115 protein-coding genes (2 of these 115 only partly in view) are annotated in these 113129 nt (G+C 70.8%); 32 read left to right on the top strand and 83 right to left on the bottom strand.

The window, feature by feature from the left end; genetic code table 11:
- From rpsC to DEI98_RS00690, 28 genes are all read right to left on the bottom strand, one after another.
- On the bottom strand, positions 1-224 hold the 5' portion of the coding sequence (rpsC, locus tag DEI98_RS00555) for a 30S ribosomal protein S3 (protein ID WP_017885527.1). 589 nt of this gene lie to the left of the window's left edge; 224 of the gene's 813 nt are visible here — the first part of the coding sequence; it begins with the start codon at positions 222-224; the stop codon falls past the left edge of the window.
- Complete coding sequence (gene rplV / locus DEI98_RS00560) at positions 224-616, bottom strand: 50S ribosomal protein L22 (RefSeq protein WP_035809257.1); 393 nt, start codon at positions 614-616, stop codon at positions 224-226. The genes rpsC and rplV overlap by 1 nt, the downstream gene beginning before the upstream one ends.
- Before the next feature lie 25 nt (positions 617-641).
- Positions 642-923, bottom strand: a complete 282-nt coding sequence (rpsS, locus tag DEI98_RS00565) for a 30S ribosomal protein S19 (RefSeq protein ID WP_017885529.1) — start codon at positions 921-923, stop codon at positions 642-644.
- A gap of 11 nt (positions 924-934) precedes the next feature.
- Positions 935-1774: a 50S ribosomal protein L2 gene (gene rplB, locus DEI98_RS00570; RefSeq protein ID WP_027466728.1), complete on the bottom strand. Its 840-nt coding sequence runs from the start codon at positions 1772-1774 to the stop codon at positions 935-937.
- Between the two features lie 18 nt (positions 1775-1792).
- Entirely contained in the window at positions 1793-2092 is a 300-nt protein-coding gene (gene rplW, locus DEI98_RS00575; RefSeq protein WP_027466729.1) for a 50S ribosomal protein L23, read from the bottom strand.
- Positions 2089-2748, bottom strand: coding sequence for a 50S ribosomal protein L4 (gene rplD / locus DEI98_RS00580; protein WP_027466730.1), 660 nt, complete (start codon positions 2746-2748; stop codon positions 2089-2091). Before rplD ends, rplW begins: the two co-directional genes overlap by 4 nt.
- 2 nt (positions 2749-2750) lie before the next feature.
- Positions 2751-3407, bottom strand: coding sequence for a 50S ribosomal protein L3 (gene rplC, locus DEI98_RS00585; protein WP_027466731.1), 657 nt, complete (start codon positions 3405-3407; stop codon positions 2751-2753).
- A gap of 12 nt (positions 3408-3419) precedes the next feature.
- Positions 3420-3728 carry a 30S ribosomal protein S10 gene (gene rpsJ, locus DEI98_RS00590; RefSeq protein WP_017885534.1) on the bottom strand — a complete coding sequence of 103 codons (309 nt, stop codon included), beginning with the start codon at positions 3726-3728 and terminating at the stop codon, positions 3420-3422.
- Positions 3729-4249: 521 nt separating this feature from the next.
- Positions 4250-5077 carry a DarT ssDNA thymidine ADP-ribosyltransferase family protein gene (locus DEI98_RS00595; protein WP_084741336.1) on the bottom strand — a complete coding sequence of 276 codons (828 nt, stop codon included), beginning with the start codon at positions 5075-5077 and terminating at the stop codon, positions 4250-4252.
- An 80-nt stretch (positions 5078-5157) separates the two neighbouring features.
- Positions 5158-6135: a DNA topoisomerase IB gene (locus tag DEI98_RS00600; RefSeq protein ID WP_027466733.1), complete on the bottom strand. Its 978-nt coding sequence runs from the start codon at positions 6133-6135 to the stop codon at positions 5158-5160.
- Between the two features lie 173 nt (positions 6136-6308).
- Positions 6309-7496: an elongation factor Tu gene (gene tuf / locus DEI98_RS00605; protein WP_027466734.1), complete on the bottom strand. Its 1188-nt coding sequence runs from the start codon at positions 7494-7496 to the stop codon at positions 6309-6311.
- Between the two features lie 147 nt (positions 7497-7643).
- Positions 7644-9761, bottom strand: coding sequence for an elongation factor G (gene fusA, locus DEI98_RS00610; RefSeq protein ID WP_027466735.1), 2118 nt, complete (start codon positions 9759-9761; stop codon positions 7644-7646).
- An 87-nt stretch (positions 9762-9848) separates the two neighbouring features.
- Entirely contained in the window at positions 9849-10319 is a 471-nt protein-coding gene (gene rpsG, locus DEI98_RS00615) for a 30S ribosomal protein S7 (RefSeq protein WP_017885539.1), read from the bottom strand.
- A 5-nt stretch (positions 10320-10324) separates the two neighbouring features.
- Entirely contained in the window at positions 10325-10693 is a 369-nt protein-coding gene (rpsL, locus tag DEI98_RS00620) for a 30S ribosomal protein S12 (protein WP_017885540.1), read from the bottom strand.
- Positions 10694-10921: 228 nt separating this feature from the next.
- Positions 10922-12127 (bottom strand): hypothetical protein, encoded by a 1206-nt coding sequence (locus DEI98_RS00625; protein WP_111099571.1) that lies wholly within the window; start codon positions 12125-12127, stop codon positions 10922-10924.
- 37 nt (positions 12128-12164) lie between these two features.
- Positions 12165-12680, bottom strand: coding sequence for a DUF6121 family protein (locus DEI98_RS00630; RefSeq protein ID WP_111099572.1), 516 nt, complete (start codon positions 12678-12680; stop codon positions 12165-12167).
- Positions 12681-12707: 27 nt separating this feature from the next.
- Positions 12708-13241, bottom strand: coding sequence for a hypothetical protein (locus tag DEI98_RS00635; protein WP_111099573.1), 534 nt, complete (start codon positions 13239-13241; stop codon positions 12708-12710).
- Positions 13242-13467: 226 nt separating this feature from the next.
- Positions 13468-14190 carry a hypothetical protein gene (locus tag DEI98_RS00640; RefSeq protein WP_111099574.1) on the bottom strand — a complete coding sequence of 241 codons (723 nt, stop codon included), beginning with the start codon at positions 14188-14190 and terminating at the stop codon, positions 13468-13470.
- Between the two features lies 1 nt (position 14191).
- Positions 14192-14968 carry a hypothetical protein gene (locus DEI98_RS00645; protein WP_111099575.1) on the bottom strand — a complete coding sequence of 259 codons (777 nt, stop codon included), beginning with the start codon at positions 14966-14968 and terminating at the stop codon, positions 14192-14194.
- Entirely contained in the window at positions 14965-16017 is a 1053-nt protein-coding gene (pilM, locus tag DEI98_RS00650; RefSeq protein ID WP_110893921.1) for a type IV pilus assembly protein PilM, read from the bottom strand. Before pilM ends, DEI98_RS00645 begins: the two co-directional genes overlap by 4 nt.
- A 59-nt stretch (positions 16018-16076) precedes the next feature.
- Positions 16077-16940: a prepilin peptidase gene (locus tag DEI98_RS00655; RefSeq protein ID WP_375334575.1), complete on the bottom strand. Its 864-nt coding sequence runs from the start codon at positions 16938-16940 to the stop codon at positions 16077-16079.
- A complete protein-coding gene (locus tag DEI98_RS00660) occupies positions 16937-18802 on the bottom strand; it encodes a hypothetical protein (protein ID WP_111099576.1) in 1866 nt (621 codons plus the stop codon). Before DEI98_RS00660 ends, DEI98_RS00655 begins: the two co-directional genes overlap by 4 nt.
- On the bottom strand, positions 18802-19455 hold the full coding sequence (locus DEI98_RS00665; RefSeq protein ID WP_111099577.1) for a PilW family protein: 654 nt from the start codon (positions 19453-19455) through the stop codon (positions 18802-18804). Before DEI98_RS00665 ends, DEI98_RS00660 begins: the two co-directional genes overlap by 1 nt.
- Entirely contained in the window at positions 19455-20798 is a 1344-nt protein-coding gene (locus DEI98_RS00670) for a carboxypeptidase-like regulatory domain-containing protein (protein WP_111099578.1), read from the bottom strand. Before DEI98_RS00670 ends, DEI98_RS00665 begins: the two co-directional genes overlap by 1 nt.
- A 69-nt stretch (positions 20799-20867) precedes the next feature.
- On the bottom strand, positions 20868-21332 hold the full coding sequence (locus DEI98_RS18985) for a type II secretion system protein (protein WP_111099579.1): 465 nt from the start codon (positions 21330-21332) through the stop codon (positions 20868-20870).
- 185 nt (positions 21333-21517) lie between these two features.
- Positions 21518-22750, bottom strand: a complete 1233-nt coding sequence (locus DEI98_RS00680; protein WP_111099580.1) for a type II secretion system F family protein — start codon at positions 22748-22750, stop codon at positions 21518-21520.
- Positions 22750-24372 (bottom strand): type IV pilus twitching motility protein PilT, encoded by a 1623-nt coding sequence (locus DEI98_RS00685; RefSeq protein WP_309147096.1) that lies wholly within the window; start codon positions 24370-24372, stop codon positions 22750-22752. Before DEI98_RS00685 ends, DEI98_RS00680 begins: the two co-directional genes overlap by 1 nt.
- Positions 24369-26036 (bottom strand): GspE/PulE family protein, encoded by a 1668-nt coding sequence (locus DEI98_RS00690; protein WP_111023276.1) that lies wholly within the window; start codon positions 26034-26036, stop codon positions 24369-24371. The genes DEI98_RS00685 and DEI98_RS00690 overlap by 4 nt, the downstream gene beginning before the upstream one ends.
- A 401-nt stretch (positions 26037-26437) precedes the next feature.
- Here DEI98_RS00690 and DEI98_RS00695 point away from each other — a divergent pair, with 401 nt between their 5' ends.
- Complete coding sequence (locus tag DEI98_RS00695; protein ID WP_071245506.1) at positions 26438-26833, top strand: VOC family protein; 396 nt, start codon at positions 26438-26440, stop codon at positions 26831-26833.
- 129 nt (positions 26834-26962) lie between these two features.
- On the opposite strand, the gene rpoC is transcribed toward DEI98_RS00695, so the two are convergent.
- The 6 genes from rpoC to DEI98_RS00725 all read right to left on the bottom strand — a co-directional run bounded on the left by rpoC (position 26963) and on the right by DEI98_RS00725 (position 38103).
- Complete coding sequence (gene rpoC / locus DEI98_RS00700; protein WP_111099581.1) at positions 26963-30844, bottom strand: DNA-directed RNA polymerase subunit beta'; 3882 nt, start codon at positions 30842-30844, stop codon at positions 26963-26965.
- Between the two features lie 44 nt (positions 30845-30888).
- Positions 30889-34377, bottom strand: a complete 3489-nt coding sequence (rpoB, locus tag DEI98_RS00705; protein ID WP_071406174.1) for a DNA-directed RNA polymerase subunit beta — start codon at positions 34375-34377, stop codon at positions 30889-30891.
- A gap of 369 nt (positions 34378-34746) precedes the next feature.
- Positions 34747-35382 carry a hypothetical protein gene (locus DEI98_RS00710; protein WP_111099582.1) on the bottom strand — a complete coding sequence of 212 codons (636 nt, stop codon included), beginning with the start codon at positions 35380-35382 and terminating at the stop codon, positions 34747-34749.
- A gap of 332 nt (positions 35383-35714) precedes the next feature.
- A complete protein-coding gene (locus tag DEI98_RS00715) occupies positions 35715-36398 on the bottom strand; it encodes a response regulator transcription factor (RefSeq protein ID WP_111099583.1) in 684 nt (227 codons plus the stop codon).
- Positions 36395-37585, bottom strand: coding sequence for a sensor histidine kinase (locus DEI98_RS00720; protein ID WP_111099584.1), 1191 nt, complete (start codon positions 37583-37585; stop codon positions 36395-36397). The genes DEI98_RS00715 and DEI98_RS00720 overlap by 4 nt, the downstream gene beginning before the upstream one ends.
- On the bottom strand, positions 37582-38103 hold the full coding sequence (locus DEI98_RS00725) for a hypothetical protein (RefSeq protein WP_111099585.1): 522 nt from the start codon (positions 38101-38103) through the stop codon (positions 37582-37584). Before DEI98_RS00725 ends, DEI98_RS00720 begins: the two co-directional genes overlap by 4 nt.
- A 130-nt stretch (positions 38104-38233) precedes the next feature.
- Between DEI98_RS00725 and DEI98_RS00730 the strand changes: the two genes are divergently transcribed.
- From DEI98_RS00730 to DEI98_RS00755, 6 genes are all read left to right on the top strand, one after another.
- Positions 38234-39076, top strand: coding sequence for a spermidine synthase (locus DEI98_RS00730; protein WP_110863235.1), 843 nt, complete (start codon positions 38234-38236; stop codon positions 39074-39076).
- 106 nt (positions 39077-39182) lie between these two features.
- A complete protein-coding gene (locus tag DEI98_RS00735) occupies positions 39183-39941 on the top strand; it encodes a DUF308 domain-containing protein (protein WP_111099586.1) in 759 nt (252 codons plus the stop codon).
- A 140-nt stretch (positions 39942-40081) separates the two neighbouring features.
- Entirely contained in the window at positions 40082-40912 is an 831-nt protein-coding gene (locus DEI98_RS00740; RefSeq protein WP_111099587.1) for a hypothetical protein, read from the top strand.
- A complete protein-coding gene (locus DEI98_RS00745; protein WP_111023268.1) occupies positions 40909-41400 on the top strand; it encodes a SprT-like domain-containing protein in 492 nt (163 codons plus the stop codon). The genes DEI98_RS00740 and DEI98_RS00745 overlap by 4 nt, the downstream gene beginning before the upstream one ends.
- A gap of 47 nt (positions 41401-41447) precedes the next feature.
- Positions 41448-42143: a CGNR zinc finger domain-containing protein gene (locus tag DEI98_RS00750; RefSeq protein WP_027466753.1), complete on the top strand. Its 696-nt coding sequence runs from the start codon at positions 41448-41450 to the stop codon at positions 42141-42143.
- 192 nt (positions 42144-42335) lie between these two features.
- The gene (locus DEI98_RS00755; RefSeq protein ID WP_111099588.1) at positions 42336-43595 is read left to right on the top strand and encodes an Nramp family divalent metal transporter; all 1260 of its coding nucleotides are present in this window, start codon (positions 42336-42338) and stop codon (positions 43593-43595) included.
- Between the two features lie 30 nt (positions 43596-43625).
- Here the strand turns inward: DEI98_RS00755 and DEI98_RS00760 are convergent, their stop codons facing one another.
- Complete coding sequence (locus DEI98_RS00760) at positions 43626-43928, bottom strand: DUF427 domain-containing protein (RefSeq protein WP_111099589.1); 303 nt, start codon at positions 43926-43928, stop codon at positions 43626-43628.
- A gap of 42 nt (positions 43929-43970) precedes the next feature.
- A complete protein-coding gene (locus tag DEI98_RS00765; RefSeq protein ID WP_258370691.1) occupies positions 43971-44576 on the bottom strand; it encodes a hypothetical protein in 606 nt (201 codons plus the stop codon).
- Positions 44577-44667: 91 nt separating this feature from the next.
- Here DEI98_RS00765 and DEI98_RS00770 point away from each other — a divergent pair, with 91 nt between their 5' ends.
- From DEI98_RS00770 to DEI98_RS00785, 4 genes are all read left to right on the top strand, one after another.
- On the top strand, positions 44668-45306 hold the full coding sequence (locus DEI98_RS00770) for a GNAT family N-acetyltransferase (protein ID WP_111099590.1): 639 nt from the start codon (positions 44668-44670) through the stop codon (positions 45304-45306).
- An 85-nt stretch (positions 45307-45391) separates the two neighbouring features.
- Positions 45392-45874, top strand: a complete 483-nt coding sequence (locus tag DEI98_RS00775; protein ID WP_111099591.1) for a hypothetical protein — start codon at positions 45392-45394, stop codon at positions 45872-45874.
- Positions 45875-46006: 132 nt separating this feature from the next.
- Entirely contained in the window at positions 46007-46579 is a 573-nt protein-coding gene (locus tag DEI98_RS00780; RefSeq protein WP_051597091.1) for a DUF1684 domain-containing protein, read from the top strand.
- Between the two features lie 10 nt (positions 46580-46589).
- Positions 46590-46949 carry a GntR family transcriptional regulator gene (locus DEI98_RS00785; RefSeq protein ID WP_309147097.1) on the top strand — a complete coding sequence of 120 codons (360 nt, stop codon included), beginning with the start codon at positions 46590-46592 and terminating at the stop codon, positions 46947-46949.
- Positions 46950-47109: 160 nt separating this feature from the next.
- Here DEI98_RS00785 and DEI98_RS00790 read toward each other — a convergent pair whose 3' ends face one another.
- On the bottom strand, positions 47110-47937 hold the full coding sequence (locus DEI98_RS00790; RefSeq protein WP_258370715.1) for an endo alpha-1,4 polygalactosaminidase: 828 nt from the start codon (positions 47935-47937) through the stop codon (positions 47110-47112).
- A 294-nt stretch (positions 47938-48231) separates the two neighbouring features.
- On the opposite strand from DEI98_RS00790, the gene DEI98_RS00795 reads away from it, so the two are divergent.
- Positions 48232-49842 (top strand): DEAD/DEAH box helicase, encoded by a 1611-nt coding sequence (locus tag DEI98_RS00795; protein ID WP_111032224.1) that lies wholly within the window; start codon positions 48232-48234, stop codon positions 49840-49842.
- Between the two features lie 250 nt (positions 49843-50092).
- Entirely contained in the window at positions 50093-50296 is a 204-nt protein-coding gene (locus tag DEI98_RS00800) for a CsbD family protein (protein WP_111099594.1), read from the top strand.
- 88 nt (positions 50297-50384) lie between these two features.
- Here the strand turns inward: DEI98_RS00800 and DEI98_RS00805 are convergent, their stop codons facing one another.
- On the bottom strand, positions 50385-50927 hold the full coding sequence (locus DEI98_RS00805) for an NUDIX hydrolase family protein (RefSeq protein WP_071406188.1): 543 nt from the start codon (positions 50925-50927) through the stop codon (positions 50385-50387).
- Between the two features lie 73 nt (positions 50928-51000).
- Between DEI98_RS00805 and DEI98_RS00810 the strand changes: the two genes are divergently transcribed.
- A complete protein-coding gene (locus DEI98_RS00810) occupies positions 51001-51621 on the top strand; it encodes an alpha/beta hydrolase (protein WP_111099595.1) in 621 nt (206 codons plus the stop codon).
- Between the two features lie 139 nt (positions 51622-51760).
- On the opposite strand, the gene DEI98_RS00815 is transcribed toward DEI98_RS00810, so the two are convergent.
- A complete protein-coding gene (locus tag DEI98_RS00815) occupies positions 51761-52435 on the bottom strand; it encodes a PadR family transcriptional regulator (protein ID WP_111038468.1) in 675 nt (224 codons plus the stop codon).
- 160 nt (positions 52436-52595) lie between these two features.
- Here DEI98_RS00815 and DEI98_RS00820 point away from each other — a divergent pair, with 160 nt between their 5' ends.
- Entirely contained in the window at positions 52596-57353 is a 4758-nt protein-coding gene (locus DEI98_RS00820) for a DEAD/DEAH box helicase (RefSeq protein ID WP_111099596.1), read from the top strand.
- 92 nt (positions 57354-57445) lie between these two features.
- A complete protein-coding gene (locus DEI98_RS00825) occupies positions 57446-58225 on the top strand; it encodes an Fpg/Nei family DNA glycosylase (RefSeq protein ID WP_111099597.1) in 780 nt (259 codons plus the stop codon).
- On the opposite strand, the gene DEI98_RS00830 is transcribed toward DEI98_RS00825, so the two are convergent.
- Positions 58216-59130 (bottom strand): LysR family transcriptional regulator ArgP, encoded by a 915-nt coding sequence (locus DEI98_RS00830; protein ID WP_111099598.1) that lies wholly within the window; start codon positions 59128-59130, stop codon positions 58216-58218. The genes DEI98_RS00825 and DEI98_RS00830 overlap by 10 nt on opposite strands.
- Positions 59131-59199: 69 nt before the next feature.
- Between DEI98_RS00830 and DEI98_RS00835 the strand changes: the two genes are divergently transcribed.
- A complete protein-coding gene (locus DEI98_RS00835) occupies positions 59200-59925 on the top strand; it encodes a LysE/ArgO family amino acid transporter (RefSeq protein ID WP_220037045.1) in 726 nt (241 codons plus the stop codon).
- A gap of 120 nt (positions 59926-60045) precedes the next feature.
- Here the strand turns inward: DEI98_RS00835 and DEI98_RS00840 are convergent, their stop codons facing one another.
- The 3 genes from DEI98_RS00840 to DEI98_RS00850 all read right to left on the bottom strand — a co-directional run bounded on the left by DEI98_RS00840 (position 60046) and on the right by DEI98_RS00850 (position 63460).
- Positions 60046-61521, bottom strand: a complete 1476-nt coding sequence (locus DEI98_RS00840; protein WP_110863247.1) for an APC family permease — start codon at positions 61519-61521, stop codon at positions 60046-60048.
- A gap of 226 nt (positions 61522-61747) precedes the next feature.
- Positions 61748-62620: a hypothetical protein gene (locus DEI98_RS00845; RefSeq protein WP_110859458.1), complete on the bottom strand. Its 873-nt coding sequence runs from the start codon at positions 62618-62620 to the stop codon at positions 61748-61750.
- 18 nt (positions 62621-62638) lie between these two features.
- The gene (locus tag DEI98_RS00850) at positions 62639-63460 is read right to left on the bottom strand and encodes an alpha/beta fold hydrolase (protein WP_110863248.1); all 822 of its coding nucleotides are present in this window, start codon (positions 63458-63460) and stop codon (positions 62639-62641) included.
- Positions 63461-63683: 223 nt separating this feature from the next.
- Here DEI98_RS00850 and DEI98_RS00855 point away from each other — a divergent pair, with 223 nt between their 5' ends.
- Together DEI98_RS00855 and DEI98_RS00860 are read left to right on the top strand one after the other, a co-directional pair.
- Entirely contained in the window at positions 63684-64250 is a 567-nt protein-coding gene (locus DEI98_RS00855; RefSeq protein ID WP_111099600.1) for a hypothetical protein, read from the top strand.
- 9 nt (positions 64251-64259) lie between these two features.
- Positions 64260-64853, top strand: coding sequence for a TetR/AcrR family transcriptional regulator (locus tag DEI98_RS00860; RefSeq protein WP_110863250.1), 594 nt, complete (start codon positions 64260-64262; stop codon positions 64851-64853).
- A gap of 4 nt (positions 64854-64857) precedes the next feature.
- Here the strand turns inward: DEI98_RS00860 and DEI98_RS00865 are convergent, their stop codons facing one another.
- Genes DEI98_RS00865 through DEI98_RS00880 form a run of 4 tightly spaced genes read right to left on the bottom strand, consistent with a single transcriptional unit; the run spans position 64858 to position 67505 of the window.
- Positions 64858-65118 carry a type II toxin-antitoxin system RelE/ParE family toxin gene (locus DEI98_RS00865; RefSeq protein WP_071250103.1) on the bottom strand — a complete coding sequence of 87 codons (261 nt, stop codon included), beginning with the start codon at positions 65116-65118 and terminating at the stop codon, positions 64858-64860.
- Entirely contained in the window at positions 65115-65375 is a 261-nt protein-coding gene (locus DEI98_RS00870; RefSeq protein ID WP_071250100.1) for a type II toxin-antitoxin system prevent-host-death family antitoxin, read from the bottom strand. Before DEI98_RS00870 ends, DEI98_RS00865 begins: the two co-directional genes overlap by 4 nt.
- A gap of 28 nt (positions 65376-65403) precedes the next feature.
- On the bottom strand, positions 65404-65916 hold the full coding sequence (locus DEI98_RS00875) for a methylated-DNA--[protein]-cysteine S-methyltransferase (protein ID WP_071245560.1): 513 nt from the start codon (positions 65914-65916) through the stop codon (positions 65404-65406).
- Positions 65913-67505: an AlkA N-terminal domain-containing protein gene (locus DEI98_RS00880; RefSeq protein WP_111099601.1), complete on the bottom strand. Its 1593-nt coding sequence runs from the start codon at positions 67503-67505 to the stop codon at positions 65913-65915. Before DEI98_RS00880 ends, DEI98_RS00875 begins: the two co-directional genes overlap by 4 nt.
- 89 nt (positions 67506-67594) lie before the next feature.
- Between DEI98_RS00880 and DEI98_RS00885 the strand changes: the two genes are divergently transcribed.
- Positions 67595-68194: a molybdenum cofactor biosysynthesis protein gene (locus DEI98_RS00885; RefSeq protein ID WP_258370693.1), complete on the top strand. Its 600-nt coding sequence runs from the start codon at positions 67595-67597 to the stop codon at positions 68192-68194.
- Between the two features lie 39 nt (positions 68195-68233).
- Here the strand turns inward: DEI98_RS00885 and DEI98_RS00890 are convergent, their stop codons facing one another.
- From DEI98_RS00890 to folE, 5 genes are all read right to left on the bottom strand, one after another.
- Positions 68234-68776, bottom strand: a complete 543-nt coding sequence (locus tag DEI98_RS00890) for a type 1 glutamine amidotransferase domain-containing protein (RefSeq protein WP_027466778.1) — start codon at positions 68774-68776, stop codon at positions 68234-68236.
- Positions 68777-69222: 446 nt separating this feature from the next.
- Positions 69223-69876, bottom strand: coding sequence for an HAD-IA family hydrolase (locus DEI98_RS00895; protein WP_111028938.1), 654 nt, complete (start codon positions 69874-69876; stop codon positions 69223-69225).
- Between the two features lie 78 nt (positions 69877-69954).
- Positions 69955-70704, bottom strand: a complete 750-nt coding sequence (locus tag DEI98_RS00900; RefSeq protein WP_258370694.1) for a pyrimidine reductase family protein — start codon at positions 70702-70704, stop codon at positions 69955-69957.
- Positions 70701-71651, bottom strand: coding sequence for a dihydropteroate synthase (gene folP, locus DEI98_RS00905; protein ID WP_258370695.1), 951 nt, complete (start codon positions 71649-71651; stop codon positions 70701-70703). The genes DEI98_RS00900 and folP overlap by 4 nt, the downstream gene beginning before the upstream one ends.
- A complete protein-coding gene (gene folE / locus DEI98_RS00910) occupies positions 71648-72259 on the bottom strand; it encodes a GTP cyclohydrolase I (protein WP_110863256.1) in 612 nt (203 codons plus the stop codon). The genes folP and folE overlap by 4 nt, the downstream gene beginning before the upstream one ends.
- A gap of 157 nt (positions 72260-72416) precedes the next feature.
- Here folE and DEI98_RS00915 point away from each other — a divergent pair, with 157 nt between their 5' ends.
- The gene (locus DEI98_RS00915; protein WP_027466783.1) at positions 72417-73892 is read left to right on the top strand and encodes an NCS2 family permease; all 1476 of its coding nucleotides are present in this window, start codon (positions 72417-72419) and stop codon (positions 73890-73892) included.
- A 155-nt stretch (positions 73893-74047) separates the two neighbouring features.
- On the opposite strand, the gene DEI98_RS00920 is transcribed toward DEI98_RS00915, so the two are convergent.
- Genes DEI98_RS00920 through DEI98_RS00930 form a run of 3 tightly spaced genes read right to left on the bottom strand, consistent with a single transcriptional unit; the run spans position 74048 to position 75353 of the window.
- Entirely contained in the window at positions 74048-74500 is a 453-nt protein-coding gene (locus DEI98_RS00920) for a hypothetical protein (protein WP_110863258.1), read from the bottom strand.
- A 39-nt stretch (positions 74501-74539) separates the two neighbouring features.
- The gene (locus DEI98_RS00925; RefSeq protein WP_111099604.1) at positions 74540-74884 is read right to left on the bottom strand and encodes a hypothetical protein; all 345 of its coding nucleotides are present in this window, start codon (positions 74882-74884) and stop codon (positions 74540-74542) included.
- Positions 74885-74888: 4 nt separating this feature from the next.
- Complete coding sequence (locus DEI98_RS00930; RefSeq protein WP_111099605.1) at positions 74889-75353, bottom strand: prevent-host-death protein; 465 nt, start codon at positions 75351-75353, stop codon at positions 74889-74891.
- Between the two features lie 103 nt (positions 75354-75456).
- On the opposite strand from DEI98_RS00930, the gene DEI98_RS00935 reads away from it, so the two are divergent.
- The 3 genes from DEI98_RS00935 to DEI98_RS00945 are packed head-to-tail and all read left to right on the top strand — an operon-like array spanning position 75457 to position 76645.
- A complete protein-coding gene (locus tag DEI98_RS00935) occupies positions 75457-75720 on the top strand; it encodes a hypothetical protein (protein ID WP_244993283.1) in 264 nt (87 codons plus the stop codon).
- Between the two features lie 26 nt (positions 75721-75746).
- A complete protein-coding gene (locus DEI98_RS00940) occupies positions 75747-76262 on the top strand; it encodes a DUF1697 domain-containing protein (RefSeq protein ID WP_111099790.1) in 516 nt (171 codons plus the stop codon).
- Positions 76259-76645, top strand: a complete 387-nt coding sequence (locus tag DEI98_RS00945) for a VOC family protein (RefSeq protein ID WP_111099606.1) — start codon at positions 76259-76261, stop codon at positions 76643-76645. The genes DEI98_RS00940 and DEI98_RS00945 overlap by 4 nt, the downstream gene beginning before the upstream one ends.
- A 24-nt stretch (positions 76646-76669) precedes the next feature.
- Here the strand turns inward: DEI98_RS00945 and DEI98_RS00950 are convergent, their stop codons facing one another.
- From DEI98_RS00950 to DEI98_RS00960, 3 genes are all read right to left on the bottom strand, one after another.
- On the bottom strand, positions 76670-77437 hold the full coding sequence (locus DEI98_RS00950; RefSeq protein WP_111099607.1) for an SDR family NAD(P)-dependent oxidoreductase: 768 nt from the start codon (positions 77435-77437) through the stop codon (positions 76670-76672).
- 202 nt (positions 77438-77639) lie between these two features.
- On the bottom strand, positions 77640-80150 hold the full coding sequence (locus DEI98_RS00955) for a glycoside hydrolase family 65 protein (RefSeq protein WP_111099608.1): 2511 nt from the start codon (positions 80148-80150) through the stop codon (positions 77640-77642).
- Between the two features lie 73 nt (positions 80151-80223).
- Complete coding sequence (locus DEI98_RS00960) at positions 80224-80991, bottom strand: HAD family phosphatase (protein WP_111099609.1); 768 nt, start codon at positions 80989-80991, stop codon at positions 80224-80226.
- Between the two features lie 201 nt (positions 80992-81192).
- Between DEI98_RS00960 and DEI98_RS00965 the strand changes: the two genes are divergently transcribed.
- Positions 81193-82548, top strand: coding sequence for an APC family permease (locus DEI98_RS00965; protein ID WP_111099610.1), 1356 nt, complete (start codon positions 81193-81195; stop codon positions 82546-82548).
- 71 nt (positions 82549-82619) lie between these two features.
- On the opposite strand, the gene DEI98_RS00970 is transcribed toward DEI98_RS00965, so the two are convergent.
- The 3 genes from DEI98_RS00970 to hxlB form a co-directional block, all read right to left on the bottom strand.
- Positions 82620-83342 carry an alpha/beta hydrolase gene (locus DEI98_RS00970; protein ID WP_111099611.1) on the bottom strand — a complete coding sequence of 241 codons (723 nt, stop codon included), beginning with the start codon at positions 83340-83342 and terminating at the stop codon, positions 82620-82622.
- Between the two features lie 123 nt (positions 83343-83465).
- Entirely contained in the window at positions 83466-84089 is a 624-nt protein-coding gene (gene hxlA / locus DEI98_RS00975) for a 3-hexulose-6-phosphate synthase (RefSeq protein ID WP_071406215.1), read from the bottom strand.
- Between the two features lie 11 nt (positions 84090-84100).
- A complete protein-coding gene (gene hxlB, locus DEI98_RS00980; protein ID WP_111099612.1) occupies positions 84101-84664 on the bottom strand; it encodes a 6-phospho-3-hexuloisomerase in 564 nt (187 codons plus the stop codon).
- Between the two features lie 110 nt (positions 84665-84774).
- Here hxlB and DEI98_RS00985 point away from each other — a divergent pair, with 110 nt between their 5' ends.
- Complete coding sequence (locus DEI98_RS00985; protein ID WP_071406217.1) at positions 84775-85620, top strand: LuxR C-terminal-related transcriptional regulator; 846 nt, start codon at positions 84775-84777, stop codon at positions 85618-85620.
- On the opposite strand, the gene DEI98_RS00990 is transcribed toward DEI98_RS00985, so the two are convergent.
- The 7 genes from DEI98_RS00990 to DEI98_RS01020 form a co-directional block, all read right to left on the bottom strand.
- Entirely contained in the window at positions 85604-86122 is a 519-nt protein-coding gene (locus tag DEI98_RS00990; RefSeq protein WP_027466794.1) for a helix-turn-helix domain-containing protein, read from the bottom strand. The two genes, DEI98_RS00985 and DEI98_RS00990, sit on opposite strands and share 17 nt — an antisense overlap.
- 109 nt (positions 86123-86231) lie before the next feature.
- A complete protein-coding gene (locus DEI98_RS00995) occupies positions 86232-86915 on the bottom strand; it encodes a response regulator (protein WP_111094042.1) in 684 nt (227 codons plus the stop codon).
- Positions 86912-89404: an ATP-binding protein gene (locus tag DEI98_RS01000; protein WP_111099613.1), complete on the bottom strand. Its 2493-nt coding sequence runs from the start codon at positions 89402-89404 to the stop codon at positions 86912-86914. Before DEI98_RS01000 ends, DEI98_RS00995 begins: the two co-directional genes overlap by 4 nt.
- 400 nt (positions 89405-89804) lie before the next feature.
- Positions 89805-90404, bottom strand: coding sequence for a K(+)-transporting ATPase subunit C (kdpC, locus tag DEI98_RS01005; protein ID WP_111099614.1), 600 nt, complete (start codon positions 90402-90404; stop codon positions 89805-89807).
- A 2-nt stretch (positions 90405-90406) separates the two neighbouring features.
- Entirely contained in the window at positions 90407-92506 is a 2100-nt protein-coding gene (gene kdpB, locus DEI98_RS01010; protein WP_111045868.1) for a potassium-transporting ATPase subunit KdpB, read from the bottom strand.
- The gene (gene kdpA / locus DEI98_RS01015; RefSeq protein ID WP_071406221.1) at positions 92503-94185 is read right to left on the bottom strand and encodes a potassium-transporting ATPase subunit KdpA; all 1683 of its coding nucleotides are present in this window, start codon (positions 94183-94185) and stop codon (positions 92503-92505) included. The genes kdpB and kdpA overlap by 4 nt, the downstream gene beginning before the upstream one ends.
- Positions 94185-94274, bottom strand: a complete 90-nt coding sequence (locus DEI98_RS01020; RefSeq protein ID WP_017887940.1) for a potassium-transporting ATPase subunit F — start codon at positions 94272-94274, stop codon at positions 94185-94187. Before DEI98_RS01020 ends, kdpA begins: the two co-directional genes overlap by 1 nt.
- 625 nt (positions 94275-94899) lie before the next feature.
- On the opposite strand from DEI98_RS01020, the gene DEI98_RS18445 reads away from it, so the two are divergent.
- Entirely contained in the window at positions 94900-95058 is a 159-nt protein-coding gene (locus tag DEI98_RS18445; RefSeq protein ID WP_181437888.1) for a hypothetical protein, read from the top strand.
- Here DEI98_RS18445 and DEI98_RS01025 read toward each other — a convergent pair whose 3' ends face one another.
- On the bottom strand, positions 95059-96015 hold the full coding sequence (locus DEI98_RS01025) for a YafY family protein (protein WP_111099791.1): 957 nt from the start codon (positions 96013-96015) through the stop codon (positions 95059-95061).
- 62 nt (positions 96016-96077) lie between these two features.
- Between DEI98_RS01025 and DEI98_RS01030 the strand changes: the two genes are divergently transcribed.
- A complete protein-coding gene (locus tag DEI98_RS01030) occupies positions 96078-96497 on the top strand; it encodes a VOC family protein (RefSeq protein WP_111099615.1) in 420 nt (139 codons plus the stop codon).
- Between the two features lie 65 nt (positions 96498-96562).
- Here the strand turns inward: DEI98_RS01030 and DEI98_RS01035 are convergent, their stop codons facing one another.
- From DEI98_RS01035 to DEI98_RS01045, 3 genes are read right to left on the bottom strand one after another with little or no spacing between them, the layout of a single operon-like run.
- Positions 96563-96772, bottom strand: a complete 210-nt coding sequence (locus DEI98_RS01035) for a hypothetical protein (RefSeq protein ID WP_111099616.1) — start codon at positions 96770-96772, stop codon at positions 96563-96565.
- A 12-nt stretch (positions 96773-96784) separates the two neighbouring features.
- On the bottom strand, positions 96785-97375 hold the full coding sequence (locus DEI98_RS01040; protein ID WP_146243379.1) for a hypothetical protein: 591 nt from the start codon (positions 97373-97375) through the stop codon (positions 96785-96787).
- A 57-nt stretch (positions 97376-97432) separates the two neighbouring features.
- Positions 97433-98245: a putative RNA methyltransferase gene (locus tag DEI98_RS01045; RefSeq protein ID WP_111099618.1), complete on the bottom strand. Its 813-nt coding sequence runs from the start codon at positions 98243-98245 to the stop codon at positions 97433-97435.
- 34 nt (positions 98246-98279) lie between these two features.
- Here DEI98_RS01045 and DEI98_RS01050 point away from each other — a divergent pair, with 34 nt between their 5' ends.
- From DEI98_RS01050 to DEI98_RS01065, 4 genes are read left to right on the top strand one after another with little or no spacing between them, the layout of a single operon-like run.
- On the top strand, positions 98280-99035 hold the full coding sequence (locus tag DEI98_RS01050) for an SDR family NAD(P)-dependent oxidoreductase (protein WP_111099619.1): 756 nt from the start codon (positions 98280-98282) through the stop codon (positions 99033-99035).
- A gap of 49 nt (positions 99036-99084) precedes the next feature.
- The gene (locus tag DEI98_RS01055; RefSeq protein WP_111099620.1) at positions 99085-99705 is read left to right on the top strand and encodes a hypothetical protein; all 621 of its coding nucleotides are present in this window, start codon (positions 99085-99087) and stop codon (positions 99703-99705) included.
- A gap of 51 nt (positions 99706-99756) precedes the next feature.
- A complete protein-coding gene (locus DEI98_RS01060; protein WP_111099621.1) occupies positions 99757-100695 on the top strand; it encodes an aldo/keto reductase family oxidoreductase in 939 nt (312 codons plus the stop codon).
- A gap of 37 nt (positions 100696-100732) precedes the next feature.
- Positions 100733-101260, top strand: coding sequence for a GNAT family N-acetyltransferase (locus tag DEI98_RS01065; protein ID WP_111099622.1), 528 nt, complete (start codon positions 100733-100735; stop codon positions 101258-101260).
- Positions 101261-101370: 110 nt separating this feature from the next.
- On the opposite strand, the gene DEI98_RS01070 is transcribed toward DEI98_RS01065, so the two are convergent.
- From DEI98_RS01070 to DEI98_RS01120, 11 genes are all read right to left on the bottom strand, one after another.
- On the bottom strand, positions 101371-101583 hold the full coding sequence (locus DEI98_RS01070) for a hypothetical protein (protein WP_146243380.1): 213 nt from the start codon (positions 101581-101583) through the stop codon (positions 101371-101373).
- A gap of 64 nt (positions 101584-101647) precedes the next feature.
- Positions 101648-101878, bottom strand: a complete 231-nt coding sequence (locus tag DEI98_RS01075; protein WP_017887929.1) for a hypothetical protein — start codon at positions 101876-101878, stop codon at positions 101648-101650.
- Positions 101879-101912: 34 nt separating this feature from the next.
- Positions 101913-105065: a GH92 family glycosyl hydrolase gene (locus DEI98_RS01080; RefSeq protein ID WP_258370696.1), complete on the bottom strand. Its 3153-nt coding sequence runs from the start codon at positions 105063-105065 to the stop codon at positions 101913-101915.
- 46 nt (positions 105066-105111) lie between these two features.
- Positions 105112-106725: a serine/threonine-protein kinase gene (locus DEI98_RS01085; RefSeq protein WP_111099625.1), complete on the bottom strand. Its 1614-nt coding sequence runs from the start codon at positions 106723-106725 to the stop codon at positions 105112-105114.
- 129 nt (positions 106726-106854) lie between these two features.
- Positions 106855-107673 carry a phosphatase PAP2 family protein gene (locus DEI98_RS01090; protein WP_111099626.1) on the bottom strand — a complete coding sequence of 273 codons (819 nt, stop codon included), beginning with the start codon at positions 107671-107673 and terminating at the stop codon, positions 106855-106857.
- A 43-nt stretch (positions 107674-107716) separates the two neighbouring features.
- Complete coding sequence (locus DEI98_RS01095) at positions 107717-109402, bottom strand: bifunctional 3'-5' exonuclease/DNA polymerase (protein WP_111099627.1); 1686 nt, start codon at positions 109400-109402, stop codon at positions 107717-107719.
- Positions 109403-109457: 55 nt separating this feature from the next.
- Positions 109458-109652 (bottom strand): hypothetical protein, encoded by a 195-nt coding sequence (locus tag DEI98_RS01100; protein ID WP_017887924.1) that lies wholly within the window; start codon positions 109650-109652, stop codon positions 109458-109460.
- Between the two features lie 34 nt (positions 109653-109686).
- Positions 109687-110460 (bottom strand): hypothetical protein, encoded by a 774-nt coding sequence (locus tag DEI98_RS01105; protein WP_111099628.1) that lies wholly within the window; start codon positions 110458-110460, stop codon positions 109687-109689.
- Positions 110457-111317, bottom strand: a complete 861-nt coding sequence (locus DEI98_RS01110; protein WP_181433258.1) for a carbohydrate ABC transporter permease — start codon at positions 111315-111317, stop codon at positions 110457-110459. Before DEI98_RS01110 ends, DEI98_RS01105 begins: the two co-directional genes overlap by 4 nt.
- A complete protein-coding gene (locus DEI98_RS01115) occupies positions 111314-112291 on the bottom strand; it encodes a carbohydrate ABC transporter permease (protein ID WP_111099629.1) in 978 nt (325 codons plus the stop codon). Before DEI98_RS01115 ends, DEI98_RS01110 begins: the two co-directional genes overlap by 4 nt.
- A gap of 9 nt (positions 112292-112300) precedes the next feature.
- Positions 112301-113129 carry the 3' portion of a sugar ABC transporter substrate-binding protein gene (locus DEI98_RS01120; protein ID WP_111099630.1) on the bottom strand. Its footprint extends 497 nt past the window's final position, so only the last 829 of its 1326 coding nucleotides appear in the window; the start codon falls outside the window, past its right edge; the stop codon is at positions 112301-112303.

Consider the following 113129-nt stretch of genomic DNA (forward strand, 5'->3'; position numbering starts at 1 on the left):
GCCGTGTGGATGTCCACGCGGACACGGTCACGGGTGCGCTCGAGCTCGATGCGTGCGACGCCGGCGCGGTCGAGGGTCTTCTTCAGGTACTCGCGCACCTTGATGTCCTCGGCCACGTAGTCGGCGTAACGCTGACCGGCCTTCTTGCTGTCGGTGAACCAGTGCGAGACGTGGTCCGTCGTGATCCCGAGACGGAAGCCGTACGGGTTGACCTTCTGGCCCATTACTTGCTCGCCTTCTTGCTCGTCGCGGCAACCTCGGCCTCGTCGGGCGTCGCGAGGACGACCGTGATGTGGCTGGTGCGCTTGTTGATGCGGAAGGCGCGGCCCTGGGCGCGCGGCTGGAACCGCTTCAGGGTCGTGCCCTCGTCGACGAAGACGCGGCTCACGTAGAGGTCGCGCTCGTCGAGGAAGCTGTTCGTCGAGTCCGCCTTGACCCGTGCGTTCGCGATCGCCGAGGCGACCAGCTTGTACACGGGCTCCGAAGCGCCCTGGGGGGCGAACTTCAGGATGGCGAGGGCCTCGTGGGCCTGCTTGCCGCGGATCAGCTCGATGACGCGACGGGCCTTCTGAGGCGTGACGCGGATGTGTCGCACGCGTGCGATCGACTCCACCATTTCGTTCCTCCTCTGCGTCGCCGCCTCAGCGGCGACGGCCCTTCTTGTCGTCCTTCACGTGACCACGGAAGGTGCGGGTCGGCGCGAACTCGCCGAGCTTGTGACCGACCATCGACTCGGTGACGAACACCGGGATGTGCTTGCGGCCGTCGTGGACGGCGATCGTGTGCCCGAGCATGTTCGGGACGATCATCGACCGACGCGACCACGTACGGATCACGTTCTTGGTGTTGGCCTCGTTCTGCGTGACGACCTTGCGGAGCAGGTGCTCGTCGACGAAGGGGCCCTTCTTCAGACTGCGTGGCATCTTCTGAACTCCTACTTGCGCTTCTTGCCGGCGTTACGGCGACGGACGATGAGCTTGTCGCTCGGCTTGTTCGGCTTGCGCGTACGGCCCTCGGACTGACCCCAGGGGCTGACCGGGTGACGACCACCGGACGTCTTGCCCTCACCACCACCGTGCGGGTGGTCGACCGGGTTCATGGCGACACCACGGACGGTCGGGCGGACGCCCTTCCAGCGCATGCGGCCGGCCTTGCCCCAGTTGATGTTCGACTGCTCGGCGTTGCCGACCTCGCCGATGGTGGCGCGGCAGCGTGCGTCGACGTTGCGGACCTCGCCCGACGGCAGACGGAGCTGCGCGTAGGGGCCGTCCTTGGCGACGAGACGCACCGAGGCGCCGGCGGAGCGAGCCATCTTGGCGCCGCCACCGGGGCGGAGCTCGATGGCGTGCACGACGGTACCCACGGGGATGTTGCGCAGCGGCAGGTTGTTGCCGGGCTTGATGTCGGCGCCGGGGCCCTGCTCGATGACGTCGCCCTGCTTCAGCTTGTTCGGCGCGATGATGTACCGCTTCGTGCCGTCCACGTAGTGCAGGAGCGCGATGCGCGCAGTGCGGTTGGGGTCGTACTCGATGTGCGCGACCTTGGCGTCGACGCCGTCCTTGTCGGAGCGACGGAAGTCGATCACGCGGTACTGGCGCTTGTGGCCACCACCGATGTGACGCGTGGTGATACGGCCGGAGCTGTTGCGACCACCGGTCTTCGGCAGCGGACGAAGCAGTGACTTCTCCGGAGTCGAACGGGTGATCTCAGCGAAGTCGGCGACCGACGAGCCGCGACGACCGGGGGTCGTCGGCTTGTAGTTACGAATAGCCATGATTTATCCCTCTGGTCCTCAGCCGACAGCCGTGAAGATGTCGATCGAACCGGACTTGAGCGTCACGATGGCGCGCTTGGTGTCCTTGCGCTTGCCGAGACCGAACTTGGTGCGACGGGTCTTGCCCGGGCGGTTCAGCGTGTTGATGCTCGCGACCTTGACGTCGAAGATCTTCTCGATGGCGAGCTTGATCTCGGTCTTGTTCGAGCGGGGGTCCACGATGAACGTGTACTTGCCCTGGTCGATGAGCGCGTAGCTCTTCTCCGAGACGACCGGCGAGATGATGACATCGCGCGGGTCCTTGTTGAAGCCGCTCATGCGGTGATCTCCTTCGCGGTCTTCGACGCGATGAAGGCGTCGAGGGCGCTCTTGCTGAAGACGACGGCGTCCGAACGCAGCACGTCGTAGGCGTTGAGCTGGCCGTACGAGAGCGCGTGGACGTTCGACAGGTTGCGGATCGACTTGAGCGTCAGCTCGTCGTCCGTCTCGAGCACGACGAGCACGTTCTTGACGGGCGCGACCTTTTCGAGGAGCGTGCGGGCGGTCTTGGTCGACGGCAGTTCAGCCGCGACGAAGCCCTCCACAGCGGAGATGCGGCCACCGCGGGCGCGGTCCGAGAGCGAGCCGAGCAGAGCAGCGGCGATCATCTTCTTCGGGGTGCGCTGCGAGTAGTCGCGCGGGGTCGGTCCGTGGACGACGCCACCGCCGGTGTGCTCCGGAGCACGGACGGAACCCTGACGGGCGCGGCCGGTGCCCTTCTGCTTGAACGGCTTGCGACCGGCACCGCGGACTTCGCCACGGTTCTTGGTCTTGTGGGTGCCCTGACGCGCGGCTGCGAGCTGCGCGGTGACGACCTGGTGGATCAGCGGGACGTTGGTCTCGACGTCGAAGAGAGCTGCGGGGAGCTCGACGGTGCCGGACTTGGCACCCGATGCGTCGAGGACGTCGATCGTGGTTGCGGTCGTGGTGGCCATGATCACTTACCCTTCACGGCGGTGCGGACGAAGACGGAGCGGCCACGAGCACCGGGGACGGCGCCCTTGACGAGCAGCAGACCCTTCTCGGCGTCGACGGCGTGCACCGTGAGGTTGAGGACGGTCACGCGGTCGCCACCCATACGACCAGCCATGCGCATGCCCTTGAAGACGCGCGACGGGGTCGAGGAAGCACCGATCGAGCCGGGCTTGCGGTGGTTGCGGTGCGCACCGTGCGAGGCGCCGACGCCGTGGAAGCCGTGGCGCTTCATGACACCGGCGAAGCCCTTGCCCTTGGAGGTACCGACGACGTCGACCTTCTGGCCCGCCGTGAACGTGCCGTCCACGGTGAGCTCCTGGCCGAGCGTGTACTCAGCGGAGTCGTTGGTACGGATCTCGGTGAGGGTGCGACGCGGGGTCACGCCAGCGGCCTCGAAGTGGCCAGCGGCCGGCTTGTTGACCTTGCGCGGGTCGATGGCACCGGCGGCGATCTGGATCGCCTCGTAGCCGTCGCGCTCAGCGTTGCGGATCTGGGTGACCACGTTCGGGCCGACCTCGATGACGGTGACGGGGATGAACTTGTTGTTCTCGTCCCACACCTGGGTCATCCCGAGCTTCTTGCCGAGGAGGCCCTTGACGGTCTTGGTTGAGTTCGCCATTGGTCAGCCCCCTTACAGCTTGATCTCGATGTTGACGTCTGCCGGCAGGTCGAGTCGCATGAGCGAGTCCACGGCCTTCGGCGTCGGGTCGACGATGTCGATGACCCGCTTGTGCGTGCGCTTCTCGAAGTGCTCGCGCGAGTCCTTGTACTTGTGAGGGGAACGGATCACTGCGATCACGTTCTTCTCGGTGGGGAGCGGCACCGGGCCGACCACGGTTGCACCGGCACGGGTCACCGTGTCGACGATCTTCCGGGCCGACGTGTCGATGACCTCGTGGTCATACGACTTGAGCCGGATGCGGATCTTCTGTCCCGCCATGTGTCTCTTGTCCTCTCTGCGCCGCGCACCCTCTGGCCGCCTGACGCCGCTCGGTTCCGCATTCCTGCGGACCGTGCTGTTTTCCTGAACCAACCGGCCGCATCCACTGGGGATGACCGCTGTTCACCTGTCAACCTCGCGGGCGACCGTGGCCGTCCAGCGTGGGCAATCGACTGCCTCGTGCTCCGGGCGCAGCAGTGGTACACCGCGTCCGTCACCCTTCGGGGAGTCGTGTTCTGCTGCCTGCGGCCCAACCCAGCCCTGCTGAACAAGGGGGTTGTGCACTGCCAGAGCAGTGATCCTGTGGGCGTACACCCACGGGGAATTCGGAACCGGACAAGTCTCGCATAGCCCCGGCCCACGTGCAACCCGGGCGTGTCGCGAATTACCGGGCGTGTCCCGCGGGCTCGCTTGCCCGGATCCACGCGGATCGGACGGCCTGGAGGCCCGGCTCGGCCCCGCAACGCGACGCACCCTCCGGACGGGGTCCGGAGGGTGCGTCGACACGGGTCAGGAGACCGTCACTCGGCGGTCACCGGGGGCACGAACCACGGCGGGAAGACGGCCACTCGCGGAGCGTGTCCACCGTGGTCGGCGAGCACGGCGCGGACGGTCTGCCGGGCCTTGTCGTTCGGCACGCCGATGACCGCGACCGACGTGAACGGCACACTCGGACCGGCGAGCAGCTCGAGGCCGTGCATCTCCGGGTCCGTGAAGTCGGTGCGACGGATCAGGTTCGTGCCGGCGTCGGGACCGACGGCGAACCGGACGTCGTCGGCGTCGGCGTCCTGGTCGGCGACGATCACCGAGGCACCGAACGCGGAGACCGGCACGACGAGCACGACGTAGTCGATCGCCCGGGTGCGGCGGGCGGCGTCCGACCAGCGCTCGCCCTCGGCGCCCGTACGGAGCTCGTCCCAGCGGGTGGCGTCGGGCGACAGCGTGAACGGCACGTGGCCGGCGATCGAGGAGCCGTCGGGCGCCTCGGCCTCGGCGCGGGCGGCGCGGGTGTCGGCGGAACTTACGTCCACGACCGGCTCGGCCTGGTCGGACGCCAGGATCGCGCCGGCGCCGACGATGCCGTCGAGGTTGTCGATGTGGGTGACGTGGTGGGCGCGGAGCGCTGCGAACTCACGTGCTTCGGGCAGGTCGGCGGACGACGAACGGAGCGACGTCGGCGACCGGAGCGACGTCCCGGGCCCGGAGGCCGGCGGGTCGACGCGCAGGTTGGTGGTGATGCGGGTCCGGCGGGGTGCCGGGGTGGCTGGGATCTCCGACGCCTCGCGCTGCCGGGGTGCGCAGATGTCGCAGAGCTCGGTGGGGAATCCGTGGATGCACTCGTCGGTCACGACTGTTGTGGGTCCTTCCGTGCCGTGTGGGGGTGGTCCGGCACGTCGACCAACGCTACGTCATCCGGACGGCCCCCGGGTCATTGTCGGTAGAGCAGCGCCCGGACCTCGGCCTCGGCGGACGCCAGGCGGTTCGGATCGATGGTCTCCCCGTGGTCGTACGCGTCGAGCAACCGGGGGTCGATGTAGCTCTGTCGGCACACCGTCGGGGTGTTGCCGAGCTCGTCGCTGGCGGCCTTCACCGCGTGTGAGACCGCCTTCTTCCGCTTGGCCTGGGACGACTGCGGTCCGGTCTTCGCCAGGTCGACCGCGGCCGCGACCGTGCCGTGCAGGGTCCGGAAGTCCTTCGCGGTGAACTCGTCGCCCGCACGTTCCTTCACGTAGGCGTTGATGTCCTCGGCGGAGAGCGGCTCCCACTCAGCACCGCGACGCTCGCGGAACGAGAGCAACCGCGCGTTGGGCCCGCGACGCTTCATGCCGGCGATGACCCGCGCGAGGTCGTGGTCGTGGATCGACGACGACCACTCCTGCCCGCTCTTGCCGGGGAAGTCGAGCTCGATGTCGTCGCCCGACACGTGGGCGTGCGCGCACAGCAGCGTGGACAGCCCCCGACTGCCGTGCTCGGTGGCGTACCGCTCGGACCCGACCCGGAGGGACCCCTGATCGAGCATGCGGAACGCTGCGGCCAGCGCACGGCGGCGGTCCGGCTCGGGGCGACGGAGGTCCTGCGTGACACCGCGGCGGGCGACCGGCAACGACTCGGCCAGTGCCAGCGCACGGTCGTACTTGATCCGGTCCATCCGTTCACGCCAGGACGGGTGGTACATGTACTGGCGGCGCCCCGCACCGTCCGTGCCCGTCGCCAGGATGTGGCCGTTCTCGTACGGCGAGATCCAGACGTCGTCCCACGCCGGCGGGATCACGAACTCCTCGAGCCGACGGCGCTCGTCCGGGTCCGTCACGGTGTTGCCGTCGGGGTCGCGGAACGAGAAACCGCGTCCGGAACGGACGCGGTGGTAGCCGCGACCGGAGGTCGCGGATCTGCGGAGGCGTGTCACGACGTCGAGCCAACTCCGTGACGCCTGTGACGGGTCACGGGGCGGCCAGGAGGCCCGTGGCGGGCGCCGCCCCGGGCCTCCTGTCCGGCGTCCTGTACGGCCCGCCAGTGGCCGCGTACGACGAAGCGGGGCCGGGCCCGAAGGCCCGACCCCGCTGTCGCAAGGAACCGGAGTTACTTGATGATCTTCTCGACCGTACCGGCGCCGACCGTACGACCACCCTCACGGATGGCGAAACGGAGGCCCTCTTCCATGGCGATCGGCTGGATCAGCTCGACCGTCATGGCGACGGTGTCACCGGGCATGACCATCTCGGTGCCCTCGGGCAGCGTGATGACGCCGGTGACGTCCGTGGTGCGGAAGTAGAACTGCGGGCGGTAGTTCGCGTAGAACGGGTTGTGACGCCCGCCCTCGTCCTTGGTCAGGATGTACGCGTTCGCCTGGAACTCGGTGTGCGGCGTGACCGAACCGGGCTTCACGACGACCTGGCCGCGCTCCACGTCCTCGCGCTTGAGGCCACGGATGAGCAGACCGGTGTTGTCACCGGCGACCGCCTGGTCGAGCAGCTTGCGGAACATCTCGATGCCCGTGACGGTGGTCTTCTGCGTCGCGCGGATGCCGACGATCTCGACCTCGGCGTTCAGGTTGAGCGTGCCACGCTCGACGCGACCGGTGACGACCGTGCCACGACCAGTGATCGTGAAGACGTCCTCGATCGGCATCAGGAACGGCTGGTCGGTGGCGCGCACCGGGTCCGGCACGTGCTCGTCGACCTGGGCCATGAGGTCCTGGACCGACTTGACCCACTTCTCGTCGCCCTCGAGCGCCTTGAGCGCCGAGACCTGCACGACGGGGGCGTCCTCGTCGAACTGCTGCGAGCCGAGGAGCTCGCGGACCTCGAGCTCGACGAGCTCCAGGATCTCCTCGTCGTCCACCATGTCGGACTTGTTCAGTGCGACGACGATGTAGGGGACGCCGACCTGGCGGGCGAGCAGGACGTGCTCACGCGTCTGGGGCATCGGGCCGTCGGTGGCGGCGACCACGAGGATCGCGCCGTCCATCTGTGCCGCACCCGTGATCATGTTCTTCACGTAGTCGGCGTGACCGGGGGCGTCGACGTGCGCGTAGTGACGCTTCTCGGTCTGGTACTCGACGTGCGAGATGTTGATCGTGATGCCGCGCTGGCGCTCCTCGGGAGCGTTGTCGATCTGCGCGAAGTCGCGGGCCTCGTTGAGGTCCGGGTACTGGTCGTGCAGAACCTTGGTGATCGCCGCCGTGAGCGTGGTCTTGCCGTGGTCGACGTGACCGATGGTTCCGATGTTGACGTGCGGCTTGGTGCGCTCGAACTTGGCCTTGGCCACTGTGGGTCCTCCTCAGGACTCGGAAGCGTCACCCCCGGCCGGCCCTGGATGGGCTCGGGACCGTTGGTGCGCGGTGTGTGTCTGTACTTTACTTGGTGGCGAGGGGCCCGTCGCCGGGCGCCCCCGCCTGTGGAGAAGCGCTGAGCGCTACTCCCCCGCGTTCTTCGCGATGATCTCCTCGGCGACCTTGGCCGGGACCTGGCTGTAGGTCTCGAAGGTCATCGAGTAGACCGCACGACCAGAGGTCTTCGACCGCAGGTCGCCGACGTAGCCGAACATCTCGGACAGCGGCACGCTCGCGCGGACCACCTTGACGCCCGAGGCGTCCTCCATCGAGGCGATCTGGCCACGACGGGAGTTCAGGTCACCGATGACGTCGCCCATGTACTCCTCAGGAGTACGGACCTCGACGGCCATGATCGGCTCGAGGATCGCCGGACCGGCCTTGCGAGCCGCTTCCTTGTAGGCGATCGAGCCGGCGATCTTGAACGCCATCTCGGACGAGTCGACGTCGTGCGCCGCGCCGTCCTTGAGGATGGCCTTCACGCCGACCGTCGGGTAGCCCGCGAGGATGCCGACCTGCATGGCGTCCTGGATACCGGCGTCGACCGACGGGATGTACTCGCGCGGGACACGGCCACCGGAGGTCGCGTTCACGAACTCGTAGACCTTCTCGCTCGTGACCTCCATCGGCTCGAGCGCGATCTGCACCTTCGCGAACTGGCCGGAACCACCGGTCTGCTTCTTGTGGGTGTAGTCGTAGCGCTCGACGATCTTGGTGAGCGTCTCGCGGTAGGCCACCTGGGGCTTGCCGACGCTCGCCTCGACGTGGAACTCGCGCTTCATGCGGTCGACGAGGATGTCGAGGTGGAGCTCGCCCATGCCCTTGATCGTCGTCTGACCGGTCTCGGCGTTGAGCTCGACGCGGAACGTCGGGTCCTCTTCCGCGAGCTTCTGGATGGCCGTGGAGAGCTTCTCCTGGTCGGCCTTCGTGTTCGGTTCGATGGCGACCTCGATGACCGGCTCCGGGAACGTCATCGACTCGAGGACGACCTGGTTGGTCGGGTCGCACAGGGTGTCACCGGTGGTGGTGTCCTTGAGGCCGATGACCGCGTAGATGTGGCCAGCGGTCACGTTGGCGACCGGGTTCTCCTTGTTGGAGTGCATCTGGAAGATCTTGCCGATGCGCTCCTTCTTGCCCTTGGTCGAGTTGATGACCTGGGCACCGGACTCGATCGAGCCGGAGTAGACGCGCACGTAGGTCAGACGACCGAAGAACGGGTGCACCGCGACCTTGAACGCGAGGGCCGAGAACGGCTCCGACGCGTCGGGCTTGCGGATGATCTCCTTCTCCTCGTCCTTGACGTCGTGGCCGATCATCGGCGGCACGTCGAGCGGGGACGGGAGGTAGTCGATGACGGCGTCGAGCATCGGCTGGACACCACGGTTCTTGAACGCGGAACCGCAGAGGACCGGGTAGAGCGTGCTGCTCACCGTGAGGGCACGGATGGCTGCCTTGATCTCGGCGACCGAGAAGTCGGTGTCGCCCTCGAGGTAGCGCTCCATGAGGACGTCGTCCGCCTCGGCCACGCGCTCGATGAGCTTCTCGCGGTACTCGGCGGCGCGGTCCTGCAGGTCGGCCGGGATCTCTTCGATCTCGTACTTCGCGCCCATCGCGACGTCACCCTTGGCGTCGCCGCGCCAGGTGAGTGCACGCATCTGGACGAGGTCGACGACGCCTTCGAACGAGCTCTCGGAGCCGATCGGCAGCTGGAGCACGAGGGGCTCCGCGCCGAGGCGGTTCACGATGGTGTCGACGGTGTAGTAGAAGTCGGCGCCCAGCTTGTCCATCTTGTTGACGAAGCAGATGCGCGGGACGTCGTACTTGTCGGCCTGACGCCAGACGGTCTCGGACTGGGGCTCGACGCCCTCCTTGCCGTCGAAGACGGCGACCGCACCGTCGAGGACGCGGAGCGAACGCTCCACCTCGACCGTGAAGTCCACGTGACCGGGGGTGTCGATGATGTTGATCTGGTTGTTGTCCCAGAAGCAGGTCGTCGCGGCCGACGTGATCGTGATGCCGCGCTCCTGCTCCTGCGCCATCCAGTCCATCGTGGCAGCGCCGTCGTGGACCTCACCGATCTTGTGCGTGATGCCCGTGTAGAACAGGATGCGCTCGGTCGTCGTGGTCTTGCCGGCATCGATGTGCGCCATGATGCCGATGTTGCGGACCTTGTTCAGGTCGGTGAGCACGTCCTGTGCCACAGGGTTCCTCCGGAAGAGTTGTAGGAGAGGTTGGCGGCCGTCCGGGCGCCGGGGTTCTTGACCACCGGCGCCCGGACGGTGCCGGGACTACCAGCGGTAGTGGGCGAAGGCCTTGTTCGACTCGGCCATCTTGTGCGTGTCCTCGCGGCGCTTGACCGCGGCACCGAGACCGTTCGACGCGTCGAGGATCTCGTTCATGAGACGCTCGGTCATCGTCTTCTCGCGACGGGCCTTGGCGTACGAGGTGAGCCAACGGAGCGCGAGGGTGTTCGCGCGGTGCGGCTTGACCTCGACCGGGACCTGGTAGGTCGAGCCACCGACGCGGCGGCTACGGACCTCGAGAGTCGGACGGACGTTGTCGAGCGCCTTCTTCAGCGTCACGACGGCGTCCTGCTGGTTCTTGGCGGAAACGCCCTCGAGTGCACCGTAGACGATGCGCTCGGCGAGGCCCTTCTTGCCGTCGAGCAGGATCTTGTTGACGAGCTGGCTGACGATCGGCGCACCGTAGACCGGGTCGGCGACGACGGGACGCTTGGGGGCGGGACCCTTACGAGGCATCTAACTCAACCCTTCTTCGCGCCGTAGCGGCTACGAGCCTGCTTACGGTTCTTGACTGCCTGGGTGTCCAGGGCGCCACGGATGATCTTGTACCGCACACCCGGGAGGTCCTTCACACGACCGCCGCGGACGAGCACCATCGAGTGCTCCTGGAGGTTGTGACCCTCACCGGGGATGTAGGCCGTGACCTCGGTGCCGTTCGAGAGCTTGACACGAGCGACCTTGCGCAGTGCCGAGTTCGGCTTCTTGGGGGTGGTGGTGTAGACGCGGGTGCACACACCACGCTGCTGGGGGTTCGCCTTCAGGGCGGGCGCCTTGGTCTTGGTGACCTTCGGCGTACGACCCTTGCGAACCAGCTGCTGAATAGTAGGCAACTGTTCTCCTGGTTCTTCGCTCGTGCTCTCTGGCCGGCGCGTTCCGCCGGCTTCCTCGTCCCACGCTGAGCACCGCCGGACGGCGGGTGTTCGAGTGGGGGACGGAGTGGTCCGGCTGGGCGATCCCGCTCGCCGGACTTTTCGGGCGCGCCCGAGGGCGCACACCCGGTAGAGACTACCCGCGTAACGGGACGAAATCAATCCGGGTCACCCCGGGAACCGACACCGTCATGAGCCGGTGTCGGACGACCCGTTGCCCACCGCCGAGCGGAACGTGGCGCCGTCGCTCGAGAAGCCCGTGACGTACCCGCTCGCGTTCACGTTGAGCGGCCCCGCGGAGGCCGTCCCGGTGCCGGCAGCACCCGAGATGTCGGCCGTGTACTTCGCCCGGCCGGGCGCCGTCGTCGTGATCAACCAGCCGTTCGTCGTCCAGCTGCCGACCCGGACCGTCGGCCGCGTCTCGAGCGTCCACTTCTGGTTCGAGTACGTGTACGCGGGGTTCTGCCCGTACGCGTAGAAACTGCACCCGGCGGGGGCGGCGTCGGTGGAGGCGATGCAGCCGTCCACCCAGTCGTCCACAGCCCGCTTGGCGGCCTGCTGCCCGGCGGTGGTCAGGGTCGTGGTCATCTGCACCGGGGTCGAGGTCGACCGACCGAACCCGCTGACGCTCGCCGATCCCCCACGCGCCGTGGTCCACTTGCCACCGTCGAAGGCGACGTCGTACGTGCCGGGCAGTGCACGGAGGCTCACCGTGCCGTCCTTCGCGGTCTCCACGTTCCGGCCGGCGACGGTGACCGCCGCACCGGACGGCCCACGCACGGCGACGGCGACCGACCCGAGCTCGGGGGCCTGCAGCTCCCAGATGGGGAACACACCCCAGTCCGTCCCGGTCTTGTCCAGCGTGAAGGTCGCAGCGACGTCCTGCCCGCCCTGGCGCAGGTACGCGCGGACCGTCGCGGTGTCGCCGTCCGTGCGCGTCGCGGCGACGCGGTAGCCGGTGACCTTGTCCGATGCCTTCGCGTAGGCGGCTTCGCCGAGCAGCACGTCGGTCTTCTCGCGTTCGATGCCCGCGTCGTCGAGGGCGTCGGCCACGCGTCCGGCCGTCAGGTCGTCGAGGAACGCCCGCACCGGGCGGTCCGCCGAGTGCGAGGAGGAACCGACCGAGTAGCCGACGACACCGGCGACGAGCAGCAGGACGACCGCTGTGCCGCCCGAGATGATGCCGATGAGCTGGCCGCGACGGAGCTTCCGGCGGGGACGCTGGGGCGCCGGAGCGGGCACCCCGGGGAATCCGGGGGATCCTGCGCCGGGACCCGGACCGAACCCCTGGGCCGCTGCCTCGGACGTTCCGTCGGTCCCACGGATCGAGGCCACCGGCGGGACGGCACCCCAGCCGCCCTGCTGGTCCGGATCCTGCGCGTGCTGGTCGCTCATCGTTCCCCCGTTGCGTGTGCGTCGTGCCCTGCGAACACTACCGTCCGGCGGGTTCCTCGCCCGCGTTCGTCCGGTTGGGGCCGGAGCGCTCGTCAGGCCCGTCCAGACGTGCCGTCCCGGCCGCGCCCGAGCCGCCATCGGTCCGTGCCTGGTGGCGAGCCATCGTGATCCCGCCGAGCACCGACAGGAGCGCCACCACGACGGACCCGACCACGAACGGCCCGAGGGCGTACCCCGCGGGGAAGACGAGGAGCTCCGTCGCGTCCGAGCGGACGAGCGCGTAGCCCACGGCTCCGACGCCGAGCATGACCAGGTAGACCGTCGCCGCGGCCACCAGCGCGGTGACCCCGGGGTTGCCGTCGCGCACGCCGGCCGCGGTCGCGAGGAAGACCACCACCGCGCCACCGACCACCATCGCGGGCCCGAGGTACGGGGTGGCGTCGGGCTGCGAGATGACCTCGACGTCGGCGAGCAGGGCTTCGAAGCCCGTGACGGCGATCACGAGCGCGATGAAGAGGACGGACGTCATCGTCGCGATCAACCACCGGGACATGCGCCGATCGTATCGCCGACCGGCTGGTCAGCGAGCGGGTTCGGCGTGGTCCGTGTCGTCCGCGTGTTCGCGACGGTCCGCCCGGTCGGACTGCTCCTGCGCTGCGGCGACCAGGGCGAGCGCGATCGTCGCCGTGATGATCGGGACGGTCTCCGTCATGGGGGCGGGCGCGGGCGCGGAATCCGGCATCGTCGCGGACGTCTCGTCCGTCGCGGCCGTCGGGACGTCGGACTGGAGGCCCGTGGCGGCGTCCGCCTCGGCGGTCTCCTCCGGCTCGTGGTCGCGCAGCGCCGGGCCGATGACCGGCAGGACCCCGGTGGTCGCGGCCGGTTCGGCGTGCAGGACCGGCGGCTCGCTGGAGACGGATCCGTCGCGCTTCGCCGCGCGGCGCGCTCGGCCCATCTTCACCAGGACGACGACGGCGACGATCGCCCAGATCCCGTTGACGATGGTCGAGGGGACGGCGTGGTGCGCGGCGACGTTGATGGCCACCGCGAGCCCGCCGACGAGGTTGAACAGCTGGTAGAGCGGGCCGTTCGGGATCTTGCCGGTGGAGAACAAGATGTAACCGGCTAGAACGGTTACTGCGCCGAACCAACCCAGGAATTCCACGATTCCGACCAACACGCGCGACTCCGGGCACGACGAGGAACGGCCGGTTCGAGCCGACCGTTCGAGCGGGATGAGCAGCCGCGATCACGGCGTCTGGTGCATCGTAATCACAACGACGGGTGTCGCGGAAGTGGGGTCGGCGTGGCGCGGCCGACCCCAGTCCGTGGGGGTCGGGTCAGCCCTTCGCCGCTGTGTCCGAGTCGGCGGTCAGGACGTACACGTAGCCACCGAACGTCCACGTCGTCGCAGCCGCCGCGGCCGGGTCGGTCGAGTCCTGCGAGATGGAGGACGACACCGTGGTGACCAGGAAGAGTCGAGCGCCGTCCTGCATGCCCCCGACGAAGGACAGGGCCCGGTCGAACGACCCGTCGACCGACACGGAGACGGGGATGGCCGAGAAGTTCGCGGCCGAGATCGCCGGGTCGGTCACGGGCGCCGTCGCGGCGCCGGTGGATACCGCGGTCGCCTCGTCCGGCGCCTCATCCGTCGCCTCGTCCGTCGCGGAGGCCGACGAGTCGTCGGTGCCCGCGGCAGTCGAGGCTGCGACGGGAGCGGTGTACGCCACAGCGTCCGACGTCGTGATCGCGGACACCTTCACACCCGCCCGGGCCGCGACGCTGTCGACAGCACCGTAGAAGGAGGACATGTTCGCACTCGACGGCACCGAGGTGGTGAGCTCCGCGAGTTCCGCCTTCATCGCCGGCAGGGATTTCGCGCGGTCCTTGAGCCGGGCGAGTTCCGCCGCCGTCGTCCGGTTCGTCGCGTCCACCGACACCTGGTCGGTACGGTCACTCGCGGCCTGTGCGAGATGTGGCTGCACGCCGAGGAAGAACCCGGCGAGTGCCACCACGACCATCGCCACGACGGCGAGGAGCATGTTGAGTCGGTTGCGGGTCATCTCACTCGCCCTTGTCCTGGTACTTGCCGTCGAAGGCGGCCTGGTCGACGTGGATCGTCATGTTCACCGTGTACGTGGCCGTCGTCGGGTCGAGCGTGACCGAGTTCGCGGTCGCGTCGACGAAGCCCTTGAGCCCCTTGACGGCATCGAGCCACGACGGAACGGACGGCAGCGTCGGGCTCTGCGCGTCGATGGTCAGGGTCGCGACCCTCTGCCCCTGGAGCGGGGTGTCGGCCTGCGCGTAGGTCTCCAGCGGCGTGGCCGAGTCGATCGCGACGCCGGTGATCTCGACTCCCGCCGGGAGCGACGCCTTCAGCGAAGCGAGGTACGGCTGCCAGGCGATCTCCGTGGCCCCGCCGACGGACTGCGCGGCTTCACGCAGCGCAGTACCGGCCTCCGTGTCCCGGACCTCGCGGTAGTTCGCCTGCTGCTGCAGGAGCGACAGGGTCTCGTCCTGCGCGTGGGTCAGGTCGTCGTGGGCCTGGCTGGACAGGAGGCTGGCTCCGGCGGTCGCGATCCCGACCACGATCGCCACGAGGACGACGCCCGCCCACATCCGACGGACGACACGGCTGCTGCGTCGGTCGGCGAGGACCTCGGTGGGCAGCAGATCGACACTGGGGCGGCCCCCGACGACGATCTCGCTGGGGGTGGTCCGACGCTGACGTTTGACTCGCTCCGCGGTCTCGGCGGCGACGCGCAGTGCGGGGTCGGTCGCCGCTCCTCGGCGGCGACTCCGTCCAGAGCGCGAGGGCTTCGACTTGGTCGACTGGCTCATGCTGCCTTCCCTCCCGCGGCGAGTCCCCATGCCACGGCGATCGATGCGCCGTGCGCGTGCAGGTCCTCGACGCGGATGGACTTCGCGAGCGCGACGTTCGCGAACGGTGCCCCGAACCGGACGGGCGTCCGGGTGAACTCCGAGAGCGCTGCGGCGAAACCGGGGAGCGCAGCTGCAGCGCCGCAGAGCAGGATCTCGCCCACGGGCTCGGCAGGGTGGGTGTTGACGAAGTAGTTGACGGTGTTGCGGAGACTCGAGAGCAGTTCGCCCATCGTCTCGCGGACTGCCGCGACCGCGAGCGCATCGTCGCCGGTCCGCGCCCGCTCCGGATCCATGCCCAGGTGGCGCTTGACGGCTTCGGCCGCTCCCTCGTCGATCGTCAGCCGGCCGGCGAGGAGCCGCGTGATGTCATCGCCGCCGGTCGGCACGATACGGACGAACTTCGGGACGCCGTCGGTGACGATGACGACGGTCGTCGTGTTGCCGCCGCACTCGACGATGGCCACGGTGCCCGACCGGTTCGCCGGCGCGAGGACACGTGCCAGGGCGAACGGGATGAGGTCGACACCGACCGGCTTGAGCCCGGCGTTCTGGACCGCGCGGACGTTGGCGAGCACGGCGTCCTTCACCGCGGCGACGAGGAGACCGCTCACGGTGGGGCCGTTCTCCCCCGTCTCCTCGCTGGTCGGGTAGAAGTCGAGGATGGCGTCGCCCACGGGCACCGGGAGCATGTCCTGCACCTGGAAGGGCAACGATTCACGGATCTGCGCGATGGGGGCCTTCGGGACCGTCAGGTCGCGCGACAGCACGCGCTGGTTGCCCATGCCGAGCACGACGTCCTTCGAGCGGAAGCGCCCGAGCGACCAGAGCTGTCGGAGCGCACCCGCGACGGTGTTCGGCTCGAGCACCTCACCCTGCTTCGTCGCGCCCGGGGGCACGGGAACCTCGGCGAACCGCAGGATCGTCGGTCTCGGCTTGTCGGCGTCCTGGACCTCGACAGCACGGATCGCGGCGGCGCCGATGTCGACGCCCACGATGCTCTTCGACATGGGTGGTCCTTCCGTGACCGTCTTCGGGTCGGTCTGGTGGGTCAGCGCGCGACGAGGCGTCAGGCGAGTCCGAGGAGGCGCAGGTAGCCGTCCCATGCGGGGGCACCGACGGCGATGCCGAGCCAGGCACCCGCGAGCATCCAGGGGCCGAACGGGATCCCGCTGCGACGGCCCGCCCGGCGCACGACCAGGAGGACGACTGCGAAGGTACCTCCGAGCAGGAACGCCGCGAAAGAACCCACTGCGAGGGGTCCCCATCCGAGGTACGCCAGCACGAGGCCGAGCACGCCGGCGAGCTTCACGTCACCGAGCCCCATTCCGCCGGGCACCGCCAGCGCGAGCACGAGGTAGACGCCGCCGAGGACGACCAGGCCGATGAGGCCCCGGAGCGCGGCGCCCCAGTCCCCGGACGCCGCCGACGCCGCCAGCAGGAGCACGGGCAGCACGACGTAGGCCGGCAGCACGATCCGGTTCGGCAACGTGTGGGTGTCGAGGTCGATGAGCGTCAACGAGATGCTGATCGCCATCAGGTACAGGAGTGCGACGAGCAGGATCGCAGCGTGGATCGTTCCGGGGACGCCGTCCGGCGCCGCCAGCGGCGACCACGGTGCGAGTACCGAGAGCAGCGTCACCGCGACGAACAGGAGGCCCGTGGCGGCTTCGACGAGCGGGTACCGGGCCGAGATGGGCGCGCCGCAGTCGCGGCACCGGGCGCGCAGGACGAGCCATGAGATCACGGGCACGTTGTCGCGACCTCGGATCGCGTGACTGCATCCGGGGCAGGAGCTGGCCGGCGCGACGACGGACATGCCCGCGGGCACCCGGTACACGACGACGTTCAGGAACGACCCGATCGCGAGACCGAGCACACCGACCAGCGCGGCGACGAGGGGCGCCACCGAGGCGAAGGAAGCCACGGTCACTTCCCCGTCGGGGTGCCGTCGGCGCGGAAGGCCGTCGCGGACTCGGTCTCGGTCGTCACACCGTAGGTGGTCGAGACCGGCTGCAGGAACTTGGGAGGGGCCGAGGACTTGAGTCTGCTGTCGTACGAGTACGCCTTCGCGTACCCCGTCAGCAGGCCGTTGCCGTACGAGGTGCGGACCGAGCCGCGGAACTGCTGGGCGATCGATCCGTAGATCGTGAGGATGCCGAGGTTCGACCCGTACTGGCTGTTCTGGACGTTGAACGTGCCGAGGTTGCTGGCGATGGCCGCGTCGATCTCGATGTTCTTGGTCGGCGCCGTGTTCGTCGAGTAGGAGCTGCTGCCCGTGTTGCACACCGTGTTCGACCAGCCGGAGTAGCTCGAGCACGACACGGGGTTGTAGACGGAGACCGCCTTCTGCCCGACGAGCCCGAGCATGTCGTCGGAGGTCCGGCCGTTCTGGTAGACGATGTTCCCGGTGACGTACAGGAAGTTCTCTGCGGCGAGGGTCATCTGTCCGCCGAAGGATCCGGACACGAAGGCATCACCGCTTCGGCACCCGTAGTACCCGGCATCCCCGCGCGTTCCGGTGAACTCGCCGTTGAGCGGGTACCCCAGGCCGTTGCCGTAGTCCGAACTCGTCGAGGTCCCCGACTTGACCGTCTGCTGGCAGTAGACCGGCGAACCCGCGTTCACGGTCCCGTTGACCGTGCCGGACGGTGTGGCGCTGGACGCCCAGTAGTTCGGGTCACCGACCGTCGACGGCACGCTCTGCACGTAGACCAGGTTCGCGGGCAGCGTGGGGACGACGGCACCGGTTCCCCGGAGGGCAGCGACCGAGCCGCACAGGGCGTCGTTCCCCGGACCCGGCGCGATGGCGCTGCCCGTGGCGTTGCCCTTGACCTGTGTGGAGATGGTCCACGGTGAGACCACGCGCATCTTGCCCCCGGCGAGGAACGTGATGGACGTCGGACCGGTGTACAGGCACCCGGGCTTCGCCACCTTCTCGGGGATGTCGGTCCGTGCCTCCTGCTTCATGTTCGCGTTGGTGCTCGGCATGGGGAGCGTCCCGACGTTCTTGATCTTCCCGCCGATGAACTTCGTGGACGAGCGGCAGGCGGAGTCGATGGTCGTCGCCTTGCTCGTGTAGAAGAAGTCGGCGGGCCCCGTGTCCTGCACGCTCGAGTTGAACGTCGCTCCGCAGGCGGTGATGACGTCGTTCGACCGGACCGGCCCGTCGAGGACGTCACCGCTGGCGAACGTGACGGCTTCACAGCTGCTGCTGGAGCTCCAGTCGTCGTCGTTGCGGTGGTTCGAGACGCAGCCGGCGTTCGTCAGACTCGGGTCCTGGGACTCGTAGTTCGTGAAGTACAGGTAGTTGACGAAGCCGTCGCCGCGGAGGTCCACGACGATGGTCCTCGTCGTGGCACCGGCCTTCCCCGTCACGCGCAGGCGGACCTTGCCGGTCGTCGAGTAGTCGGAGTTGTCGACCTCGTACCGGTAGGACTGGTCGGTGCTCCCGACCACGTTCGCCCACGAGCCGTCCTTCGTGGTGCCGAAGGCCTTGTTCGCCGGATCTGCCGTGTACGTGCTCGTCGACGAGAACGCGGTGCGCACGCCGTACTTGACGTAGGCGTTGTCGGCTGCGAGGCGGCCCTGGTAGTCGGAGAGCCCCGCGTACGCGGCCGCGATCGCCTTGTTGTAGTTCGTGTCGGTCGTCGCTTTCGTCGCACCGCTCGTCGCGGTGGCGACGACGAGGGACAGCACGATCATGAGCACTGCACCGATCCCGATGACGGCCGCGAGGGCGACCCCGCGTTCGTCGTCTCGGGCGCGCAGGCCTCGGAGGATCCGGATGAGCATCATGACTCCGTGGCTGCGCCGTAGTCGAGGTTGCGCAGGTTGATGGTGGCCTGGAACGTGCTGTCGTTGACGGTCACGCCGCCAGCCGACCCCACGGTCAGTGCTACGCGGACGGACCGGATCGTGTCGTAGGTGGCATTCGCCGGCGCGGACACGGGTCCGTTGTCCGCGTCGACGTACGAGAAGAGCGTGCCGGCCCGGACCACGTCGGCGAGCCACAGCGTCCGGGTGGCGCCGGTGAACGTGCAGTACCCGCCGGCCGGGCAGTCGCCCCGCTGCAGCTGCATGCGCAGCCGGTTCGACACGACGTCGACCGTCACCTTGGTGAGCCCGGCCCGTGCGCTCGACAGGTCGACACCCGAGTAGAACTGCACGCTCCTGCCCGTGGCGCTCACGAACGCCGGCGCACTGACCGTCTTGCTCACCTGCCACCGCGAGGCCTCACGCAGGTACCGGCTGAGCTGCGTCATCGACGTGGTTCCCTGTCGGGTGCTGTCGTTGACCGAGGACACTGTGCGCTGCGCCTTCGAGATCGACACGAAGAAGCTCCCGACCAGGGTGAGCAGCAGCGACGTCACGAGCATGGCGACGAGGAGCTCCACGAGCGTGATCCCGCGTTGGTCGCCACGCAGACGACGGAGGAGCGCGCGCATCAGCTGGCCGGCCTCGGGTCGACGAGGACGACGCCACCGGTGACGGCACCGTTGCTGACCATCGCGGTGTTGGTGGCGGTGAGCGCGAGCGGCGTCGTCGCCGCGCCCGCGGTGCCGCCCGTGAACAGCTTCCAGGTTCCCCACGGCAGGGCGATCGTCATGCTGTCCGACGTCGGCTTCGGGAAGCTCAGGGTCATCCCCTTCGCGCAGCCGGGATCGCCGTTCACGGCTGTTGTGGTCTTTGCGGTGATGAAGAGCGCCTTGTCCGGCTTGGCGAGCGTGATCGCGCCCATGCTGATCGGGATCGGCCCGGTCGCGTCCTTGAACTCCGTCGCCGTCCCCTTCTTGCCGGCCTTGTTGGCGGTTGTCCAGGCACCTGGTTCCGGGCCCAGGCAGGTCGCTGCGGCGTCGGACGACACGTCTGCGGAGTACAGCCCCGCGACCGCCTGGTACCCCGAGGGGAACGGGAACAGGGCCGCGCTCGTCGGGGCGGGGTTCAACACGGTCGTGCCCGAGGTCCCGTTGGTGATCGACAACGGCAGGTTCGTCGGCAGGATCGCGGACGACGCCGGCGAGGTCACGTACTTGAACGAGTAGGTCGTCACCTTGTCGAAGGTGAAGGCAGCGGCACCGGAGCTCCCGACCGACACCGTCACCGACTGCGACGACGGACTCGACTGTTGGGTCGAGTCGATGTACCCGGTGCGGGCGACCGTCACCTTGTAGGTCCCCGGCGGAACACCGGCCACGTAGGTGCAGCCCTCCGCGTCCGTCGCCGGGAACGTGACCCCGGCGGGGCCACCGCTCACGGTCGGCACGATCCCGGAGACGCCGATACCGTTCGCGTTCGTCACGCCGACGAGGATCGAGCCCGTGGTGTCCGAGTTGATGTTCGTGAGTGGAGCGATGGCGCTCGACATCTCGACTTGCTGGGTCCCGGACGCTGCAGCGCTGGTTCTCCAACGAACCGTGACCGTCACGGCCTTGTACGACAGGCTGCCGTCGCCCGTGCCGCAGGCGGTGGCCGCGCCGGACGACCGGGTCCACGACACCTTCCGGGTCAGGTCGAAGACCTGGTTGCCGACCTGCTTGGTGGCGGTCCCGCTCTTCACGTTGAAGATGCTCGGGGTGTCCCGGAGGTCGTCGATGTCCTCCATCGCGATCGTCGACGCGACCTCTCGAGCACGGGTGTCCTTCGACAGCACCAGTGAGGCGGCGATGCCCGCGGCGATCCCGGCGGCGATCAGGGCGAAGATCGTCATCGCGACCATCACCTCGATGATCGTGAAGCCGTCCTCGCTCTCACGTGCGGAACGCAGTCGCTCGGCGATGCGCGAGATCATGGCGTTCCTTCCTCGTGGAGAGATGGCATAGCCCGTGCGGTCGTTCGACCGCACGGGCACTCCTCAGTACTACTTCTTGGTGAAGACGCCGGCGGAGCAGGAACCCTCGGCTACGCCGGAAGCGTCGGTCGCGCCGAACGTCTTACCAGTCGCGGTGCTCTTGCCCGCGATGCAGAAGGCAGTCTTGTCCGCGTTGACCGTGTAGGTCAGGGTCGTGTCCGTACCAGAAGTACTGCCCGCGGCCTTGTACGGGTCAGCGGCCAGTTCCGCCGTGCTGATGCTTGCGGGAAGCGTTCCCGAGTCCGACTGCGTGACAACGGTCACGACCGCGGTCTTCGCGTTCGTGATGTCGGACTTGACGGCCGAGTTCTTCGCGTTGTTCTGCACGCTGATGTACACCGGGATGGCGATCGCGGCGAGGATGCCGATGATGATGACGACGACGAGGAGCTCGATGAGCGTGAAGCCCTTCTCGCCGTCCTTCAGGAGACCCTTGCGGCGAGCGTCGAGCTTGCCCATGAGAGCGAAGTACATGGTTGTTTCCATTCTGCGGGCAATGTCGGGGAAATGGGTTCGGGGCTTGCTCGGCCGCCGCAGATCAGCGTATTGGGGGCACATCGAGCGGCCAATCCCGAGAACGGGGGGCACGCTGGGCACAAAACACCCCCAATGCGGGGGAGGGTCGATATCGACAATGCCCCCGCATGGGGGTGGAATGGCTAGGAAGCGTTCTGCACGACGTTGGTGATCTGGAAGATCGGCATGTACAGCGCGATGATCATCCCGCCCACCACCACCCCCAGGAACGCGATGAGCAGCGGCTCGATCAGCGAGGTGAGGGCATCGGTGGTCGCCTCGACTTCGGCGTCGTAGAACACCGCGATCTTCTCGAGCATGATCTCGAGGGAACCGGCGTCTTCACCGACCGCGACCATCTGCGTCACCATTGCCGGGAAAACCGATTGTGCCGCGAGCGGCAGCGCGATTGATTCACCTTTCCGCACGGCCTCTGCGACATTGTCGAGCGCGCGCTTCACGACGAAGTTGTTCGACACTTCCCCGACGATCCGCAATGCCTGCAGAATGGGCACACCGGCGCCGATCATGTTCGAGAAGTTGCGAGCGAACCGAGCAATGACGATCTTCTTCTGCAGCGGACCGAAGACCGGCAGTTTCAGGGTGATCGGATCGATGAACGCTCGGACGCGTTCGGTGTTCTTGTTCGCTCGCCACCAAAGCCACGCCAGCACGACGACGATCGCGAGCGGGATCGCGACGTACCGCATGGCGTGTGACAGCGTCACGAGGATCTGCGTCGGCAGCGGGAGCGTGCCGCCGAGCGACGAGAACATGTCCTGGAAGATCGGGACGATGAAGATGAGCATGATGGCGACCGCCACCAGCGACATCACGAGCACGACCACCGGGTAGGTCATCGCCGACTTGATCGTCGAGCGGAGCTTGTGCTCCTTCTCGAAGTTCGTCGCGATGGAGTCCATGGCCTGGTCGAGGAAGCCGCCGGTCTCCCCCGCACGGATCATGTTGATCATGATCGGCGGGAAGTCGACCGGGTACTTCGCGACGGCGTCAGAGAACGAGACGCCGCGCTCGACGTCGTCGCGGACCTTGCCGAGGATGTCCTTGAGCTTCTTGTTCTCGGTCTGGTCGGACAGGATCGTCAGGGTCCGCAGCAGCGAGAGCCCCGAGGTGAGCATCGTAGAAGCCTGCCGCGACATGATCGCGAGGTCCTTGAGGCCGACGCCCTTCTCGAACCCGGGGATCTTGATCTCGGTCTGGAGTCCGGTGCCGGCCTTCGCCTCGGTGATGGCGATCGGTGAGACGCCCATCCCCCGGAGGCGCTGGACGACGGCTCCCTCGGACGCGGCGTCGAGACGACCCTTGACGAGCTTGCCGGCGCCGTCACGCCCGCGGTAGTCGAACGCGAGTGACATCAGTAGCCTCCGGAGAACTTGTCGCCGAAGTCGATGCCGCTGGCGGCGATCGCAGCGGCCGAGGAGTCGGACGGGGACTCGACGCGCTGGACGAGCCGGTCGAAGCCCTCTTCGTCGTGCACCTTCTCCATCGCGGCCTTGCGCGAGATGGTGCCGACGTTGACCAGTTCGGCGAGGTCCTGGTCCATGGTGTGCATGCCGAGGTCACGGCCGGCCTGCATGGCGGAGGTGATCTGGTAGGTCTTACCCTCGCGGATGAGGTTGCCGATGGCCGGGGTGATCGTCATGATCTCGGTGGCGACGACGCGACCGACGCCGTTGGCCTTCGGGACGAGGGTCTGGCAGACGACACCCTGCAGGGTGGCCGCGAGCTGGGTGCGGATCTGCCCCTGCTGGTGCGGTGGGAAGACGTCGATGACGCGGTCGATCGTGCCGGGTGCGCTCTGCGTGTGCAGGGTGGCGAACACCAGGTGACCGGTTTCGGCGGCGGTGAGCGCGACGGAGATGGTCTCGAGGTCGCGGAGCTCACCGATCAGGATGACGTCGGGGTCCTGCCGCAGCACGTGCTTGAGCGCGGAGGCGAAGGAGTGGGTGTCGGCGCCGACCTCGCGCTGGTTGATGATCGACCGCTTGTGGTCGTGCATGAACTCGATCGGGTCCTCGACCGTCACGATGTGGTCGGCACGGCTCTCGTTGACCAGGTCGATGAGCGCGGCGAGGGTGGTCGACTTGCCCGAGCCGGTCGGGCCGGTGACGAGGACCAGTCCACGGGGCAGGCCGGCGAAGTCGCCGACGTGCGCGGGGATGCCGAGCTGCTTGAGCGTCTTGATCCTGGTGGGGATGATGCGGAACGCCGCACCCCAGTTGCCGCGCTGCTGGTAGTAGTTCACGCGGAAGCGGTACTCCGGCGACAGCGAGTACGCGAAGTCGAGCTCCTGGTCGTGGTCGAACTGCCCGGCCTGTTCGACGGACAGCAGCGTCTTGAGCGCCGCGATGACCTTGCCACGCGACCACGCGCCTCCGGGCACGGCCGGCCGGAGCGAGCCGTCGACGCGGACGGTGGGCGGGGCGTCGGCCGTGACGTGCAGGTCGGAGGCCCCCTGGTAGACGACCTGTGCAAGTGCGGTGATGAGGTCGGGGTCGGCGACCTCTCGTGCGTGCCGGGCGAAGTCGATGTCACCGGCCGACGCCGCGGCGAGGGCCGGGGTCGGAGCAGGCTCAGCCGGTGTGGCGTGGTGGGCGCCGCTGTAGGCGATGGCCGGCAGCTGCTGGGTCGCCGGCTCGGCGTACCCGTAGGTGGCGGTCGAGGACGGCACCGCGGCGGGCGGCGTCGCCGGAGCGGTCGCGGACTGCGCCACGGGCGCAGCCACCGGACCACCCACGGGCCCGGCAACCGGGCTCGCCACGGCCGTGCCGGTGGGCGCGGGCCACACTGCCGAGTCGTCCGTCAGGTCGTAGACCTGCTCGGGCGGGGCAGCGGCTGCCGCGGCCAGCCGCGCGGCACGGCGGGAGCCGACCTCGGCACCGGGGGTGCCGGGGTGCCATCCGGCGACGGGCTCGTCGCCGGGCATGGTGATGTCGTACACGGAGTCGGTCATCTGCTCGTCCTGTTCTCCGGTCATGCGACGACGCGCAGGATCTCGTCGACGCTCGTCATGCCGAGCTTGACCTTCTCGAAGCCGTCCTGGCGGAGCGTGAGCATGCCCTGCTGCTGGGCGACGCGGCTGATCTCCGCGCTCGAGGCACGACCGACGGCGAGCCGCTCGATCTCCTCGGTCACGGTCATGACCTCGTGCAGGGCGATGCGGCCGCGGTAGCCGGTGTTCGAGCAGACGGCGCAGCCGACCGGGGCGAAGAACGCGGGCATCTCGTCGCCGGGGGCCAGGAACCCGAGCGCCCGGAGCTGCTCGATCTCGTACACGGCGGGCGCCTTGCACCGGTCGCACAGCCGGCGTGCGAGTCGCTGGGCGACGACGGAGTCGAGGGCGGATCCGACCAGGAACGGCTCGATGTCCATCTCGGTCAGGCGGGTCACGGCCGACGGGGCGTCGTTGGTGTGCAGGGTCGAGAGCACGAGGTGCCCGGTCAGCGACGCCTCGATCGCGATCTGGGCGGTCTCGTGGTCGCGGATCTCACCGAGCAGCACGACGTCGGGGTCGGAGCGGAGGATCGAGCGGAGCGCGGAGGCGAACGTCAGGCCGGCCTTCGGGTTGACCTGCACCTGGTTGATGCCGGCCATCCGGTACTCGACCGGGTCCTCCACCGTGATGACGTTGATCTCGGGCTTCGCCACGGCGTTGAGGGTCGTGTACAGCGTCGTCGACTTGCCCGAACCGGTGGGACCGGTGACCAGGATCATGCCGTACGGCTTCGAGTAGGACCGCTGGTACGCCTGGAAGTTCTGCTCGAGGAGGTTGAGGTCCTTGAGGGTCAGCGACGTGTTCGTGTTGTCGAGGATCCGCATGACGACCTTCTCGCCCCACACGGTGGGCAGCGTCGCGACACGGAGGTCGATCTGCCGGCCGCCGTGCCGCACGGACATGCGGCCGTCCTGCGGCTTGCGACGCTCGGCGATGTCGATGTCGCTCATGATCTTCAGGCGGCTGATCACGCCGTTCTGGATGTTCTTCGGCGCCGGCGCCATCTCGTGCAGCACGCCGTCGATGCGGTACCGGATCCGGACCTCGTGCTCGCCGGGCTCGATGTGGATGTCGGACGCGTGGTCCTGGATGGCCTGCGACACGAGCAGGTTCACGAACCGGACGATCGGGACGTCGTCGAGGGCGCCGTCGGCGATGTCGATCTGCGCCTTCGAGGTCGTCGACGCTTCTTCCTCGAGCGACGACGTCAGGTCGTTCAGCTCGTCGTCGGCGCGCAGGTACCGGTCGAGGGCAGCGACGAGGTCACGCTCCTCGACCTGCAGCGGCTTGATCGCGCGACCGGATGCCGTCCGGGCGTCGTCGATGGCGAGCACGTTCGTGGGGTTCACCATCGCGAGGATGAGCAGGTCGCCCTCGAACCCGACGCCGAGCACGCCGTGACGACGGCACAGGGCCGCCGGCAAGATCGACACCGCGGTGCCGTCGACGGGGTAGTCGCTCAGCGGGACGGTGCGGGAGTTGTTCGACGCGGCCCGGGCGGTGATGAACTGGGCCTCGCTCACGACGCCCTGGTCGACCAGGCCACGGATGGCGCGCTCGTCGAGGTCCTCGTCACCCGTCATCGCATCGAGGTGCTCGATGGGCAGGGCGCCGTTCAGGATGAGGATCTCGGACAGGGTCGCCATGAGTCCCGTGCCTCCTTGGACTCGCGCACGGCGAGACGTCGTCGGGTGATGCGCCACCAGGGATGTGGCGCCCGACCACGCTACTTCTGGGGCCCTCGCCGACCGCAGTCCCAGAAAGAGGGGGCGGAGGGGGTCCGGCTGCACCCAGAACTGGGGTCCACGACCGGTTCGGCCCCGGTCCGGGGGACGCCTCGGCCGGTTCGCGGTGGTCGTCGGAGGGTGCATGTCCGCCAGCCTCCCGTACCCCGCACCGGTCTCGGAGCCATGGCGAGCAGTCCGTGGAGAACGTCGGTGTCACACGGGGGTGTGGAGGAACGACGCCGCCGTCAGACGCGGGCCGGACAGCGCGGCACCGCGGAATCCCTCTCGACGCGCGCCCCCACCCGGGCACATGATGAGTCATGGACATCACGAGCGTGACCGTGGGGTTGCCCGTCAGCGACATCGAGGCGTCCTGCCTCTGGTACGGCGCGGTCTTCGAGCGCACCGAGCCGGACCTCGAGCCCGAGGACGGCGTCGCCGAGTACGAGGTCGGCGGCATCTGGATCCAGCTCTACGTCGACGAACAGGCCGAGGAGAACCCGGTCAGCGTCCGCTTCGGCGTCGACGACGTCGCCGCGCAGCACGCACGCATCGGCGCGCTCGGCATCGACATCGGCCCCGTCGAGTGCGTCGACGGGGCGGTCGACTGGTTCGACGTCCGCGACCCCGACGGCAACGTGCTGAGCCTGTTCTCGCTGGTCGACGAGACCGGACGCGGTTCCGGCCGCGACAACGGCGCGGGCCGCGCGCTCTAGCCGCGACCCCACGGCGGACGGGAGGCCCGTGGCGGCCCCGCACCGCGCCTCCAGGCCGTCACGTGGTGACGACACGACGAAGGCCCCGCCTCCTTGCGGAGACGGGGCCTTCGTGGGATCACATCAGGCTCAGTTGTACGTGCCCGGCGTGAAGTCGTCCGACGAGAAGCTGTCGAAGTCGACGAAGCTCAGGTCGGCGTCCGAGAACGACGAGTCGTCAGCGAAGATGCGGTTGGGGTACCGCTCCGCCTTCGCCTCTTCGGTCGCGTTCACGTCCACGTCACGGTACCGGCTGAGGCCCGTCCCGGCGGGGATGAGCTTACCGATGATGACGTTCTCCTTGAGGCCGACGAGGTGGTCCTGCTTGCCCTCCATGGCCGCCTGCGTGAGCACGCGGGTGGTCTCCTGGAAGGAAGCGGCGGACAGCCACGACTCGGTCGCGAGGGACGCCTTCGTGATGCCCATGACCTCCTGGCGAGCCGAAGCGGTCTTGCGACCCTCCTGCAGCGCCGCACGGTTCAGCGCGTTGTAGCGCGACCGGTCGACGAGCTCACCCGGCAGCAGGTCGGTGTCGCCGTGGTCGACGACGGTGACCTTGCGGAGCATCTGGCGGACGATGACCTCGATGTGCTTGTCGTGGATCGGCACACCCTGCGAGCCGTAGACGTCCTGCACACCGTTGACCAGGTGCTTCTGGACCTCTCGGACACCCTTGACCCGGAGGACTTCCTTCGGGTCGACGGTGCCGGCGATGAACTGCTCGCCGAGCTCGACGTGCTGGTTGTCCTCGATGAGGAGCGTCGCACGCTTGAGCACCGGGTAGATGAACGGCTCGTCGCCGTTGTCCGGCGTGAGGATGATCCGACGACCCTTGTCCGTGTCCTCGACCACGACGCGGCCGGGGGCCTCGGCGATCGGGGACGCGCCCTTGGGGGTACGCGCCTCGAAGAGCTCCGTGACACGCGGCAGACCCTGGGTGATGTCGTCGGCCGAGGCCGAACCACCCGTGTGGAAGGTACGCATCGTCAGCTGGGTACCGGGCTCACCGATGGACTGCGCGGCGATGATGCCGACTGCCTCACCGATGTCGACCAGGTTGCCGGTGGCGAGCGAACGGCCGTAGCACTTCGCGCAGACACCGACGGCCGACTCGCAGGTCAGGACCGAGCGCACCTTGATGCTCTCGACACCGGCTGCCAGCAGCTTCTCGAGGAGCACGTCACCGACGTCCTCGCGAGCCTCTGCCACGACCGTGCCCTGTGCGTCCACGGCCTCGGTGGCCAGGGTGCGGGAGTACACGGTGTTCTCGACGCGCGGGTCGCGGACGAGCTTGCCACCGGCGTCCACGGTCGCGATCGGCAGCTCGAGGCCACGCGTCGTGCCGCAGTCGTCCTCGCGGATGATGACGTCCTGCGAGACGTCCACGAGACGACGGGTGAGGTACCCGGAGTCCGCGGTACGGAGCGCGGTGTCGGCAAGACCCTTGCGAGCACCGTGGGTGGCGATGAAGTACTCCGCCACGGTCAGGCCCTCGCGGTACGAGTTGATGATCGGGCGGGCGATGATCTCGCCCTTCGGGTTGTTCACCAGACCACGCATACCGGCGATGTTTCGGACCTGGAGCCAGTTACCACGAGCACCGGACGACACCATGCGGTTGATGGTGTTGTCGACCGGGAAGTTGTCGCGCATCTCCTGCGCGATCTCGTTCGTGGCCTCGGTCCAGATCTTGATCAGGTCGGCGCGACGCTCGGAGTCGGTGATCAGACCCTTGTCGAACTCGCCCTGCACCTTGGCGGCCTGGATCTCGTAGCCCGCGATGATCTCCTTCTTGCGAGGAGGCGTCACGACGTCCGACAGGGCGACGGTCACACCGGAGCGGGTGCCCCAGTAGAAGCCGGCGTCCTTGATCCGGTCCAGCGCAGCGGCCGTCTCGGTCTTGGAGTAGCGCTCGGCGAGGTCGTTGACGATCGCGGACAGCACACCCTTGTCGGTGACCTTCTGGACGAACGGGTAGTTCGCCGGGAGGGTCTCGTTGAAGAGCGCACGGCCCAGGGTCGTCTCGAGCAGCACGGTGTCGCCCTGCTCGTAGCCCTCGGGAGCTTCACCCTCGGCGAAGTGGACACCCGTCATGCGGATCTTCGCCATCGCGTTCAGGTGCAGCGTGTGCTGGTCGTTGGCCAGGATCGCCTCGGCGACCGAGGAGAACGCACGGCCTTCACCGACGGCGCCCTCGCGGACGGTCGTCAGGTGGTGCAGACCGATGATCATGTCCTGTGCGGGCAGGGTCACCGGGCGGCCGTCGGACGGCTTCAGGATGTTGTTCGAGGCGAGCATCAGGATGCGGGCCTCGGCCTGGGCCTCGACCGACAGCGGCAGGTGCACGGCCATCTGGTCACCGTCGAAGTCCGCGTTGAACGCAGCACACACGAGCGGGTGGAGCTGGATGGCCTTGCCCTCGACGAGCTGCGGCTCGAACGCCTGGATGCCCAGACGGTGCAGCGTCGGCGCACGGTTCAGCAGCACGGGGCGCTCGCGGATGATCTCCTCGAGCACGTCCCACACCTGCGGACGCGAACGCTCGACCATGCGCTTGGCCGACTTGATGTTCTGCGCGTGCGACAGGTCGATGAGGCGCTTGATCACGAACGGCTTGAAGAGCTCGAGCGCCATCTGCTTGGGCAGACCGCACTGGTGCAGCTTCAGCTGCGGGCCGACGATGATGACCGAACGGCCCGAGTAGTCGACGCGCTTGCCGAGCAGGTTCTGGCGGAAGCGACCCTGCTTGCCCTTGAGCATGTCGCTCAGGGACTTCAGGGCGCGGTTGCCGGTACCCGTGACCGGACGACCACGACGACCGTTGTCGAACAGCGCGTCAACGGCTTCCTGCAGCATGCGCTTCTCGTTGTTCACGATGATCTCGGGGGCACCGAGGTCGAGCAGGCGGCGGAGACGGTTGTTGCGGTTGATCACACGACGGTAGAGGTCGTTGAGGTCCGACGTGGCGAAACGGCCACCGTCGAGCTGCACCATCGGGCGCAGCTCCGGCGGGATGACCGGCACGACGCCGAGCACCATCGCGGCCGGCGAGTTGCCGGTGGCGAGGAAGGAGCTGACGACGCGCAGACGCTTGATCGCGCGGATCTTCTTCTGGCCCTTGCCCTCGGCGATCTGCAGACGCAGCGCCTCGGCCTCGGCGGCCAGGTCGAACGCCTCGAGCCGGAGCTTGATCGCCTCGGCGCCCATGTAGGCGTCGAAGTAGATCCCGAACCGGTCCTGGAGCTCGTGGAAGACGGCGTCCTCGGGCTTGAGGTCGCCCACCTTGAGGTTGCGGAAGTCCTCCCACACACGCTCGAGACGGGTGATGTCCTCGTCGAACGACTTGCGGACCTGGGACATCTCCTTCTCGGCGGTGTCCTTGGTGCGGCGCTTGACGTCGGCCTTCGCACCCTCTTCCTCAAGGGCTGCGAGGTCGTCCTCGAGCTTCTTGAGGCGGTCAGCGATGATCGAGTCGCGCTGGCCCTCGAGGGTCTTGATCTCGAGACGCATCTCGTTCTCGAGACCCGGCATGTCCGCGTGACGGCCCTCTTCATCGATGTCGATGATCATGTACGCCGCGAAGTAGATGACCTTCTCGAGGTCCTTCGGCGCCATGTCGAGGAGGTACCCGAGGCGCGACGGGACGCCCTTGAAGTACCAGATGTGCGTGACGGGGGCAGCGAGCTCGATGTGGCCCATGCGCTCACGACGGACCGAGGACTTGGTGACCTCGACGCCGCAGCGCTCGCAGACGATGCCCTTGAACCGGACACGCTTGTACTTGCCGCAGGCGCACTCCCAGTCGCGGGAAGGACCGAAGATCTGCTCGCCGAACAGACCGTCCTTCTCGGGCTTCAGGGTGCGGTAGTTGATGGTCTCCGGCTTCTTGACCTCGCCGTACGACCACTGACGGATGTCCTCGGCGGTCGCGAGGCCGATCCGAATGGCGTCAAAGGAAGTTGCTTCGAGCAATGTTCTTCTCTCTTGCTGATTCAGGCTTCGATGTACGGGCGGGATCAGATGTCGTCGACAGAGGACGACTCGAACCGCGAGGAGATGTTGATGCCCAGCTCCTCCGCAGCGCGGAAGACCTCGTCATCGTTGTCGCGCAGGCTGACCGCCTGGCCGTCGGCCGAGAGGACCTCGACGTTCAGGCAGAGCGACTGCATCTCCTTCATGAGGACCTTGAAGGACTCGGGGATGCCGGGTTCCTGGATGTTCTCGCCCTTGACGATCGCCTCGTAGACCTTCACGCGGCCGAGGATGTCGTCGGACTTGATCGTCAGGAGCTCCTGGAGGGCGTAGGCGGCGCCGTACGCTTCGAGCGCCCACACCTCCATCTCACCGAATCGCTGTCCACCGAACTGCGCCTTACCACCCAGCGGCTGCTGCGTGATCATCGAGTACGGACCGGTCGAACGCGCGTGGATCTTGTCGTCGACCAGGTGGTGCAGCTTGAGGATGTACATGTAGCCGACCGAGACGGGCTCCGGGAACGGCTCGCCGGAGCGACCGTCGAAGAGCTGCGCCTTGCCGGACGAGCCGATCAGGCGCTCGCCGTCGCGGTTCGGGAGGGTCGAGTCGAGGAGGCCCTCGATCTCGCGCTCGTACGCACCGTCGAACACCGGGGTGGCGACCTTGGTGCCGGGCTCGGCGCTGTGCGCTGCCTCCGGCAGGTTCTCGGCCCAGTCCTGGATGCCCTCGACGTTCCAGCCCTGCTTGGCGAGCCACCCGAGGTGGATCTCGAGCACCTGGCCGAAGTTCATGCGGCCGGGGACGCCGAGCGGGTTGAGGACGATGTCGACGGGGGTGCCGTCTGCGAGGAACGGCATGTCCTCGACCGGGAGGATGGTCGAGATGACGCCCTTGTTGCCGTGACGACCGGCGAGCTTGTCACCCGCGGTGATCTTGCGCTTCTGGGCGATGTAGACGACCACGCGCTGGTTGACACCAGAGCCGAGTTCGTCGTCACCGTCCTGCGAGTCGAACACCTTGACGCCGATGATCGTGCCCTCTTCACCGTGGGGCACCTTGAGCGAGGTGTCGCGGACTTCGCGCGACTTCTCGTTGAAGATGGCACGGAGCAGACGCTCCTCGGCGCTCAGCTCGGTCTCGCCCTTCGGCGTGACCTTGCCGACGAGGATGTCGCCGGGGCGGACCTCGGCACCGATGCGGATGATGCCGCGCTCGTCGAGGTCGGCCAGCAGGTCCGGGCTGACGTTGGGGAGGTCACGGGTGATCTCCTCCTTGCCGAGCTTGGTGTCGCGGGCGTCGACCTCGTACTCCTCGATGTGGATCGAGGAGAGCGTGTCGTCCTTGATGAGGTTCTGCGACAGGATCATCGCGTCCTCGTAGTTGTAGCCCTCCCACGGCATGAACGCGACGAGGAGGTTCTTGCCGAGCGCGAGCTCGCCGTTCTCCGTCGCGGGACCGTCGGCGATGACCTCGCCCTGCTCCACGCGCTCGCCTGCGGAGACGATGACGCGGTGGTTGTAGCTCGTGCCCTGGTTGGAGCGGTCGAACTTGCGCAGGTAGTAGGTCTGCGTGCCGCCCTCGTCGAGCTGCAGGGTGACGGCGTCGGCCGAGACCTCGGAGACGACACCGGCCTTGTCGGCGGTGACGACGTCGCCGGCGTCGATGGCCGTGTAGCCCTCCATACCGGTACCGACGAGCGGCGACTCGGAACGGAGCAGCGGGACGGCCTGACGCTGCATGTTCGCACCCATGAGGGCGCGGTTCGCGTCGTCGTGCTCGAGGAACGGGATGAGCGACGTCGCGACCGACACCATCTGGCGCGGGGAGACGTCCATGTAGTCGACCTCGTCCTTGGCGACGAGTTCGACCTCGCCACCCTTCTTGCGGACGAGCACCTTGTCGTCGGCGAAGTGGAAGTCGTTCGTCAGCGGGGCGTTGGCCTGCGCGACGACGAAGTCGTCCTCTTCCGAAGCGGTGAGGTAGTCGATGGTCTTCGTGACCTCGCCGTTGACGACGCGACGGTACGGGGTCTCGATGAAGCCGAAGGAGTTGATCCGACCGAACGACGCGAGCGAACCGATCAGGCCGATGTTCGGGCCTTCCGGGGTCTCGATCGGGCACATGCGGCCGTAGTGCGACGGGTGGACGTCACGGACCTCGACGCCGGCACGCTCACGGGACAGACCACCCGGGCCGAGGGCCGAGAGGCGACGCTTGTGCGTCAGGCCCGCGAGCGGGTTGTTCTGGTCCATGAACTGCGACAGCTGGGACGTTCCGAAGAACTCCTTGATCGCGGCGACGACCGGACGCACGTTGATGAGCGTCTGGGGCGTGATCGCCTCGATGTCCTGCGTGGTCATGCGCTCGCGGACGACGCGCTCCATGCGGGACAGACCCGTGCGGACCTGGTTCTGGATGAGCTCGCCGACGGCGCGGATGCGACGGTTGCCGAAGTGGTCGATGTCGTCCACGTCGAGGCGCAGCTGCACCGGCTCGCCGTCACGGACGCCGTCGATCGTGGTGCGCTCAGCGTGCAGCGACACCAGGTACTTGATCGTCGCGACGATGTCCTTGACGGTGAGCACCGAGTCGGACAACGGGGCGTCCATGCCGAGCTTGCGGTTGACCTTGTAGCGGCCGACCTTCGCCAGGTCGTAACGCTTCGGGTTGAAGTAGAAGTTGTCGAGGAGCGCACGCGCGGCCTCGGCAGCGACCTGCTCGCCGGGACGGAGCTTGCGGTAGATGTCCTTGAGCGCCTCTTCCTTCGTGAGGACGGCGTCCTTCTCGAGGGTCGATTCGATCGACGCGAAGCCCTGGAACTCGTCCATGATCTCTTCGCTCGTCAGGCCGAGGGCCTTGAGGAAGACGGTCACGGACTGCTTGCGCTTGCGGTCGATGCGCACGCCCACCTGGTCGCGCTTGTCGATCTCGAACTCGAGCCAGGCACCACGCGACGGGATGATCCGCGCCGAGTAGATGTCCTTGTCGGAGGTCTTCTCCTGCTGGCGCTCGAAGTACACGCCGGGCGAACGGACGAGCTGCGACACGACGACGCGCTCGGTGCCGTTGATGATGAACGTGCCGCGTTCGGTCATGAGCGGGAAGTCGCCCATGAAGACCGTCTGCGTCTTGATCTCACCCGTCATGTGGTTCATGAACTCGGCGTTGACGTACAGCGGAGCGGCGTAGGTCTTGCCGCGCTCCTTGCAGTCGTCGATCGAGTACTTCGGGTCTTCGAGCTCCGGCGCGGTGAACGAGAGCTGCATGGTCTCGCCGAGGTCCTCGATCGGGGAGATCTCCTCGAAGATCTCCTCGAGCCCCGAGTGCAGCGCGAGGTCGGTACGACCCTGCTCCTGCCCTTCGGCGAGGCGGGCCTTCCAGACGTCGTTGCCGACGAGCCAGTCGAAGCTCTCCGTCTGGAGTGCGAGCAGATCAGGAACCGTGAGGGTGTCCGTGATCTTGGCGAACGAGAGTCGCGAGTGGTTGCGACCGTTCTTGGGGTTGGTGGATGCGTTGGGCGCAGCAGCCAAGGGTGTGACCTCCGGTAGGCCCCGTCGGGCCGACACTGACGAGCAGTGTGTAGGTGAGTGGATTGATCGCTCGGCGAACCCTGAGATGCAAGCCCTGCGACCACGCCGACGCGTGCCTGACGCGGAACGTCGGTGCACGTGTGGGATGATCTCCGTGAGCGGTACCCGCCGCCATATACGGGTCCGGCTGCACCAGGGCGAGATGAGTTTCTGTCTCAGAACTCTGCGTCGACCGCAATATGACGACACGGATGCCAGGGAGCGCGAACTGTCATCATAGTTCGCTCCGTGGCGTGCTGTCCAGTCCCGGCTTGACCGGATTCGGCAGTGGCGTGTATAAGCCGCCACACGCCGCTTCCATTCCCCTGCTCAGCCCAGGCGCTCGCGCTCGACGCGATCCGCGCCTCCCGGCCCGCCTGGCAGTCCCGCCAGCGCACGGAACGCGTCCTCCGGGCGACGCGTGCGGACGAACGTGACCCGACCGCGATCGTCCGTGAGCTCGATCCCGAGCCCGGGCGTGAGGATGAGCGCACGCTCGCCGCGACGGATCCGCAGGCCGACACCGCCGTAGGTGGCCGCGTCCGCCTCGACCAGGCGGACGTCGGTGATCCGCCGGCGCGGGATGCGCCGCGGCGGAAGCGGACGGAAGTGCAGGGTCACGTGCCGCTCGGTGACGGTGAACCCGGCCCGGGCGAGCAGGAGCAGCGACCCGAGGGCGACGGCGAGCAGGGCCGGCACCAGCAGGGCGACCTCCGGCGCGTCCCCGGGCCAGCCGAGCACGGCGGCGGACAGCCCGGCACCGCCGAGGAGCAGCGCCGTGCCGACGACCCGCATCCAGGTCGGTGCCGTCTCGCGGTCGGCGTGGAACGGCAGAGAGGCGCGGAACGGCAGGGCGGCGCGGGACGGCCGGGAGGCCCGGATCACCCGGGTGGGTCGGGTTCCGGACCGGTGGGTGTCCGGGGTGGTGAGGCGTGCGGTGGGCACGCTCATGGTGTCGGCGGTCATGACGGAGGTCTCCTGCGGCGGATCAGCAGTGGTGCACTCGTCATCGGGTGCGGTGCGTTCGACGGCCAGCGCGCGCGGGTGGCCGGAGGGGTGGCGCGCAGCAGCACGCCGACGGCGCGCACGCTCGAGCGGTGGGGGCGCTCACGGGCACGTCGTGGTCACGGTGTCCGGGCGGACGCGTGGAGTGTGGGGCACACACGCATCGACGCTCTGGCGTCGTGACGACAGACGTCAACGGTACGCAACGAGTCTTGGCGTCCGCTGGTCGTCCATGTGTACGCATTCACGTGTCCGCAGTCCGTCGCTCGGGGACGACGGGGTGCTGCGGGTGGTCAGCGCAGGACGCGGGCGACGGCCTCGGCCCGGGTGCGGACCCCGAGCTTCGCGAACACCTGGTTCACGTACGACTTCACGGTGGGCACCGTCAGGAACAGCTCGGCGGCGATCTGCGGGTTCGTCCGGCCGTCCGCGATCCGCTCGAGGACGTCCACTTCGCGCGGGGTGAGCTCCGGGAACCGCGCACCGAGCGACGGACCGGGATCGGGTGACGCAGGCGCCACGGAACCAGCAGCGACACCGTCACCTGCACCGGCACCACCTGCGAGGCGCGCCACCAGCCGCGCCCCCACGGTCGCGTCGAAGGTCGACTGCCCGGCGGCCACCGCACGCACCGCGGTCGCGATCTCCGCTCGCCCGGCGTCCTTCGTCAGGTAGCCGCGGGCCCCCGCCCGCAGCGCGGTGGTGATGGAGTCGTCGTCGGCGTAGGTCGTCAGCACCAGGACCGCGACCCCGGGGTGCTCGGCGACGATCCGCGCGGTGGCGGTCGGCCCGTCGACCCCCGGCATCCGCAGGTCCATCAGGACGACGTCGGGCACGTGCCGGTCGACGGCGGCGATCGCCTCGGCACCGTCGGCCGCCTGCCCGACGACCTGCAGGTCGGGCACGAGCGACAGCACCGTCACCAGGCCGTCGCGGACGATGGCCTGGTCGTCGACCACGAGCACCCGGATGGTCACGAGCGGTCGTCCTCGGCCACCGGAGCCCGGACGTCGACGGGCAGGTGCATGGCGACGACGAACTCGTCGTCGGAACGCTCGGCCTCCACCGTGGCCTCGCTGCCGAGTTCCGCGAACCGCTCGCGCATCCCGAGCACCCCCTGCCCGCCGCTCGGCAGCGGGTTGGCCACGACGACGTCCACGGCGTCGCCGTCCCGGATCACGGACAGGGACACGGGGCGGCCGGGAGCGTGCCTGCGGGCGTTGCTGAGGGCCTCCCGGACGACCTGGACCACGGCGGCACGGTGGGCGTCGTCGAGGACCGCGAGGGTCGCGTCACCCTGCACGACGGCCTCGCCGCCGAACGAGCGGTGCGCGTCGAGCAGGGCCGTCAGGCCCGACGCGTGGTCCGCGGACGGACTGGAGGCACGGGTCGGCTCCGGCTGGCCGGGCTGCGGTTCGTCGCGGAGCGCGTGCACCGCACGCCGTGCCTCGGCCAGGCCGTCCGCGGCCAGCGCGCGAGCGTCGCCGGCTCGGCGGGTGGCCTCGTCGACGCGGCCGGCCTCGAGCAGGGCCTCGACCGCGTCGAGCTGCAGGACCAGGCCGCCGAGCGAGTGGGCGAGGACGTCGTGGATGTCCCGGGACGCCCGGGACCGGTCGGCGAGGAGCCGTGCGCGCTGCTGCTGCCGCTCGGTCTCGCGAGCCTGCGCCGTCGTGATCCGGACCTGCCGACGACTGAAGCCGACGAGCACGCCGAGCAGCAGCCCGCCGCTCACGCCGAGGACGAACTGCACCGACGTCTGCGCGAGCGTCGCGGTGACGGCCACCACCACGACGGCGGCGAGCGCGGCGACCGCGGCCGTCCAGACCGGCAGACGCAGGTCCGCGCCGAGGATGACGAGCCCGACGATCACCGGGACCACCAGCAGCGAGTCGGTCGGCACCACTGCGAGCGATCCGGCGGCGATCATCACGCCGGCTGCGGCGACGAGGACGCGGGGCGTGCGTGCCGCTTCGCGGACGGCCCAGGCGGCGAGCGCCACGGCCCCGACGGCCCAGACCCACGCGGGGTGGTGGAGCAGGAGGCCGTTCCGGACGAACCAGAACGCGACGACGGCGATCCCGACGGCGTTGAGCCCCCAGGAGAGCACCGAGGCGGACCGGACCCCGGCGGGGTCGGTCCGGTCCGGGTCGGTCGGCAGGCTCACCGCACCATCATGCCGCGGCGGGCGGCATCCGACCGGTCGCCGCCGCGGGGGATGCGCTGGTCGACGACCAGGGCACGGGCGGCGCGGTTCAGGGCGAGCACGAGCAGGATCGTGCCGGTCGAGGTGAGCAGGTGCGCACCGAGGTGGCCGCCGAGGACGTCGAGCCCGACGCGGGCGGCGATCAGGACGATCCAGAGCGCGGCGCCGAGCCACCCGGTGCGGGACTGTAGCGTGCGGCCCTTGTCGTCCGGCGTCGTGACCGTGCGGAACCGGGTCATGGCCCCCATCGCGAGGCCGACGCCGACGGTGAGCAGGGCCTCGAGGCCGAGGAACACGACGTCGGTGGTGGTGACGGTCGCCGTGGTCTGTGCGAGGACGACCACGCCGACGATCGCCATCACGAGCGGTCCCCGCCAGATGCGCGCCGGGTCGAGGGACCGCCAGGTCGCCTGCCGGTACGCCAGGAGGCCGACGAGGGCGAGGCCGATGAGCACGTTCGCGAGGAGCTGGACCGACATGGTGTGCCTTTCGAGGTGGTCCGGCGGAGTGTTCCGACCGGTGACATCAGCCTCGTTCCGGGCGCTCCGCGGGCACACCAACCAGGGGTGGGGACGCGGGTGGTGATCGCGGTGGTGTTCCATTGACGGCATGGCTGATGCGTTCGACGGGTTCCGGATCGGTGCGGGGTACTCGGTGGTGGAGCCGGACCGGCACCGACCGGGGTCCTTCACCCTGGTGGTGGACGGCACCCCGCAGTCACACGTGGACCTCGAGGACCCGACCCACCTGGCGTTCGAGTACATCCGGCGGATCGGGCACGCGATCGACCTGCTGCCGGACGGCCCGATCACGGCACTGCACCTGGGCGCCGGCGCCCTCACCCTGCCCCGCTACGTCGCGGTGACCCGTCCGGGTTCGCGGCAGCAGGTGATCGAGCTCGAGCGCGACCTGGTCGAGCACGTACGCGAGGCCCTGCCGTTCCCCCGCGGTGCCTCGATCCGGGTGCGGTATGGCGACGCGCGGGAGGTCCTCGGCAAGCTGCCCGCCGGACTCCGCGGCACCGTGGACCTGGCGGTGGTGGACGTCTTCGGCGGTTCGCAGATCCCCGCCCACGTGACGAGTGTCGAGTTCTACCGTGAGGTCGCCGCGTTCCTGTCGCCGACGGGCATCGTCGCGGTGAACGTGGCCGACGGCGCCGGGTTGGCCTTCGCCCGCGGGCAGGCGTCGACGCTGCAGTCGGTGCTGCCGTCGGTCGCCGCGGTCGCGGACACCGGCATGCTCAAGGGCCGGCGGTTCGGGAACATCGTGCTGCTCGGGTCGCCGACCGACCTGCCGGTGGCGGACATGCCGAGGCGGTACTCGTCCGACCCGATGCCGGCGAAGGTCGTGCACGGTGCGGAGCTCAAGGCGTTCATCGCCGGGGCGCCGATCGTCACCGACCAGACGGCGGTCGCGTCGCCGGAGCCGAACCGGAGCGTGTTCGGGGGCTGATGCCCGCGCGGCACCGCCGGGGACGGACTTCGGGCACTCGGCGGGTCCGGCTGTCAGGATGGTCTGAACGACTGCGCAGGTGCGCGACCGAGCGATGGGAACCCTGATGACGAACGACGACCGGAACGACCAGGACCGGACGGGCGACGGCCAGGCGCCGCGCTGGGGCGACGCCCCGCAGCAGCAGCCCGACGCCGAGGCCCCGCGGTACGGCGAGCGGGTGGACCCGGCGCCGACCTCGACCCCGCAGTACGGCGAGCAGTACGGGCAGGGCCAGCAGCAGTCCGGGCAGGGCCAGCCGCAGTACGGCCAGCCGAACGGCGAGCAGGAGTACGGCCAGCCGTCGAGCACGCCGAGCTGGAACGACCAGCAGCGCCACGACCAGCACCACGACCAGCAGCCGTACGCCGCCGCGCCCGCGCACGCCGGTGCCCCGGCCTGGCAGAGCCACGACGAGCCGAAGCCCAAGAAGAAGACCCTCGGTGTCGTGGCGTTCTTCCTCGGACTCGCCGCGCTCGTCATCGGCGTCATCGGCGGGTACGTGATGGGGTCGGCGCTCGCCAACAGCGATGCGATCAACAACCTCGTACCGAGCAGCGGTGCCACCCCGGACCAGCAGGAGCTGCAGCGTCAGCTCATGAACGACCCGGCCGTCATCTCGCAGATCGGTGTCGGTGCGGTGATCGCCGGCGTCGCCGCGATCCTCGGGCTCTGGGCGCTCGTGCAGGGCATCATCGCCGCCGTGACCAAGCGTGGTCGCGGCTGGGGCATCTTCGCGATCATCCTGGCCGTCGTGGCCACGATCGCGACGCTGGTCACCTACGTCGGCGTGGCCGCAGCCGCCGCGGTGGCCGCCAACTCCTGATCGACCACTCGGAACGGCCCGTCGTGCTCCGGCACGGCGGGCCGTTCGCCGTCCACGGGGCACGCGCGGACGGCCGAACCCGCGCAACCTGAGCGCGTCGCACCGACCGCTCCCGGGAGACCGCGGCTACCCTCGAACCGATGTCCCTCCCGCCCGACGACCGCCAGCAGCCCGACCTGTCCGACCGTTCCCGTGAACCGCGCCACGCGGCTCCCGTGACGGCCGGAGTCAGCCCGGGCAGCACCTTCGCGCCCATCAGCCTGCGACCCGCGGTCGACGTCGACGCCGTGCACCAGCGGCTCCGTGACCTCGGCCAGAGCCGCAGCACCGACGCCCTCGCCGAACGGGCCGAGCTCCTCCGCCTGCTCGGTCGTCTGGACGAGTCGCTCGTCATCGCCGAAGAGGTGTTCCGCCTGGCGATGTTCACCGGGGAGCGCCAGGACAAGGTCGCCGCGCGGATCCGTCGTGCGCACGTCCTGCACGACCTCGGGCGGCACGACCGCGCCGCCACCGAGGCCGCCATGGCCCGCGACACCGCCGCCACCGAGGAGTGGCCCGAACTCGAGGGCGCCGCAGCCGAGATCGAGGGCTGGTCGCTGTTCGAGAACGACCGCTTCGACGAGGCCCGCGCCGCCCTGTCGCGGGCGTACCAGGCCTTCCGACAGGCCGGCGCGCCGTCCGAGCGCACCGACGCGTTGCGCACCGCGGTCGAAGCCGCCATGCGGGCCTCGATCACGAACCCGGCGGAACCGTCCGACAAGCCACGGACCGCCCGCGAGGTCGCCGCCCGCCGTGCCGAGGACGAGGAACCCACCACCCGCGTCGCCGAGCCGGTGAAGCAGGTCCCGCCGGTCCGCCGCCGCGTGCTCGGTGCGCCCGACGCCGCACGGACCGAGGCCGACGACATCTGGGGCCGGATCGCGGCCCGGGCAGCGAAGAAGGGCCAGGCCGACCCGCGCGCCGAGCAGTGACCGCGCTCGAGACCGTCCGGCTCCGCGCCGAAGCGCTCATCGCCGAACACCTCGGTGCCGGCACGTGGGCGTTCGGCTTCGACCACGCCAAGACCCGCGCCGGTCAGTGCGACTTCGCGCGGAAGCGGATCACGGTGAGCCGTCACCTGGCCACCCGGTTCTCCGACGACGACGTCGAACAGGTCCTGCTGCACGAGGTCGCGCACGCACTCGCCGGCGCCCGGGCGGCACACGGACCGAAGTGGAAGCGCACCGCCGCGGCGATCGGGTACACCGGCTCCCGGCTGCACGACGGGCCGATCGCAAGCGAACTCGCCCCCTGGATCGGCACCTGCCCCGCGGGGCACGAGCACTTCCGGTACCGCACGCCCACCCGTCCCCTGGCCTGCGCCCGTTGTTCCCGGCGGTTCGATGCCCGGAACGTCATCACCTGGCGGCGCCGGACCGCGGACGACGACGCGGCCACGATGGCATCGACTACCGCATGAGGGTCCCGACGCACGGAGGCGCGCCGGTAACCAGTTAGCCTGGGCGGATGCACACGGGGCAGCACATCCGCACGGACGCCGGTTCCTCCTGGTTCTTCGACGCCGGACGGATCGCGCTCGACTTCGCGCACACGGGTGGCTTCGCCGACGACCCCACCGGACGCCGACCGCGGTCGCAGCTCGGGGAGCTGCTCGCGAGCCCGGCCGACCTGGACGAGTGGCTCAGCGAGCACACCGAGCCGATCGACGTCGGTGCCAGCGCCCGCGAGCTGCAGGACGCCCGGGCCCTGCGTGCCGCGATCGCCCGGCTCGCCGTGGCCGCCGCCCCCGCGCCGGCGAGCACCGCCGCGGAACGCACCGCCGTGGCGGCGGGCCTGCGTGCCGGGGCCGGCCGCACGCGCCCCGCGCCCGACGACATCGACACCGTCAACCTGTTCGCCGCCCTGCCGGACGTGCCCCCGAGCCTCCCGGGTGGCCGACGCCGTGCCGGAGCGAACCGGGTCCGCCTGGCGCAGGCCCTGTCGAGCGTGGCGCGCGACGCCGTCGCGCTCTTCACCGAGGTCGGCTTCGACGACGTCGAGGCCGACGGCCGGCCGACGCGGCTGAGCCGCTGCTCGGCCGAGGACTGCGGCCTGGTGTTCTACGACTCGTCACGCGGTGGGACCCGTCGCTGGTGCTCGATGCAGCGGTGCGGCAACCGGGCGAAGGTCCGGGCGCACCGCGCCCGCCGCGCCGCAGAGTGACGACGAGCTGAGCACGAGCGGTCACGACACCCCGCTCACCTCCGCCGAGCGGTCACCAACCGTCGGCTGGCGGCGCCTCAGCCGACAGGTCGTGACCACCCGACACACGCACGCTCGAGCGGCGACCGGCCAGCGCAACAACACGTCGAATAAAAAGATTCGGGATGCCGAATTCTCTGGCAGGATCGGTGCATGACCGACACTGCCAGCCCCCGGCTCGACGAGCACCCATCCGGTGCCCCGCGTCGCCGCGCAGCAGGGCTCACCCTGCTCGGACCGGCCTTCGTCGCGGCCATCGCGTACGTCGACCCGGGCAACGTCGCCGCCAACCTGACGGCCGGCGCCGAGTACGGGTACCTGCTGCTCTGGGTGCTCGTGGCCGCGAACGCCAGCGCCGTGGTGGTGCAGTACCTGTCCGCCAAGCTCGGGGTGGTGACGGGCAAGTCGTTGCCCGAGCACCTCGGCCTGCGGATGCGGCGCACCCCGCGCCTGCTGTTCTGGGGTCAGGCCGAGATCGTCGCCGCCGCGACCGACATCGCCGAGGTCATCGGCGGCGCGCTGGCGCTCTACCTGCTCTTCGGCCTGCCGCTCGTGGTCGGCGGGATCATCACCGGGCTCGTCTCGATGCTCCTGCTGACCCTGCACAGCCGCCGGGGCACGCGCCTGTTCGAGACCGTGGTGACGGCGATGCTCGCGATCCTGACGGTGGGCTTCTGCGCTGGGCTGCTGTTCGCCCGGGTGTCTCCGGCCGACCTGGTCGCCGGGCTCGTGCCGCGGTTCGAGGGCTCCGGGTCGGTGCTGCTGGCGGCCTCGATGCTCGGCGCGACCGTGATGCCGCACGCGGTGTACCTGCACTCGGCGCTCGCCCGGGACCGCCACGGGGACGTCCCCGCCGGGCCGGAGCGTCGCCGGGTGCTCGTCGCGACCCGGTGGGACGTCGGCCTCGCGCTGATCGTCGCGGGCGGGGTGAACATCGCGATGCTCGTCCTCGCCGCGGCCACCCTGCCGGGCGTCGAGGGCACCGACTCCATCCCCGGGGCGCAGCGCGCCATCGCCGAGAACGTCGGCCCGGTCGTCGGGGTGCTCTTCGCCGTGGGCCTGCTCGCGTCCGGCCTGGCCTCGACCTCGGTGGGCTGCATGGCCGGCGCGGAGATCATGCAGGGCCTGCTGCACGTGCGGATCCCGCTCGTGGCCCGGCGCGCGATCACCCTGGTGCCGGCCATCGTGCTGCTCGCGGTGAACATCGACGCGACGATGCTGCTCGTGGTCAGCCAGGTGGTGCTGAGCTTCGGCATCGCCTTCGCGATCGTGCCCCTGGTGGTCTACACCTCGCGACGGAGCGTGATGGGGACCGACGTGAACGCCGCGACCACCCGCGTGGTGGCGTGGGTGATCGCGGCGGTCATCGTGGCGCTCAACGTCGCGCTGGTCGTGCTCACCCCGACCGGCTGAGTCGCAGCCGGTCAGGGTGACGGGCGGTCGTCACTCGACGACCTGGACGTCCTTCCAGAACGCGACGTAGCCCGAGTAGTCCTTGCCGACGCGGTCGAACGACGACGGGATCGGCGTCGGGTACGACCACGCGCGGTCCTGCAGCGCCTGTCCGTCGACGTTCACCGTGAAGTACTGGGTGTCGCCCTTCCACGGGCAGTGGTACTGGGTGGGGCTCTCGGTGAAGAGCTCGGTCTTCACGCTCGACGGCGGGAAGTACCAGTTGCCCTCGATCTTGATGAGGTCCTCTTCGGGGGCCTCCGCGATCACCGTGTCGCCGACGACTGCCTGCATGGCGTTGCTCCTTCGCTCGCTGGTTCCGTGACGGGGCGAACGCTACGCGCGCTCCCCCGATTCCCGCAGGACGGGCAGGTCCGGCCCCGCGGCGAGCGCCGCGTGCACGTCGTCACGGCTCAGGACGGCGGCTCCCTCGGACGCGCTGACCAGGTGCCGCACGGCACGGCGCAGCCCCGTGTACGCCGCGCAGGCCGCAGCGGCCTCGGGTGAGGTGTGGTCGATGCCGACCTCGGTGAGCGCGTCGACGACGGCTCCGGCGGCGAGCAGGTCCTCGACGGCGAAGTCGGGTGCGTCGGCGACGTCGACGGACTCCCCCGCCGCCTCGGCCGCGTCGTCGAGGGCTGCGGTGTGGTGCAGCCCGGCGGCCACGATCGCGACGACGCACCGGTCACCGCGTGCGGCCTGGAGGCTCGTCACCCGTTCCGCGACCGCCACCGCGTTGCCGAGGTGGCCGAGCACGACCTCCGGCCCCTGCGGCAGCTGGGCGGTCACGTTCCGCAGCGCGCGCCGCTGTGCTGCGGCGTCGGGGGTCGGCGGCAGGGCGTCGACCCAGACGAGCAGGTGGGTGCCGTGGGCGATCCGTGCCGCACCTCCGGGACCCCACGCGAACCGGACCTGGTACTTCTCCTGGGTGCGTTCTGCCACGTCCGTCACGATAGCCGCCCGGGCGATGCTGTCCCTCTCCACAGGGTCGCTGTCCGACCGGGTTCCACCAGGGTCGGCGACCCTAGGATGCATGTCCATGGAGATCGCCCCCGTACCCACCCTGACCGGCGACCGTGTGACGCTCGAGCCCCTCGGGCAGGAGCACGCGGAAGACCTGCGGGCGGCGGTCGCGGACGGAGACCTGTGGCGCACCTGGTACACCTCCGTGCCCGCCCCGGCACAGGTCGAGGCCGAGATCGACCGGCGGCTCGCCGAGCACGAGGCCGGCCGCATGGTGCCGTTCGCGGTGCGGGACCGCCCGACCGGCCGGGTGGTGGGGGCGACGACCTTCATGAACATCGACCCGGGCAACCGCCACGTCGAGATCGGCAGCACGTTCCTGGCCCGGTCAGCGCAGCGATCGGGGATCAACACCGAGTCGAAGCTGCTCATGCTGTCGCACGCGTTCGAGGCCTGGCAGTGCATCGCGGTCGAGTTCCGCACCCACTGGCACAACCTGCAGTCCCGGGCGGCCATCGCGGGTCTCGGCGCCAAGCAGGACGGCGTGCTCCGGAACCACGCGATCGGCCGTGACGGCACGCTGCGCGACACCGTGGTGTTCTCGGTGATCGCGTCGGAGTGGCCGGCCGTCCGGCTCGGACTGGCCGAGCGGCTCCGGCGGCACGACCGCGCCGAGGGGTCCCGCCGTCGGTCGGCCCGGCACGCCTGAGGCGTCTCGCCTGCGTCGTCGCGCCTGCGTCGTCGCCCAGCGCGCCACGGCGCACCGTCCAGCCCGCGGGCGTAGCGTCACCGCCATGCACGTCGGCCTCCGGATCGTCCTCGACGCGCCGGTCGACGCCGTGCGCGATGCCCTGCTGTCCCCGTCCGTGATGGTGGCGGTGACGAAGCCGTTCCTGGCGTACCGCTCGCGCGACCCCCGGGGGTTCCCGGAGCGCTGGGAGCCGGGACACCCGCACCCGATCACGGCGGACGCCTTCGGACTGGTGCCGAGCGGCGACACGCACGTCGACCTCGACCTGTACGAGGTCCGGGGAGTCCCCGTGCAGCGCGACAACGGCGGCGGCACGTCCGGGTTGTTCGGGCGGATGACGATGTCGCACCGGATGGCCGTCGTCCCCGCACCGGGTGGCCGGACCCTGCTGCTCGACCGCCTGACCTACCGGATGCGACCGGCCGTCCTCGGAGTCGCCCTGTGGCCCGGCATGTGGGTCATCTGGCAGTGGCGGGCGTTCCGGATGCGCGCCCTCGCGCCCACCTGGCGGACCGACGGCGAGTGACGTGACGCGGGTCGGGCCTCCCGTCCACCGCGGAGCGGGCGTAGCCTCGACCACGTGAGCCAGACGCGCCCCCAGGAGCCGACGACCGACGACCGCGTGCGCAGCACGCTGGCGACGACGGATTGGCGGCGGATGACGTTCGACCTGTACCGCCGCGTCCGCGCCACCCCGGACCCCCAGACGGCGCACGCACTCTGGCGCGAGACCCGTGACGCGATGTTCGCGGAGCACCCCGCCTCGCCGCTGCTCGACGAGGACGCCCGCGACTTCGAGTCCCTGCCGGTGCCGGACTACGACCCGGCGTGGCGGTTCCAGGTGCGCATCGAGGCCACGGAGCCCGCCGAGTTCGACTTCGAGACCGGCACCGACGGTGTCGTCCACTTCGACCGGCTCGGACTCGTGCGGGTCCCCGGTGTCGGCACCCTCGACGTCTGGAAGCACGGCGGCTACGCGGGCGGGGTGTTCGTCCCCGTCAAGGACGCCAGCGCCGGCAAGGCCCGCGGCACCTACGGCGGCGGGCGCTACCTGCTCGACACCATCAAGGGCTCGGACCTGGGCGGCGACGACCTCGGGTCGCTCGTGCTCGATTTCAACTTCGCCTACAACCCGTCGTGCGCGTACGACCCGGCGTGGGCGTGCCCGCTCGCGCCCCCGGGCAACACCGTGCCGGTCCCGATCCCCGTCGGCGAGCAGTACGACTTCTAGGGTGGAACGCATGACAGGACTCGTCGCCCTCGACGTCGGTGGCCGCGTGCCGCCGTTCGAGCAGGTCCGATCGCAGATCGCCGCACAGATCACCGCCGGGTACCTGGTGGACGGCGAACGGCTGCCGAGCGTGCGTGGGCTGGCGGACGAGCTCGGGCTCGCCGCGGGCACCGTCGCGAAGGCCTACCAGCTGCTCGAGGAGGCCGGGCTCGTGCACACCGCACGGGGCGCCGGTACCCGGGTGGTGCGGCCGGCAGCGGTGCCGGACGCCGTGACCGAGGCCGCTCGTGCCCTGGCCGCCGCGGCGCGCTCGGCGGGGCTGTCGGCCGACCAGGCGGCGACCGCGTTGCGGGAGGCCTGGCCGGCGTAGCGCTGGCGGGCGCGGGGCTGGCGGGGGTGGCGCTTCCGGGCGTACCTGGTCGTTCCGGGCGTACCCGGTCGTTCCGGGCGTACCCGGTCGGAAGTTCTGACCCGGTACGCCCGATTCGACCAGGCATCGCAGGCGTTCTGGGAAGAACCGTTCCGAGCGCTCAGCAGTGCTCGTACACGTACGCGTCGTCCTTCGGGGTCACCAGGTCGCGGTCGCGCAGGATCGTCATGGCCGCACGGCTCTTCAGCCCGCACACCGACCCCCACGAGCGCTCGAGGGTGTCCGAGTACTCCACGTCGATGACCCGCTTGCCGTAGGCCTTCGTGTACGCGGCGCACTCCCGGTACTGCACGCACTCCTCGGCGACGACGAAGTCGAACCCGGTCTGCTTCCGGCCGGACGCCCCGAGCTGCGGCGTGTTCTTCTGCCCGACGGCCAGGCCGTGCCGGTGCCCCTTGGCGACGAGCGACTTCGCGAGCGCCAGGTTGCCGGCACGGGTGAGCCGCTTGCCGCTCCGGGTCCACGAGTCGAGGTTGTCGAACTCCACCGCGTCGAACCCGCGGTCACCGCAGCGGGCGACGGTCTTCGCGAGCACCTTCGTGATCAGGGCACGCTTGGCCGCGGTCCGGGTGTCGAGGAGCATCTCGTCCGGCCACCCCGGGTCGGAGACCGGCTTGCCCGCGCGGTCGCGGAGGATCGCCGACGGGTACGACTTCTTCCACGTGCGGGCGGCCTCGGGCTGCGTCTGGAACCCGTTGACGTAGCAGATGTTGTACTTGCCCTTCGCGGGGCGGTCGGTGCTGTCGCGCTCGACGATCGTCACGCCGGAGGGCGGGGTGTACCCGCCGCCGAGCTGGTAGTCCACGCGGCCCGAGGTCGGCAGGTTGCGGTAGCTCCCGGCCGCGCTGGTCGTGGCGGCCTCGGCGCAGCCGGCCGTGCCGAGGACGGCCACCAGGGCCATCGCGGTGGTCAACAGGACGGATCGCATGCGCACCCCGGAATCCTCGCACGCGCAGGGCGAACGACCCCGCCCTCGCTGTTCCGGGGATGTGCACGCTATGCTGGTCGTACTCGAGGCGCCGATCGCCTCGTGCGTCGTACGGACGCCCCGAACTCCCGACCACCTGTCCCCGGACTCTGGTCGATGATCGAGCACCTCACGAAGGTGCCCAGGCTTCTCTGCTGCGGCGACTGCGCCAGCCACATCCGTTGGCGCGCATCCCGCCCGCGCGCTGCCTCAGAGCGCGCCCACAGCCGGACTGCTCCGGCTCGAAAGGTCACCATGACCACCGAAGACATCCGTTTCTCCGACCTCGGCGTCCCCGCGCCGATGGTCTCCGTCCTCGCCGACCAGGGCAAGGACATGGCGTTCCCCATCCAGGCGGACACCCTCCCGGACTCCCTGCAGGGCAAGGACGTCCTCGGCCGCGGCCGCACCGGCTCCGGCAAGACCATCGCCTTCGCGATCCCGCTCGTCGCCCGCCTCGCCGCCAGCGGCCGCAAGCGCCGCGCCGGCCGCCCCCGCGCCCTGGTGCTCGCACCGACGCGTGAACTCGCGACGCAGATCGACGTCGCCCTCGCCCCGCTCGCCAAGGCCATGGGCCTCAACACCACGACCATCTTCGGTGGCGTCGGTCAGGGTCGTCAGGTCGACGCCCTGCGCGGCGGCGTCGACGTCGTGGTCGCCTGCCCGGGTCGCCTCGCCGACCTGATGCAGCAGGGTCACGTGAACCTGGGCGACATCGAGGTCACCGTCCTCGACGAGGCCGACCACATGGCCGACATGGGCTTCCTGCCCGGCGTCACCAAGATCATGCAGGCGACGCCCGAGAACGGGCAGCGACTGCTGTTCTCCGCCACGCTCGACAACGGCGTGGACAAGCTCGTCAAGAAGTTCCTGCACAACCCGGTGATGCACTCCGTCGACGAGGCGAACAGCCCCGTCGAGGCGATGACCCACCACCTGTTCGAGGTCGCCGACGCCGACGCGAAGAAGCACCTCGTGAGCGCCCTCGCCTCGGGCAACGGTCGCCGCATCCTCTTCATGCGCACGAAGCACCACGCCAAGCGCCTCGCCAAGCAGCTCAGCAGCCAGGGGATCCCGGCCGTCGACCTGCAGGGCAACCTGTCGCAGGGTGCCCGTGAGCGCAACCTCGCGAAGTTCTCCTCCGGTGAGGCCCTCGTGCTCGTCGCCACCGACGTCGCCGCCCGCGGTGTGCACGTCGACAACGTCGAGCTCGTCGTGCACGTCGACCCGCCCACCGAGCACAAGGCGTACCTGCACCGCTCTGGCCGCACGGCGCGTGCCGGTTCGTCCGGTGACGTCGTCACGGTGACGATGCCCGCCGAGCGTCGCGACGTCGCGCAGATGATGCGTGCAGCCGCGATCAAGGTCACGCCGCAGCACGTCTCGGCGACCTCCCCGGCCGTCACCGCGCTCGTCGGCGAGGTCGCCCCGATCCGCCACGTCGCCGAGGAGCAGCCCACCCAGCAGCGTCAGCCCAAGCAGCGCTCGGCCGAGTCCGCCGGTGACGGCGGCGGTCGTCGCCGTGGTCGCGGCGGTCGCTCGGGAGGCGCGGCGCAGCCCGCGCGCTCCGGTTCGGCTGGCGAGTCCGCCGGTTCGGCCGGGGGCCGTCAGGGCCGTCCGGCCCGTGGCGCACGTTCCGAGGGCGCCGGGCGCTCCGGTGCCGCAGCCGCCGGTTCGACCGGTGGTCGCCGCAGCGGCGGCAACCGCCGCTCGGGCAGCAGCGACGTCGTGCGCGGCGGCTCGTCGGCCGTCTGGTCGTCCGAGGGCGGCTACGCCGCGGGTCGGTCCGGCAACGAGTCGGGCGGCAACCGTCGTGGTGGCTCGCGCCGCGCCTCCCGTCCGGCCGGCGCTGCCGACCGCCACTGACCTGCGCGCTTGACCCACGCGGTCTGACCCGCTCGGCCTGAGCGCGTCGATGCCCGCACGACACCGGTGTTCACGTTTCGAACCCCCGCATCCCGGGGTGTGATCCGTGAACACCGGTGTTTTGCGTGAGTGTGCTGGCGAACCTTGGCGGGGGCTGGGGGTGGGGGACTCCACCGGGCGTACGGTCTGCTTCACCGGATGCCGCGAAAGTGGCTGACGGGGAACACGTCCGCTTCTGGAAGGAGTGCCTATGGCTGGCATCGATGACATCAAGAACGCCGCTGAGAAGGCGGGTGGCAAGGTCAAGGAAGCCGCCGGCAACGCGACCGGTAACGACCGCTTGAAGGCCGAAGGCCAGACCGACCAGGGCAAGGCCTCGGCGAAGCAGGGCGTCACCGACGTCAAGGACGCCGCGCACGGCGTCGCCGACAGCTTCAAGGACGACAAGCACTGAAGCCGGTTCGCAACCGCGCTGCGAAGCCCCCGGATCCGATCGGATCCGGGGGCTTCGTCGTGCGCCGGGCGCGGACGCCCCGGTCGGACTAGTGGAGGGCGCCGACCGATGCCAGACCAGCCCGCAGCAGTGCGCCACGGCCGCCTTCCATCTCGTCGGCGACGGCGTCGGACGCGGCTTCCATCGGGGTCATCCACGTGAGCTCGAGGGCGTCCTGCCGGGGCTCGCACGTCCCCGTGACGGGGACGACGTACGCCAGCGAGATCGCGTGCTGCCGCTCGTCGGTGTACACCGAGGCGCCGGGCAGCGGGAAGTACTCGGCCACGGTGAACGGCGTCGGGCTCGAGGGCAGCTGCGGGAACGCCATCGGCCCGAGGTCCTTCTCGAGGTGGCGGAACAGCGCGGTGCGGATCGACTCGCCGAACATCACACGACCGGACACCAGGGTGCGGGCGATCGAACCGCTCGGGGAGACACGCAGCAGCACGCCGACCTCGGTCACGACGCCGAGGCCGTCGGTGCGGACGGGGACCGCCTCGACGTAGCAGATCGGCAGACGACGGCGGACGTTCGCGAGCTCCTCGTCGGACAGCCAGCCGGAGTCGGGATCGGGGGTGCGCAGCGAGGACATGCACCGTGTCTACCAGGGACGGCGGCGAGTTCGGCGGAAGGCGCGGGAGTTGGGGATGGTTAGCGTTGTCCACATGATCGATGCGGACCTGGTGCAGTGGACCCGGAGTACCTCCGACCGGCGGGGCACACCCCTGCTCGTGGCGATGCACGGGGTCGGGTCGAACGAGCACGACCTGCTCGGCCTCGCCCCCGCGCTGCCGCCCGCGTGGACGGTCGCGTCGCTCCGGGCACCGATGCCGTGGGGGCCCGGCTTCAGCTGGTACCCGCTCGGCACGCCCGGCTCCCCAGCGCCCGAGGCGGTGGACGCCGCGACCGCCGAGGTGCTCGACTGGATCGACTCCGTCGCCGCCGATCACCCGCGGATCGGGCTGCTCGGGTTCTCGCAGGGCGGCTCGATGGCGCTCCAGCTCCTGCGCGCCCGGCCCGCGGCGTTCGCGTTCGCGGTGTCGCTGTCGGGCTTCGTCGTGCCGGGCGTCACGGACTCCCGCGACGAGGCCGTGTCGGCCGTGCGGCCGCGGGTGTTCCTCGGGCACGGTGACCTCGACCCGGTGATCCCGCCCGAGGCCACCGCCCGGACGCAGGTGTGGGCCGCAGCGCACACCGACGTGACCGACCGTTCCTACGCGGGCCTGCCGCACGCTGTGTCGACGGCGGAGCTGGCGGACGTGGCCGCCTTCGTCGGCGCGGGGTAGCGCTGCGGAGCGCGCTTCGTGAGCACGAACGGTCGGGTCCGACGTGCGGACCCGACCACAGCTGCTCACGATGTGCGGACGGACAGGAGGCCCGGTGCCAGCTGGCACCGGGCCTCCTGTCCGTCATGGGTGACGTCCGTCAGTCGGCGAGGATCTGGAGCAGGTCCTTGCGGAGCTGGTCCACCTTGGCCGTGGCGGCCTTGGCCTGTTCCTCGGTCGCGGTGCTGCGGTACATCTGCAGGACGCCCATGGTCTTCCGGAGCGCCTCGAAGAACTCGCGCTGGGCGTCCGGGATGCCCGGGGCCCCGTCGAGTGCAGCAGCGATCTCGTCGGCCTTGGCCTCGGTCTCGGCCTTGCCGGCGTCGGTGAGCTCGAAGAGCGTCTTGCGGCCGTCGCCCGACGAGACCACGAGGTCTTCGTCGACGAGCTGCTGGAGCGTCGGGTAGACCGAGCCGGGGCTCGGCTTCCAGGCGCCGCCGGTGCGCTCGGCGATGGTCTTGATCACGGCGTACCCGTTCTGCGGGCCCTCGGCCAGCAGACCGAGGATCGCGAGGCGGACGTCACCGCGGCGACGGCGTTCGCGGCCGAAGCCGGGCCCGCCGAAACCGGGGCCGAAGCCCATGCCCGGGCCGAAGCCGGGGCCGAACCCGCGGCCACCGAAGCCGCGGCCGCCGTGGTCGTGGTCACCGCGGTCACGGCCGGGGAAGCCGGCGCCGTGGTGCTGCCGCGCGCCGCCGAAGCGGGGGCCGCGCGGGCCGAACCCGCGCTGGTCGCGGGGGGACGTGTTGCTGTTGTCGTCATACGAGGGGCGCATGAGGAGTCCTTTCGTCGTGCTGAGTCGGCTCGCGATCGGTCTGACCTGATCGTCTTCGTCGTATCGCGATGTGTTTACGATAGATCGGTAACTATCGCTCTGTCAAGGGGCACGTGCGCTCGGCCTGCTGTCGGTGGTGGCGGGCAGGATGGGACGGACCATGACGGACGTCTTCGAGCGCTTCTCCCCCGCCACCACCGAGTGGTTCCGCGGCGCCTTCGACGCACCGACGCCCGCGCAGGCCGGGGCGTGGGACGCGATCTCGACCGGGCAGCACGCACTCGTGATCGCCCCGACCGGCTCCGGCAAGACCCTGGCGTCGTTCCTGTGGTCGATCGACCGGCTCATCAGCGCGACGGACCACCCACCGGCGAAGCAGCGCACGCGGGTGCTCTACGTCTCGCCGCTCAAGGCCCTCGGCGTCGACGTCGAGCGCAACCTGCGGAGCCCACTCGTCGGCATCACCCAGACCGCTCGGCGGCTCGGCACGGAACCGCCCGACGTCACGGTCGGGGTGCGCAGCGGTGACACCCCGTCGTCCGACCGCCAGAAGCTCCTGCGCCAGCCGCCGGACATCCTCATCACCACGCCCGAGTCGCTCTACCTGATGCTCACCTCGCAGGCGCGCGAGACCCTGGTGAACGTCGACACGGTCATCGTGGACGAGGTCCACGCGGTCGCCTCGACCAAGCGCGGCGCACACCTGGCCGTGTCGCTCGAGCGCCTCGACGACCTGCTCGACAAGCCGGTGCAGCGCATCGGGCTGTCCGCGACCGTCCGCCCGCCGGAAGAGGTCGCGCGGTTCCTCGGCGGCCGTGCACCGGTGACGATCATCGCGCCGCCCGCGCAGAAGACCTTCGACCTGCGGGTCGTCGTGCCCGTCGACGACATGACCGAGCTCGGGGCGCCGCCGGTGGGTGCGGACGCGTCCGAGTCGCCGACGAACGGGTCGATCTGGCCGCACGTCGAAGAGCGCGTCGTCGACCTGATCGAGGAACACCGCTCGACCATCGTGTTCGCGAACTCGCGGCGGCTGGCCGAACGGCTGACTGCTCGACTGAACGAGATCCACGAGGAACGCGTGCTCGCCGCCGCCGGTGACGGCGTGCTGGTGCCGGCCGGTGCGTCCCCGGACGACGACGGCCTGCCCGTGGCGCGGGGCCGCCCGCAGTCACCGGCCCGCACCTCGGCCCACGCCGTCGCGCCCCAGGGGGCCAAGCGACCGCCGGCGCAGCTGATCGGAGGGTCCGGGCAGACCGGCGGCGGGGGCTCGGACGCCTCCGTCCCGGTGCTCGCCCGCGCACACCACGGCTCGGTGTCGAAGGACCAGCGCGCGATCATCGAGGACGACCTGAAGTCCGGTCGGCTGCGGTGCGTCGTCGCGACGAGTTCACTCGAGCTCGGCATCGACATGGGCGAGGTCGACCTGGTCGTCCAGGTCGAGGCGCCGCCCTCGGTCGCGAGCGGCCTGCAGCGCGTCGGTCGTGCCGGCCACCAGGTGGGCGAGATCTCCCGCGGCGTGCTGTTTCCGAAGCACCGGGCCGACCTGGTCAACAGCGCGGTCACGGTCGAGCGGATGGTCACGGGCCAGATCGAGTCGATCTCGGTGCCGGCGAACCCGCTCGACGTCCTGGCGCAGCACACCGTGGCGGCCGGGGCGATCGACACACTCGACGTCGAGCACTGGTTCGAGCTCGTGCGGCGGAGCGCCCCGTTCAGCGGCCTGCCCCGATCGGCGTTCGAGGCGACGCTCGACCTGGTCACGGGCCGGTACCCGAGCGACGAGTTCGCCGAACTCCGGCCACGGCTGGTCTGGGACCGCGTGCACGGCACCCTGACCGGGCGCCCCGGTGCCCAGCGCCTCGCGGTGACGAGCGGCGGGACGATCCCCGACCGCGGCATGTTCGGCGTCTTCATGGTCGGCGAGAAGGCGTCCCGTGTCGGCGAACTCGACGAGGAGATGGTCTACGAGTCGCGCGTGGGCGACGTCTTCGCCCTCGGTGCGACGAGCTGGCGGATCGAGGAGATCACCCACGACCGCGTCGTCGTGAGCCCGGCGTTCGGGCAGCCCGGACGCGTGCCGTTCTGGAAGGGCGACGGCATCGGCCGGCCCGCCGAGCTCGGCCGTGCGACCGGTGCGTTCGTGCGCGAGGTCGAGGGCGCCTCGGACGACGACGCCCGCGCCCGCGTCGCCGCCGGTGGACTGGACGAGCGCGCGATCACCAACCTGCTGACCTTCCTGCGCGACCAGCGCGCGGCCACCGGTCACGTGCCGAACGACACCACGCTCGTCATCGAGCGGTTCCGCGACGAGCTCGGGGACTGGCGGCTCATCCTGCACTCGCCCTACGGCATGCAGGTGCACGCGCCGTGGGCCCTGGCCGTCGCCGCACGGCTGCGCGAGCGGCACGGCATCGACGGTGACGCGATGGCGGCCGACGACGGCATCGTCGTCCGCATCCCGGAGACCGACGCCGAGCCGCCGGGTGCCGACCTGTTCGTGTTCGAGCGCGACGACCTCGAGGCCCTGGTCACCGACGAGGTCGGCGGCTCGGCACTGTTCGCTGCGCGGTTCCGTGAGTGTGCGGCGCGCGCCCTGCTGCTGCCCCGACGGAACCCCGGGCAGCGGTCGCCGCTCTGGCAGCAGCGGCAGCGGGCCTCGCAACTGCTCGAGGTCGCGCAGAAGTACCCGACGTTCCCGATCGTGCTCGAGACCGTGCGCGAGGTGCTGCAGGACGTCTACGACGTGCCTGCGCTGCTCGGGATCGCCGACGACATCGCCGGACGTCGGATCCGCCTGGTCGAGACGGAGACCGAACAGCCGTCGCCGTTCGCCCGGTCGATCCTGTTCGGGTACGTCGCGGCCTTCATGTACGAGGGCGACACCCCGCTCGCCGAACGCCGGGCAGCGGCCCTGTCGCTCGACTCGACCCTGCTCGGCGAGCTGCTCGGCCGCGCGGAGCTGCGCGAGCTGCTCGACCCGGCGGTCATCACCTCGGTGGAGCGCGACCTGCAGCGGCTGTCGCCGGACCGCCGTGCCCGTGACGCCGAAGGACTCGTGGACGTGCTGCGGCTCGTCGGCGCGCTCGACCTCGACGAAGCGGTCGACCGGAGCTGGCTCGCCGACACCGCCGACCGTCCAGCGGCCACCGCCGAACTGCGGAGCACGCTCCAGGTGCTGGAGCGGGACCGCCGGGTGCTCTCGTTCTCGCACGCCGGCGCGACGCGCTGGGCCGTGATCGAGGACGCCGCCCGCCTGCGCGACGCGCTCGGGGTCCCGCTGCCGATCGGTGTGCCCACGGCGTTCGTCGAGCCCGTGGCCGACCCCCTCGGTGACCTGATCGGCCGCTACGCCCGGTCGCACGGGCCGTTCTCCGCGCAGGAGGCCGCCGGTCGCCTCGGGCTGGGCATCGCCGTCGTGCAGGACACCCTGCGCCGACTCGTCGCCGACCGCCGTGTGATCGAGGGTGAGTTCCGCCCCGACCGCCAGGGCGCCGAGTGGTGCGATGCCGAGGTCCTGCGACGGATCCGCACGAAGTCCCTGGCAGCCCTGCGGCACGAGGTCGAACCGGTCTCGCCGGACACCCTCGCCCGCTTCCTGCCCGCGTGGCAGCACGTGCAGACCCCCGGGACCCGCGGCGGGCTCCGTGGCGTCGACGGCGTCCTGCAGGTGATCGACCAGCTCGCCGGGGTCGCCCTGCCCGCCAGCGCCTGGGAGACCCTGGTGCTGCCGTCGCGCGTCACCGACTACTCGACGAGCATGCTCGACGAACTCACCGCCACCGGCGAGGTCCTGTGGTCCGGCGGGGGCACCCTGCCCGGCAACGACGGCTGGGTACGCCTGCACCTGGCCGACACCGCGGCGACGACGCTCGCCGAGCCCTCCGGGGACGAGACGACCGAGCTGCAGCGGGACGTGCTCGGCGCCCTGGCCGGCGGTGGCGCGTACTTCTTCCGGCAGCTCGGCCAGGCCGTGGGCAGCAGTGACGACCAGGCGCTCACCACCGCGCTCTGGGACCTGGTCTGGGCCGGGCAGATCACGAACGACACGTTCGCCCCGCTGCGCTCGATGCTCGGCGGCAAGGCGAAGAGCTCGAGCGCTCCGCGTGCTCGGGCCTACCGCGGCCGTCGGCGTCCGACCATGCCGACGCAGTCCGGGCCGCCGTCCGTCGGGGGTCGTTGGTCGCTCCTGCCGCTGGCCGAGTCCGACTCGACCGTTCGGGCCGCCGCGACCGCCGAACAGCTGCTCGAACGCTACGGCGTCGTCACCCGCGGTGCCGTGCAGGTCGAGGGCGTCCGGGGTGGTTTCGCCGGGGTGTACCGGGTGCTCTCGCGCTTCGAGGAGTCCGGCCGGGCTCGTCGTGGGTACTTCGTCGAGGGGCTCGGTGCGGCCCAGTTCGCCACCGGCCCGACCGTCGACCGGCTGCGCACCTACGCCCGCGAACTCGGCGACGACGAGCGTGACGACCCGGACCGGAAGCGCGAGGCACTCACGCTCGCCGCGACCGACCCGGCGAACCCGTTCGGGGCCTCGCTGCCGTGGCCGACGGGCGACGCCGACCCCGGTCTCGTGGCCGACGACGGCGGAGCCGCCCCGCCTGAGACCGCGGTCGGCAGCGGCGCGAAGACCGCTCGGGGCCACCGGCCCGGGCGCAAGGCGGGTGCCCTCGTCACGACCGTCGACGGCAAGCTCACCGTGTACGTGGAGCGCGGTGGCAAGTCGGTGCTGACCTTCACCGACGACGCCGCCGACCTCGCTGCCGCGGCCGCCTCGATCGCCGGCATCGTCCGGACCGGGCTGCGGAAGCTCTCGGTCGAGCGGGTCGACGGGGACTTCGTGCTCGAGACGCCGCTCGGCGGCGCGCTCCGGGCCGCGGGGTTCACGGCGACCCCGCAGGGGCTGCGGCTCCGTGTGTGAGGCGAGCCGCGCCTCCCGGCAGTGCAGCGACCACGTGCCGGAGGTGACCCGTGCCATCGGGACTGCGCGCGCGCACCCGTCGGAGGTGACCCGTGCCTGAAGGCGACACCGTCTACCGGGCTGCCCGCCGCCTGCACACCGCGCTGGCGGGCAAGGTCCTGACGAAGAGCGACTTCCGGGTCCCCGCGTTCGCGACGCTCGACCTGGTCGGCCGCACCGTCGACGAGGTCGTCCCCCGCGGCAAGCACCTGCTGCACCGCATCGGCGACCTGACCGTGCACTCGCACCTGAAGATGGAGGGCCGGTGGGACGTCTACGCGCCCGGTGACCGCTGGCGACGCCCTGCGCACCAGGCCCGGGCGATCCTGGACGCCGAGGGGGTCTCCACCGTCGGCTTCGCCCTCGGGGTGCTCGAGGTCGTGCCGCGCGACCAGGAGTCCGAGGTCGTCGGACACCTGGGGCCGGACCTGCTCGGCCCCGACTGGGACGCCGACCTGGCGTTCGCCAACCTGACCGAGGACCCCGAGCGCCCGGTCGGGCTGGCACTGCTCGACCAGCGGGTGCTCGCCGGGCTCGGCAACGTGTACCGGAACGAACTCTGCTTCCTGCGCGGTGTGCTGCCGACGCGTCCGGTCGGGCAGGTGCCGGACCCGGCGCGGACGATCACGCTCGCCAGCCGACTGATCCTGGCCAACCGCGACCGCAGCGCCCGCGTCACCACCGGCGTCGACCGCCCCGGGCGACGGTTCTGGGTCTACGGCCGTGCCGGCAAGCCGTGTCTGCGGTGCGGGACCCCGATCCGGCACGGCGAACTCGGCGACTCGGAACTCACCCTGCGCGACACCTACTGGTGTCCGCGCTGTCAGACCTGACGCGCGGGGTGCAGTCGCGACGACGCGGTCGCACGGACGGCGTCGGTGACCCGCTCGAGCAGGGGTGACGCCAGGTTCCAGCGCTGCCACCACAGCGCCACGTCCGCGTGCCGACCCGGGGCCAGCTCGACCAGGACACCGCGGTCGATCGCCTCGAGGCACTGCGCCTCGGGCAGCAGCCCCCACCCGAACCCGAGCGTGACCGCACGGGCGAAGTCGGCAGAGGTCGGGACGAAGTGGCGCGGGCCGCCGGGAGCGTGGCCGAGGACCTGCCGCAGGTACCCCTGCTGCAGGTCGTCGTCGCGGTCGTAGTCGACGAGCGGGACCTCGTCGAGCCGCCGGAGCATCCGCCGCTCGGTGCCGGTGTCGCCGAGGTAACGGGCGACGAACGCCGGGGACGCCACCGCCCGGTACCGGTCGATGCCGAGCGGCACCGACGAGCAGCCCTGCACCGGATCCGCCTCGGCCGTCACGGCACCCATCACCGTGCCGGCGCGGAGCAGCTCGGCGGTGCGGTCCTGGTCCTCGCGGTGCAGGTCGAAGACCACCTCGGTGCCGGCCCGGACGAGGGCGAGGGCGTCGAGGAACCAGGTGCCGAGCGAGTCGGCGTTCACGGCCAGCGGGATCGACGGCACCACCGACGATCCACCGCCGAGCGCTCGGGAGGTCTCCTCGTCGAGCAGCCGGACCTGCCGTGCGTGCCGGAGCACCACTGCGCCGTCCGCGGTCGGGCGCACCGGGGTGGTGCGCTGGAGCAGGACCCGGCCGACCTGCTGCTCCATCGACTTGATCCGCTGCGAGACCGCCGACGGGGTGATCGCCAGCGCACGGGCCGCCGCGTCGAGCGTGCCGTGGTCGACGGCGGCGAGCAGCGTCTCGAGGTGCTCGCGCTGGAACCGGGTCATGCAGCTGAGCTTACGGCGCTGCAGGAAAGTGAGCTGTACTACACCGACGCCCGGCCCTAGCGTCGGATCGTGACCTCGCTCCTGCCCCTGCTCTCCGGCCTCGGCACCGGCCTCGCACTGATCGTCGCGATCGGTGTGCAGAACACGTACCTGCTCCGGCTCGCGGTCAGCGCCGGGCTCCGGGTGGTGGCCGCTGCCGTCGTGGTGTGCGCCGTTTCGGATGCGCTGCTCATCGTCGCCGGGGTGCTCGGGGTCGGCGCCGTGGTCGAACGGTTCCCCGTGGCGCTCCTGGTGGTCCGGTTCGTGGGTGCCGCGTTCCTGCTCACGTACGGGGTGCTCGCGGCGCGGCGTGCGCTGCGGCCCTCGGGGGACGCGATGCGGGTGGCCGACGAGGCCGCCGACGACGGAGTGGTGGGCGCCGGCGCGAGCGCGGGGGTCGGCGCGACCACCGGCGGGACGGTGGCGGCGGGGCGGACGCGCACCGCGCCTCCCGGCCAGGGGGTGACCATGCGGACGGCCGTGCTGACCATGCTCGTCTTCACGTGGGCGAACCCGCACGTCTACCTGGACACGCTGGTGTTCCTCGGGTCGGTGGCGAACCAGCAGGGTGCGGACGACCGGTGGCTCTGGACGATCGGTGCCGTCACGGCGAGCTGCCTGTGGTTCGGTGCGCTCGGGTTCGGCGGACGGCTGCTGCGGCCGCTGTTCGAGAAGCCGCTGACCTGGCGGGTGTTCGACGGGCTGGTCGCCGTCGTGATGCTCGCGTTCGGCGTGCTGCTGCTCGTCGGCGCGTAGTGGCGGCGGCGGGCGGGCGGTGGATGCAAAACACCGGTGTCCACACGTCGCGCCGCGGTCTGCGGGTGTGCAACGTGCGAACACCGGTGTTTTGCGGGCCAGGCCGACCCGCGGAGCGCCCTACTGCATGCGCTGGCCGACGCGGCTGTGGCGACGGCTGTAGCCGAAGTAGATGACGAAGCCGATGGCCAGCCAGACGACGAACCGGAGCCAGGTCTCGACCTCGAGGTTCAGCATCAGCCAGAAGCACAGCACCGCCGAGATGATCGGCAGCACGGGCGACCACGGCACCCGGAAGGCCCGCGGGGCGTCGGGGCGCGAACGACGCAGCACGACGATGCCGATCGACACCAGGACGAACGCGGACAGCGTGCCGATGTTGATCATGCCCTCGAGCTTGTCGACCGCCGTGAACCCTGCCAGCAGCGCCACGACGACACCGGCGACGACCTGCACGCGCACCGGGGTCTGCGTCTTCGGGTTGGTCTTCGAGAACCAGCGGGGCAGCAGGCCGTCGCGGCTCATCGAGAAGACGATGCGGGACAGCCCGAGCAGCAGCACCATGACGACGGTGGTCAGCCCGATCAGGGAGCCGATTGCGATGATGCCGGCGGCCCACGGCAGTCCGACGATGTTGAACGCCGACGCCAGGGACGGTGTGTCCTCCTCGGCCAGGCGCTGGTACGAGACCATGCCGGTGATGACGATGCTGACGCCGACGTAGAGCAGGGTCACGATGCCGAGGCCGATGAAGATGCCGCGGGGCAGCGTCTTCTGCGGGTTCTCGGTCTCCTCGGCACTGGTGGCGACGACGTCGAACCCGATGAAGGCGAAGAACACCAGGGACGCCGCGGCGAGCAGGCCGAAGACGCCGTACTGGGCGGGCTCCGCACCGGTGAACCACGACACGAGGGACTGCGTCCAGACGCTGCCCTCGGCACCCTTGGCGGGCTCGGCCGGCGGGATGAACGGGGTGAAGTTCGCGGCCTTGACGAAGAACGCACCGGCGACGATGACGAACACGACGATCGCGACCTTGATGACCGTGATGACCGCCGACACCCGCGACGACAGGCGGGTGCCGAAGGCGAGGAGCACCGTGAAGATCCCGACGATGAGCACCGGCCCCCAGGTGAACGGGATCGGACCGAGCTGGATCGTGCTGGGCAGGTCGACGCCGAACACCTTGAACGCTTCGCTGAGGTAGATGCCCCAGTACTTCGCGATCACGGCGCTGGCCGTGAGGGTCTCGAGGATGAGGTCCCAGCCCACGATCCAGGCGAGCAGCTCACCCATCGTGGCGTAGGTGAACGTGTACGCGGAGCCGGCGACGGGGATCGTCGACGCGAACTCGGCGTAGCACATGATCGCCAGGCCGCAGGTGACGGCGGCGAGCAGGAAGGAGATGATGACGCCGGGCCCGGCGAAGTTCGCGGCGGCGTTCGCGCCGACCGAGAAGATGCCGGCGCCGACGGCGACCGCGATCCCCATCGCGGCGATGTCGAACGTCTTCAGGGAGCGTTTCAGGGACCTGCCCTGCTCCTCGGAGTCGGCCAGGGAGGCCTCGATCGACTTGATGCGGAGCTTCGTTGCCATGGGGTGGATCCCGTCATCGGCTGGCGGCGGACCTCGGAAGGGTACTGGTGTACCACTGTGTCACGCAAAGCGTCCGGCCGGACGGTGGGCCGGTCCGGTGACGGCCGGGAGGCGCGGTGGCGGTCCGGCGCGCAGCGCTCGGCCGGCCGACGGGTGCGTCCAGGGCTGCGGTTGCGTCAGCGGGGCGCGGTTGTGGCCGCGTCAGCGGGATGCGGGTGTGCTCGCGTCAGCGTCCGGCGCGCCAGTCCGCCAGGAACCGGGCTCCGGCCTCGTCGTGGATCACGCCGTCGGGCGCGGTGAGCACCGGGTACGGCGTGGCCGGCACCCCGTCGGCGGGACGGACGTCGACGTGCGCAACCTCGTGGCCGTGGGCGTGCAGCCAGTCCGCCATGGCGTAGTCGCTGCGGGAGTCCCCCACGGTGCGCCAGGTGACCGGGAGCTCGCCGTCCTGCCCGAGGAGCTCGAGCGAGCGTTCGGCACCCAGGTCCTTGCCGCTGCGGTCGGACTCGACGTCAGTCGAGATGATCGTCGGGTCGATGCGCCACTGCACGGCGCCGTCGGCATCGGGCCGGACGTCGTCGAGTCGGCGGACACCGAGCCCGCGACGCTCGAGTGCGGCCATGGCCTTCGCGTCGAACTCCGGCTGGCGGGCCAGGTAGGTGGCGTTCGGCACCTCGACGCGCTGCTCGATCGACACCATGGCGCGCTTCGTCTCGTCGAAGAACACCAGGTCGGCGTACTCGTCGCGGACCAGCTCGCGCATCTCGTCGGCGTAGTCCCGCGGCAGCGCGAGGTCCTCGGCGACCGTCAGTTCGCCCATGCCGCCGTCGTACTGCGGACCGATCGAGCACCACACGGCGCCCTTCTCGCAGACGGCGTGGACCCGCCCGCCCTCGGCGAGGCCACCGGCGAGCAACGGGCCGACGACCTCGGAGCGGATGAACGCGTCGCTGCGCCCGGTGTTGAAGACGATCGGGATGCCCTCGGCGGCGAGCGCGACGAGGTCCGCGACGATGCTCGGGATCGCGATGGTGCGGGAGACCGGGCTGGCGATGGGCCCGTCGACGTCGAGCAGGAGACCGAGGCGGGGTGCGTTCACCCGCCCATCCTCTCGCAGTCAGCTGCTGGGCGAGACGATCCGGCTCCGGACGCGGTCGATCAGGGCTCCGAGGGCCGCCGGGGCGGGGACGTGTCCCTGCCCGGGCACCTCGGCGTACTCCGAACCGGGCACCGCGTCGACGAGGGCGCGGGCCGCACGACGCATCCACTCGAGTCCGTCGCCACCGGCGCCGACGAGCACCGGCACCCCCACGGCGGCAGCGACCCGCTCGGGCACGGCGAGGCCGTTCAGCACACGGACCTCGCGGCTGAGCACGTGGGCGTCGACGACCAGGGAGCGCCAGAGCGACCCCTTGAGCCGCAGTGCCGTGACCTGGCCCATCGGGACCCCGAGCACCTGGGTCAGGAACCCGCGGACGGCCTGGGCCCGGCGGCCGGCGCCGACGTGTTCATCGAGCAGGTCGGCGAACACGACGTCGTCGGCGTGGGGGTCGACCGAGGCGCGGTACGGCGGTTCCCACAGGACTGCACCGTCGACGGGCAGTCCGGTGGCGAGCCCGTGCAGGACGACGCCGGCGCCGACGCAGATGCCGACGGCGGTGGTCGGTGCGCCGATGCTCTCGACGACGGCGCGCAGGTCGTCGACCTCGCGCTCGATCGCCCACGTCGCGGAGTCACCGCTGGCACCACGGCCACGGCGGTCGTAGGTCACCACGCGGTGGGTCGAGCCGAGCTCGGCGACCACACGGTCGAGGTACGGGGTCCCCCGGTGGTCGAAGGCACCGCCCACGACGACGACCGCCGGCCCGTCCCCTGCCTCGGAGACGGCGATGGTGGTGCCGTCGGAGGAGACGACCGTTCGGTCGACTGGAGGGAGCATGGGGTCCTTTGCGAGCTGTCGACGGCGATGCGTCGGGCCTCGGAGGGGACCGTGCGGATTACCGGTCCTCCGAGTGTCGCAGGCGTGGGAGTCCGTGTCTCCCCCCGCTTCCAGGGGCAGAACCCGGACGCTCGACACCGTGGGGGTCGCCGTGCCATGCTGTTTGAGTACACCTGTACTCAAACGAACACCGCCACCGCCACCGCCACCGCCACGGGGAACCATGACACTCATCGCCATCGTCGCCTGCGAGATCGCCTTCTGGGTCGCGATCCTCGGCGGCCTGACCACCCGGTACCTGCTGCGACGGCCGCGCACGGGTGCGGCGATGCTCGTCGCGGCACCCGTGATCGACCTCGTGCTGCTCGCGGTCGTCGCGGTCGACCTGCTCGGTGGCGGAACCGCGTCGTGGCACCACGGACTCGCGGCGATCTACATCGGCTTCTCGGTCGCGTACGGGCACCGGATGATCGCGTGGGCGGACGTCCGGTTCACGCACCGGTTCGCCGGGGGTCCCGCACCGGAACGCCTGAGTGGACGGCGGTACACGGCCCGGTGCTGGGGCGACGTGCTGCGGACCGGGCTCGCCGTGCTGATCGCCGGCGGGATCATCGGTGCGCTCGTCCTCGTCGTCGGCGACCCGGAGCGCACGGACGAGCTGCAGGGCACGGTCGCACTGCTCGGGGTGATCCTGGGCATCGAACTGCTGTGGGCGATCAGTTACACGATCTGGCCGCGCCGAGTCACCACCGCAGCCGCGGACCCGGCCGGAGCATCGAGCCAGCCGTAGGCTGACCCGGTGCCCCGCCGTGTCGACCTCGAGGAACGGGGATCCCTGGTGGCCGCGGCCTGCCTGCGGATCCTGGAGCGGGACGGCCTGAGCGCACTATCGGTGCGGAACGTCGCGGACGAGGCCGGCATCGCTCCGGCATCACTCCGCCGCGTGTTCCCCACGCAGGACGCCCTGCGCGAGCACTGCCTGACGATCATCGAGGAACGGGTCACCGCTCGGCTCGCCGCTCTGCGTTCGACGGGTCGTGCGCTCGCACTGGACGTCCTCGCCCAGGTGCTGCCGCTCGATGCCGAGCGCACGACCGAGATCCTGGCGCAGGTACAGCTCGGCGTGCTCGCGCGCACCGACGACCACCTGGCTGCGAGTGCCCGACGCCTGAACGACGGGGTCCGCCGGGTGTGCACCCGGGCGCTGGAGATCCTGCGCGAGGACGGCGGCTTCGGCGACGGTCGCGACCTGACCGACGAGGCCGACCGGCTGCACGCGCTGATCGACGGGCTGGCGGTCGAGCACACGTGGGATCCCGCGGCACGGGCGCCCGAGCGGGTCCTGGCGCTCGTCGAACTGCACGTGGACAGCCTGCGCGGCGCGATCGCCTGACGTCTCAGCGACCCCGGTAGACCTCGCGCCGGTGCCCGGCGCGCACGACGACGACCACGAGCCGCCCGTCGTCGATCAGGTAGATCACGCGGTAGTCACCGACCCGGACACGCCATTCCGGGCTGTTGACGAGTCGACGAGCCGCGGGTGGACGTGGCTCGTCAGCCAGGATCGCGAGAACCCCTTCGACGAGTCGTCGGGCATGTGGCGGCAGTTTGCGGATGGCACGCCCCGCACTCGGCTCGAACTCGATGTCGTAGGTCATCCCAGACCGAGTTCGCGCCTGAGGTCCTCCCACTTGACGTTCTCGCCGCCGATGCGCTCGTTCTCGAGTCGGGCCTCTTCCACCGCCTTCAGGTCGTCCAGGTCCTCCGCCGCCTCGAGCAACCGGTCGAGGACGGCCGCGTCGACCACGGCCGCGACGCGCTTGTTGCGCCGGGTCAGGTAGACGGGTTCGTGCCGGGCGTCATCGATGATCGACGCCAGGCGGCCACGGGCTTCGGAGATCGACACTTCGCTCACCTGTACATTCTAGAGCGTTTTGTACAAGTCAGACGAGTGCCGTGGTGCCGACCGACTCGCGTTCGAGCAGGGACCGCTTGACGTCAAGCCCCCACGCGAAGCCGCCGAGCGTGCCGTCCGAGCGCAACACCCGGTGGCACGGGACGAAGAGCGCCGGGGCGTTCCGGGCGCACACGCTCGCCGCCGCCCGCACGGCGTCGGGCCGGCCCATCGCCGCCGCGAACCCGGTGTAGGTCAGGGTGCCGCCGGCGGGGATCCGGCGGAGCTGGCGCCACCCCTCGGTGAAGAGCTCGGTGCCGAACTGCCGGACCGGTACCTGCATGGCGTGCTCGACCTCGCCCGAGTAGAAGGCGTCCACGGCCTCGGCCGAGGCGACCACGCCGTCGAGCACGCGGTCGGGGCGGTGGCGATCGGCCAGGCGGGCGAGGATCCGCTCGACGGAGTCGGTCCACCCGGAGGCGAGGACCCTGCCCTCGGCGTCCTCGAGCACGGTGAACGGCCCGTCGGGGGTGTCCAGGGTCTGGATGGTTGCGTCGGTCATCGGTCGTCCTTCCGGGGGTCCTCGGGGGCACGGGCTGCACGGGCGCCGGCGGTCGCGGTCATCGCGCGGTCGATGATCGGTCGCCAGCAGTGCATCGTGAGGTAGCTCCGCCATGGGGCCACCTGCTCCGACCATAGGGAGAGCTCACGCGCCGTTCCGGGCAGCCCGAGTTCCTGTGCACCGTTCCGCACGGCGAGGTCGCTGTGGAGGAAGATGTCGGGGTGGTGCCGGACCCGCAGCGCGACGTAGTCGGCGGTCCACGGCCCGATGCCCTTCACCGCGAGGAGTCCGTCGCGCAGGTCGCCGAGGGACTGCCCACCGTCCACCACCAGGGACCCGTCGGCGAGCGCGGCGGCCACCCGCAGGATCGTGTCGACGCGGGCGGCCGGGCCACGCAGGACCTCGTGCCCGCATTCGGCGATCACCGCCGCTGACGGGAACAGCAGCCCGCCGGCCCGGATGGCGTCCGGCACCGTCGCTCCGAGTGCGGCCACGAGCCGGGTCTGCGCGGTGCGCGCCGCGGCCACCGAGACCTGCTGCCCGATCAGGGTGCGGAACACGATCTCGTGCGCGTCCACCGCGCCGGGGAGTCGGAGACCGGGCACCCGTGCGACGGGTCCGGCGAGCTCGGGCACGGCTCCGAGGACCGCATCGACGGCGACCGGGTCGGCGTCAAGGTCGAACAGTGCGCGGACACGCGCCACGAGTGCCGGCAGGTCGGAGAGGTCGGTCACCCGCACGCGCAGGTCGATGCCGGTGCCCCGCCCGGCCGCGTCGGGGACGGCGGCCGCCGCGCTGAACCAGCCCGGGCCTCCAGGCAGGCCGACCAGCCGCCCGTACGACGTGACCCGGCCCGTGGGGTCGGTGTCCACCTGCTCCGTGCCCGGCAGGGCGTGCAGCGCGTGCCAGTCGAGCAGGCCCTGCGCGTCGAAGGGTGCCCGGGCCGGCAGGTGCACGTGCAGTGCCCCGTCGCCGCCGTCCGTGGCACCGTCGCCTCGCCCGGACCGCCGTGCGCGGAGCTCCGTCGGGGTGACGGCGAAGACCTCGCGCACGGTGTCGTTGAACTGTCGGACGCTGGCGAACCCCGCGGCGAACGCGACGTCGGCGACGGGCAGGTCGGACGAGGTGAGCAGGGTCCGCGCGGTCTGCGCCCGGTGCGCCCGGCTGAGCGCCTTCGGCCCGGCGCCCAGCTCGGCCGTCATGATGCGGTTGAGCTGCCGCTCCGAGTAGCCCACGCGCGCGGCGAGCCCGGGGACGCCGTCGCGCTCGACGACACCGTCGAGGACGAGTCGCATCGCCCGGCCGGCGACGTCCTCGCGCAGGTCCCACTCGGGGCTGCCGGGGGTCGCCTCGGGCAGGCAGCGCTTGCAGGCGCGGAAGCCGGCCAGGTGCGCTGCTGCACTCGTGCGGTAGAAGGTGACGCCCGAGACCCTCGGCGTGCGGGCCGGGCAGCTGGGCCGGCAGTAGATGCCGGTGGAGTGCACGGCGGTGACGAACTGGCCGTCGAAGCGCGCGTCGCGCGAGGCGACGGCGCGGTGTCGTTCGGCGTGCAGCGCGTCCGGCTGTACGTCGGTGTCCGGGGTGGTCATGGACTCAGCCTGACATGCGCCGCCGACCTCGACTGGCGGGAATCGGACGGAGCAGCGCACGGCCGGGAGGCCCGGCTAGCGTTGACCGGGTGACTTCCGCAGACGACGTGGCCGGTCTCGACGACCTGCCGTTCCGGACCGAGGTCGAGGTCGCGCTGCTGCTCGTCTCGCCGCGGCACCGGTACGAGGGACGCCCGGCCGACGGCGCGCTGCCGGTGGGCGCGGACGATCCGGACGAGTCACGCGGCCGGATCGAGCTCCGGTCCGGGCTGGGCATCGTCGGTGACCGGTACTTCGCGGCCCGGGCGCACGTGCACGCCTCGGTCACGGTGATCGGCCTGGAGGGGCTCGAAGCCGTCGGCACGGCGATCGGTGCCACCGTCGACCCCGCTGCGACCCGGCGGAACGTGTTCCTCCGCGGTGCCGACGTCGAGGCGCTGCGGGGCGAGCCGTTCTCGCTGGAGAGTGTGCTTCCCGGTGACGACGGCGGCGGCACCCTCGGTCGTGCCGTCCGGTTCCGTGGCTTCCGGGCGGCGAACCCCTGCGCCTGGATGGACCACGAGGTGGCCCCCGGGGCATTCCGTGCGATGCGCGGCCGGGGCGGCGTGCGGTGCGATCCGGAGTCCGACGGTGTGCTCACCCTCGGTCCGGCGGTGCTCCGCACGGCCCGCCCCGTGGCGCTCGGCTGATGCGGTCGCCGGGCGGCGAGACGCCCTGCGGCACAGCGCTCAGGCGGTGAGGGCGCTCTCGATCGCGTCGACGAACGCCGGCAGGTCGTCCGGGGTGCGGGAGGTGATGAAGCCGCCGTCGACCTGGACCTCCTGGTCGACCCACTCGGCACCGGCGTTGCGCAGGTCCGTCTGCAGCGACGGGAACGAGGTGACGGTCTTGCCGGACAGCACGCCCGCCTCGACGAGGGTCCACGGGCCGTGGCAGATCGCCGCGACCGGCTTGCTCGCCTCGGCGAAGGCCTGCACGAGCGTCGCCGCGCGGGACTCCTGGCGCAGCGTGTCGGCGTTGATCGTGCCGCCGGGGATCACGAGGGCGTCGAAGTCCTTCGCGTCGACACCGGCGATGGTGGTGTCCGGCTCGAGCGTCTGCCCCGGGTCCTTGTCGCCGACCAGGGTCTGGATCGTGCCGGTCTCCTTCGCCGCCACGGTCACCGAGGCACCGCGCTCACGCAGCTGCTCGGTGGGGACGACGATCTCGTCCTGCTCCACGCCGTAGTTCGTCGTGATGACGAGGACCTTCTTGCCGTCGAGGGTTGCCATGATCGCTCCTTCCGCGGCCCGGTCGTTCCGGCCGCACACCCGAGGGTCGTCGGGGTCGGCTGGGCAGGCCTCCAGGGGCGGCTCGGGGTCCGGTCGGCCGGTCGTACCCCCCCCCCGCTCACGTCCGCCGGGCGGTCGCGAAGCGTCGGCTGGCGGCGGCGCATCCGACGGTTCCTGACCACTCGGCGCAGGCCGGGCGGGGTGTCCTGACCGGCCGCCGAGGCGCCGTGGACGCGCCCGCAGTCGGCCTGGAGGCACGGTGCGAGCCCGCCACGGGCCTCCAGGCCGCCGTTCCGCCGGTCGCAACCCACCGCTCACGTCCGCCGGGCGGTCACGAAGCGTCGGCTGGCGGCGGCGCAGCCGACGGTTCCTGACCACTCGGCGCGGACAGGGCGGGGTGTCCTGACCGACGGCAGACCGCCAGCCGGGGAGGACGGGCGCCGCGCTCAGCCGCGGATGCGGAAGGCGTCGCCGTCACGCTCGACGGTCAGGCCGTCGTACCCGTGCACTCGGTGCAGGCCGGCCGTCACCGGGTGCTCGAGCGGACCGACGACGACCGTGGTTGCGCCGGAGGCGATGGCGGACTCCAGCCCGGCCGGGGCGTCCTCGAACGCCACGCAGTCGGTCGGGTCGACGCCGAGCAGGGCAGCTCCGCGCAGGTAGCCGTCGGGGTGGGGCTTGCCGTGCTCGACGTCCTCCGAGGGCACGAAGGCCTCGGGCACGGCGAACCCTGCGGCGGCCATCCGGCCCGCGGCGAGGTCACGCGGGGCACTCGTCACGAGGGCCACCGGGACGCCGAGTTCGACGAGCCGCTGCACGAAGGCGACGGCGCCGGGGATCTCGAGGATGCCCTCGGTGCTCGCGGTCTCCTCGGCGACGAGCTCGGCCGCAATCCGCTGCTGCTCGGCCAGGGGCAGATCGGGGAGGAAGCGCCGCAGGGTGTCGATCGCCTGCCGCCCGTGCGAGAACGCGAGGATCTCGTCGGGGTCGATGCCGTTCGCGTGGCCGAACCGGGTCCAGGTCGCCTCGACCACCGCGGTCGAGTCGACGAGGGTCCCGTCCATGTCGAAGAGGACCCCGGACGCCACGATGTCGATCACGCGCCCGACCCTAGCCCACGGGCCCGACCGTCCCGCGGTCCGCGGTCCCGCGGTCCCGCGGTCCGCGCGCGACCGGTGTCAGCGCGCCCGGACGTAGCGGGTGAGCAGCACGCCGCCGGCGCCGAGCAGCACGTGCGCCGGTCGCATCCGCCGGAGCTCGGGTGACGAGCCGCGGGCGATGCGCGGCCCCTCCCCGCCCTCGAGGGACGGGTCGATCGTCAGGGTCAGCTCGTCGACGGCGTCCGCGGCGATGAGTGCTCCGAGGAACGACGGCCCGCCCTCGCAGTGGATCGTCCCGAGGCCACGGTCGGCCAACACGCCTCGGATCCGCCCGACGTCCACCGAGTCCGGCTCGTCGTCCGCGCTGCAGGGCACGACGTCGGCGACCTCGGCGAGCGCCTGGGCCTTCGACGACGCAGCCGCCGTCTCCGACGTCAGGACGATCGGGCGCACCGGCGCCTCGGTGAACACCCGAGACCCCGGGTCGAGCGACAGCGAGCCGGTGACGATCGCGAACACGGGGTGGTCCGGCTTGCCGTGCGCCCGACGCCAGGCGACGTCGGCGTCGTGCAGGACCATCGGCCCGTAGCCCTCGTCACGGACGGTGCCGGCGGCGACGAGCACGACGTCGGCCACCCGCCGGAGCAGGTCGAAGACGCGCAGGTCGTCGTCGCCGCCGAGCGACCCGGACACCCCGGCAGCCGAGGCCGAACCGTCGAGCGTCGCGACGAAGTTCACGCGGAGCCAGGGGGCCCCGGCGTCGGCGGTGTAGAGGTCGAGCAGGTCGTCGTCGGACAGGTCTGCGATCGGCGGGGGCAGGACGTTCACGTGTTGTGCCTCGATTCCACGGGGGTGCGCCATCCGAGCGTGGCCTCGACCATGCGCATCGCGTCGACGCTCTCGGCGACGTCGTGCATCCGGACGATCCGGGCGCCGAGCATCGCGCTCACGGTCGCCACGGCGAGCGATCCGGAGAGCCGTTCCCCGCGGGGGCGTCCGAGCGACTCTCCGACGAAGTCCTTGTTCGACACCGCGGCGAGGACCGGGTAGCCGAGCGCGACGACCTCGGGCAGCCGACGGGTGAGCTCGAGCGTGTGCACGGTGTTCTTGTGCAGGTCGTGGCCCGGGTCGACGATGATCCGCGACTCGGGGATGCCCGCGGCGAGCGCCCGGTCGACGCGCTCGCGCAGGAACGCGACGACCTCGCCCGCGATGTCGCCGTACTGCGGCGGCGCGGGCAGCGGACGACGGGGTTCGGCGAGCGAGTGCGTGATGACGACGGTGGCGTCGGAGTCGGCGACCACGGCGGCCATCCGCGGGTCGGACAGGCCGGTGGTGTCGTTGACGACGGTCGCCCCGGCTGCGATCGCCGCTGCGGCGACCTCCGGGCGGAAGGTGTCGACGCTGATGACGACGTCGGACTGCTGGGCGAGCTGCTCGACGACGGGCACGACGCGGTCGATCTCGTCGGAGGCGGGCAGCTCCGGACCGGGGGCGAACTTCACGCCGCCGATGTCGACCCAGTCGGCGCCCTGTTCGGCTGCGCGGACCGAGGCGGCGACGGCCCGGTCGAGCTCGAAGGTGGCGCCGCGGTCGTGGAACGAGTCGGGGGTGCGGTTCACGATCGCCATCACGGCGATGCGGTGGTCGAAGTCGATGGTGCGGCGGCCGAACGTCCGGACCGGGTGGCGCAGGTCCGGCACGACCCAGCCGGGTCCGGCCACGCCGGGTCCGGCCACGCCGGGTCCGGCCGCGCCGTCCAGGAGGCCCGTCATGCGTCCGCCCCGGCACGCTCGTCGTGCCCGGCCTCGGTCCCACGCCCCGCGCCGATGAGCGCGATCGCCTCGGCCCGTCCTGCGGTGTCGGCCAGCGAACCGGTCGCCGCCACCGTCACGGTCGTCGAACCGGTCTGGCGCTCCCCACGCGTCGTGACGCACTGGTGCTGCGCGTCGAGGACCACCAGGACGCCCTCGGCGCCGAGCCCCTCGGCGATGGTCGCGGCGACCTGTTCGCCGAGCCGCTCCTGCAGCTGCGGACGGGAGGCCACCGCGTCGAGCACCCGCGCCAGCGTGCCGAGCCCGATGAGGCGGTCGCCCGGCGCGTACGCCAGGTGCGCGACCCCGAGGAACGGCAGCAGGTGGTGTTCGCAGACGGAACGGAACTTCACGTCCCGCACGATGACGAGCCGACCGCGTTCGCCGTCCTCGGCGTGCACGGTGCCGTCCCGGGCGATGGCGACCGCATCGGTGCCGATCCCGGAGAAGAACTCGGCGTACGAGTCGGCGACCCGGGCGGGGGTGCGGGTGAGTTCCGGGCGGTCGGGATCCTCGCCGATGGCGAGCAGCAGCTCGCGGACGGCGGCCTCGACACGGGCGCGGTCCATGGGTGACGTCACCCGCTCATCCAACACCAGCCATGGCCGGAGAACGCGGGCAGACGCCCAGCGCGAGGTGCGCGATCCGCGTGGAACGGGCCTCCCGGCTGTCGCAACCTGTGAGACCGGTGTGACACGCCCGAAACCCAGCGTCCTTTAAACTCTCGTGGTGAGCGCCCCGCAGACCGACACCACGCCCCGGAACCGCTTCGCGACCGGCCTCGATCGATTCTTCTCCATCACCCAACGCGGATCGTCGATCCCCCGCGAGGTCCGCGGTGGCCTCGTCTCGTTCGTGACGATGGCGTACATCGTCATCCTGAACCCCCTCATCCTCGGCGGGTTCAGCGCCGACCAGGCCGCCAAGGACGTCAGCGGCGGATGGCTCGAGAACGCTCAGGTGGCCGCGGCGACCGGTCTCGTCGCCGGCGTCATGACCATCGCGATGGGCATCATCGCGAACCTGCCGTTCGGCATCGCCGCGGGGCTCGGGATCAACTCGTTCCTCGCCGTCAGCGTCGTGCACCAGGTCACCTGGGCCGAGGCGATGGGCCTGGTCGTCATCAACGGTGTGATCATCGTGATCCTCGCGCTGACCGGCATCCGGACGATGATCTTCACCGCCGTCCCCGCACAGCTCAAGGCCGCGATCACGGTCGGCATCGGCCTGTTCATCGCGTTCATCGGGCTCGTCGACTCCGGCTTCGTGCGGTCCTCCGGGCTCGCGTCGCCGCCGCTGCAGCTCGGCGAGGACGGCTCCGTCGGCGCCCTGCCGACCATCGTGTTCCTGATCGGCCTGATCATCATCGGCACGCTCATGGCCCGCCGGGTCAAGGGTGCGCTGCTCATCGGCATCGTCGCGACCACGATCATCGCGATCATCCTGCAGGCGATCTTCCAGGTGCCGACCTCGGTCGACTCGAAGACCGGCTGGAACCTCAACGCCCCCGGCCTGCCGAGCGCACTGTTCGCCGTGCCGGACCTGTCGCTCGTCGGCCACGCCGACGTCTTCGGTGCCTTCACCCGCATCGGCCCGCTCGCCGCGTCGATGCTCGTCTTCACCCTCGTCTTCACGAACTTCTTCGACGCCATGGGCACCATGACCGGTCTGGCCAAGGCCGCCGGTGTCGCGAAGCCGGACGGCACGTTCCCCCGCCTGAAGTCGGCGCTCGTCGTCGAGGGCGTCGGCGCGATCGCCGGTGGCGGCGCGTCGGTGTCGTCGAACACCGTCTTCATCGACTCGGCCTCCGGCATCGGCGAGGGCGCCCGCACCGGCATGGCCTCGGTCGTCACCGGCCTGCTGTTCCTGGCGTCGATGTTCCTCACGCCGCTCACCCAGGTCGTCCCGCTCGAGGTCGCCGCCGCCGGGCTCGTCGTCGTCGGTGCGCTCATGGTCGCGCAGGTCGCGGACATCTCGTGGTCGGACTTCGGCTCGGCCCTGCCGGCGTTCCTGACGATCGTCGTCATGCCGCTGACGTACTCGATCGCGAACGGCATCGGCGCCGGCTTCATCAGCTGGGTGCTCATCAAGCTGCTGTCCGGCCGCGGCCGTGAGGTCTCGTGGCTGCTCTACGTCGTCGCCGCGGGCTTCCTGCTGTACTTCGCGCGGGGGCCGCTGGAGGCACTGCTCGGCGTCGGCTGAGGCTTTGCGGCTGGGCCTTGCTGATCCGGGTCTGGCTGGACCTGGCGCAAGACGCCGTCGTGTCATCGAGACGCCGCCGAATCCGGCGGCGTCTCGACGTTTCCGGGGCGTCTTCCGCAGGACGCCGGCGTCTCCCGCAGGCTGGAGGCCCGTGGTCAGTCCGGCAGGTCGCTCGGCGTGGCCTCGTGGTGGCGCTGGTCCTGGGTGCGACGGTCTTCCTTCATGCCCGCCTCGAACAGGTGGCGACGGCCCTGCACGAGCTCGTCCCGCGCCGTGCGCTCGAGCTCCTTGGCGAGGGCGTAGTAGCCGTCGTCGTAGTCCTCGACGATCTGGAACGTCCAGCGGCCCGCGATGACGTTGCGGCCCACGAGTTCGGTGTCGATGCGCTCGGCGAGTTCGGTGTGCCCGGCCTTCCGCAGCTGCTCGACCGCCTCACCGAGGTTCAGGTCAGCGGTGCCGGTCAGGCGGTGGAACCCGTAGAGCAGGCCGCGGGCGTGCTCGATGACCTCGACCGCGGCGGACAGGCTGCCGAGTGCCTCGACCGTGGCCTCGGACACCCCCTCGGGAACCTGGTGCTGCGCGTCGGGGCCCTGTTCGTCGTTCGTCATGGGTCCCGTCTACACGACGACTGCCGAGTCCGAGCGCAGTCACTTCGTCTGGTTGGGGTGGTGGGTGTGCACATCGGTGATGCACACCACCCGGTCATCCACGTCGACCGTGAACCAGATCCGGGCGCCGCGCTTCAGCTCGAACTGACGACGCGTCCACTCCCGGCCAGAGTGTCGAACCACACCGAGTTCCCCGCGCAGGGCGTGGCAGGACAGGTCCTCGGTCAACGGATCCGTGGTCAGCCGATCCCACGCGGCAGCGACTGCGTTCCGCTGCACCGCCACCACGTCGCGCCACCCCTGTTCCGCGCCACGTGTCCCGAAGACGATCGCGTACTCCGCCGAACGGATCGGCCGGGGGACCCCGCCGCGCCGGCCCGCCACCGCGTCAGGGCTTCTCGACGCGGATCGGCTCGGCGAGGATCTCCGGCTCTCCGGTGCCCCAGCCCGCGGCGATCGCCTCGGCACTGTTGCGCCACGCCTGCATCTCGAGCAGGAGTCTGCGCGGCTGCCGGAGCGAGAACGAGCCACGGGCGACGTCGACGATCTCCCGGGCGAAGCGCTGCTGGTCTGCGGCGCTGAGGAGCTTGATCCACGGGTACGGGATCGCCAGCCGATCGTGGAGTGGCAGTTGCTCGTTGAGCGTCACCGCGGCGATGAGCTGCGCCGCGATGTCGAGCACTGCGTCGTCGTCGTCGGATCGTTCCTTCGTGGTGAGGACGAGGGGCTTCCCGTCGCGACGGGTGACCTCGAGCGGGGCTTCCTCGGCGGCAGCGAACACCTGCTTGGCGTGGCGGGAGAGGTCAGAGGACTGCACCGACCGTCGGGATCGGGGCGGAGCGACGAGCGTCATGGATCGAGCCTATTCAGAACGTGTTCTGAATGCAACGGTCAGTTGCGACGTCGGAGGTCGACACCTACCATTCGAACACACGTTCGAACGAGGAGACCCGATGATGATCACCGACACGGCCGCCACGGTGTGGTGGGCCGAGGGCACGCCGACGCGGCTCGTCTGGGCCGGACGGCGCTGGCGGGTGAGCGACACCCCCACCCGGCTGACCGTGACGCGCGCCGAGCTGCCCACCGCGATCACCCATGCGCCCGAGCGCACCGTGGGCTGGCGGTTCCAGGCCACCAGCGACGACGACGGCGAGGCCCTGGTGGTCGACATCGTTCCGCAGGGTGCCGGCTGGGGCGTGGCCCGGACGTGGACGTGAGCGGCCCGGACCGCTACCGTCCGGACATGGACAGGTGGGTGGCGCTGCTGCGCGGGGTGAACGTGAACGGCATCACGATCCGGAGCGCTGAACTCGCGGAGCTCTTCCGAGAGCTCGGGTTCGACGACGTCCGCACCGTGCTCGCCTCGGGCAACGTCGTGTTCTCCGCCGACGTGCCCGCCGAGCAGCTGAAGACGTCGATCGAGCAGGGGCTGCGCGACCGGTTCGGCTACGACGCCTGGATCGTGCTCGTCCGGCACGACGCCCTCGCGGCCGTGGTCGACGGGTTCCCCTTCGCGCGTGCCGACGAACGGCACGACTACGTCGTGTTCGGGTCCGACGACGGTGCGCTCGACGCGTTGGTCACGGACCTCGAACTCGACGACGCGGTCGAGCAGGTCACCCGCGGGGAGGGCGTCGTCTACTGGTCGTGTCCGAAGGGGTCGAGCACCGACACCGTGTTCGCCAAGCGGGCCGGCGCCGCACGCTTCAAGCGCACGACGACGACCCGCAACACGAACACCCTGCGGAAGCTCCTGTGACGCTCGGCACGCTGCACCACGTCGAGCTCCGCACCGCCGACCTCGACACCGCCGTCGGGTCCTGGGGCTGGCTGCTCGGCGAACTCGGCTACGAGCCGTTCCAGCGCTGGGACCACGGCCGGAGCTGGCGGCTCGGCCCGTTGTACGTCGTGCTCGAATCGGCGCCGCTGGACGGCGATCACGACCGCCGCCGACCGGGGCTCAGCCACCTGGCGTTCCACGCCGGTACTGCCGAGACGGTGGAGCAACTCTGGGCCGAGGCTCCCGGTCACGGCTGGGCACGCCTGTACGAGGACCGACACCCGTTCGCCGGTGGCCCGGAGCACCACGCGGCCTTCCTCGAGGACGCCGAGCGGTTCAAGGTCGAGCTCGTCGCCAGCTGACGGTGCCGCCCGGGCCGGGGTGGCTCAGGCCTGCGGCGGCTGCCCGTTGCTCGCCATCGTGCCGCCGTCCACCGGCAGGACCGCGCCCGTGATGAACGAGGCCGCGTCGCTGGCCAGGAACAGGATCGCCTCGGCGACCTCGGCAGAGCGACCCCCGCGGCCGAGGGCGATGCGCTCGGTGAACTTCGACTGCAGGGCCTCGTCCTCCGCCTGCTCCTGGGTCAGGTCGGTCCAGATGAGTCCCGGAGCGACGGCGTTCACGCGCACGCCGAACTGCCCGTTGTCGAGGGCAGCGGCCTTGGTGAAGTTCGTCACGCCACCCTTCGCCGCGTTGTAGGGGCTCATCCGCCAGTCGGCGTCCTCACCGGAGACCGACGACGTGTTGACGATCGACCCCTTCGTCTCGCGCAGGAACGGCAGGGCCGCCCGGGTGCCGTAGAACACACCGGACAGGTCGGTCTCGATGACCCGGCGCCACTCGGCCGTGCTGATGTCGGTGATGTCGCCCGAGCTGAAGGTCCCGGCGTTGTTCACCAGGACGTCGAGCCGGTCGAAGCGGTCGATCGCCGCCGAGACGACGGTCTCCCAGTCCTCCGGGCTCGCCACGTCGGCGTGCAGGGCGACGACCCGGTGCGTCGGTAGGGAGTCACCCACCGCGCGGACCTTCTCCTCGACGCTGTCGGTCAGCACGACCGACGCACCCTCGTCGATGAACGCCCGCACCGTCGCCTCACCGATGCCGGACCCTGCGCCCGTGACGATCGCGACCTTGCCCTCGAACCGGTTGCCCATGATGTCTCCTCTCGTTGCACGAACCGTGCCCGGGGAGACGCCATCGACCCGAGGGGCACGGCAGACCACGGTGCCCCGGGCCGACTGGACGCGTTCGGAGGCGCCGGCAACGTCCCGGGAACACAGGTCGCCCCGGCTCCGCGAGGCGGAACCGGGGCGACGTGCGACTGCGGCGCAGGGCAGTGCAGCGCAGGAACTGGCGTCAGCCGGTCGAGTCGTCGAGGTCGAAGTCGCGCTCCAGGGAGATCGTCGGGATCGACGCGGTGATGACCGAGCCGTCCGCACGCAGCGTGCCCTGGATGTCGCTCGTGGTCGGGGCGTGCCCGGACATGCGCGGCCCGTGGTGCGGCAGCGGCACCACGGTGGGCTCCCCCGCCTCGATGTCCCACTGCTGGTTGTGCACCCACACCGTGAAGCCCGAACCGGTCTCGACCGTGAGCGTCATGGCTTCCTGCTCGAGGTCGACCCGGACCCGCGATCCGCGCACCGTCAGACGGTAGGACAGACGGTCCCAGTGCTTCGGCAGCCGCGGGTTGAAGCTCATCCGCCCGCCGTGGTCGCGCATGCCACCGAAGCCGTTGACGAGGGCGCCCCAGATGCCACCGGTCGACGCGATGTGCACGCCGTCCGAGGTGTTGCCGTGCAGGTCCGCCAGGTCGACGTAGAGCGCGGTCTGGAAGTACTGGTCGGCGAGGTCGTGGTACCCGACCTCAGCCGCCATGATCGACTGCACGACCGCGGACAGCGTCGAGTCACCGGTGGTGAGTGCGTCGTAGTAGTCGAAGTCGCGACGCTTCTCGGCCGCCGTGAACTCGTGCCCCTGCAGGAACAGTGCGAGCACGACGTCGGCCTGCTTCAGCACCTGGAACCGGTAGATCACCAGCGGGTGGTAGTGGAGGAGCAGCGGACGCTTGGACTCGGGGGTGTTCTCGAGGTCCCAGAGTTCCTTGTCGAGGAACTGGGCGTCCTGCGGGTGGATGCCGCGGTGCGGGTCGAAGGGGATCTCCATCGACTCCGCGGCGTGCTCCCACTCGACGAGCTCGTCCGGCTGCAGACCGGTCCGGCGCACCATGCGGTCGTACTCTTCGGCGTCGTCGGCGGCGAGCTCGCGGCAGGCGTTGACGGCGAACCACAGGTTCGCCCGCGCCATGACGTTCGTGTACAGGTTGTCGTCGACGACGGTCGTGTACTCGTCCGGCCCGGTGACGCCGTCGATGTGGAACTTCTTGTCACCGTTGGACCGCCAGAACCCGAGGTCGGCCCAGAGCCGGGCGGTCTCCACGAGCACGTCGATGGCGCCGCGCTTCAGGAACTCGCGGTCGCCCGAGGCCCGCACGTACTGCATGAGCGCATGCGAGATGTCGGCGTCGATGTGGTACTGCGCGGTGCCGGCGGCGTAGTACGCGCTGGACTCTTCACCGTTGATCGTCCGCCACGGGAACAGGGCGCCGCGCTGGTTCAGCTCGCGGGCCCGAGCCCGGGCCGCGTCGAGCATGTTGTAGCGGAAGCGCAGGGCGTTCCGGGCGACGATCGGCGCCGTGTACGACAGGAACGGCAGGACGTAGATCTCCATGTCCCAGAAGTAGTGGCCGCCGTAGCCGGACCCGGTGACGCCCTTCGCGGCGATGCCGTGGCCGTCGGTGCGGGCGGTGGCCTGCGCGAGCTGGAAGAGGTTCCAGCGGACGGCCTGCTGGATCGCGGGCTGACCGGCGATCTCGACGTCGCTGCGGGCCCAGTAGTCGTCGAGCCACTCGCGCTGCTTCGCGAAGGTCTCGTCGACGTTCTCGGCGTGCGCGCGGTCGAGCGTGCGGTCGCACCGGTCGGCGAGCTCGCGCACGGGCACCCCGCGGGAGGTGTGGTAGACCACGTGCTTCACGAGCCGGATGGGCTGACCGGCGCGGGCCTGCACCCGGTAGACGTGCTTCGCCAGGTCGTCCTCGATCGAGGAGGACTCGTCCCAGCTGTTCTCGGTCTCGATGTGGTGCTCGACGCCGACGCAGATCGTCATGCCGGAGCTGGACGCCTGGTACCCGAGGACCGAACGGCCGCCGGTGCTGCGCTTGAGCTTCGGCACGAGCACCCGCTCGGTGAACGACTCGGCCTTGCGGGGGTCGAAGGCGTTCGCCGCGGCACGCATGCCGGCGTGGTACTCGTCCTGCACGTCCTGGCGGTTGAGGATCTGGCTGGACAGCAGGATCGAGGCGTCCGCGTCGAGCACCGTGACCTCGTAGTCGATGACGGCGAGGTGCCGGTCGGTGAACGACACGAGTCGACGTGCCCGGATGAGCACCCGCTTGCCGGACGGCGTCGACCACTCGGTCTCGCGGAACAGGTACCCGCCGCGGAACTCCAGCCGGCGGGTGTGCCGGAGGATGTCGGCCTCGGCCAGCACGAGCGGCTCGTCGTCGACGTAGAGGCGGATGACCTTGGCGTCCGGCGCGTTGATGATCGTCTGCCCGGTCTTCGCGAAGCCGAAGGCGTCTTCCGCGTGCCGGATCGGCCAGGTCTCGTGGAATCCGTTGATGTACGTGCCGTACTGCACGCCGCCACGGCCTTCGTCGAGGTTCCCGCGCAGGCCGAGGTACCCGTTGCCGACGGCGAAGTTCGTCTCGGCGACGCCCTGCTCGTCGGGGGTGTACTCGGTCTCGACGAGGGCCCACTCGTCGATCGGGTAGCGGACGCGGTCGAGGGGGTCCGAGGTGATGGGGTTCATGCTGCTCCGTGGGAAGGGAGGGGAATGGGTGCGTCGGTGCGGCCGGCAGGCAGGGAGTGTCCGGCCGGGTGGCCTACGTCGTGCTGGTGGCCGGTGCGGGCAGCTCGTCGATGAGTTCGGCGAGGTCGGACACCACGACGTCGGCACCGTGCTCGCGCAGGGCGTCCGCCCCGGCGCCGCGGTCGACACCGACGACGAGACCGAACGAACCGTTGCGGCCGGCTTCGACCCCGCTGGTGGCGTCCTCGACCACGACGCACTCGGCGGCGGTGAGTCCGAACCGGGTCGCCGCGTCGAGGTAGGTGTCGGGAGCGGGCTTGCCGGTCAGGCCGTCCTGGCGCGCGACGAGCCCGTCGACGACGACCGGGAACCGGTCGAGGATTCCCGCTGTCCGGAGCACCGAGGTGGCGTTCGCCGAGCTCGAGACGACCGCGACGGACATGCCGGCGGCGATCGCGGCGGTCAGGAACCGGAGCGAACCCGGGTAGGGCTCGACGCCGTGCTCGTCGAGCTCGGCGGTGAACTCCGCGTTCTTCCGGTTGCCGAGCCCGCACACCGTGTCGGTGTCGGGCGCGTCGTCGGGGGTGCCCTGCGGCAGGTCGATGCCGCGCGACTCGAGCAACGAGCGCACGCCGTCGTAGCGGGGCTTGCCGTCGATGGAGGTGAAGTAGTCCTGCTCGGTGTACGGCGCGACCCCGTGTGCTTCGAGGTACGGCGTGAACAGACGGCTCCAGGCCCGCATGTGGACGTCGGCGGTCGGGGTGAGCACGCCGTCGAGGTCGAACAGGAGCGCTCGCTGATCACTCAGTCGAGCGGGCGTGCGCTGGTCCTGCGTCGTCATCTGCGGTCCTCCGGGGACTGGTGGTGGACGTGTGGCTCCCGACGAGTCTAGGACCGCTCCAGTCCGGACGTTCCGACGCGCCGCACCCTGTGGAGCGAGTTCACCGGCCGCTCCGCCGTGCAGGGAGGACCCCCGCCACGGCGCACCTGTGAGGCCTCTGAGACACACCCCGGCACGCTGACCCGGACGAAAGGCACCACCATGACCAGCGACACCACGGCCGCACCCCACGACGGCGCGCAGTCGAAGCTCCGCCAGGCGATCACCGGCCCGCTGCTGTTCCTCTTCATCCTCGGCGACGTGCTCGGCGCCGGCATCTACGCCCTGATGGGGACGCTGGCGAAGGACGTCGGCGGTGCGCTCTGGGCACCGCTGGTGCTCGCGCTCCTGCTGGCACTGCTCACGGCGGGCTCCTACGCCGAACTCGTGACGAAGTACCCGAAGGCCGGCGGTGCCGCGGTCTTCGCCGAACGCGCCTACAAGGCGCCCATCGTCTCGTTCCTGGTCGGGTTCAGCATGCTCGCCGCCGGCGTCACGAGCGCCGCCGGCCTGTCGCTCGCCTTCGCCGGCGACTACCTCGGCACGTTCGTCGACCTGCCGCCCGTGCCCACCGCGATCGTCTTCCTCGCCCTGATCGCCTGCCTGAACGCCCGCGGCATCTCCGACTCGCTCAAGAGCAACGTCGTGATGACGATCATCGAGGTCTCCGGCCTCGTCATCGTGATCGTCGTCGTGGCCGTGATGCTCGGCGGTGGCGGCGGTGACGTCTCCCGGATCGGCGCGTTCCCGTCCGAGGCGAACCCGGCCCTGGCGACCCTGAGCGCCGCGATCGTCGCCTACTACTCGTTCGTCGGCTTCGAGACGTCCGCCAACATCGCGGAGGAGGTCCGCGAACCCAGCCGTGTCTACCCCAAGGCCCTGTTCGGTGCCCTCGCGACCGCCGGCGTCGTCTACGTCCTCGTCGCCCTCGCGAGCGCGATCGCCCTGCCCGCTTCGGAGCTGTCCGAGTCCAGCGGCCCGCTGCTCGCGGTCGTCTCCGCCACCGGCGTCCCGATCCCCGACTGGGTCTTCAGCCTCATCGCCCTGGTCGCCGTCGCGAACGGCGCGCTCCTCACGATGATCATGTCGAGCCGCGTGACCTACGGGATGGCCGAGCAGCGGCTCCTGCCCGCTCTGCTCGCGAAGGTCCTGCCGAACCGGAAGACCCCGTGGACCGCGATCATCGCCACCACGGTCGTCGCGATGCTCCTCACCCTGGTCGGCGACGTGGGCGTGCTGGCGGAGACCGTCGTGCTCCTGCTCCTCTTCGTGTTCATCAGCACGAACGTCGCCGTCCTGGTGCTCCGCCGCGACCACGTCGAGCACGACCACTTCAAGGTCTGGACCTTCGTCCCGGTGCTCGGGGTGCTGTCGTGCATCCTGCTGCTGACGCAGCAGAGCGGGCAGGTCTGGCTCTACGCCGCGATCCTGCTCGCCGTCGGCGTGGTCCTGTACTTCGTCGCCCGGTTCACCGGGCGCCGTTCCGGACGCGACCACGAGGCGGGCCGGATCCACTGACGCTGCGCACCACGGGCCTCCAGGCAGACCGTCTGGAGGCCCGTGGTGCGTCCGCCGGTCCGCCCGCGTGATCAGCGCAGGTCGCGCACCCAGGCCTCGACCGCGTCCGAGATCTGCTGGCGGGCATCAGCACGGCTGATGGTCGCCGTGCGGTCGCCCGGCTGGTCGCCGTAGGCACCGAAGTCGGCGTGGTTCGACCCCTGGATCTCGGTCATGGTGGCGGTCGACGGCAGCTTGTCCCGCGCGGCGTCGACCTTGGCCGGGGTCGACAGGCCGTCACGCGAACCGGAGACGCTCAGCACGTCGATGTAGGAGCGGCTGATGTCGTTCGCGCAGTAGCTGCCGAGCAGCAGCAGGCCGTCGGCGTCCTGGGCGAGCTGGCACGCGCGGACGCCGCCGAGGGAGTGCCCGCCGACCGCCCAGCGGGTGACCGAGGGTACGTGGGCCTCGAACGTGGCGAGTGGCCGGGTGTCGAAGAACGCGAGGTTCAGCGTCGGCTTCGTGATGACCACCGTCGTGCCGTTGGCGACCACCTGCCGGAACGTGGCCATGTAGGCGTACGGATCGACCTTCGCGCCGGGGATGAAGACGATCCCGACCCCGTCGGCCTGGCCGGTCGGGGTCATCACCACCGAGTCACCGGCGTCCCGGACCGCGATCCGGTCGTCGCGCCAGACCTGCAGGGCAGCGCTGCGGGTGCCCTGCATCACGATGTGCGCCCAGACGAGGAACACCACGGCGATCAGCACGACGACGGCGACGATCCAGGTGGTCCAGCGCAGCGCTCGGTTCATGTGGCCACCGTACGGCGCATCCGGACGGCGGCGTTCGCTTCGTGAGCAGGAATGGTCGGGTGCGACCTGCACACCCGACCATTCCTGCTCACGATGTCGCCCGGGAAGGGCGACCGAGACGCGCTACTTGATGGCGGCGCGGATCTCGGCGGCTGCTGCGCCGACGTCCGACGCGCTGTAGATCGCGCTGCCGGCGACGGCGATGCGGGCACCGGCCTCCTGCACCGAGGCGACCGAGGACGCGTTCACGCCGCCCGCGATCGAGAACGGGACGCCCGAGTCCTTGCCGGCGTCGAGCAGGGTCGAGAACGTGAAGCCCTCTTCGGCCTGCTCGTCGAGCCCGGCGTGGACCTCGACGAACTCGGCGCCGAGCGCGACGACCTCGCGGGCACGGGCGGCCTTGTCGGAGACGCCGATCAGGTCGACGACGATGCCCTTGCCGTGCTTCTTGGCGGCCTTGACGGCACCGACGATCGTCGAGTCGCCGGCGACACCGAGGACGGTGACCAGGTCGGCACCGGCCGAGAAGGCGATGTCGGCCTCGAGCTCACCGGCGTCCATGGTCTTGAGGTCGGCGAACACGATCTTGTCCGGGTGTGCTTCCTTGATCGCGGTGACGGCGGACAGGCCGGCGCTCTTGATCAGGGGCGTGCCGAGCTCGAGGACGTCGACGTGCGGCGCGGCCGCGGCGGCGAGCTCGAGGGCGGCTTCGGTGGTCAGGGTGTCCATGGCGAACTGGAGCTGCATGGGTGTGCCTTTCATTCGAGGTTGGCGTGACGGGGCCAGAGGTCGTCGGCGGACTGCCCGCCTCGGGCCCACAGGGCGTGGAACACGGCGTCGCCCACCAGGGCGACGGCCTGTTCGAAGAGGCTTCCGGCGTACTGGGCCGAAGCCGTGCCGGAGCGGTCGGTCTTCGTCGCGGCGGGCAGCACGATGGTGACGTCCGCCAGCTCGGAGAGCGGGGAGTCGTCGGTGGTCGAGAGCGCCACGACGGATGCACCGACCTCGTGCGCGGTGCGTGCGGCCTGCACGATGCCGGTGGTCGTGCCGGAGCCGCTCGCGACGAGGAGCAGGTCACCCGATCGGATGGCCGGGGTGGTGACCTCGCCGACGACGTGCGCATCGAGGCCGAGGTGCATGAGGCGCATCGCGGTCATGCGGAGGGCGAGTCCGGAGCGCCCGGCGCCGTGGACGAACACCCGGTCGGCGCCCTCGATCAGGTCGAGTGCGCGCTGGGCCGGGGCGTCGTCGAGGCGGGCTGCCAGGTCGCCGACCTCGCGGACGACCAGGTCGAGCGCTGCGGAGACGGTGGTTGCTGCCATGCCCTCGATCCTTCCGTCGCACGCCTCGGCACGCCGCTACCCGCCCCGGCAGGGCCCCCGTCCCATCGGGTGGGCCCGTCCGCTCGGGTGGGACGGGTACGGTCGCGTCCATGGACGCATCGGTCGACACCCTGGAGGCCCGGGGCGGCTCCGCCATCCGGCTCGCGGCCGCCGAGCACGCCCGCACGGTCGCCGAGCAGGCGGACCGGCACGCGCTCACCCTGGAGTCCGTCCTCGCCGTGCTCCGGTCGTCGCGGGTCACCGACGCGGCCGCACGGGCCGAGGCCGTCGAGATCGCCTCGGCCGCCCTCGTCGACCTGCGCACCGTGACCGATCAGCAGCGGAGCACCCTGCTCGAACCCGTCACCGGCGCGTTCTCGCGGTTGCGCGCCGACCTGCGACCGCTCGTGCGCTTCGGGGACCTCGACGTGCAGTTCGTCGAGCCGCCGGCCACCGGCCGTGCGCTCCCGGGTGACGTCGCCCACGCGGCCCGGGCGATCGTCCGGACCGCGGTGCTCGCCCTGGTCGACGACGGTGCGGCGAAGCGGGTGCGCATCCAGTGGGACTGCGACGGCCGGAACCTGCTCATGCAGCTCCGCGACGACGGCTCCGGCACGCTCGACGTGCACGACGACGCCATGCGGCCGATCGCGGAGCGGGTCGTCACGCTCGACGGGCGGGTGCAGGTCGCGAGCACGCCCGGCTGGGGGTCCGTGCTCGACATCTCACTGCCGCTCGACCCGCGGCCGACCGAGGTGGACGCGGTCGACGACGGCGACCTGACCCCGCGGGAGCGCGACGTCCTGCGGCTCGTGGCGACCGGTGTCGGCAACCGGGAGATCGCCGAGGGACTCGGCATCAGCGTCAACACCGTGAAGTACCACGTGGCGAACCTGCTCCGGAAGCACGGCGCCCGGACCCGGGCCGAGCTCGCGGCGTTCAGCTCCCGGGCGTGAACCGACGGGACCGCGACGAGGCGTCCCGACGAGATCGCGACAACGGGTACCGACGGTCGAGCGCGGGCTCGACGACGGTCGCCATCAGGAACTGCGAGAGCAGCCGCCCACCCGCCCAGTAGATCGGGATGACGAAGATCGCGGCGCCCGGCCAGATGCGCGAGCCGATCAGTGCCAGGGTGCCGAGCGTCACGACGATGCCGACACCGGAGTACAGGTACTGCCAGCCGCGCGAAGCTGCGTCGCGCTGCGCCTGCTCCCGCTCGGCACGCTCGTCGAGCCCGCGCACCCCGGGGTCGAGCGACGCCGGCTCCTCGGTGGCGAACAGGTCGCGCACGGGGACCTCGAGGGCCGTGGCCACAGCGGACAGCGACTCGAGGCTCGCGTCGTTGCCGCTCTCCATCCGTTGCACCGTCCGCACGGCGATGCCGCTCGTCTCGGCCAGTCGTTCCTGGGTCCAGCCCCGCAGTCGTCGGAGTTCACCGATCCGCATCTCGTTCATGTCCTGAACAGTAGGGAACCGCGGAACGGCACACCACGACAGGGACCCGCCACCGACACGACAGTTCCCCGACAGCGACCCGCCAGGGTGTCCGCGGCGGCGGTCCGCCCTACGCTCCGGGGGCGAAGCGGTACCCCATGCCGGACTCCGTCACCAGGTAGCGCGGGTGCGCGGGGTCGGGCTCGAGCTTTCGCCGCAGCTGGGCCATGTAGAGGCGCAGGTACCCGGAGTCGTTGCCGTGCGTCGGTCCCCAGACCTCGGTCAACAGCATCTCGCGGGTCATCAGGCGGTCGGGGTTCGTGACCAGGACCTCGAGCAGGCGCCACTCGGTGGGCGTCAGGCGGATCGCCGGACCCTCGGCCGGGGTGACCTGCTTCGCGACGAGGTCCACGAGCAGCGGTCCGATCGCGATCGTCGGGGTCTCCTCGGACGCCACCACCCGTCGCCGTCCGAGTGCCCGCAGCCGGGCGAGGAGCTCGTCCATCTGGAACGGCTTCGTCACGTAGTCGTCGGCACCAGCGTCGAGTGCGTCGACCTTGTCGGACGAGTCGGTGCGCCCGGAGAGCACGAGGACCGGCACCTGCGACCAGGCCCGGACGCCCTCGAGCACCCCGATGCCGTCGAGCCGGGGCATGCCGAGGTCGAGCAGCACCAGGTCGGGGCGCTCGGTGATGACGGCGTCGATGGCCTCGCGCCCGTCCCGAGCCGTGACGACGTCGTACCCGCGCGCCGAGAGCGTCACCGAGAGGGCGCGGACGAGCTGCGTGTCGTCGTCAGCGATCAGGACCTTCATCGGATCTCCACTCCCACGTGCCCGGCGATCGGCAGCCGCACCACGACGGTGAGCCCACCGCCCGGGGTGTCGTCGACCTCGATCGTCCCGCCCATGCCCTCGGTGAACCCGCGCGCCAGGGCCAGGCCGAGCCCGAGGCCGGTCTCGTTGTCCGTGTCGCCGAGCCGCTGGAACGGCTGGAACACCTCGTCGCGGCGGTCCTCGGGGATGCCGGGGCCGTGGTCGGCGACGCGGAGTTCCACCCCGCCGGCGAACGCGCTCGCGGCGACCCGGACGTGGGTGCCGTCCGGCGCGTACCGGGCGGCGTTCGCGAGCAGGTTCACGACGACGCGCTGCAGCAGGACCGGGTCGGCGAGCACCGGCGGCAGGTCCGCAGGCAGGTCGAGGTCGACGTCGTCGGGGCCGAGCTCCAGCTCGTCGAGCGCCGGCGCGACCACCGTCTCGAGCGCGATCGCCGCCGGGGTGACCGCGAGGACTCCGGCCTGCACGCGGCTGACGTCCAACAGGTCTGCCAACAGCACCGCCAGCTGACCGAGGCTCTCGTCGGCGGTCGCGAGCAGCGCCTCCCGGTCGGCCCGTGACAGGTCGATGTCGGGCGCACGCAGCGTCTGCACGGCGGCGGAGGCCGCGGCGATGGGTCGGCGAACGTCGTGCCCGACGGCCGCGAGCAGCGCGCTCCGGACCCGGTCGGCGGCGGCGATGCGCTCGGCGCCGACGGCGGTGCGGGTCAGCTCGCGGTGCTCGACGGCGGCGTCGAGCTGCTGCTCGACGACCCGCAGCAGCCGGCGCTGGGTCGGGTCGTCGGGCGCACCGGCGAACTCGAGCACGGCACCGGACGCCAGCGTCGTCGACGCGTCCGGCGTCGCACCGAACTCGCCGGAGGTCGCCGGCACCTCGTCGCCCTGGCGGATCCGGACGCCGGCGAAGCCGAAGGCCTCACGGGTGCGGTCGAGCAGTGCCTGCAGGGCGTCGTCGCCGCGGAGCACGCTGCCGGCGATGCCCATCAGGAGCCCGGACTCGGCCGAGGCCCGACGGGCAGCGCGGGACCGCCGAGCGGACCGGTCGACCACGAAGCTGACCAGCACCGCACTGATCACGTACATGACCAGGGCGAACAGGTGCCACGGCTGCTGGACGGTGACCATGTAGAGGGGTTGCACGAAGAAGTAGTCGAGGCTCAGCCCGGACAGCACGGCCGTGAACACCGCCGGCCACATCCCACCCACGAGCGCCACGACCAGGACGAGCAGCTGGTACGCCAGCACGTCCACCGTGATGGCGTCCGGATCGCTGCCGATCGACAGCACCCACGTGAGCAGCGGCCCGACCAGGACCGACAGCACGAACGCGGCGACCACCCGGCCGCGGGACAGGCTGCCGCCGAGCTTCGGCAGGGTGATCCCGCCGCCGGCGCGCTCGTGCGTGACGACGTGCACGTCGATGTCGCCGGACTCGCGGATCACCGTGTTGCCGATCCCCGGACCGGTCATGGCGGCCGCGAGCCGGCTGCGGCGGCTGACCCCGATCACGATCTGGGTGGCGTCGATCGACCGCGCGAACCGCACCAGCGTGCTCGGCACGTCGTCGCCGACGACCTGGTGGTACGTGCCACCGAGCTGCTCGAGCAGGGTCCGCTGCTTGCCGAGCGCGCCGGGGTGCCGGACGCGCAGGCCGTCGTTCGTCGTCACGTGCACGGCGGCGAGCTCGCCGCCGGCACTGCGGGCGGCGATCCGGGCGCCGCGGCGCAGCAGGGTCTCCCCCTCGGGGCCGCCGGTCAGGGCGACGAGCACGCGCTCCCGGGTCTCCCACCGGTGCTCGATGCCGTGCTCGGCGCGGTAGGCCTTGAGCGCGTCGTCGACCTCGTCGGCGAGCCAGAGCAGGGCGATCTCGCGCAGCGCGGTGAGGTTGCCGAGGCGGAAGTAGTTCGACAGCGCGGCGTCGATCCGGGCCGCCGGGTACACGAGCCCGTCGGAGAGCCGCTCGCGCAGCGCTGCCGGGGCCAGGTCGACGACCTCGATCTGGTCGGCCGCGCGCACCACGGCGTCGGGGACGGTCTCGCGCTGCACGGTGCCGGTGATCTCGCGGACCACGTCGCCGAGGGACTGCATGTGCTGCACGTTGACGGTCGAGATGACGTCGATGCCGGCGTCACGCAGTGCGTCCACGTCCTGCCAGCGCTTCTCGTTCGGGCTCCCCGGGGCGTTCGTGTGCGCGAGTTCGTCGACCAGCGCGACCTCGGGTGCCCGGGCGATGACGGCGTCGAGGTCGAGGTCGTCCAGGTCGACACCGCGGTGCGAGACGGTGCGGCGGGGCACGACCTCGAGCCCGTTCACCAGTGCTGCGGTGGCGGCGCGCTCGTGCGTCTCGACGACGGCGACGACCACGTCGCGACCCTCGTCGAGCAGCCGACGCCCCTCTTCGAGCATCGTGTAGGTCTTGCCGACACCGGGCGCCGCACCGAGCAGGACCCGCAGCTTCCCGCGCTTCACGTGCTCATCCTCTCGCGTCCGCTGTTGCGGGGCAGCCGGTCGACTGATATTCTCCTCGTAACCGTTCCCACCAAGGCTCGAGCTCCGGCTTCCTCAAATCGGGTGGGACTGCACCGCCCCGTGTCGCTTGTCGGCGCGGGGCACTCTTTTCTTTCGCTCACGTTCGTTTCCCACGCTGGATCCCGCCGCCGACCTTCCGCTCCCCCGCGGACCTGGTCGCTCGACTCGAGGGACTGCCGAAGCGCACGCCGGTGCACTCCCTCGAACTGCTCGCACACCTCGCCGAGACCGTCGGCCCGTGCGACCGTCACGCCGCCGTTCGACGGTTGATCGACGAGCACGACGATCTGACCGACGGCATCGGAGGACGGCCGAGCTGGGCGGCGAGGTGACCGCACGGTCAGGAGGACTTCGTCAGCGCCAGGTTCAGCGCGAGCACGTTCACCACGGGCTCACCGAGGAACCCGAGCTGCCGCGACTCGGTGTGCGACGCCACGAGCTGCCGCACGGTTGCGACGGGCAACCCCCGCGCCGAGGCCACTCGAGCCACCTGCTGGGACGCATAGGCGGGGCTGATGTCCGGGTCGAGCCCCGAACCGGACGCGGTCACGGCGTCGGCAGGCACCTGCGCGGCGGAGACCCCGTCGGCCTTCGCCAGCGCCGCACGACGCTCCTCGACGGCCTTGAGCAGGTCGGCGTTGTTCGGCCCGAGGTTCGAGCCGGAGGACGCCCCCGCGTCGTAGCCGTCCCCGGCGGCGGACGGCCGCGACTGGAACCAACGGTCGGCCTGCTTGCCGGTGAACGACTGCCCGATCGACGAGGAACCGACGACCTTGCCGGACGAGTCCGTGACCATCGAACCGTTGGCCTGGTCGTGGAACGCCGCCTGGCCGACGCCCCAGACGGCGAGCGGGTAGCCGACGCCCAGGACGACGGTGGCGACGAGGGTGAGGCGGATGGCCACACCGGCGGAACGGAAGGTGGAACGTGCAGATGCCATGACTAGAACCCCGGGATGAGACCGACCACGAGGTCGATCAGTTTGATGCCGATGAAGGGGACGACCACGCCGCCCAGCCCGTAGACGAGCAGGTTGCGGCCGAGGATCGACGACGCTGCGGCCGCGCGGTACTTGACGCCACGCAGGGACAGCGGGATGAGCGCCACGATGACGAGCGCGTTGAAGATGACAGCCGACAGGATCGCCGACGACGGGCTGTGCAGCCCCATGATGTTGAGCGCCGCGAGCCCGGGGAACGCCGCCTGGAACATCGCCGGGATGATCGCGAAGTACTTCGCGACGTCGTTGGCGATGGAGAAGGTGGTCAGGGCACCGCGGGTGATGAGCAGCTGCTTGCCGATGCGGACGACGTCGATGAGCTTGGTCGGGTCGGAGTCGAGGTCGACCATGTTGCCCGCCTCCTTCGCCGCCGTCGTGCCGGTGTTCATCGCGACGCCGACGTCCGCCTGGGCCAGGGCCGGGGCGTCGTTGGTGCCGTCACCGGTCATGGCGACGAGGTTGCCGCCCTCCTGCTCGCGCTTGATGTAGGCGAGCTTGTCCTCCGGGGTGGCCTCGGCGAGGAAGTCGTCGACGCCGGCCTCGTGGGCGATGGCGGCCGCGGTGCGGGGGTTGTCGCCGGTGATCATCACCGTGCGGATGCCCATCGACCGGAGCTCGGCGAACCGCGACGCCATTCCGTCCTTGACGACGTCCTTCAGGTGCACGACGCCGAGCAGGGCGACCGCGCCGTCGGAGGAGCGGCGGCCGACGACGAGCGGGGTGCCGCCCTGGTCGGAGATCTCCGCGACGGTCGCGTCGATGGCCGACACCACACCGGCTTCGGTGGTGTCCGCCCAGGCGAGCACTGCCGCAGCAGCGCCCTTCCGGATCTGCGACCCGTCGGGCAGGTCGAGACCGGACATGCGCGTCTGCGCCGTGAACGGCACCTCGACAGCGCCGTCCGGCAGTGCCGGCGCCACCCCTGCGTCAGCAGCGAGCGACACGATCGAGCGGCCTTCCGGTGTCCCGTCGGCGGCGCTCGACAGCGCGGCTGCCGCCATGAGCGAAGCCTCGCTCACGCCCGGCACCGGCACCACGCGGGATGCCCGACGGTTGCCGTAGGTGATCGTGCCGGTCTTGTCGAGCAGCAGCGTCGTGATGTCGCCGGCGGCCTCGACCGCGCGGCCCGACATCGCCAGCACGTTGTGCTGCACGAGCCGGTCCATGCCTGCGATGCCGATCGCGGAGAGCAGGGCTCCGATGGTGGTCGGGATGAGGCAGACGAGCAGGGCGATGAGCACCGGCACGCTGACCGTCGCGCCGACGAGTCCCGCGATGGGCTGCATCGTCAGGCAGACGATCACGAAGACGATCGACAACGAGGCGAGCAGGATGTTCAGCGCGATCTCGTTCGGCGTCTTCTGCCGTGCCGCACCCTCGACCAGGCGGATCATCCGGTCGATGAAGGTCTCGCCCGGCGTCGAGGTGATGCGCACCACGATCCGGTCCGACAGCACTCGGGTGCCGCCGGTGACGGCACTGCGGTCACCGCCGGACTCGCGGATGACCGGTGCGGACTCACCCGTGACGGCCGACTCGTCGACCGACGCGATGCCGTCGATGACGTCGCCGTCGCCCGGGATGACCTCGCCGGCGACGACCACGACCACGTCGCCCTTGGCCAGGTCGACGGACGCGACCTCCTCGGTCTCGTTGCCGGTCGCGGCCGCGTCGGTCGTCGCGTACCCGAGCACCCGGCGGGCGCTCGTGGTCGAGCGGGTCTTCCGCAGGGTGTCGGCCTGCGCCTTGCCACGGCCCTCCGCCACCGACTCCGCCAGGTTGGCGAAGACGACGGTGAGCCAGAGCCACACGGCGATCGCGATGGTGAACGCGGACGGCTCGACGACGGCGGCCACCGTCGTCAGCGCCGCGCCGACCTCGACGATGAACATGACGGGGTTCCGCCACATGAGTCGCGGATCGAGTTTCCGCAGGGCGCCCGGGAGGCCCGCCACCAGTTGGCGGGGTCCGAATGCGGACGAGCGGGTGGCCGGTTCCACGGCGGTGCGCGGTTCCGACTCCGTGGTCACGGGGGTGGTCATGACAGTCCTTCTGCGAGCGGACCCAGTGCGAGCACCGGGAAGTAGGTGAGTGCGGTGACGATGACGGCGACGCCGCCGAGCAGCCCGATGAACAGCGGGCGGTGGGTGGGCAGCGTGCCGGCGGTCTCCGGCACCCGGTCCTGCGCGGCGAGGGACCCGGCGAGCGCCAGGACGAACACCATCGGCACGAAGCGGCCGAGCAGCATCACGACGCCGAGCGAGGAGTTCATCCAGGTGGTGTTCGCGGTGAGCCCGCCGAAGGCCGAGCCGTTGTTGTTGGCACCCGAGGTGAAGGCGTAGAGCAGCTCGGTCAGCCCGTGGTTGCCGGGGTTGAAGATCGACGTCCCGAGCACCTGTTCCCGGACCCCGGGGATCACGAGCGAGAGCCCGGTGGCCAGGAGCACGAGCGTCGGCGTGACGAGGATGTACAGCGCCGCGAAGGTCATCTCCTTGGCGCGGATCTTCTTGCCGAGGTACTCCGGGGTGCGACCGACGAGCAGGCCACCGATGAACACCGTGATGACGGCGAGCACGAGCATGCCGTACAGGCCGGATCCGACGCCGCCGGGGGTGACCTCGCCGAGCATCATGTTGACGAGCGCCATCATCCCGCCGATCGGGGTGTAGCTGTCGTGCATCGCGTTGACGGCGCCGGTGGACGTCGAGGTGGTCGCGGTCGAGAAGAGCGTCGAACCGAGGATGCCGAAGCGGCTCTCCTTGCCCTCCATCGCGGCCCCGGCGGCGTGTGTGGCGACACCGCCGCCGCCGAGCTCGGCGATCGACATGACCGACAGCGACACGAGGAAGATCGCGCCCATCACGGCGAGGATCGCGTACCCCTGGCGGTCGTCGCCGACCAGCCGCCCGAACGTGCGCGGGAGCGAGAACGGGATGACGAGCATCAGGAAGATCTCGACGAGGTTCGTCCACGCCTGCGGGTTCTCGAACGGGTGCGCCGAGTTGGCATTGAAGTAGCCGCCACCGTTCGTGCCGAGTTCCTTGATCGCCTCCTGCGAGGCGACGAACCCGTCGGGGATGTGCTGCGTGCCACCGATGAGCGTGGTGACGTCGGTGCCGCTCCCCCACGACTGGACGACCCCGCCGGCGACGAGGACGATCGCGAAGACGAACGCGCCGGGCAGCAGCAGACGGCCGAGGCCGCGCACGATGTCCACCCACACGTTGCCGAGCGTGCCGGACTTGCGACGGGCGAACCCGCGCACCAGCGCCACGGCGACCGAGAGGCCGACGGCCGCGGACAGGAAGTTCTGCACCGCCAGGCCGGCCATCTGCACCGTGTAGCCGAGGGTGACCTCGGGCGAGTACGACTGCCAGTTCGTGTTCGACACGAACGACGCCGCGGTGTTGAACGCGAGCGACGGTCCGACGCCGGGCAGCCCGAGGTCACCGGGCAGGACGACCTGGATGCGCTGCAGCAGGTAGACGAGCAGGAGCCCGGCGACGCTGAAGAGCAGCACGCCGCGCAGGTACACGGGCCAGGACTGCTCGGCGTCCGGGTCGACCCCGATCAGCCGGTAGACCCCGCGCTCGACCCGGTTGTGGCGGACGGGCGTGAAGACCTTCGCCATCCAGTCACCGAGCGGGCGGTACGCGACGACGAGCAGCAGGACGAGGGTGGCGACCTGGGCGATGCCCGCCCAGACGTCCGCGGCGCCCACTAGAAGCGCTCCGGACGCACGAGCGCCCAGACGAGGTACACGACTGCGGCGATGCCGAGGACGGCGGCCGCGATGGTGATGCCGATCACAGCCGTTCCACCCCCTTGGCGATCAGTGCCACCACGCCGAACACGGCGAGGACACCGGCGACGACGAACACGTCGAACACGAGGGACTCCAGAAGATCTGCGGTGTCCGCGCCGGGTGACGCGGACCGGCACCACGAGTGGTGCCGAACCGATGCTGGATCCTGCGCCGCGCCTCCAGGCCGCTCCTAACGGATCCCTGACGCCGCCCTGGCGGACGCATGCACGCTCCTAACGCCTGTGGAGAGCGCTCGATCCCGTGACGTGGATCCTGGTAGAGTTTCGGCATCACGATCGGCCCGCTCGCCTCACGGCTCGGGCCGATTTTCTTGTCTCGGGGGGCGCATGGAGTACGTGAAGCCGTGGCTCTCGATCGGTGAGCAGATCGAGAAGCTGGCTTCCAAGGGAGTCCGCATCGGTGATCGGGGCGTCGCGGGTTCGGTGCTGCGCGAAGTCGGCTACTACCGCCTCACCGGGTACCTCTACCCCTTCCGTGAATCCTCGTCTGTTCAACCGGAAGTTGGTCGTGGTCCCGAAACGGCCGAGGTCCGGTGCGGTACCGCTCCTCGCACATCTCTCGGGAACCGATGCGCCGAAGCAGTTCGGTGTCTACAACACCTTGGCGGTGATGGCCTACCTGCTCAGGTCGATCCCGTCCGACCACGACTGGGCCGAGCGCGTGGCCGCTCTCCTCGGGGCCTTCCCGAGCAACGAACACCTCGATCTCTCGTCGATGGGTGTCGGCGCCGGTTGGCTGGACCACGCGATCTGGAGAGGTCGCCACTGATCACGCTGGGCCACGCGTGCCGGCCGCGTGCAACCGGTCAGCGAGGTCTGCCACGGCCTCGACGAGCTCGTCCGGACCCGCGACGACGAAGTCGACCGCAAGTCCTGACACCACGCCCGCAAGCCCGTCCCACGACCACGATCCGAGGGTGACGCGGGCCCGGTCGTCGTCGAGCTGCTCGACCACGGCGTCCTCGGGCAGGTACGGCCCGATCCGCCGCGCATCGCCCGCCGTCGTGGTCACCGACCCGGTGCACGGCCACACGTCGTCGACCGCAGACCCCTTGAACCGCGCGGACACGAACGCGGCCGCATCGCCACCGGGGATCGGACGTAGCGTGAAGGGGACGCGGGTGCGCATCCGGGGCGTGATCCGGTCGATGCGGTGCGTGCGCCAGTCGTCGCGATCGGCATCCCAGTCGAGCAGGTACCAGCGGCCGTTCCGGGCGACGACGGCGTGCGGTTCCACCCGGTGCGGAGTCTCGTCCTCGCCGTACCCGAAGCGGAAGACCTCCTGCAGGTGGACGGCCTCGCTCACCGCCACCAGGACCTCCGGGTCGGTGGTGGTCCAGCTCGCCGCGGTCACGGCCTGCACCGCGTCGACCCGGGACCGCAGCCGCGCGGGCATCACCTGCCGGACGGTCGCCAGGGCGCGGGCCGCCGACTCGGCGACGTCCGCCCCGGATGCCGGTGCCACGGCGAGCGCCAGGGCGATCGCCACCGCCTGGTCGTCGTCGAAGAGCAGCGGGGGCAGGTCGGAGCCGGCCTCGAGCCGGTAGCCGCCGGCCGGTCCGCGGAGCGCCTCCACCCGGTACCCGAGCCCGCGGAGCCGGTCAACGTCGCGGCGGACGGTGCGCGGACTGACGTCGAGCCGACCGGCGAGCTCGTCGCCCGGCCAGTCGCGGTGCACCTGGAGCAGGGAGAGCAGCGCGAGCATCCGTGCGGAGGGTCCGGCCATGGCGTCCATCTTCGTCCGAGAAGCGGACATGATCTGACCGCATCGCCCGAGATCCTCGTCCTATGAGCATCGAAACGACAACCCACCTCAACTTCGACGGCGACGCCCGCGCGGCGCTCGACTTCTACGCATCGGTCTTCGGCGGCGAGGTCACCGCCGCCACTTACGGCCAGATGGGTGCCCTGGACGACCCGGCCTGGGCGGACCGCATCGTCTTCGGGCAGGTCTCCACGGCCGCCGGCTTCCGCGTCATGGCCTTCGACGTCTGGCCCGGGCAGCCCTACGACCAGGGATCGAACGCCTTCTACGTGTTCGTGCACGGCGACGACGCCCCCGAGATCGAGCGGTACTGGGCGGCACTGTCCGAGGGCGCCGAGGTCCGGCAGCCCCTGGAACCCTCGGCCTGGGCACCGTTGGCCGGGCAGCTGCGCGACCGCTTCGGCGTGGTCTGGCAGCTCGACGTCGCCCCCGCTGGCGACTGACCACCTTGCGAAACGGCGAATGCCCCGTTCTTCAGTGAGAACGGGACATTCGCCGTCCACCGCCGTCAGTCCCGCCGACCGTGGCGCCGGGAGCGGCGGTACCGCATCGCTGATGCCGTGCACGCGCCCCCGGAGACTGCAGCGGCACCGACGGCAATCCCGCCCCAGGACTGCGCGGTTGTTCCGTTGACTCCGGCGTAGACGGCGGCCCCGATGAGCACGAGCCCGATGGCGGCGCAGATCGCGAGCGGGAGACTGGTCAGGATCTTCGACATGAGGGACTCCTCCTAGACGCAGCGACTCGTCTTCTTCGTGACGGGGTAGACGCGGACGGACTTCGGGCTGGGGCACTTGCTGTGCGAGGTGATGTACTGACTTGCCAGGATGATCGCGGCGCTCCCGACGATGCACGCAGCCGGACCGAGCGCACAGATCCCGGCGGCGAGCAGTGATCCGGCACCGCTGATGATCACGCCCTGGTCGAACGAGTTGAAGGCGATGTAAGCGCCGCGGTTGTCCGAGCCGTAGGCCAGACGGGCGTTCGGATTGGTGTCGTTCAACGCCAGCTCGAATCCGTTGCCACCATCGACGATGACGGTCCGGCTGCCGTCGGACTGCGTCTCTTCCCGCTTGACCGCGCCCGCACTGCGAGCTTCGTCGATCGCCTGTGCGATCAGCGCTCGGGTGACGAACGGCGCTTCGGACTGCGCCTCGACGACCTTGATACCGGCCTGTTCGGCGCTGGCAGCAGGGGCGGTCAGGCCTCCGCCCGCGATCAGCGCGGCGCTCAGGAAAATTCCAGCGCAGGTGTTGGTTCGCTTCGACATGTGCAGCCTCTCCGTGTCGGAGCCGCCCTCGTTGGCGACCCCTGGCAGCACACTAGAACATCAGATTCTTCATGCCAAGGCTGCAAAACGAACTTTCTTGCGTGGCCGTCAGCGCGTCGGCGTCCACGTCGACACGGTGACCGCGGCCGTCACCGTCGCCGGCTCGAACACCGTGTCCGCCGCGACGTGGTGGTGGCTCGGCCCCATGTGCACGACGTCGTGGACGTCCTCCGTCGACAGGTCCATGGTCCACGTCAGGTCCTCGGAGGACCGCAGCGCGAACGTCGGCGTCAGGGAGTCGTGCAGCCGGCGCTCCTTCTCCGGGTCCACGCTGATCGTCGCCTCGGCGAGTTCCGCCAGGTGGCCGGCCCGCGGGGTCACCACCGCGAGCACGCCGTCGGCGTGCAGGACGCGGGCGTACTCGGTCTGGTTGCGGGGCGCGAAGACGTCGAGCAGGACGGCGGCAGCGCCGTCGACGACCGGGAGGCGCTCGGTCACGTCCCCGACGACGGCCCCCGCACGCTCGTGGGCGCGTGCCGCACGCCGGATCGCGACGGCCGACAAGTCCAACGCGACCCCGAGCCTCCCGTCCGCCGCGCGCAGCGCATGCGCCAGGTAGGTCCCTGGGCCCGAACCGACGTCGAGCACGATGCCGGGCGCGGTGGCGTCCGCGACGATCGCGGCGAGCGCCCGCTCGACGGGCGCGTAGTGCCCGCGCCCCAGGAACCGCAGCCGCGCGTCCACCATCTCCGGAGTGTCCGCGGTGAGTGCGCGCCGCTTCGCGGGCAGGAGCGTCAGGTGGCCCTGCTTCGCCTCGTCGAACCGGTGACCGTTCGGGCAGCCGACCTGGCCGTCGTCGACGCGGCCGAGGGGCTCGGCGCACACGGGGCAGGCGAGCATCGGCAGCAGGTCGTCACGCACCGGCCCAGCGTACGGGCCTCGGTAGCCTGACCGGATGTCGCTGCAGCAGCTCTTCGGCCTCGACGGCCGCACCGCACTCGTGACGGGAGGCAGCTCCGGCATCGGCCGAGCGATCGCCGCCGCACTCGCCGACGCGGGTGCCCACGTCCTCGTCGCCGCCCGGACGTCCGCGACCATCGACGCCTCCGTCGCCGGAATCCGCCAGGCGGGCCGCTCGGCTGACGGCATCGTCGCGGACCTGTCCTCACGCGCTGGCGCACACGCGCTCGCGGACGCCGCCGGGGACGTCGACGTGCTGGTGAACTCCGCCGGGATCAACCTGCGGCCGCCGATGCCCGAACTCGACGAGGCGACCTGGGATGCCACGATGGCCGTCAACCTCGACGCGCCGTTCGTGCTCGGGCAGCGGCTCGCACCCGGCATGGCGGCCCGTGGGTACGGGCGGATCGTGTCGATCAGTTCGCAGCAGGCCCACCGCCCCTTCGCCGCCAGCGGCGCGTACGGGGTCTCCAAGGCCGGTCTGGAGGCGTTGGCCCGGTCCCAGGCAGAGGCCTGGTCCGCGCAGGGGGTCACCTCCAACGTCCTCGTCCCCGGTTTCGTGCGCACCCCGCTCAACGAGCGACTCGGGTCCGACCCGGCGACGGTCGCGGCCCTCGCCGCACGGACGCTGGTCGGGCGGAACGGGCTGGCGTCGGACTTCGCCAGCGCGGCGGTGTTCCTCGCCGGACCCGGGTCTGCCTACGTCACCGGGCAGTCCATCGCAGTGGACGGCGGGTTCTCCGTCCACTGACCTCGAGCGACGCCGACGGCACGGTGCTGCACGGCAGTACGGTCAGGACATGGCAGTCATCGAGCAGGCAACGCTCCGCCCCTCCAAGGCCAAGGCGCTCGCCGCCTGGCTCCCCGACCAGGCGTGGAGCGGCGTCGTCGCGGGAGCGCCGCTCGAGGTCGTCGGGCAATTCCGGTTCGACGACCCCGCTGGCGAGGTCGGCGTCGAGGTGCTCCTCGTCCGCACCGACGACGGCCGGGTCCTGCAGGCGCCACTGGCCTACCGGGACGCACCACTGCCGGGTGCCGACGCGTTCCTGGTCACCGAGATGGACCACTCCGTGCTCGGACGACGGTGGGTGTATGACGCCGTGGGCGATCCCGTCCACGCCGACGTCCTGCGCCGGGCGATCGTCACCGGCGGGCACGAAGCGGAGCTCGAGTTGGCCAACGGTGCCGGACAGCGGCCGAAGGACGCCTGGGCCAGCGGCAGCGGTTCCGCGCCGGACTCCCCTACAGTCACCTCGGTGCACGCGACGACGACGGGTGCGGTGACGTCGATCGCGACCGACCACGGCACGATCGTCATCGCTCGGGTCGTCGGTACGGCCCTGCCCGAGGGCGAGACGCTGACCGGGACGTGGACGGACGGCTCCGAGGTGCTCGCCGTCCTGCTGCCCGAACGCGCCTGAGGTACTGGCAGGGCCTGCCTGTGCCGGGGACCGGCTGGCAGGATCGACGGCGTGAAGACACTGGAGTTGCCACAGACAGACCTCACCGCCTCCGACGTCATCGTCGGACTGATGCGGATCAACGACATGAGCGATGAGGACATCCGTTCGCTCTACAGCGCCTCGCGCGATGCGGGCGTGAACATGTTCGACCACGCCGCGGTCTACGGCGAGTGGCACGGCTGCGAGGAGCGGTTCGGCGCCGCGGTCACGCTGACGCCCGCGGAACGCGCCGAGATCGTGCTGCAGACCAAGGTCGGCATCCGGCCGACGCCGAAGGGCGCGTACTTCGACTTCTCGTACGAGCACATCCTCGAGTCCGTGCACGAGTCGCTCGAGGCACTGCAGACCGAGTACGTCGACGTCCTGCTGCTGCACCGCCCCGACGCCCTGGTCGAGCCGGAAGAGGTCGCGAAGGCATTCGACGAGCTGCACGCCGCCGGCAAGGTGCACCACTTCGGCGTCTCGAACCACACCCCCGGCCAGGTCGACCTGCTCAAGAAGCACGTCCGCCAGCCGCTCGCGTTCAACCAGGTGCAGCTGAGCATCACCCACGCCAACGTCATCTCGCAGGGCCTGACCGCGAACATGGGCGGCCTCGAGCAGTCGGTGGACCGCGACAACGACATCCTCAACTACTCGCGCATCAACGACGTCACGCTCCAGGCCTGGTCGCCGTTCCAGAAGGGCTTCTTCGACGGCGTCTTCCTGGGCGACCGTGAGCAGTACGCCGAGCTGAACGACGTGCTCGAGGAGGTCGCCGCCGCACACGGTGTCACCCCGACCGGCATCGCGGTCGCGTGGATCACCCGCCACCCCGCGCACTTCCAGGTCGTCCTCGGCACCACGAACCCGCAGCGCGTGCGGGACTCGGCAGCCGGCTCGGACGTCGAGCTGTCGCGCGAGGAGTGGTACCGGATCTTCACCGCGGCTGGACACACCGTTCCCTGAACCGGGACCGCCCCGCCGGGTCGGGCAGGGTGGGGTCGTGCTCCACGACCTCGCCCTGCCCGTCCGCCTGACCACACGCTCCGGCGAACTGACGCTGCGGGACGCCACGGAAGCGGACCTCGACGCACTCATGGCGCTGTTGTCCGACGACCCGATCAGCGCCGCGCGCGGTGACGTCGCCGCATCGGAGGACCGCCCCCAGTACGCCGAGGCACTCCGGTCGATCGCGGACGACCCGGCGAACGCGCTGCTCGTCGCCGAGGACGCCGACGGGCGGCTCGTCGGGACGCTGCAACTCACCCGGATCCCCGGGATGGCTCGTCGTGGTGCCACCCGGCTGCTCGTCGAGGCGGTGCGGGTCAGCAGTGCTCTACGCTCCGGCGGCATCGGGAGTGCCCTGATGCGCTGGGTGACCGACGTCGCTGCGCCGGCCCTCGGGACCCCGCTCGTGCAGCTCACGTCGGACGCTGCACGGACCGATGCGCACCGGTTCTACGAGCGCCTCGGCTTCACCGGCTCGCACGTCGAGTTCAAGTACCGGGTCCCCGACCCTTCCGCGCGCTGAGGTTCCTTCCCAGAACGCGTGCGATGCAAGGTGCTTTCGGGCGTACCTGGTGGAAAGATCCGACAAGGTACGCCCGATCCGACCAGGTACGCCCGATTCGACCAGGCGCGCTAGTCGTCGGAGGCGCCGCCAGCAGACCTCGGCGTCGGCACGTTCACGTCGACCGGGGACACCCCGGCGGGGTCGGCGGAGGCACCACCCACGACGTCGAACGAGATCCCCAGCATCGCCGGGTCCTCGTCGAGTTCGAGCCCGTCCTGACGGACCTGGTCCTCCGGGATTGCACGGCCACCGGACGGGTCCCACGAGTTCGCGATCGACATGCGCACGAGCATGCCCGAGCCGCTTGGCAATCGCCCAAGAAACCCCGGAGGACCCCCGGAACGGTCAGAGGTCGTCCGGGTGCAGCCGCTCACCGGCGTGCGGACGTCGGAACACCGGGCCGCCGCCGGCCTCGTCCTCGTCGTGGTGACTGACGGGCGAGACGCTCGGGTCGGCGGAGTCGTCGCCGACGTCGGCGCCGCGGTCCTCCTCCATCTCGAGCTCGGACTCGTCACTGCCGTCCACGGGGATGGACCGGCCCTGCTGTTCGGGATCGAACGGTGCGCTCATCGACATGGGGCGAGCATGCTCCCGCTCGGTGAACGCCGGGTCAACGCTGTCCGTCGGCCGCGATGAGCTCGAGCTGCGTCAGCGTCAGGTCGGTGCCGGCGGTGAACGTGAACGACGAACCGCCGCCGAGGATCCGGAACACCCGGGTCTGGCCGGCCCACGAGAACTCGGCGCCGTCGACCGCCGTGACGGCGTCGTCGAGGCCGACCTGCCACGAGTAGGACCCCGGCGATGCCACCGTCACGGTGTACAACGAGGCGGCGGGGCACGACACGTCGAAGGACACGGACTCCCCCGCGGCGAGCGCCGTGACGGTGCGGCCGGTGTCGTCGGTGAGCGCCGACGCGCCGACGGGCAGGACGTCCACCGGAGCGTCCCGGTAGCCGTGCACGTCGGAGGCCGAGACGGGGCGGGTGTCCGACGCCCATCCCTGCGGTTCGTCGGACAGCGTGAACTCGATCCGCGACGCGGCCACGACCACGCTGTGCGGGATGGTGACCGAGGTCCAGGGCGAGCCGTCGACCGTCACCGACGCCACGTACGAACCTGCGGAGCCCGCGGCGATCTCGATGACCGTCTCCGTTCCTCCAGGCTGTCGCAGCACCGTCCTGCGGACCGACGGCGGCACGAGTACGTAGGTGCCGCTCGACGGCGCCAGCGGGTACAGGCCGATGGTCGCGAAGACGTACCAGGCGCTCATCTCACCGTTGTCCTCGTCACCCGGGTAGCCCTGGCCGAGGTCGGACCCGACGAACAGCCGCTCGAGCGACTCGCGGAGGATGCGGTGCGCGTCGTCGTGGCGCCCGGTGAACATCGGGAAGAAGGGGATGTGGTGCGCCGGCTGGTTCGACAGCCCGAGCATCCCCATCCGGACGTCGCGGGCCTCGGTCATCTCGTGGATCGGGAACCCGTACGAGCCGGACCGCGCCAGCGCGCCGGTCTCGGGGGTCGCGAAGAACGCGTCGAGAGCGGCGTCGAAGCGCTCCGGCCCGCCGTGCAGGTCGACGACGCCGGCGCCGTCGTGCGGCGCCGTGAACGCGGTGCCCCACGCGTTCGTCTCCGTGTAGTCGTCGCCCCAGTCGCGCGGGTCGAACTCGGTGCCGACCCGCCACGAGCCGTCCGGGTCGCGGCCGATGAAGAACCCGCGCTCGGAGTCGAAGACGTGCCGGTACTGCAGGGACCGGCGGGCGAACCACTCGGCCTCGGCCTCGTAACGGGACAGGTCGGCGGGCGTCCGCGCCCGTGACGCGAGCAGGCCCGCCATGACGGCCAGACCCCAGTCGTTGATGGCCGCGTCCAGGGTCCACGACATCCCCTCGTGGGTCGCCGTGTCGACGTGGCCGCGGAAGGCGCCCGGGAGGCTCCCCTTGCGTCCGACGCGCTCGTCACGCGGTGGGACGGTCGCGTTCCGCACCGCGCTCCGGTACGCCTCGGCCAGGTCGAAGCCGCGCACGCCCTTCACCGCGAGGTCGGCGAAGACGGTGTCGCTCGTGGTGCCGGTCATGCAGTCCTCGGCGCCGGGGGCACTCCAGCGGGGCGTCCACCCGCCGTCGTGGTGGTGCTCGACGAAGCCCTGCGCGAGCTCGCCAGCGGTCTCGGGGGTCAGGAGTCCGAGGAGCGGCCAGGCCGTGCGGTAGGTGTCCCAGAAGCCGTTCGTGGTGGTGAACGGGCCTTCGACGATCTCCGGCCCGGGCTCGTCGCGGATCGGCTCCGCCAGCACGTCGCCGTACGGGGAGCGGTGCCTCGGGGTGCCGGTCAGGGCGGTCTCCCCGGCGCGGTTCGGGTAGAGGAACAGCCGGTACAGGCCGGAGTACAGGCTCGTCAGCTGGTCGGGGGTCGCACCGTCGAAGGACAGCGTCGCGAGCTTCTCGGTCCACAGCGCCTCGGCACGGGACCGCATGGCGTCGAACGAGCCGGCGTCGTCGAGATTCGCGCGGGCGTCCTCGATCGAGACGGTCGAGATGCCGAGCAGGACGTCGACCGGGCCGGCCGTGTGGCTAGCCTCCCCCACGGACAGCCAGCCGCGCAGCTCGTGCTCGCCGACCGTCGTGTGGTCGGCTGTGACCCCAGCGACCCGCAGGTGCACGTGGTGCGGCGGGGTGCCGGGGCGGTCGTCCAGGAGCGCCTCGACCACGGCGGTGCCGTCGGTGATCGTCACGGAGACGTCGGACACCCGGCCGTGGTGGTCGAGCACGACGCTGCGGGTGCCGGTGAACCGGAACCCGAGGGCGAACTCCCCCGCGGTCAGCTCGGCCGTCACACCGTGCTCGAGGGCGACCCGGTAGCGGTGCGGGCCGTCCTGCTCGTCCTCGTGGTCGAACCCGAGCGCGCGAGCGGACCGGTCGACGTCGGGGGTGTCGAGTGGCGACGGCATCACCTGGAACACCCCGCGGTCGCCCATCCACGGCGACGGGATGTGACTCGTCGCGAAGGCCTGGATCGCCGGGCGGAGCCGCCCCTGGTCGTCGAGCCGGTCGTGCTCCTGGTACGCGTACGGCCAGCGGTTGCTCGAGGCGTCCGTCATCGGCAGGCCGAACACCCCGCCGTGCGGGACGCCGACGAGCGGGGCGTTGTTGCCGCGGGAGAACCGGGAGGACGCCTGGGTGCCCCGGGTCGTCCGGACGTGGCCGAGCGGGGTCGTCGGGGTCGGACGCGCGGGACCGATCCGGACGGCGTCGAGCCAGCCGCGCAGTGCGGGACGTTCGCCGTCGGCGGCCGCAGCCGGTGCGTCGGAGCCGAGCCGGGCCTCCAGGCGGTCGACGACCAGCCCCGTGAACGGCGTGAGGTCGACCGCGCGGCGGTTCCACTGGTCCACCCACTGCTTGCGGGCCGCGTCCTGTGCATCCGGGGTGATCGCATCGCCGTACTGGTCGCGGACCGCAGCATCGTTGCGTAGTCGCGAGCCGTCGGTGAAGACGACGTCGACGGCGAAGGCCGTGGCGTCCCAGAAGTGCGGCAGGTCTGCTTCCGTCGGTTCCGACGCCCCCTCGGGCAGTGTCCGTTCGGGGAACCAGACCCAGGAGAGCTCGTCGCCGATGGCGATGGTGCGTCCGGTGAAACCGGGGACGATCGCCTCGGCCACGGACGCTCCCGCTGGTCGTTCGACGAGCCAGGCCTCTGCAGAAACGAAGCCGACACCGTTCCGAGCGGCCACGGCCGTCGTCGGGCCACCGCTCCGTTGCAGTTCTCGCACGGAACGAGCCTATTTGCTCCAGGGACTGGACGAAAACCCCGGCGTGTCAGTCCTTGTTGTGTCCCGGTGCGCTGCCGGACTTGCCGGGGGCGGTGTCCGACGTGGTGTCGACCGCGCCGGTGTCGACCGCGCCGGAGTCGGCCGCGCCCGTGCCGTCCTGCGGCTCCTGCACCGGGTTCGAGGCCGGGGTGCTCGGCTCCGGTCCGACGGGCGGGTCCTGGGTGGGCTGCTCCGGCTCGGTCGGTTCGCTCGGCTGCTCGCTCGGTTCCTCGGCGGGCTGCGACGGCTGCGGCTGCTCCTGCGAGGGCTGCTGCTCGGCGGGTTCGCTCGGCTGCTGTTCCTCGCCCGGGTCCTCGGACGGCTGCTGCTCGGTCGGCGCGGTCGACGTGGTGTCCGTCGGGGCAGGGGTGCCGTCGTCGTCGCCGTTCAGGGCGAACACCGCGACCCCGATGCCGATGAGCACCAGGACGATCACGATGATCGCGGCGATGAGCGGTCCGCGCTTCTTCTTCTCCGGCTGGTCGTCCGGCCGGTCGGCCCGGACCGGCCGGGGCGTGACCGGCGGCGGGGTCGGCCCGCTCGGGCCCGATGCGCCGCGGCCGTTCGCCTGGGCGCCGAGGACGGTCGTCGAGACGTCGTCGGCGGCGTTCGGACGCTGGGTGTCGAGGACGCGGGTGGCGTCGTCCCCCGGACCCGCGCCGCCGTTCGGCAGTTCGCTCGCCGGCATCGCCTGCGTCCGGTCGTCGGCGTTCGCCGCTGCGGCGGCGCCGGCGCCGACCGCGGCACCAGCCGCACCGGCGGCCGCGGACGTCACCGCACCGGGCGTGCCGGGCAGCAGCTGCGTGGCGTTCGTCGGCTCGTCGCGGCCCAGCGCACGCAGGCGCTCGGCGGCCTCGGCAGCCGTCGGTCGCTCCGCCGGGTCCTGCGCGGTCATCACGTGCAGCAGGGTGCGCCAGGCCGTGGGCAGCTGCCGGTCGATCTCGGGCGAACGGGTGAGCCGGGCGGTGGCCGACTCGACCGCGCTGCCCGGGAACGGCTGGCGGCCGGTCATGCACTCGAGCAGCACGAGCCCGAGTGAGTAGACGTCGGCCTTGCCGGTGATCTCCTTCGCCAGGACCTGCTCCGGGGCAAGGTACGCGGCCGTCCCCATCACGGTCCCCGTCCCCGTCACGCGTGAGGCGTCACGGAGCAGGGCGATCCCGAAGTCGGCGAGCTTGACGTGCCGGCCGTCGCTCTCGAGCAGGACGTTCGCGGGCTTCACGTCACGGTGGACGATCCCCTGCGCGTGCACGGCGGCCAGGCCGTCGGCGACCTGGGCACCCAGGCGGGCAGCGGTCGCGGGGTCGAGCGGACCCTCGCGCAGACGGGTCGCCAGGTCACTGCCCGGCACGAGTTCCATGACGAGGTACGAGTCGCCGTCGACGTCGTCGAGTGCGGCGTCGTAGAGCGTGACGAGCTCGGGGGCGCGCAGCGTCGCGAGGGTCTGGATCTCCGCCTCGGCGCGGGCGCGCTCACCGCGGTCGACGGGGCCGATGCGGAACACCTTGACCGCGACCTCGCGACCGAGTTGCTCGTCGACCGCCCGGTACACGGACGCCATGCCACCGTGTCCGAGCGTGCCCGTGACGCGGTACCTGCCGCCGAAGACCCGTTCTTCCATGCCCGGCAACCTACCGGTCGCGGCTGACGGCGCTCTGCCGTTCGGGGCGGCGGGCCCGGGCGGCGGGGGGCTTTGCGACTTCGTGAGCAGAAGATGTCGGGTGCGGGCGAGCAACCCGACGTCTTCTGCTCACGAAGTGATGCGGTCGACGTCCGGCGCGGGCTCGGCACCGTGGTGGAGCGCCGTCAGGTACAACCGGTGCGCCATGATCACGAGGGCGAGCCAGGCGAGTCCGAGCGCCCACGCCGCCAGCACGTCGGTCAGCCAGTGGTGCCCGAGGAACACCCGCGACGCCCCCACCGACAGCACGAACAGGGTGCCCACGACGATCGTCCACACCCGGGTGACGACGCGCGACTGCCGCAGGAGCAGGAGGTACACGATGGTGCCCACGATCACCGTGGAGTTGAGCGTGTGCCCCGACGGGAACGACGGCGACGTTTCGTACGGCGGCACCGCGTCGGACAGCGGTGGACGGGCACGGCCGATGAGGTCCTTGCCCGCGATCGTCATGAGCAACGAACCACCGCTCGCTGCGACCAGGAGCACCAGTGGCGTCCACGCACGGCGCTGGATCGTGAAGCCGACCAGGAACCCGAGCGCGACGATCGGCATCCCGATCGTGCCCGCGATGTCGGTCCACCAGGTGACGAGCGTGTCCGCCGTGGGTGATCGGAGTGTGAGCGCCCAGTCGAGGACGGGTCGGTCGAGCACCGCGACGTCGTCGGCTTCCCGCACGGCGTCGTAGACCTCGGAGGCGATCCACGTCGCGAGGACGGCGACGCCCAGGCCGATGGCGAGGGTCAGCAGCAGGACGGGCATGGCGCCGAAGCGCTTGCCGACTGCGGTCCACGCACCGGCGACGCTGCGGCCGGCACGGGAGCGCCAACGGGTCAGGTCGACTTCGCCGACGGTGCGGTCGGCGGCGTCCCCGTGTTCGGTGTGCATCCGTCCACACTGCCCGAAGCCGCCGGGAGCCGTCCCGGCCGCCTCAGTCCTTCGCCTCCGAGTACGCCCCCACCACCCCGACCGACAGCGGGAACGTCACCGGGAAGTCCTGGAACAACAACCGTCCGGCATCGACAGCGGCCTCCCGGATCTGCTGCGCCACCCACTCGGCGTGCTCCGCCGGGGCGTGCACCACGATCTCGTCGTGCACGAAGAACACCAGGTGCGGCCCGTCCGTCACGGCTCCGGGGAAGCGCGCGATCAGCCGCGAGCGCAGGGACCCCATCCACGCGAGCGCCCACTCCGCCGCCGTCCCCTGCACCACGAAGTTCCGGGTGAACCGCCCCCAGCTCCGGGCGCGGGACTCGACCGCACGCTGCATCGCCGGGGTCCCCTCGACCGTGTAGGCCTGGTTCCGGGCCTCGAACCACGAGTCCTCGGGCACCGGTGACGTCCGCCCGAGCAGCGTCGTCACGGGTTCGCCGCGCTCCCCCGCACGGGCCGCCCGTTCCACCATGTCGAGCGCCTGCGGGAACGCCCGGACCAGGCGCGGCACGAGCCGACCGCCCTCGCCCTGGGTCGCCCCGTACATCGCACCGAGCATCGCCACCTTCGCCTGCTGCCGGGTCTCGACCGCACCCGAGGCCACCACGCCGTCGTACAGGTCGCGCCCGTCGCCGGCCGCGGCCATCGCCCGGTCGCCGGACATCGCGGCGAGCACCCGGGGCTCCAGCTGCGCGGCGTCCGCGACGACGAGCTTCCACCCGGGGTCGGCGATGACGGCCCCGCGGATGCCCTTCGGCAACTGCATCGCTCCCCCGCCGTCGGCCGCCCAACGGCCGGTGACGACACCGCCGACGACGTACTTCGGGTGGAACCGTCCGTCGCGGATCCAGTCGTCGAGCCAGGTCCAGCCGTTGGCGGTGAGCAGTCGCGCCAGGCGCTTGTACTCGAGCAGCGGCTCGATGACGGGGTGCTCGATCTCCTGCAGCTCCCACTTCCGCGTGCTCGTGACCATCAGGCCGGCCCGGCGCAGCGACTTCAGGACGTCGGCGGGTGAGTCCGGGTTGAGACCGGGGTCGTCGAGGCGCTCGCGCACGACGGCGGCGATCTCCTCGAGGCGTCGCGGCCGCACCCCGTAGGGCACGCGCGGTCCGAGGGCGTCCTCGAGCAGCCGTTCGTGCACGTCGGCACGCCACGGCAGCCCGGCGTGCAGCATCTCGGCCGCCACGAGCGCACCGGCCGACTCCGCGGTGAGCAGCAGGCGGAGCGCACCGGGAGCGCTCGACCCCGCCACCGCAGAGAGCTGCGCCCGGAACTCCGCCACCGGGTCGACCTCGTCGTCGGGCGCGGCGGCGGTGAACAGGGCGTCGTCGAAGAGCTGGGCCTGCGTCGGCCGGACCACGCGGGCTTCCGCGACCGGGGCGTCCAGGGCGTCGGCCGGCGCGGCCGCGAGCGCGGATCCCCGCGCCGCCAGCGCGGCCCGCAGGACACGACGGCCGAGGCGCAGGTCGACGCAGCGACCGACCCGACCGCCTGCAGCGAGCACGGCCGGGTACCAGCGGGCGGTGTCGTCCCACACCCAGCGCACGCCCGGTGCGTCGTGGGCCGCGACGAAGGCCGGGAGGCCCGGCTCGTCCAGGCGGATCGGCTCGCCCCCGGCGGTCCCCGCGTCGGTCAGGGGCGTCGCGAGGACGCCGCCGTCGACGCGGCGGAGGACGAGGTGCACGACACGATCATGCCGTGCCCCACCGACCCCGGCGGACCAGGGCCCGGAACGGGTGTCACTCGCCGGGTCGGACCGCCGCGGTGTCGGCGACGTCGATGCGGACGTCGCCGTCCTCGGCACGGGAGACCTCGACCCGCGGGTCGGCGTCGTGCTCGTCAGATCCGGACATGCGACGGAACGTGTCCTGTCGGCGTTCCTCGAACGTCATGTCGACGCCGTCGTCGAGGTGGTCGTGGTCGGGCTTCGTCATGCCGTGCACGGTACGCGGCCGCGGCTGCGGGCGGTCACGCGACCGGCGCCGTGCCGGTCCGCTCGGTCCAGTACCCACCGCTCGCCCACCGGTCGAGCACGGCCGCGCGCAACCGACCGGACGGCGCCGCGGACCGTGCGGTCGCCAGCGGCACCCCGAAGACGAACTTCGCGACGCTGGCGTCCCCCTCGGTCGCGTCGTGCGCCCCCGGGGGGACGAGACGGAAGCGCCGGGCGAAGCGCACGAGGTTGGCATCGGGACCGAGCGCGGCGGGCAGTCCCGGGTCGAGCATCCAGGAGCGGCACTGCCACCGGTCGGCAGCGAGCTGCGGTGCGAGGCCGCGCAGGACCTCGGGTGCGCGGGCGAACGAGCGGTCGCAGGCCACCGGGTCGAGCGGCCCGGTCTCCGGCACGTGCACGCCCCAGGCCAGCGTGCCGTCCGCCAGGTGGTCGCCGAGTTCGAACTGGAGGCGCCCCACGGCCACCACGCGCCCGGTCACCACGGCGACGAGCCACTCCACCCCGGTGCCGTGCAGTCCGTAGCGTGCGAGCTTGCGGTCGACGTCGGCGACGGAGGCCTCGGCGAGCGCGCGCGGGAGGCCCCGCTCCGCGAGCGCGTCGGCGCTGTCCGGCACCGCGGCGCGGAGCGCCGCCACCAACAGCGCGTCCCGCTCCGCGGGCCCGGCGTCGGCGACGGTGGCGGCCAGTGCGGCCGCCACCGTCGCGGAGTCGTCCGGTGACCCCACGGCGGCGGCGAGGACCGCGACGGACGCGGGGCGGGCCTCCAGGCCGGGGGTCGCGGTGGTCACTTCAGACCGGACGACGCGAGCCCGTCCATCACCCGACGCTGCAGCACGACGAACATGATGAGCACCGGTGCCATCGCCATCAGGCTGGCGGCCATCAGCACCGGGTAGTCGATCGTGCGGTCACTCGACAGCGTCGCGAGGCCGGCGGCGAGCGGCATGTCCTCGGCGCGGGTGGAGACCACGAGCGGCCAGAGCAGCTCGTTCCATGACCACAGCACGGTCGTGATCGCGAGCACGCTGATCGAGGGACGGGCCAGGGGCAGCATGATCCGCCAGAACGTCTGGAACGGGTTCGCGCCGTCCATCCGCGCTGCCTCTTCCAGCTCGGGCGGCATGTTCAGGAACGCGGTCCGCATCAGGAACGTGCCGAAGGCGCTGAACAGCCCGGGTGCGACGATCCCCATCAGGGTGTCGAGCCAGCCGAGCCCCTGCACGATCTGGTACTGCGAGATCAGGTAGACCTGCGAGGGCACGAGCAGGATCGACAGCACGATCGCGAGCAGTGCCGCCCGGCCGCGGAACCGCATCCGGGCGAAGGCGTACCCGGCGAGCGTGCACAGGACGATCTGCGCGATCGTGCGGATGATCGTGACGTACACCGACGTGCCGAGCTGGCTGAGGAACGGCAGGCGTTCGAACACCTGCGCGTAGTTCTGCCACTGCAGCTCCCCCGGCCAGAAGACCGGCGTGACGGACTGCACCTGCGCGTTCGTCGACAGCGACATGATGATCTGCCACAGGAACGGGAAGGCCATCGCGAACCCGCCGATGCCGAGCACGACGTGGATCCACCAGTGGCTGCCGCCGCGACGGCCGGGCCGACGCGCGGTCCGAGGCGGTGTGACGGTGGCGGTCATCCCTGCACCCACTTCCGTTGGACGCGGAACTGCACGAGCGTGACGATGCCGATGAGCAGGAAGATCACCATCGCGGTCGCGGCCGCGAAGCCCTTGTCGTTGTCGATGAACCCGGCGCTGTAGAAGTAGAAGACGAGCGACATCGTCTTCGGGATCACCGGGTTGGTGCTGCCGAGGATCGCGTACAGCAGGTCGAACAGCTGGAAGCTCGAGATCGTCGTGACGATCACCACGAAGAAGATGCTCGGGCTGAGCAACGGCACGGTCACCGAGCGGAACTGCCGCCACCGGCTCGCGCCGTCGAGCTCCGCGGCCTCGTAGAGCTCCGGCGGGATGTCCTTGAGCCCGGCGCCGAGGATGATCATCGAGAACCCGAGGGACGACCAGAGGCCGACCAGGCTCACCGCGATCAGCGCGAAGCCGGGGGTCGAGATCCAGTACGGGCCGTCGATGCCGAAGTTGCCGAGGAACCAGTTCACGATGCCGTAGTCGCCGTTGTACATGATGCGCCAGACCAGGGCGATCGCCGCGGGCATGGCGACGTACGGCAGGAAGAAGAGCACCCGGTAGAACTGCGCGAACCGCAGCCCCGGGGTGTTCAGCAGACTGGCGAGCCACACCGCGATCGGGATCCCGGCGAGGACGATCACGGTGTAGATCACCGTGTTGAGCAGCGACTGGTACAGCTGCGGGTCCCCGACGAGTCGCACGTAGTTGGCGACGCCGGTGAACGTGGCGCCCCCGAAGACGCCCCAGCTGGTGAACGAGTACCAGAACGTCTGGATGATCGGCCAGATGTAGAAGGTGCCGACGCCGACGAGCAACGGGAGCACGAAGAGCCACGGCCACCAGCCGTCGGTCCGTCGTGGCGCTCGGCCGCCGTCGGCGCGCGGCGCGGGGGCGCCCCGCCCGGACGAACGTGTCGTCCGGGCGGGGGTGGCTGCGGCCGGGGGCCGCTCGGTGTTGATCGTCACGCGCGGGTCCTACTTTTCCTTGGCGAGGGCGGCGTCCATCTTCTGTGCGAGGTCCTCTGCCACCTGGTCGACGGGCTTCGATCCGTCGAAGGCACTCGGCAGCAGGGTGGTCTCGAGGGTGTTCCAGGCCGCGGTGTTCTTCGACACCGGCAGCGGCTTCGCGTAGTCCACCGCGTCGAGGAACACCTGCAGGTCGGCGTCGGGCATCGTCTTCGTGAAGGCGCTCTGCGTGCCCTCGTACGCCGGGATGACCGCGCCCATGTCGCCCTGCTGCTGCTGGGCCGTCTTGCCCGCGAGGTAGACCTGCAGCGCCTGGGCGGCTGCCTTGTCCTTGCTCGCCTCGGACACGACGTTCGAGACCCCGTGGATGACGGTCACCTGCTCCTTGCCCTTGGGCAGCGGGTAGGCGACGACGTCCTTCTCGAGCTCGGTGCCGGTCAGCGCGGAGCGGAACCAACTGCCGCCCTGGTACATCGCGAGCTTGCCCGAGGTGAACCACTGGTCGGCCGTGGTGTCGGTGAGCTGCTTGATCGAGGGCGATGCCCCCGAGTCGATCAGGTCGGTCCAGAACTGCAGGCCGTCCTCGGAGGCCTTCGTGGCGTACTCGGACTCGGTGCCGTCCGCGTTCACGACCGATCCCCCGGCCTGCAGGATCGTGTTGTAGTACGTCGTCTGGCCGTCCATGCCGCCGGCTGCCCCGTAGGCGCCCTTCGCCTGCAGCTTCTCGGACAGCTCGGCGCCGGTCTGCTGGAAGTCGTCCCACGTCCAGTCCTTGGACGGCAGGTCCATGCCGGCCTGCTCGAACAGCGACTTGTTGACCCAGACGCCGATGGTGTCG

It is taken from the genome of Curtobacterium sp. MCLR17_034, assembly GCF_003234485.1.
Classification (GTDB): Bacteria; Actinomycetota; Actinomycetes; order Actinomycetales; family Microbacteriaceae; genus Curtobacterium; species Curtobacterium flaccumfaciens.

Excerpts from the sequence above, each read along its gene's own strand:
- rplV (WP_035809257.1), bottom strand. The coding sequence starts at position 616 with ATGGTGGAGTCGATCGCACGCGTGCGACACATCCGCGTCACGCCTCAG.
- rpsS (WP_017885529.1), bottom strand. The coding sequence starts at position 923 with ATGCCACGCAGTCTGAAGAAGGGCCCCTTCGTCGACGAGCACCTGCTC.
- rplB (WP_027466728.1), bottom strand. The coding sequence starts at position 1,774 with ATGGCTATTCGTAACTACAAGCCGACGACCCCCGGTCGTCGCGGCTCG.
- rplW (WP_027466729.1), bottom strand. The coding sequence starts at position 2,092 with ATGAGCGGCTTCAACAAGGACCCGCGCGATGTCATCATCTCGCCGGTC.
- rplD (WP_027466730.1), bottom strand. The coding sequence starts at position 2,748 with ATGGCCACCACGACCGCAACCACGATCGACGTCCTCGACGCATCGGGT.
- rplC (WP_027466731.1), bottom strand. The coding sequence starts at position 3,407 with ATGGCGAACTCAACCAAGACCGTCAAGGGCCTCCTCGGCAAGAAGCTC.
- rpsJ (WP_017885534.1), bottom strand. The coding sequence starts at position 3,728 with ATGGCGGGACAGAAGATCCGCATCCGGCTCAAGTCGTATGACCACGAG.
- rpsG (WP_017885539.1), bottom strand. The coding sequence starts at position 10,319 with ATGCCTCGTAAGGGTCCCGCCCCCAAGCGTCCCGTCGTCGCCGACCCG.
- DEI98_RS00625 (WP_111099571.1), bottom strand. The coding sequence starts at position 12,127 with ATGAGCGACCAGCACGCGCAGGATCCGGACCAGCAGGGCGGCTGGGGT.
- DEI98_RS00630 (WP_111099572.1), bottom strand. The coding sequence starts at position 12,680 with ATGTCCCGGTGGTTGATCGCGACGATGACGTCCGTCCTCTTCATCGCG.
- DEI98_RS00640 (WP_111099574.1), bottom strand. The coding sequence starts at position 14,190 with ATGACCCGCAACCGACTCAACATGCTCCTCGCCGTCGTGGCGATGGTC.
- DEI98_RS00645 (WP_111099575.1), bottom strand. The coding sequence starts at position 14,968 with ATGAGCCAGTCGACCAAGTCGAAGCCCTCGCGCTCTGGACGGAGTCGC.
- pilM (WP_110893921.1), bottom strand. The coding sequence starts at position 16,017 with ATGTCGAAGAGCATCGTGGGCGTCGACATCGGCGCCGCCGCGATCCGT.
- DEI98_RS00660 (WP_111099576.1), bottom strand. The coding sequence starts at position 18,802 with ATGCTCATCCGGATCCTCCGAGGCCTGCGCGCCCGAGACGACGAACGC.
- DEI98_RS00665 (WP_111099577.1), bottom strand. The coding sequence starts at position 19,455 with ATGCGCGCGCTCCTCCGTCGTCTGCGTGGCGACCAACGCGGGATCACG.
- DEI98_RS00670 (WP_111099578.1), bottom strand. The coding sequence starts at position 20,798 with ATGATCTCGCGCATCGCCGAGCGACTGCGTTCCGCACGTGAGAGCGAG.
- DEI98_RS18985 (WP_111099579.1), bottom strand. The coding sequence starts at position 21,332 with ATGTACTTCGCTCTCATGGGCAAGCTCGACGCTCGCCGCAAGGGTCTC.
- DEI98_RS00680 (WP_111099580.1), bottom strand. The coding sequence starts at position 22,750 with ATGTCACTCGCGTTCGACTACCGCGGGCGTGACGGCGCCGGCAAGCTC.
- DEI98_RS00685 (WP_309147096.1), bottom strand. The coding sequence starts at position 24,372 with ATGACCGGAGAACAGGACGAGCAGATGACCGACTCCGTGTACGACATC.
- DEI98_RS00690 (WP_111023276.1), bottom strand. The coding sequence starts at position 26,036 with ATGGCGACCCTGTCCGAGATCCTCATCCTGAACGGCGCCCTGCCCATC.
- DEI98_RS00695 (WP_071245506.1), top strand. The coding sequence starts at position 26,438 with ATGGACATCACGAGCGTGACCGTGGGGTTGCCCGTCAGCGACATCGAG.
- DEI98_RS00710 (WP_111099582.1), bottom strand. The coding sequence starts at position 35,382 with ATGACCGCCGACACCATGAGCGTGCCCACCGCACGCCTCACCACCCCG.
- DEI98_RS00725 (WP_111099585.1), bottom strand. The coding sequence starts at position 38,103 with ATGTCGGTCCAGCTCCTCGCGAACGTGCTCATCGGCCTCGCCCTCGTC.
- DEI98_RS00730 (WP_110863235.1), top strand. The coding sequence starts at position 38,234 with ATGGCTGATGCGTTCGACGGGTTCCGGATCGGTGCGGGGTACTCGGTG.
- DEI98_RS00735 (WP_111099586.1), top strand. The coding sequence starts at position 39,183 with ATGACGAACGACGACCGGAACGACCAGGACCGGACGGGCGACGGCCAG.
- DEI98_RS00740 (WP_111099587.1), top strand. The coding sequence starts at position 40,082 with ATGTCCCTCCCGCCCGACGACCGCCAGCAGCCCGACCTGTCCGACCGT.
- DEI98_RS00750 (WP_027466753.1), top strand. The coding sequence starts at position 41,448 with ATGCACACGGGGCAGCACATCCGCACGGACGCCGGTTCCTCCTGGTTC.
- DEI98_RS00755 (WP_111099588.1), top strand. The coding sequence starts at position 42,336 with ATGACCGACACTGCCAGCCCCCGGCTCGACGAGCACCCATCCGGTGCC.
- DEI98_RS00760 (WP_111099589.1), bottom strand. The coding sequence starts at position 43,928 with ATGCAGGCAGTCGTCGGCGACACGGTGATCGCGGAGGCCCCCGAAGAG.
- DEI98_RS00770 (WP_111099590.1), top strand. The coding sequence starts at position 44,668 with ATGTCCATGGAGATCGCCCCCGTACCCACCCTGACCGGCGACCGTGTG.
- DEI98_RS00775 (WP_111099591.1), top strand. The coding sequence starts at position 45,392 with ATGCACGTCGGCCTCCGGATCGTCCTCGACGCGCCGGTCGACGCCGTG.
- DEI98_RS00780 (WP_051597091.1), top strand. The coding sequence starts at position 46,007 with ATGACGTTCGACCTGTACCGCCGCGTCCGCGCCACCCCGGACCCCCAG.
- DEI98_RS00785 (WP_309147097.1), top strand. The coding sequence starts at position 46,590 with ATGACAGGACTCGTCGCCCTCGACGTCGGTGGCCGCGTGCCGCCGTTC.
- DEI98_RS00790 (WP_258370715.1), bottom strand. The coding sequence starts at position 47,937 with ATGCGATCCGTCCTGTTGACCACCGCGATGGCCCTGGTGGCCGTCCTC.
- DEI98_RS00795 (WP_111032224.1), top strand. The coding sequence starts at position 48,232 with ATGACCACCGAAGACATCCGTTTCTCCGACCTCGGCGTCCCCGCGCCG.
- DEI98_RS00800 (WP_111099594.1), top strand. The coding sequence starts at position 50,093 with ATGGCTGGCATCGATGACATCAAGAACGCCGCTGAGAAGGCGGGTGGC.
- DEI98_RS00805 (WP_071406188.1), bottom strand. The coding sequence starts at position 50,927 with ATGTCCTCGCTGCGCACCCCCGATCCCGACTCCGGCTGGCTGTCCGAC.
- DEI98_RS00810 (WP_111099595.1), top strand. The coding sequence starts at position 51,001 with ATGATCGATGCGGACCTGGTGCAGTGGACCCGGAGTACCTCCGACCGG.
- DEI98_RS00815 (WP_111038468.1), bottom strand. The coding sequence starts at position 52,435 with ATGCGCCCCTCGTATGACGACAACAGCAACACGTCCCCCCGCGACCAG.
- DEI98_RS00820 (WP_111099596.1), top strand. The coding sequence starts at position 52,596 with ATGACGGACGTCTTCGAGCGCTTCTCCCCCGCCACCACCGAGTGGTTC.
- DEI98_RS00830 (WP_111099598.1), bottom strand. The coding sequence starts at position 59,130 with ATGACCCGGTTCCAGCGCGAGCACCTCGAGACGCTGCTCGCCGCCGTC.
- DEI98_RS00840 (WP_110863247.1), bottom strand. The coding sequence starts at position 61,521 with ATGGCAACGAAGCTCCGCATCAAGTCGATCGAGGCCTCCCTGGCCGAC.
- DEI98_RS00850 (WP_110863248.1), bottom strand. The coding sequence starts at position 63,460 with ATGCTCCCTCCAGTCGACCGAACGGTCGTCTCCTCCGACGGCACCACC.
- DEI98_RS00855 (WP_111099600.1), top strand. The coding sequence starts at position 63,684 with ATGACACTCATCGCCATCGTCGCCTGCGAGATCGCCTTCTGGGTCGCG.
- DEI98_RS00865 (WP_071250103.1), bottom strand. The coding sequence starts at position 65,118 with ATGACCTACGACATCGAGTTCGAGCCGAGTGCGGGGCGTGCCATCCGC.
- DEI98_RS00875 (WP_071245560.1), bottom strand. The coding sequence starts at position 65,916 with ATGACCGACGCAACCATCCAGACCCTGGACACCCCCGACGGGCCGTTC.
- DEI98_RS00880 (WP_111099601.1), bottom strand. The coding sequence starts at position 67,505 with ATGACCACCCCGGACACCGACGTACAGCCGGACGCGCTGCACGCCGAA.
- DEI98_RS00890 (WP_027466778.1), bottom strand. The coding sequence starts at position 68,776 with ATGGCAACCCTCGACGGCAAGAAGGTCCTCGTCATCACGACGAACTAC.
- folP (WP_258370695.1), bottom strand. The coding sequence starts at position 71,651 with ATGACGGGCCTCCTGGACGGCGCGGCCGGACCCGGCGTGGCCGGACCC.
- folE (WP_110863256.1), bottom strand. The coding sequence starts at position 72,259 with ATGGACCGCGCCCGTGTCGAGGCCGCCGTCCGCGAGCTGCTGCTCGCC.
- DEI98_RS00920 (WP_110863258.1), bottom strand. The coding sequence starts at position 74,500 with ATGACGAACGACGAACAGGGCCCCGACGCGCAGCACCAGGTTCCCGAG.
- DEI98_RS00930 (WP_111099605.1), bottom strand. The coding sequence starts at position 75,353 with ATGACGCTCGTCGCTCCGCCCCGATCCCGACGGTCGGTGCAGTCCTCT.
- DEI98_RS00935 (WP_244993283.1), top strand. The coding sequence starts at position 75,457 with ATGATCACCGACACGGCCGCCACGGTGTGGTGGGCCGAGGGCACGCCG.
- DEI98_RS00940 (WP_111099790.1), top strand. The coding sequence starts at position 75,747 with ATGGACAGGTGGGTGGCGCTGCTGCGCGGGGTGAACGTGAACGGCATC.
- DEI98_RS00950 (WP_111099607.1), bottom strand. The coding sequence starts at position 77,437 with ATGGGCAACCGGTTCGAGGGCAAGGTCGCGATCGTCACGGGCGCAGGG.
- DEI98_RS00955 (WP_111099608.1), bottom strand. The coding sequence starts at position 80,150 with ATGAACCCCATCACCTCGGACCCCCTCGACCGCGTCCGCTACCCGATC.
- DEI98_RS00960 (WP_111099609.1), bottom strand. The coding sequence starts at position 80,991 with ATGACGACGCAGGACCAGCGCACGCCCGCTCGACTGAGTGATCAGCGA.
- DEI98_RS00965 (WP_111099610.1), top strand. The coding sequence starts at position 81,193 with ATGACCAGCGACACCACGGCCGCACCCCACGACGGCGCGCAGTCGAAG.
- DEI98_RS00970 (WP_111099611.1), bottom strand. The coding sequence starts at position 83,342 with ATGAACCGAGCGCTGCGCTGGACCACCTGGATCGTCGCCGTCGTCGTG.
- hxlA (WP_071406215.1), bottom strand. The coding sequence starts at position 84,089 with ATGCAGCTCCAGTTCGCCATGGACACCCTGACCACCGAAGCCGCCCTC.
- hxlB (WP_111099612.1), bottom strand. The coding sequence starts at position 84,664 with ATGGCAGCAACCACCGTCTCCGCAGCGCTCGACCTGGTCGTCCGCGAG.
- DEI98_RS00985 (WP_071406217.1), top strand. The coding sequence starts at position 84,775 with ATGGACGCATCGGTCGACACCCTGGAGGCCCGGGGCGGCTCCGCCATC.
- DEI98_RS00990 (WP_027466794.1), bottom strand. The coding sequence starts at position 86,122 with ATGAACGAGATGCGGATCGGTGAACTCCGACGACTGCGGGGCTGGACC.
- DEI98_RS00995 (WP_111094042.1), bottom strand. The coding sequence starts at position 86,915 with ATGAAGGTCCTGATCGCTGACGACGACACGCAGCTCGTCCGCGCCCTC.
- kdpC (WP_111099614.1), bottom strand. The coding sequence starts at position 90,404 with ATGGCATCTGCACGTTCCACCTTCCGTTCCGCCGGTGTGGCCATCCGC.
- kdpB (WP_111045868.1), bottom strand. The coding sequence starts at position 92,506 with ATGACCACCCCCGTGACCACGGAGTCGGAACCGCGCACCGCCGTGGAA.
- DEI98_RS18445 (WP_181437888.1), top strand. The coding sequence starts at position 94,900 with ATGGCCTACCTGCTCAGGTCGATCCCGTCCGACCACGACTGGGCCGAG.
- DEI98_RS01025 (WP_111099791.1), bottom strand. The coding sequence starts at position 96,015 with ATGGCCGGACCCTCCGCACGGATGCTCGCGCTGCTCTCCCTGCTCCAG.
- DEI98_RS01030 (WP_111099615.1), top strand. The coding sequence starts at position 96,078 with ATGAGCATCGAAACGACAACCCACCTCAACTTCGACGGCGACGCCCGC.
- DEI98_RS01035 (WP_111099616.1), bottom strand. The coding sequence starts at position 96,772 with ATGTCGAAGATCCTGACCAGTCTCCCGCTCGCGATCTGCGCCGCCATC.
- DEI98_RS01050 (WP_111099619.1), top strand. The coding sequence starts at position 98,280 with ATGTCGCTGCAGCAGCTCTTCGGCCTCGACGGCCGCACCGCACTCGTG.
- DEI98_RS01055 (WP_111099620.1), top strand. The coding sequence starts at position 99,085 with ATGGCAGTCATCGAGCAGGCAACGCTCCGCCCCTCCAAGGCCAAGGCG.
- DEI98_RS01070 (WP_146243380.1), bottom strand. The coding sequence starts at position 101,583 with ATGTCGATCGCGAACTCGTGGGACCCGTCCGGTGGCCGTGCAATCCCG.
- DEI98_RS01075 (WP_017887929.1), bottom strand. The coding sequence starts at position 101,878 with ATGTCGATGAGCGCACCGTTCGATCCCGAACAGCAGGGCCGGTCCATC.
- DEI98_RS01085 (WP_111099625.1), bottom strand. The coding sequence starts at position 106,725 with ATGGAAGAACGGGTCTTCGGCGGCAGGTACCGCGTCACGGGCACGCTC.
- DEI98_RS01090 (WP_111099626.1), bottom strand. The coding sequence starts at position 107,673 with ATGCACACCGAACACGGGGACGCCGCCGACCGCACCGTCGGCGAAGTC.
- DEI98_RS01100 (WP_017887924.1), bottom strand. The coding sequence starts at position 109,652 with ATGACGAAGCCCGACCACGACCACCTCGACGACGGCGTCGACATGACG.
- DEI98_RS01110 (WP_181433258.1), bottom strand. The coding sequence starts at position 111,317 with ATGACCGCCACCGTCACACCGCCTCGGACCGCGCGTCGGCCCGGCCGT.